This window comes from Nocardia sp. CWNU-33, assembly GCF_046764895.1.
Taxonomy (GTDB): domain Bacteria; phylum Actinomycetota; class Actinomycetes; order Mycobacteriales; family Mycobacteriaceae; genus Nocardia.
Window position 1 is genome coordinate 172,223 of record NZ_JBKOQN010000002.1, and the last position, 115,343, is coordinate 287,565.

Below are 115,343 nucleotides of genomic sequence, written 5' to 3' on the forward strand. Positions count from 1 at the left end.
GTCGGGGCGAACGGTCCTCGCGCGTGCCGATGTCATGGAGGGCGTTCCTGAGATGATCCATGATGTGCAGGTCGAGGCCACCTTCCCGGATGGAACCAAGCTCGTCACTGTCCACCACCCGATCGGGTGAGCGCCATGATTCCCGGCGAATACCTCTGTGCCGAAGGCACTATCGAGCTGAACGCAGGCGCGGACCGCATCGAGCTCGACGTCGTCAATGCCGGCGACCGACCGGTCCAGGTCGGCAGCCATGTGCATTTCCCGCAGGCCAATGCCGCATTGCGGTTCGACAGAGCCGCCGCGCACGGGCGTCGGCTCGACATACCAGCCGGGACCGCCGTTCGCTTCGAACCCGGCCTCGGGCAACGCGTCTCGCTGGTGCCGCTCGGCGGCACCCGTGAGGTCTACGGCATCAGTCCGTCCCCGCCCGGCCGTCTCGATGACTAGCGCGACGCTGGGCGGGCTCGACGTGTGCGATGCCGTATTCCGGAAGGTAGGACGCGATGGGTGAACTGAGCCGGGCCCGCTATGCCGAGTTGTTCGGACCCACCGCCGGTGACCGGATTCGCCTCGCCGACACCGATCTGCTGATCGAGATCACCGAGGACCGCAGCGGCGGCCCTGGACGGGCGGGCGACGAGGCGGTGTTCGGCGGCGGCAAGGTGCTGCGCGAATCCATGGGGCAGGCCCGTGCCAGCCGCGCCGAGGGGACGCCGGACACCGTGATCACCGGTGCGGTCATCGTCGACCACTGGGGAATCGTCAAGGCCGACATCGGTATCCGCGACGGTCGGATCTGTGCCATCGGCAAGGCGGGCAACCCTGAAACCATGTCAGGGGTGCATCCTGACCTGGTGGTCGGACCGTCCACCGAGATCATCGCAGGCAACGGCCGGATCGTCACCGCGGGCGCCATCGACTGCCACGTGCACTTCATCTGCCCGCAGCTGATGGACGAGGCACTCGGCGGCGGCATCACGACACTGATCGGCGGCGGCACCGGCCCCGCCGAGGGCAGCAAGGCGACCACAGTGACGCCAGGGTCCTGGCATCTGGCGCGCATGCTGGAGGCCACCGACGGCTGGCCGATGAACATTGTGCTGCTCGGCAAGGGCAACACTGTCAGCGCCGAATCGATGTGGGAGCAATTGCGCGGCGGCGCTTCGGGTTTCAAGCTGCACGAGGATTGGGGCTCCACCCCGGCCGCCATCGATGCCTGCCTCACCGTCGCCGACGCGGCGGGGGTCCAGGTCGCCTTGCATTCGGACACGTTGAACGAGGCGGGCTTCGTCGAAGACACGCTCGCCGCCATCGCGGGCCGTGGCATCCACGCCTATCACACCGAGGGCGCGGGCGGCGGCCACGCGCCCGACATCATCACCGTCGCTTCCCATCTCAACGTGCTGCCCAGCTCCACCAATCCGACACGACCACACACCGTCAATACTCTCGACGAGCATTTGGACATGCTGATGGTGTGCCATCACCTCAGTGCCTCCATTCCGGAGGATCTCGCCTTCGCAGAGAGCCGCATTCGTCCATCCACCATCGCCGCCGAGGATCTCCTGCACGACCTCGGCGCGATATCCATGATCGGCAGTGATTCGCAAGCCATGGGCCGCATCGGCGAGGTCGTCATGCGCACCTGGCAGACCGCGCATGTGATGAAACGTCGCCGTGGCGCGCTGCCCGGCGACGGCACTGCCGACAATGTCCGTGTCCAGCGCTACATCGCGAAGTACACCATCTGCCCCGCGATCGCCCACGGCCTCGAGGACGAGATCGGCTCGGTGGAAGTCGGCAAACTCGCCGACCTGGTTCTCTGGGACCCCGCCTTCTTCGGTGTCCGCCCGCACGCGGTGCTCAAAGGCGGCATGATCGCCTGGGCGGCCATGGGCGACGCCAACGCCTCCATCCCGACGCCGCAACCGGTGCTGCCGCGTCCCATGTTCGGTGCCGCGTCCGCCGTCGCCGCGTCCACTTCCGTGCACTTCGTCTCCGAACACGCGATCGAGGACGGGCTCGCCGATCGTCTCGATGTGCGACGAAAGTTGCTGCCCGTCAAGAACGTTCGCAAGCGGACCAAGGCCGATATGCCGCACAACGATGCCATGCCGCGGATCGAAGTGGACCCCGATACTTTCACCGTCCGCATCGATGGCGAGGTCTGGACCGAGCAGCCCGCCACCGAACTGCCGATGGCGCAGCGCTACTTCCTGTTCTGAGCCGATCCCGGTAGCCGGTCGGTTGCATACCACTCACGCGCATAGGTAAGGTCGGGCGAATCAGAGTGGGGGCGGGGGCGTTCCGAGTTCGTTCCCATCCAGCAGCGCGGTCGGGCGCATAGCGAAGGGGACGACATCGGTGAGCAACGATCTCAGTGGCGCGGCCGATGAGCTGGCCCGGTGGGCGGAGAATCTGGAGCGCAAAGCGCAGCAGTACCAGGACCTGCAGGGCAGGATGGCCGCTGTCAGCGTGACGGATACCTCTGCGGACAAGCGCGTCAGTGTCACCGTCGATGCCAACGGTGTCACCACCGGCATCTACCTCGCCCCCAGTTCGCGCGGCATGGACCCCGCCGTCCTCTCCACCGAACTCATGGCCTGCACCCGTCGCGCCCAGGCGAAACTGCGCACCCAGGTTACCGACTTGATCCACAACGCCGTCGGTGCAGATGGCGCAGGGCAAGCGATCATCAGTCAGTATGCCGAGAAGTTCCCGGACCCCGACCCGACCGACGCGCCGCCCTCGTACACCCCGCCGCCCGCCCCGTCGCCGACCTTCGATGCCGCCCCACCAGCACCGTCCGGGTCGGTGTCGGGCCGCCCACCTGCTGGTACGCGCAAGCCCAACCGCGACGACATCGTCGTCCCCGACGAGCCCAGCGAAGAGGACCTGTACTACCAGCGCAAGTCCTGGTTGGAGTGAGCCGGTCCGGCTGAACTCGCGGATCCACACATTCCGAGGATCCGGCTGGCGGGGGGCGAGAACTGTCGTCCGTTGTCGGCTCGTGGACACTGGCCGGTTGTGATCCGTGCCGACCCGACTTCGCGGCTGCGGTGACGGCCCGACGGGAACCGGGCCAACGCCTGCGGCCGAGGTCACCGTGCCGAGCGGATCGCCTGAACAATGATGTCGGCGATGCCGCGCATACCTTGCAGCGTCGGGTGGTAGGGGACAAGGGTTTCGGTGGCGAGCACGGGGTCGAACCAGCGGACTCCGGTGGGGGCGCACATATCGTGGCCGACGGCTTGGGATTTGGTGTCGATATAGGTCGCCGATCGGGCGGTTGCCTCGCGGGAAACGACGGTGTTGAGGCGGTCGAATTCGGCCTGGACGTAGCGGGCGTCGGCGGGGCGCAGGCCGGGGAGTTCGGGGCAGCCGCCGTCGCGGACATAAAGGGGCCAGCCGTCCACGAAGATGGCTGCCTTCGGGGCGAGGTTCGAAATTTGCTGCAGGGCAGCGGAATACGGTGCCGCGATGGCGTCGATATCGGCGTCCCATGCGGGGTCGACGCAGGCTCCGCCGACGATCCCGGCCAGGTGGCAGGTGACGACGTGCTTGGTCATCTGGGCGTCGTTGGCGCCGATGTGGAGGGTCACCAGTCTGGTGTCGGGGCCGAGGGCCTCGAATTGCGGTGTGATGCCGGGGCCTTGGGATTTGGTGAGATCGGTGATCTTGGCCGAGCTGCACGTCCGGTCGTCCAGCCGGAGGCCGAGGTCTTTGGCGACCAGCTTCGGGGTGTTGGTGGTCGAGCGGGCGCATTGTGGTGGAGCGCCGGTATCGAAGTTCTGTACTCCGGTCGTTGCCGCGCCGGAATCGCCCAGCGCCACGTACTCCGCACCGCCGTCGACGGGCGCTGCGGCGGCGGGCGTGAGGAATGTCGAGGCAAGCGCGAACAGGCCGGCGGTGATTGCGGCAGCGCGCCAACGGATCCGGCGGGTTGTCATGGCTGTACTCCCGATCGGTCGGATTCCGGCAACGCCATGGCGGGCCAGTTTGAAAGTGAGACGCGGCAGTCTCGATTGTGACGCAGGTTACTCGCTGCGCAGCGGCTCTCGCAAGACCATGCGCCGCGAAATCGGCAGGCCGGGTTCACGAGCCGCGACAATCCTGTTGCGGTGGCAGACTGCGACTATGACGACATTCGACTGGGCCGATGTTGACACCTATCTCGTGGACAGGCTGGTGGGAGACCGGGATACGGCGGCGGCGTTGGCGACGAACGCGGCGGAAGGGCTGCCCGCCATCGATGTGTCCGCCGCGCAAGGGAAATTTCTGCACCTGGTCGCGCGGTCGATCGGTGCGCGGCGGGTGCTCGAGATCGGCACACTCGGCGGGTACAGCACGATTTGGCTGGCTCGTGCGGTAGGGGAGAAGGGATTGGTGGTCACCCTCGAATTCGAACCCCGCCATGCCGAGGTGGCGCGCGGGAACGTGAACCGCGCCGGGGTGGGCGATCAGGTCGACATCCGGGTCGGTGCCGCACTCGACAGCTTGCCGGTGCTGGCTGCCGAGGATCCTGAGCCATTCGACCTGGTATTCATTGACGCCGACAAGGTGAACAACTCGAACTACGTCCAGTGGGCGCTGCGGTTGACCCGCCCCGATTCGGTGATCATCGTCGATAACGTGGTCCGCAACGGTGCGGTGGCCGACGGGGCCTCCACCGAACCGGCGGTCCAAGCCAGTCGTGATCTGATCGATCTCCTGTCGAACAACCCGCAGCTGGACGCAACCGTCCTGCAGACCGTGGGTTCCAAAGGCTGGGACGGCTTCGTCTACGCCGTCGTCAACGCCCAAATACCCGCCTAACCCTGTCGCGGCGTCGCGAGCGGGACCTGGTGGAGGGCTTCTCGGAAGATGCCGCAGTCAGGTCCCGTTCGCGCGCGAGGCGGGTTGTGGTCAGGGGATCAGGACTACTTTGCCGACGGTGGCGCGGGTTTGCAGTGCGCGGTGGGCCTTCGCGGCGTCGGCGAGCGCGAAGCGCTGGACGGCCGGGCGCAGGCGGCCCGCGGCGGCCTCGGCGAGGGCGCGGTCTTCGAGGATGCGGATGGTGCCGCCGACTCTCTGCAGCATCGGTGGTCCGATGACCATTTGCGAACTGATGCCACGCTCGGCCAGCTCCTCCTCGCTGAACGCGAACGGCTGGTCACCGGGCTTTCTGCTGGACCAGCCGTAGACGAGATGCTGTCCACCCTTGCCGAGTAGATCTACTGCGGCACGGGTGATTTCGCCGCCAACCGAGTCGAAAAGGATGGTGGCACTGCGGTCGCCGAGCAATGCGCGGACCTGCGCGATCCAATCGGACTGCGTGTAGTCGACGGCGATGTCCGCGCCATTGCGTTGCACCAAATCGACTTTCGCCGGCCCGCCGGCCAGTCCGACCACTGTGGCCCCGGCGTTCCGGGCGTACTGGACCAGCAGTGTCCCGATGCCGCCCGCGGCGGCTGTCACCACTGCAACGCTGTCCGGGCCTAGCTCGGCGAACTGCAGGATGCCCATGGTGGTGCGGCCGGTGCCGATGACGGCGACCGCCGCCGGCGGATCGATATTCTCGGGAATCTCTTGCAGCCGAGCGGCTTCCGTCACGGCGAACTCGGCGTAGCCGCCGGGCGCATTACCGAGATGCGCGACGACCTGTTTGCCGAGCCATGCGGTGTCGACGTCGGGACCGATCTGGTCGACGGTCCCGGCGACCTCGCGCCCAGGGACAGTGGGCAATTCAGGGAGGGGGACCGGGCCTTGCGCACCGCTCCGGATGGCGGTGTCGATCATGTGGACACCGGCTGCCGCCACCGCAATGCGCACTTGGCCCGGTCCGGGTTCTGGATCCGGGACCTTCTCGTAGCGGAGGTTCTCGGCGGGGCCGAAGGTGTGAAGTTGGATGGCGTGCACGGGGACTCCTGTTCGCGGGGTGGTCGCGACCCACTCTTCAACATCAACCGTGGTTCAGGTCAATTGCACATGCGCCGTGCGACGACGAGCCGCTGGCGGTGTACGGCGGGCAAGCTTGGTCAAAATTGATCACCATACGTAGATATGCGCATTAACGCACTTGTTTATCGGCAACCCGCCCACCGCCCGGCCGAGCCGGGCGCGGCAAGGATGGGGAGGGGGTCCGTGTTCGCCGGCTCGGGTAGTGAAGTGCGCGCAGGCGGGACGAAGATGCTGGCTCTCGAGTGGGTGCACACGTGTGCGCAGCTGGGGGTGACTACTACCGGGGCCTCGATGGTGCATGCAAAAGGGGGTGCCGGCGAGGGTCTACCAGGTGGCGTCCGACATGCAGCGTCACCTCTTGGCGCGCGCCTCGAAGCCGTCGCAGAGTGCGGACAGTCCGAGGTAGAGCAGGTCCTCGGAGGTCAGGTCGCTCACGCCGATGCCGTCCAGTTCGGCGAGTGCGGGCGGAACCGGCTGCTGTGACTTTCCTTGCAGCAAGGCGCGCAGTCCGTTGTCTCCATCGGGGTTGATTCCGTCGCGGGCGAACAGGGCGCCGCTGATCTGCGGCAAGGTTGCGCCGGAGATGTAGTTCCACACCGTGAAGGCCATGGTGGTTGCCTCGCGGGCCGAGACGTTCAGTTCGCGCAGCCCCTCGACGAGCCACGCCAGGCATGCCAGGCTCTGTGGGCCGAAGCTGTAGCGGGGCATCGCGAAGGTGAGTAGCACCCACGGATGCTGTTGGTAGAGCGCCCAATCGATCTCGGCGGCGATGCGGACCCGGTCGCGCCAGGTCCAGTTCCTGCCCTCTGGTGACGGGTACGGATTGCGGCGTGCGACCTCGTCGGTCATTGCGGCGAGCAGCTCGTCCTTGTTCGCGACGTGCCGGTAGAGCGACATGGCGCCGACGCCCATGCGCTCGGCGATGTGGCGCATCGACAGCGCATCCAAACCGCCGGTGTCGGCCAAGGTGATGGCGGTGTCGACGATGGCGGATTTGGTGAGCTTCGGCTCAGTCATCCTATGACTCGCTTCCAGTTCCCGGCTCGGTTGCGTACACTGTACCCGAGCTTGTGCGTACGGCGTACGCGACATGGGAATCGAATCGACTGAGGTGTTGGAATGACAGAGGTGCAGGCAGTGCGGCTGACAACGGCGCCGCTACCGGCCGGCTCGCGCCGAGCCTGGCTGGGTCTTGTGGTGCTTTTGCTGCCGGTGCTGCTGGTGTCGATGGACATCTCGGTGCTGTTCCTCGCCATGCCGACCCTCACCCTCGACCTCGACCCGTCGGCCACTCAGCAACTGTGGATCCTCGACATCTACGGCTTCCTGATCGCGGGCCTGCTGATCACCATGGGCAATCTCGGCGACCGGATCGGGCGGCGCAATATCCTGCTCGTCGGCGCCTCGGTCTTCGGCGTGGCATCGATCATCGCCGCCTTCGCGCCGAGCGCGGGTGTGCTGATCGCCGCGCGCGCACTGATGGGTGTGGGTGGCGCGACGCTGCTGCCCTCGAGCCTCGCCCTGATTTCCAGCCTCTTCCCGAATGCTCGTGAGCGCGCCGCCGCGATCGGCGTGTGGACCGCCTTCTTCGCTGGCGGCTCGGCCGTCGGGCCAATCCTCGGCGGGCTGCTGCTGCACCATTTCTGGTGGGGCTCGGTCTTTCTCATCAACATCCCGGTGCTGCTGATCCTGCTCGCCTTCGGCCCGTTCCTGCTGCCGGAGCACCGCGCCGGTGTGCTCGGCCCGCTGGACATCCCGAGCGTCGTGCTGTCGATCGGCGGCATTCTGCCGATGGTGTACGCAGTCAAGCACCTTGCGGCCGAAGGTCTGGATGTAAAGGCACTCGCCATCGGGTTGGTCGGCGTGGCATTGCTGACCATCTTCGTGCGGCGGCAGCGGCAGCTGGCCGAACCGCTGCTCGATCTGCGTTTGTTCCGTCGTGCCCAGTTCTCTGTCGCGATCGGCTCCAGCCTGACCGGCATGATGTCGCTGGCCGCGATGAGCTACCTCACCAGTGTCTATCTGCAGTCGGTCACCGGGCGAGACCCCCTGGCGGCAGCCATGTTCGGCATCCCCATGGCGGTGGCGGTGTTCGTGTTCTCGATGGGCGGCGCCCGTGTGGCCCGGCGCTTCGGTGTCCGGAGTTCCTTCGTATTCGCCCTGCTGGCCTCGGCGGTCGGCAATCTGCTGCTGCTCGGTGTCGGCGTCGACGGCGGCCTCGCGTGGTATCTCATCGGATCCACGATTGCCGGCATCGGCTACGGCCTTGCCTTCACCATGGTGTCCGAGGTCGCGGTCTCCTCGGTGCCGCCGGAGCGGGCCGGCTCGGCTGTCGGCATCTCCGAGACCAGCTTCGAGCTGGGCAATGCCCTCGGCCTCGCGCTGCTGGGTTCGGTTGCGGCCCTGGTCTTCCGGTCGGGTGGGGACTACTCCGCCACGCTGGGCGAGACCATTCAGCGGTCCGACGGCAACACCGCCCTCATCGACTCCGCTCGCGAGTCGTTCGTCGCCGGCATGCATGTGGCGACGTCGGTCGGTGCTGTGCTGTTGGTTGTCATGGCAATCGTGGCCTATTTCGCTCCGCGGCAGCATCGCTGATCACGCCGACGGATGGCCGGCTCCACCGACTGCCCGCGCGCGGGAGTGAGCCGATAGGGCCTGTCACAGCGGATCGGGAACGGCGGTTGATCATGTCGGCCGTCGATACCGGATGTGCAGTGGCCCCTCGGCCAATACAGTCGAGTATGTGAACGAGACACCGGCCACCGGCAATGGACGGCCGCTCGCCGAGCGGATCGCGAGCCGACTGCTCTACCCGACCTCACGGCCGCGCGAGACGACGTTGCGTGCGGAGGTCTCCGGCCGGATCGTCCTGGTGACCGGTGCGTCACACGGCATCGGAAAGGCCAGCGCCCACAAGCTGGGAGCGGCCGGTGCGATCGTGCTGCTGGTGGCGCGTTCGCGCCCGGACCTCGAACAGGTAGCCGCCGAGATCGCCGCAGCGGGTGGCACCGTCCACGTGTACCCTACCGATCTGACCGATATGGACGCTGTCGAGCGACTCGGCCACGAAATGCTCGACGCGCACGGGCACATCGACGTGCTGGTGAACAATGCGGGCAAGTCGATTCGCCGCTCGATCGACGAATCCTATGATCGCTTCCACGATTTCACCCGCACCATCGACGTGAACTACCTCGGCCCGGTGAAGCTGCTGCTGACGCTGCTGCCGAGTATGCGTGAACGCAGGCAGGGTCACATCGTCAACATCTCCACCTGGGGTGTGCGGATGCCGCCCGCACCGAGGTGGGCGGCGTATGGCGCCTCGAAATCCGCCTTCGACGTCTGGCTGCGCAGCGTCGCCGCCGAAATCGCCGCCGACAAGGTCACCACCACCTCGATCTACATGCCCCTCGTCCACACCAGGATGAGCGCACCCACCGACTTCAGCCGTGTCCCCGGCCTCACCGTCGACGAAGCCTCCGACCTCGTCTGTCACGCGATCACCACCAAGCCCCGCGAGATCGCTCCATGGTGGTCGTCCGGTGTGCAAGCCTGGTCGGACCTGACCCGTGGCCGCGCCCAGCGTTTCATGGAACGCACCTTTCGCCGCTGACCGTCGTCGGTTGGGAAAGGCGCCGGCAGCCGCCTGCGACACGCCGGGGCATAGGATCGACGGATGCCAGGATCCGCCGAGCGAGCTACCAGCCTGGCGCTGCTCTTCACCCTCGCCGACTCACGGCTGCCGATCGGCGGGCATGTGCACTCCGGCGGCGTCGAGGAGGCGGTTGCTTCCGGGCTCGTGCGTGATATCGCGACGGTGGAGCTTTATCTACGTCGTCGGATACGCACCTCCGGGCTGGTTGCCGCGTCGTTGGCGGCGGCGGTGTGCTCGGGCGCGCTCGAGCCGGTGCGTGCGGAGGCCGAGGCCGACGCGAGGACGCCCGCGCCCGGTGCCCGCACGGCGTCGCGCGCACAGGGCCGCGGTCTCCTGCGTCTGGCCAAACAGATTTGGCCGCAACATGATTGGGTCGCGCTCGGGTCGCGTCCGCATCTGTCTACGGTGTTCGGCATGGTCGGGGCGGCCTGCGCGGTCACGCCGCAGGAGACTGCGGGAGTTGTCCTGTACACGACGTTGACCGGCGCGGCGACCGCCGCTCAGCGACTGCTCGCCTTGGATCCGGCTGCCCGAAACAATCGGTTTGACCGGGTCGCGCCTGCCGTTGGCGGCCGGCGGGACGCTGTTCACCCGAGTCGGGCCACTGCTCGCCGGCTGATCCGCCGGCCGACGAATCCCGTGCAGCGGACCGCGACCTCTTAATTGCTGAAAGACTGCTGCTGCGTGGAGTGGCTCGACGTGCTGGTCTCGGCCGGGTACCTTCTCGGGCGGTGTTCTCCTCGGGCCGAGCGAGAGTCGCCGATGGCTGTTCGCGAAGAATGTGCGGTCGATGCGGTTAGCCGAGCGCAAGATGGGACATAAGAGAAGGGTGGGAACTCGACAGCGTCGTCGAGTTCCCACCCTTACCGGTTTCGAGCTCGATCAGTCGCCGACGACCCGTGAGGGTGCGTTGAAGGCGTTGATCGCACCGACCGCGGCACCGGCTGCCGCACCAACAACTGCCGCGGGGATCGTGATCACCGCGGCACCGAAACTGGCGCCCAGCATCGGCCCTGCCAGGATGCCGATAGGCAGCAACGGCACGCCGGCCACCAAGCCGACTACGCCGCCGACAGCGGCCGAGGTCAGCGCAATTGGGACCGACGAGGCTGCCCCCGCTACCGCACCCATCGCGGCGGTACCGATGGTCTGTCCGGCGATCCGGTCGGACCTGCTGCGTTCCATCCCGATCGAATCGAGGAACGTTGCGAGATCGGCCTCGGCCAGCGCGGAACTGTCGTTGATCTGGATCGCCTGTTCCTGGTTGATCCATTCCGGCGCCGCTATCGTGACGTCACCGAAGCGGAACTGGCCGGGAGGTGGCGCGATCGGCGGGACGGGGGCCACCGGGATGGGCGGGTGCAGCACCCCGACCGGCGCGAGATAGCGCTTTTCCGGCGCGGTTCGCGACCACTGCAGTGAACTGTGCGTGTCGTCAGGGATGTTCAGCCCCTCATACGGCATCGCGTTGGGCGAGTCGGCCGCAGGCCACTGCGCCTTCTGCTCGGGGTGCGTGACCGCATTCGACTGAGCGGGTTCGGCATTGGCAGTGCCGGTTCCCAGCGCCAGGGCTAGCGGTACCGCGCCCGCCGCGACCATCGAACCCACTTTTTGTCGCTGCGGGTTGGTAGCTCTGTGCTTGCCCGTGGCCATACATCACCTTTCATTTCCGGAGAGTTGTCGTGTTCGACGCCACACATTCGGACCCAACCGGGCAAGAGGATTGGTCGATTCTCAGGAAAGGCAAAGGTTTGATATTGCCAGATATTAGCTGTAGCACTGTGCTGTGAGGTTCGAGGCGGTTGCCTCCTGGAAATGCGCGCCCGGATTCGCGTGCCAGAAGTTCGCTCGACAAGTGGAACGTGGGTGAGCCGGACGATGATGCTGATCGGATACGGCCGGGGCCGCCCGCCTCAGCCTGCCTTGCGGTCGGCTGCCGCCTTCTCCGCCTTGTCGAGGGCCTTGGCCTTCTCCACGGTCTTGCCGTTCTCGGCAGGCGGCGCGCCGAGCGCGGCCGCGAGCTCGTCGGCATCCTCCTCGTCGGCGTTGACCGTCTCGAGAGCGAGCCGGGCGAACACCCACTGCTCGGTCGCCGCCATCTGACCGCGGCTGCGCCCGAGGAAGGTCACGAACCACTGGATGACGGTGATGATCCGGCTGCGGTAGCCGACCAGGTAGTAGAGGTGCAGCGCGAGCCAGGCCAGCCAGGCAATGAACCCGCCGAACTCCAGCTTGCCGATCTGGCAGACGGCGCTGAACCGTGACACCGTCGCCATGCTGCCCTTGTTGAAGTACTTGAACGGCTTGCGATCCTGCGGCGCTTGGCCTTTCAGGCCGGCCTTGATCTGCTTGGCTGCATAGGTCGAACCCTGGATCGCGCCCTGCGCCATGCCGGGCACGTCCGGCACCGACATCAGGTCGCCGACGACGAAAACGTTCGGGTAGCCCTTGATGGTGAGGTCGGGTTCGACGATGACCCGCCCGGCGCGATCGACCTGGGTGCCCTCGGACTGTTCGGCGAGCATCTTGCCGAGCGGGCTGCCCTGGACGCCGGCCGACCACACCTTGCAGGAGGACTCGATGCGGCGAACGGTGCCGTCGGAGTCCTTCACCGTGACGCCGTGCGCGTCGATATCGGTCACCATGGCATTGAGCTGGATCTCGACGCCCATCTTCTCGAGCCGCCGCTGCGCCTTGCCGCCCAGCTTCGGGCCCATCGGGCCGAGCACCGCGCCCGCGCCTTCGAGCAGGACGACTCGCGCGTCACGCGGATCGATGTTGTGGAACGTGCCTTCGAGCGTGCGATCAGAGAGTTCGGCGATCTGGCCCGCCAATTCGACACCGGTGGGTCCGGCCCCCACCACTACGAAGGTGAGCAGCCGGTCCCGCATTTCCTGCGTGGTGGCCAGTTCGGCCCCTTCGAAGGCGCCCAGGATGCGCGCGCGTAGCTCGAGTGCGTCATCGATGGTCTTCATGCCCGGCGCGTAGGTGGCGAACTTGTCGTTGCCGAAGTAGGACTGCTGCGCTCCAGTCGCCACGATCAGACTGTCGAACTCGGTGACGGTGTTCTGGTTGAGCAGTTGCGAGGTCACCGTCTTGGCCTGCAGGTCGATATCGATGACATCGCCGAGCAGCACCTGCGCGTTCTTCTGCTTGCGCAGGACCAGGCGGGTGGCCGGCGCGATTTCGCCCACCGAGAGGATACCGGTGGCCACCTGGTAGAGCAGCGGCTGGAAGAGGTGGGTGGAGGTCTTGGAGATCAGGGTGACGTCCACATCGGCGTGCTTGAGGTGCTTGGTTCCGAACAAGCCGCCGAAGCCGGAGCCGACAACCACCACCCGATGACGACGGTTCTCGACAGACTCAGTGCTCATCGTCCTGCTCCTCGACAGACCTGGGCTTGGCCCCACGAACGTTGTTGACCCGCCTTACGGTAGTCGGCGCCGACTCGACCGTCACGGCGAGATCCCGGTTCCTGCTGTGCTGCGAAGCGATACCACCCTGCCGCCGATCCGCCGGGTGGAGCGTTGATGGGGCGAACCGACCGAATGAATGTGAGAAAGAGAATACGATAGATGCTGTCGTTCAGGGAGGTTTGCCGATGGTTGCCCGCGACCGTGTCGTCGGCCGAAAGCCCAGCGCACAGCCTGAATCCGAGAATGCTTCGTTGATCGATATCCCTGGTGGGCACCTCATCGATCGCGCATTGCGACGCGTTCCGGAGCGCCGCAGAGTCCTTGCCTCACCGCCCCGCGGCAGCGCGACCACCGCGGTCGACGGCGACGCGGGTCTGCCCTATTTCGGGCGCGGACTGCATTATCTGCGCTGGGGTCCGGCGGAGATGATGAACCGCTATCGCCGCTACGGCCCCGTGTCACTCAACAGCTCCCTCGGTATCGATCGGGTGCTGGTCTGCGGACCCGATGCGATCGACGAGGTGCTCGGCAGGCGCCGCCGCGATTTCGGTCAGGGGTGGGACTACTTCATCGGCCCGTTCTTCGGGCGCGGTCTGCTGCTGCTCGAATTCGAGGAGCACATGTTCCATCGCCGGATCATGCAGCAGGCGTTCACCAGGGACCGGCTGGAGGCCCATCTGACCGCGCTGACGCCGGTGGCCGGCGAGGCAATCGGGCGCTGGGTTCCGCACGGCGAGACCCGCAGGACAATCAAGCTGTACCCGACGATCAAGGAACTGACCCTCGAGATCGCGGGGGAGACCTTCATGGCCGTCGACGTCGGCGCCCAACGCCGCATGCTGCTGGGTGCCTTCCTCGACTGCACGCACGCCGGGCTCTCGATCATCCGTCATCCGGTCCCCGGCGGGCATTGGCGTGCGGGTCTGCATGGCCGCAAGGTGCTGGAGGACTACTTCACGGCGATGCTGCCGCAGAAGCGGCGCACCGAAGCACCGGACTTCTTCTCTGGTCTGTGCCATGCGCGCACCGAGGACGGTGCGGAATTCAGCGACGCCGATGTGGTGAACCACATGATCTTCCTGATCATGGCCGCCCACGACACCACCACGACGACGGCCACAGCGGTCGCCTACTACCTGGGTAAACATCCGCAATGGCAGCAGCGCGTGCGTGCCGAAGTGTCGGCCATCGATCACGAAACCGGCAGTGCCGCACCGACGATCGCGGATCTGGACCGGATGCACGATCTCGACCTGGTGATCAAGGAGAGTCTGCGGTTGGTGCCGCCGGTGCCCGGTCTGGTGCGGCGGGCGGTGCGCGACACCGAAATCGCGGGCCGCTACATTCCGGCGGGCACGCCCTGCGATCTCGCCTACAGCGTCAACCATATGCTGCCGGAGCTGTGGACGAGGCCCGAGCGGTTCGACCCCGAGCGTTTTGCCGAACATCGCAGGGAAGACAAGTCGCACCGCCTCGCCTGGCTGCCGTTCGGTGCGGGCGCACACAAGTGCATCGGCATGCACTTCGGCACGTTCGAGGTGAAAACGATCATCGCCGCACTGGTGCGCGCATACGAGTGGACGATCCCCGAGGACTATCGAATGCCCTGGGGTTTCTCGACCATTCCGTTTCCGAGAGACGGCGCTCCGGTCGATCTACGCCGCCTGTGACAGGACCGCGCAGCAGCAGTCCTCGGCTGCTGCGCGGTTGGGGGTGGTCAGCGCCCGGAGAAAAGGAGCTCCGCAACCTTGGTGTCGGTCTCGGCGCCCTCGGTGTAGCCGCCGGCGTCGCCGAGCGAACTCATGATCGCCAGGGTGTAGCGCTCGCCGGGGCCTGCGAAGCCGACCGAATTCACCACCCAGCCACCCTGCTCGGCAGACCAGCCGTTCTTCAGCCCCGGTTGCATCTTCGGACCTGCGCCCCACACACCCCAGTGCTGGTTCATGTCCACCGAGCGCATCCGGTCGAAGAGATAGCTGCGGTCGTCGGGATGCATACGCGTGAAAATGTTGTCCATCAACCGGTCCAGGTCGGCGGCCGTGCACTTCTGGAAGGACCAGTCCGGGAACAACGCGGTGGTTGTCGGTAGCGGGACGAGGGTAACCATGCCGTTGGCGCGGAAGGCATTGTTGTAGGCCATCCGGTCGAAGCCCGCGTACTTGTTCCAGAGGAAATCGGCGGCGGCGTCGTTGGAGGTCGCCAGCATCGACTCCATCAGTCCGCGGTCGCCCGGCGTGAGGTCGATCGCGCCGACCCGCGCGCGATTGAGCAAATCCTCGGCAATCGCGAGCTTGATGGTCGAGGCGGTCCAGACCGAGTTCTCGGCATTCTCGTTCGCGTACACCCCGCCGCTGACCCGATCGCGAACCACGTAGCCGGTGACGCCGGGCCGACCGCTCAAGTAGGCGTCCACGGCCGCGATCCGGTTGCTCATATCGCAGTCGAAGCCGGGCAGGCAGCCTTGCATATGCGCGGGCGGCGCGGCGTTCGCGATCGGTAACAGCGCAGGTACGCTCGGTATCAAGATCGCCGCGGCAGCAAGGACACAGGTTGATGCGGCCACGCGGGGAACGGCCCGGGTGACGGCCAAGGGGTAACGCACGAGGGAACACGATGGCACATCGGCGCGCTGGGCGCACGTCTTGAGCTGGGCTGGCGACTGTGCTACTGCGAACGTTGCGCGCTTGCCTTGCAGTGTCTTTCGCAGCGGGTCGATCAGCGGAAAGCTGCGCGCAATTCCTCGACGGTTCGTCCGTTGAGCCGGTAGCAGTGCGCAAAGGCCTCGGAGTGACTATCGCGTGGCCAGGAATGTAAGACACAGGTGCGGCCATATGAGCGCGAGTTGACCAGCTCCCATCTGTCTCCGACTCGGCGGACTGTGAACCCGCCTCTCGGAACAAGGGGAATCACCATCGCAACCATGAAACGCGAACCAGCCTTTCGTGCAGTCTCCCGTTCCTCCCCGGTTGAGCACTGTTGCACATCGAGGCACTCGATCCGAGGTGACACGACGAAGTAAATCGTTCGTGTGTGGCTTATTTCACTCTCGGGCCACTGGGGTGCCGAAATTGCGTACCGATCGCTGGGCGTATAAACGTGCACGAAGCCCGAGGCGTTTCGACACAGAATCCGGACCCGACGAGAGGGCGCAGATGCCGCTGCACATCCACCGTGCCGAGCGCTCCGACGCCCTGGCGGATTCGCTGGCTGCGATGCTGGCCGTGCCGCTGCCCGATCCGTTCGCCGCGGAGGTGGTCGCGGTGCCCGCCAAAGGGGTGGAGCGCTGGCTGACACAGCGGTTGTCGACGGTGCTCGGCGTCGGCGGATCGGCGCGGACCGATGGTGTCGCGGCGAATATCGAATTCCCGTCGCCTGCCGCGCTGGTCGCCGCGTCGCTTGCCGCAGCGAGCGGAGTGCGACCCGAGGACGATCCGTGGGCGTCCGAGCGTGTGGTGTGGACGTTGCTGCGGGTGATCGACGCGTCGCTGTCCGAGCCGTGGTCGGCGGTGCTTGCCCGGCACCTGGGTGCCAACGATCCCGTCGGAGGCGAACATCGCGTGGGTCGCCGCTACGCCACCGCCGCGCACTTGGCCGCGCTGTTCGACAGTTACGCCGCACAGCGCCCGGCGCTCATCACGGAGTGGGCGGCGGGTGCCGACACCGACGGCGCCGGCGATCCGGTGCCCGACGATCTGGTGTGGCAGCCGGCGCTGTGGCGTCGGCTGCGGGCCGAGGTCGGTGCGCTCAGCCCCGCCGAGCGTCTTGCGGCCGCGTGCGACCGGTTGCGTGCGCAGCCCGAACTGGTCGATCTTCCGGTCCGGCTGTCGCTGTTCGGCGTGACCAGGTTGCCGAGCGATCAGCTCGCCGTGCTATCGGCACTGGCCGCCGGGCGCGACATTCATCTGTGGCTGGCCCACCCCAGTCCGGCCATGTGGTCGCAACTGGCCGGGCGGCCGGCTGCCGTTGCCCGCGTCGACGATGTCGGCGCGACGGTCACTCGGCATCCGCTGCTGGCGGGGCTCGCACGCGACGTGCGTGAACTCCAGCAGCGGGTGGCCGGCGTCGTCGCCACCGATGTCCACCACCCGGAGGACACCGCACCACTGACATTATTGAGTGCGATGCAGGCCGGGATTCGTGATGATGTCTGGCCACCGACCTCGGGTCTCGGTGTCACCGGCGACGGCAGCATCCAGGTGCATGCGTGCCACGGCCCCGCACGTCAGGTGGAGGTACTGCGGGAATGCTTGCTCGGGGTGTTCGCGTCCGATCCCACCTTGGAGCCGCGCGACGTGCTGATCATGTGCCCCGAAGTCGAGGCGTATGCGCCATTGGTTCGGGCCGCGTTCGGGCAGCGGACGTCGGGTTCGGGTGAGGCGGTTGCGGATTCGGCACATCCAGCGCACCGGTTGCGGGTGCGGCTCGCCGATCGCGGGCGCGGGGTCACCAATCCGCTGCTCGCGGTGATCGGGGTGCTGCTCGAACTGGCCGACGGGCGGGTGACGGTGACTCAGGTGCTGGACTTGGCCGCCTCCGAAACCGTCCGGCGCCGCTGCGGATTCGACGACGATGATATCGAGCGGTTGCGCGAGTGGGCGGCGGAATCGGGAGCGCGGTGGGGGATCGGGCAGCGGCAGCGGCAGGCGTTCGGGCTTGCCGACTTCGCGCAGAACACCCTCAACAGCGCGGTGGACCGGATCCTGCTCGGCGTCACCGCAGACGAATCATCGGAGGACTGGCTGGATCTGGCGCTGCCGCTGGACGACGTGGACAGCAACGACGTCGATCTCGCGGGCCGGTTCGCGGAATTCATCGACCGGCTCGCCGTCTGTCTGCGCGACCTGCGCGGGCCTCGACCCGCCCACGAATGGGCGTCGGTGCTCGGTCGCTGCCTCGACCTGCTCACCGATGTGCCCGACAGCCAGGCGTGGGTGCGTACCGAGGCGCGTCGCGAGCTGGCCGCCGCCACCGAGCATGCCGGCGGTGTGCCGCTGCGGCTGGCCGATATCGGCGTGCTGCTGGCCGGACGGCTCGCGGCCCGGCCGACGCGTGCCAATTTCCGCACCGGCGAGCTGACGGTCTGCACCTTGGTGCCGATGCGGTCGGTCCCGCACCGCGTTGTGGTGCTGCTCGGCTTGGACGATGAGGTGTTCCCGCGGACCAGCGGCGTCGACGGCGACGACGTGCTTGCCCGTAATCCACTACTCGGCGAACGGGATCCGCGCAGCGAAGACCGGCAGCTGCTGTTGGACGCGATCATGGCGGCACGCGAGCGGTTGCTGGTGTTCCACACCGGCGCCGACCCGGTTACCGGTGCGCACCGGCCCCCCGCGATTCCGGTTGCCGAACTGCTCGACGCGATTCGGGTGTATGTCGGCGCCGACGGCATGTCGTCAGTGGTGACCCGGCATCCACTGCAGGCCTTCGATCGACGTAACTTTCTGGCGGAGCAGCCTTTCAGCTTCGACACGGTCGCCTTGGCCGGCGCGCAGGCCGCAGGCGGTGCCGCGCAGCCGCGCCCGGCGTTCCTCGCCGGACCGCTGCCTGCGGTCGATTTCACCGATGTCGCACTCGCGGACCTGATTTCGTTCGTCGAACACCCGATCCGCGCGTTCCTGTGGCAGCGTCTGGGCCTGCGCGTGCCCGAGCACGATGAGGACATCGCCGATCGGCTGCCCATCGAACTCGACGGACTCGCGAAATGGGAACTGGGCGAACGCCTGCTTGCCGCCCGGCTGACCGGCGCGGATCCGGCCGGTCTTCGTGCTGCGGAGTGGCGGCGCGGTACGCTGCCACCGTTCGGTTTCGGCGCCGCCGTTCTCGACGAGGTCGAGAACACCGTCGACAAACTGGTCCGCGCATCGCTGCCCGAATATCAGGGATCGGCGCGCGCTGTCGACATCGCGATCGATCTCGGCAACGGCCGCAGGCTCACCGGGACAGTGCCGGAGGTGCGTGGCGAAACCCTGGTCCGCACCACGTTCTCCCGGCTCGCACCGAAACACCGCATCGCTGCATGGGTGTCGCTGCTGGCACTGGCGGTCACCGAGGACCGCTCGTGGCGCGCGGTGACCACCGGCCGCAGCCAATTCGGCCGCCCCGCATGGCGTTCCGTGCTCACCGCCCCCGACGCGCCTGCCGCGCTGACGGTGCTGCGGGAACTGGTGAAACTGCGCGACGCCGGCCTCACCGAACCTCTCCCGATCGTCCCGGGAGCCACCGCCGCCTACGCCGACCGCCGCTTCCGCGGCTCCACCGTCGAGGAAGCCTGTGCCGCCGCCGAACGCGAATTCAACGGCGGCCCCAACGGTCCGGGCCCCTTCGGCGACCACACCGACCGCCACCTCCGCTATGTCTGGGGACCCGCCCCCCGCCTCGAACACCTCACCGAAGCCCCCGAACCTCCCGGCGAACCCGGCGAAATCACCCGCTTCGGTGCCCTGGCCCGCCGTATGTGGGCACCGCTGCTGGCCGCCGAAAGCCAGGGCCAGCCGTGACCGCCGGTCCTCGTTTCGCATCTTGGGGTGGCATGGTTTCCGGGGTTGTCGGCGTGGCATGTCGGGGGAGCGGGGCCGGGCGGGTGACGATGGTGGCGAGTCCTGGGTGGCCGGGTGGTAGCCGGGGTTCGGATACGCGACCGTCGGGGTCGTTGTCGGACAGCGGAAGTGGGTGGTGGGCGTGACCGTTCAGGACACGGCGTTCGCCATCCCGGAGATGGCGGCAGCCGACCGGTTCGATCCGAATGGGCCGTTGCCGACCGGTACCACGGTGTTGGAGGCGAGTGCGGGGACCGGTAAGACACACGCGATTGTCGGTCTCGCGGTGCGGTATGTGGCGGAGGCCGGGATCGATGTCTCGCAGCTGTTGCTGGTGACGTTCAGTCGGGCTGCGACGCAGGAGCTTCGGGAACGCACCCGGGATCGGTTCGTGGCGGTTGCCGCGGCGCTGGCCGATCCGGAGCGGGCGCGGACGCACTCCGATGAGCTGATTCGCCTTGTTGCCCAGGCGGATTCGAGTGAGGTGGGCATACGTCGCAATCGATTGCTCACGGCGCTCTCGGATTTCGATGCGGGGACCATCGCCACGACACACAGCTTCTGCCAGCGCATGCTGGACGAGCTCGGGTTGGCCGGTGAGCACGACCCCGGTTCGCGTCTGGTGGAGACCGTCGACGACCTGGTGGGGACCGTCGCCGACGATCTGTTCCTGAACCGGTACGCCCGCGCCGAACCGCCGTTCTCCTTGAAGGAGGCGCACACGCTGGCGCTGGCCGCCGTCGGCGACCGGCACGCGGTGCTCGTCCCGAAGGGCGACGGCGCCGCGGGGGAGCGGGTCGGCTTCGCGACCGCTGTCCGCGCCGAGACCGAACGCCGAAAGCGCCTGGCCGGTCTGCGCGATTTCGACGATCTACTGGTGCTGCTGCACGACGTCCTCGCCGATCCCACGCACGGTCCGCGCGCCTGCCGCCGCATTCGCAATCGCTATCGAGTTGCCCTCGTCGACGAGTTCCAGGACACCGACCCGCTGCAATGGGACATCCTTCGCCTCGCCTTCCACGGCCACTCGACCCTGGTTCTGGTCGGCGACCCCAAACAGGCCATCTACGCTTTCCGTGGCGCGGAGGTGCTCAGCTATCTCGACGCCGTTCAACACGCCGACACCCGTAAAGAACTCACCACCAACTGGCGCAGCGACGCAGGCCTACTGGCGGCCCTCGATCACCTGCACGGCGGAGCGGCGTTGGGCCACAAGGAAATCGCCGTCTACCCGGTGGCCGCCACCCGACCGTGGTCCCGGCTGTCGGGCCCCGGAGATCTCATCACACCGCTGCGTCTGCGCTGTTTGCCCCGCACCGGTGCAGGGCCACTGAACAAGTCGGGCTTCCCTGCCGTCGGCCGCATGCGTGCCAAGGTCGCCGAAGACTTGGCAGCCGACATCGTCGGGCTGCTGGAATCGGGGGTCCTGGTCGAAGTGCAGGCAGGACCACCAGCCGCGGCCAACTCGCGCGGCGCGAGTGCCACGGTCGAACCGAGCGCCGCCGCTGGCATCACCTCGGATGGCGCGGTCGACGTTCCAGGTGTGGTGCGCAGGCCGATCGGGCCCGGCGACATTGCGGTGCTGGTGCGCACCAGGTCTCAGATCGATGTGGTGCGGGCGGCTCTGGATCGTGTGGGAGTCGCTTCCGTTCTCGCAGGCGGCACCAGTGTGTTCGCGACGAGCAGCGCCACCGATTGGCTCTGGTTGCTGCGTGCGCTCGAACAGCCGCACCGGTCCGATCGGGTGCGGTTGGCCGCGTGCACACCTCTGCTCGGGATTACTGCCGTCGAAATCGACAGCGGCGGTGCCGATCTGGTGGGGCGGATCAGTTCACAGCTGCGTGAGTCTGCTCGGTTGTTCGTGCGGGCCGGTTTCGCAGCGGTGTTCGAGAAGCTGTCCGCGGAAGCGAATCTGGCACCGCGACTGCTGACGATCGAGAACGGCGAGCGGCAGCTGACCGATCTGCGGCACATCGCGCAGTTGCTCGATCAGGTGGCGTTGACCGAAGGTCTCGGGTTGACAGCGCTGACCCGCTGGCTTGCCGACCGGGTGCGCGATCCCGCGTCCGGGTCGGTGGCCGATCGCAGCCGCAGGCTCGATCGGGATGCGGCGGCGGTGCAGATCGCCACGGTGCATGCAAGCAAGGGCCTCGAATTCCCTATCGTCTACCTGCCCTTCGCGTGGGACAACGCGAAGAACCCTTATCCGGCGACCCTGCTGTATCACGACGACCACGGTGCCCGCGTGCTGGATGTCGGCGGCCAGGACGCCGCCGGGTACGCCGAACGCAAGCTGCGCAGTGAGACCGAGGAAGCGGGTGAGGAACTGCGCCTGCTGTATGTCGCCCTCACCCGGGCGATGTGCCAGATCGTCACCTGGTGGGCTCCGGCGATCACCACGGCGGCTTCGCCGTTGCACCGGATGATCCTCGGCCGCCCCGACGGCGGCGATATTGTTCCCGGCCGCGCCGCCGTGCCCGCGGATGCTGCTGCGGTACAACTGCTTTCGGCATGGGGGGCGGGCTCGGCAGCGGCGATTTCGGTGACGGGTGTCGAAGGATCCGACGCCGTCGAGATCCGGCGGGTGCGCAGCGAATCCGCGACCGGAGCGCTTGCGGCCGCGCAGTTCTCCCGCGTTATGGATCAGCAATGGCGGCGCACCTCGTACTCGGCGTTGACCGCAGGCGCCCACGATGCGGCTGTCGCCGAGTCCGAACCCGAGGACGAGCGAGGTCCGGCCGACGAACCGAGCGCACCGGTGCTGGAGGAGACCGACCCGCCGGTAGCGGGGGTCGCGTCGCTGATGAACGCCCTGCCCTACGGAGCAGAGTTCGGCACCCTCGTGCACGGCGTACTCGAGCTGATCGATACCGACGCGGCTGACCTGGCCACCGAGGTGCACAGTCGCTGCCGCGCGGCGACCGAGGAATTTATGGCAGAGGCGGATCCCGAAGTCCTGGGTATCGCATTGCTGGCGGTGCTGCGCACGCCACTCGGATTCGGTTGTCTTGCCGACATCTCCGGACCAGACAAGCTGAACGAGCTCGAATTCGAGCTTCCCTTGTCCGGCGGCGACGCCCCCGGCGTGCACGCGGCTACGCTGGGTCGCATCGCCGACCTGCTGCGTGAGCACCTTCCGTCCGATGACGACTTCGCTTCCTACGCAGACCAATTGGCAGCCCTGGACGACGTCCCCCTGCGCGGCTACCTCACCGGCAGCATCGACGCTGTGCTGCGCGTCACCGAATCACCTGGCGCCGAACCGCGATTCATCATCGTCGACTACAAAACCAACCGCCTCGGCTCCGGCGACCTCACCGTCGATCATTACACCCACGACCGGATGGCCGCGGAAATGCTGCGCTCCCACTACCCCCTGCAGGCGCTGCTCTATTCGGCAGCGCTGCACCGCTACCTACGCTGGCGCTTGCCCACCTACGACCCGGTCCACCATCTCGGCGGCGCCCGCTACCTCTTTGTCCGCGGCATGATCGGCCCCGAAACCCCCTCGGGTTGCGGCGTCTTCGACTGGAACCCACCGACCGAACTGATCATCGCCCTCTCCGCTCTGCTCGCCGGCGAGTCCGACCGATGAGGGCGACTACCGTCCATTGCACGCGATGGGACTCGGCATCCGCCAATTCGTGGGTGACCGGTTGCGAGGAGCGCGACCGCTCGGCGCCGCCCACCCCGTCCTCTACGCAAGTGGCTGTCCCGCGGGCGAATTCGCAGATGGCGATTCAATGGGCGCGCGGCCACTTCGTGTGGGTAGGCGCGGTGCAGATGTGTGCGGCTGTCGTACCTGCGCAGGTGGATGCTCCGTGTACGGATTCGTCGGCGGTATTGCGCACTGAGTGCGACCGCCCGGTGATGTCGAAGGGGAAGGCGGGGCGATGACATCGATTCAGTTGGCGCAGCGGGGGACCGGGTTGTTGCGGACCTTCAATGAAGCGGGGGTGCTTTCGGCGGCCGACGTGCACGTGGCGCTGCGGTTGGGACGGATGGGGCGGGAGTCGTCGGAGGAGGTGTTGTTCGCAGCGGCGCTCGCGGTGCGGGCGGTGCGGTCCGGGTCGGTGTGTCTGGAGTTGCATCGGATGCGGGAGATCGGCGTGGATGCCGACGAAACCTGGGATGCCGGAGCAGGTGTCGATCCCGCGACGTTGCCGTGGCCGGAGATCGATTCCGTTGTCGCGGCGTTGCGGGTGAGTCCGCTGGTGTGCGGTGGACCGGCGGGTCCGTTGCAGCCCTTGCGGCTTGTCGACGCGCAGCGCAGCAGCGATGCGGGTCCGCTGTTGTACCTGGACCGGTATTACCAGCAGGAGCAGACCATTCGGCGGGTGCTCACCGAGCGTTCGAGTGATCATCCGGTCGTCGATCCGACCATCGTGCGGCGTGAGCTGGACCGACTCTTCGAACTGTCGGTCGGTGCGGCCCCGGACCGGCAGCGGTTGGCCGCTGCGCTCGCCGCGACGCACTGGACGACCGTGGTCGCGGGCGGGCCCGGCACCGGCAAGACCCACACCATCGCCAGGATCCTGGCGTTGCTCGATGCACATCAGCAGGCGAATCCGAAACTGCCCGCGCTCCGGATCGCCATGGCAGCACCCACCGGCAAAGCGGCTGCGCGCCTGCAGGAAGCGGTGCGCGAGCAGGCCGACGCGCTCGACCTGCCGGAACTCACCGCCGCCACCCTGCACCGGCTGCTGGGCTGGCAGCGCGGCCGCACCACCAGGTTCCGGTTTCACGAATTCAACCGGCTGCCCTACGACGTGATCGTCGTCGACGAGACCTCGATGGTGTCACTGACGATGATGAGCAGACTGCTTGCCGCGCTGCGCCCGGATACCAGGCTGGTGCTGGTGGGCGACCCGGATCAGCTCGCCTCGGTCGATGCGGGCGCCGTCCTCGCCGACCTGGTGGCGGGACCCGTTGTCGGCGAACCGAATCCGGTACTGGACACGGTTCTCGGCGCGGATTCGCTGGAATCTACTGCGGCCGAGGATAATCCGGAAGCGCTGACCAGCCTGGAGCTAACCCGGCTGCAGGGCGGCATCGTGCGCCTGACCCGTGGTCGCCGCTTCGGTGGCAAGATCGCCGAACTCGCCGTCGCGATCCGCGCGGGCGACGCCGACACAGCGCTCGAGTTGTTGCGTGCGGGCGGCCGGGAACTCTCGCTGAGTGCACCCGACAACACGGCGGCGGTCCGCGCCGATATAGTCCGGGCCGCACGAGAGGTCACCGCGGCCGCACTCGACGGTGACGCGGCGGGCGCACTGCAGGCCCTCGAATCCCATCGACTCCTGTGCGCGCACCGACAAGGCCCGTTCGGTGTCGAACGCTGGGACCGCATGGCCGCCGAATGGGCAGCCGGGGGCGGCGCGGGTCCCGACACCTATCAGGCTCCCTGGTATCCCGGGCAGCCCCTGCTGGTCACCGCCAACGACCACGAGGCTCGCATCTACAACGGCGACACCGGTGTGATCGTCCGCATGCCCGACGGTTCCCTGCGCGCGGCACTGCAACGCGGCAGCGAGCCCTACCTCGTGCACCCCACGCAATTCCCGGCGGTGGTGACGGTCTTCGCCATGACCATCCACCGCAGCCAGGGCAGCCAGTACGACACGGTCTCGGTCGTGCTGCCCGAACCCGAATCCACCCTGCTGACCAGGGAACTGCTGTACACGGCCGTGACCAGGGCCCGCCAACACGTGCGGATCATCGGCACCGACGACTCCATTCGCGCCGGTATCGCCCGCCGCGTGCTGCGCGCCAGCGGTCTCTCGCGCAGTTCCGTGGTGCCCGCATGATCGGCCGCGGGGGCATCCGTGAGCTCCTGACCTCGGAATCTCACGCTTTCCCGCCGGCCACCGTCTACCCAGTGTGAGTTTGCCTCCGTTCGAGGAAGTCGTAGCCGAATACGGCCCGATGGTGTTGCGCGTGTGCCGGGCGGTCCTCGGTCCGACCGATGCCGCCGACGCATGGTCGGAGACCTTCCTGTCGGCATTGCGTGCCTATCCTGACCTCGACCCGGAGACGAACATCGAGGCGTGGCTGGTCACTGTCGCGCATCGGCGCGCCATCGATGTTGGGCGAGCGCTGACCCGCGCGCCAGTCCCGGCCGACACTCTGCCCGAGCGTCCGGCCCCCAACGCCGACCCGGCCGGTTACGACCCCGATCTGTGGGCTGCACTCGCGGCGCTGCCGACCAAGCAGCGCCAAGCAGTCGCCTACCACTACCTGGCAGGCCTGCCGCACGCCGAAATCGCCCAGCTGCTGGGCAATTCCACCGACGCAGCTCGCCGCGCCGCCGCCGACGGGCTGAAATCCTTACGCAAGCTCTACCCGAAGGATCGATCATGATGGCCACCATCGACCGCGGGGACCCCCTCTTCGACGGGCTGACCCCTGGCAGCGCCGACCTCCTGTCCGCCTTGCATCGTCGCCTGGCGGCCGAGGCGCAGTCCGCCGGCCTGCTCGACGTCGCCTACCGCACACTCGACACACCCGTCGGCACTCTGCTGCTCGCGGCTACCCCCGCAGGCCTGGTCCGCGTCGCCTATCCGAACGAGGACCACGACACCGTCCTCGCTACCCTCGCCGAGCGAGTCAGTCCACGAGTCCTCGCCGCACCCACGCGCCTCGACGCCGCAGCAAGGGAGATCGACGAGTACTTCACCGGCGCCCGAACACAATTCGACCTCACGCTCGACCTACAGCTCACCGGCGGCTTCCGTCGTCAGGTCATCCAGCACCTGCGAGACATCGGTTACGGCCGTCGTGAAAGCTATGCCGCCGTTGCCGCCGCCATCGGCAACCCGCGCGCTGTCCGGGCCGTCGGCTCCGCCTGCGCGCACAATCCCCTCCCGGTGGTCATCCCGTGCCACCGCGTCGTGCGCAGCGACGGCACCATCGGGCAGTACGTCGGCGGCACCGCAGCCAAGAACACCCTGCTCAGCCTCGAAGCAGCATAGGTCGTCGAGCGTCGGCCTCGGACGTCTGTGCCAGTGCTGAGTTCGGTCGCCCGGCGGAAGCCCGACGGACCGCGTAAGGGCGTCGTGCAGAAAGAAGGAGAATTCAATGACTGCATCGAAAACCAGTGCTTCACTGTCCGATCGGGTCGACGCGCAACAGTGGGCCGAGCTCACTGCCGAGATCGATGCGCATGGCAGCGCGCAGACCGGACCGTTGCTCACCCCCGGCGAATGCGCCGAGTTCGTATCGATGTGGGACGAGCGCGCCCGGTTCCGCTCCACCGTCGATATGGCGCGCCATCGATTCGGCGAGGGCACCTACCGGTACTTCGCGCACCCGGTTCCGGAGCCGATCACCGCCTTGCGTGCGGCCTTCTACCGCAAACTATTGCCCATCGCCCGAACCTGGGCGGCACGTCTCGGCGACCACGCACCGTGGCCGGACGACTTCGCGGACTGGCTGGACGCCTGCCACGCTTCAGGACAGACCAGACCGACACCGATCCTGTTGCGCTACACCAGCGGTGACTGGAATGCCCTGCACCGCGACCTCTATGGCGATCTGGTGTTTCCGCTTCAGGTGGTGATCGGCCTGGACCGCCCGCGCGTCGACCACACCGGAGGCGAGTTCCTCCTCGTCGAGCAGCGACCGCGCGCCCAGTCGAAAGGCACTGTCACAGTGCTGGAACAGGGCCACGGCTTGATCTTCACTACCCGCGACCGCCCTACCCCGAGCGCCCGAGGATGGTCGAGAGCCCCTATGCGCCATGGCGTCAGTCGTATCCGCACCGGCATCCGCCACACCCTCGGCCTGGTCCTGCACGACGCCGAATAGTCGAGTCCCACACCATGTCCGAGCGGATGTATACGCTCATCGACGCCGACGGCCGCCCGTACCGCACGGCGGTACCGGGCCGGTTCGGCGGCCACCGCCGCACCAAGATCTACGGCCGTCTCGACTGTCCCTCCGCTCTGCGCGCTCTCACCCGCGGCCATTACCACCCCCATCGCGTCTTCTTCGCCGACGAAGTCACTGCCATCGGCGCAGGCTACCGCCCCTGCGCCAGCTGCATGAAGGAGCGATACGCGGTGTGGAAAGCCGCCGAGCGCGGGGGCCGGTAGATCAGTTCCGTGGTGATGCTGCGGGCGCGGCGGGTTGGGGAAGTAGAAATCCGAGGACGATCCCGGCGACGGGAATGGCGCACAGGGTCGTCAGCGCGGCTGCCGGGCCCTGCTTGTCCGCGATGACGCCGAGGACTGGGACGAACAGTCCGCCCGCACTGACCGCGAGCCCGAGGGTGACCCCGGCGGCGGTTCCCGGGCGGGTCGGCAGGTAGTCCTGTCCGAGCTTGACCAGCACGGCAAACGGAATATTGACGGTGACGCCCGCAAGCACGGCGAATAGGAGTCCGAGTTCGGCATTCGGAATCAGGCGGAGCGCGGCCAGTGCGGGAAGGGCAGCGACACTGCCGATTCGGATGGTGCGCAGCATTCCGACACGGTCGGCGATGCGTCCACCGAATAGCGTGCCGGCGACACCGCCGCCGAGGAACGCGGCCAAGGCGGCGCCGCCGAGGGCGTGCGAGGAACCCAGGTGGTTGATCCAGTACAGCGCGATGAAGGTGTTCATCCCGGCATAGATGACAGACCGGACCAACTCGACCCCGGTGAGCAGAAAGAACGGCACCCACCGGTCGTGACCATCGATCCTGGGCTGCTTAACGGTGTTTCGGGTTCGACGGTGCTGGTAGCGCCACAGCACGAACCCCATCAACACCGCGGGCGGAATGAAGAGCGCGGTGGCACCGACACCGAGCGAGACCAGCGCCGGCGTCGCCAAGGCCGGTGCCAGGAAGAACCCGACGCTGCCGCCGGCCGCGAAGAGGCTCATCGCCATCGCGCTGTGCCCCGCGTCGCGGCGCGCGTCGCGCCCGGCCGCGGGATGGAATGCGGCGACGCCGATCCCCGAGAGCAGGAGTAACGCCCACACCAGCGGATAGGTGGGTGCGAGGCCTGCGAGTCCCGCACCGAGGCCCGCGGTCACGATGCCGGCAGGCGCAAGCCACAGGATCCGCCGTCGATCGGCCAGCAGGCCGAGGATCGGTTGCGGCAGTGCGCTTCCCAATGTCGCCGCGAGCGCAAGACCGGCTGCCTGGACGTAGCTGTAGTCGCGTTCCAGTACGAAGAACGGGATGCTCGCAGGCACCAGTCCCTGATAGAAGTCGTCGACCGCATGCGCGATCACCCAGTACCGCATCCGTTGCCACGCCGATTCCACCGGCACGGTGGATGCGGCTTCGACCGGCGTATGCACCATCGCTGACCACCATTTCCCTCGTTGTCGATGGTCAGCGTAGGGAAAGGCGATATGGCTGGCTTCCGATAAAATGCCGAGTTGTGTCGATAATCCGCCATGACGATCGAACTACGGTGGCCCACGACCTCCCCGGGGGATCACGCATCGAGCGGCACCGGCACACCGAGCACCAAATCGTGTATCCGAGTGCCGGGGTGGCAGAGGTACGCACCGAGGCAGGCTGCTGGATCGCCCCCGCCGATCGGGCGATCTGGATTCCCGCCGGGTGCTGGCACGAGCACCACTTCTACGGGCCGACCCGATTCCACTGTGTCGGCTTCCCCTCCGACGAATCGGTGTGCTGGGCAACACCTTCCGTACTCACGGCACTCCCGCTGGTCCGCGAACTCATCATCGCCTGTTCGACCTCCGGCCAGCTGCCCGGGGCGGAGGCGGCCCGGCTGCGGCAGGTCCTGCTCGACCAACTGCGCCGCAGCCCCGAACAACAACTCCGCTTGCCTGCCGCCGCCGATGTGCGGCTCCGGAAAGCTTGCGCGCTGGTCGAAGACGACCTCTCCGTGGTGTGGCCACTCGCCGACTTGGGTGCCCGGGTCGGTGCGGGCGAACGAACCCTCACCCGGTTGTTCCGCACCGAATTCGCCATGACCTACCCCCAATGGCGAACCCAGCTGCGCTTGCATCGGGCGGTGCAACTGCTCGCCGACGGAGTCGCGGTGACGGCGGTCGCCCATCGCTGCGGATGGGCGTCGACCAGTGCGTTCATCGATGTCTACCGCCGGATGCTCGGGCATACACCGGGGACCTATCACGCCGATCGAGACCCGAAACGGTGGTAAGGCCGCAGCTCGGATTCCGCTGATGGTCAAGTGAGGTCGGAGATGCCGGTGACCGCGTCGCCATCGACGTGTACCCGGGCTCGCAGTCCGGTGTCGATGAGTCGACGGGCCGCGATATTGCCCGGTGTCGTCGTCGCCGTGATACGGCACACGCCGGTCTCGGCGGCAAGTCTGCGTAGCTGCGCGGTGACAATGCTGCCGATTCCGCGGCCGCGGTGCGACCGGCCGATCCAGATTCCCGCCTCCAGGTCGTTCCCACGGAGTTCGAGCCGGGCAGCTCCGATCGCCTCGCCGTCGACCGTGATGACAAAGGTCCGTTCGCTCGGGCGGGTGGGATGCAGGGCGCGTCCGCGATGGAATTCGACGAACGCGTGCCTGCGCTGCGGTGTCCATCCCGGTGGTCCGTCGACAGCCGCCATCACCTCGAACGGGTCGGCATCGGCGACCGCCGCGTCGAGCAGCGGTCGCAGGTTTTCCTCGCTGAGCTCCTCGAGCGTGACGGACGGCGGAAGTTCGTTCACAGTGTCGAGGCTCCCCTGGCGCGCCGCAGGCAGTCAACAGGTTTACAACGACGCAGCTGGATACGACCGTGACCGCGGAGTGTGCTGACGTCGGGTCGGAAGTCCGACTCCGAGATTTCGACAGCTTGCTCGATCGCGAGGCGAGTACGACGCCATGACCCCCGGACCACGCAGCGCGGGTCAGCGGAAGCGTAGGAGCATCGCCAGGCTGGTGGTGCCCGCTCGGTTGATGATCTCGGAGCCCGCCACCTCGACGAAGCCGAGGCGAGTGTAGAGGCGGCGGGCAGGGTTGTCGGCGCGGACGCTGAGGCTCATGCCGTCGTAGCGGGTGCGGGTGTTGTCGAGGAGGCGGGCCAGCAGCGCGGTGCCCAGGCCGGTGCCGCGCGCGGCGGGGGTGGTGGCGATGGCGAGCTCGGGGATGTCGTCGGCGACGTAGCCGTATCCGGCGTTCTCCTTGTCGAACAGGCGAATCCATGCGGCCCCTTGCAGCTGCTCGGCCGAAGCGCCGCCGACGACGCCGAGATCGCCCTTGGTGCCCCACTTCTCGACGTAGCGGGCAAGTTCCGGAACCGCACGCAGGTCATCGGGGGTGGGTGTGCCCTGTTCCGCGGCGTGCGAGGCCTCGTACAGCATGCTCCAGAGAAACGGTTCGTCGTCGGTTTTCGCGGGGCGGAGAAACAGTGATGCCATGCTCGACGACGATAGTGACCCCGGGACATGGCAAGCCATCGGGAACAGGGATGCGCTGCCGCGATCAGCTTCCGGGCGGCAAGAGTGGGACAACCGCTTCCGCGATCTCGGTGGCGGCGGCGCAGGGGGAGAGTTTGCGTGGGTGCAGTCCGCGCGGGTCGTCCACCAGGATGTAGAGCGATCCGGTCTTCATGTCGACGTTGATCGTGCAGCCGCCCGGCACGTCGGGGCGGGCTTCATAGCGCAGCGCTCGGCGGCCGGCGATGGTCAAATCTGTTGCGGTGGAAAATTTTTCACGAACCTGAGCGAGGGTGCCGTTGGTGGTCTGCACACGGAATGTGTAGGCACTCTGTGCAACGAACAGGCAGCCCTTCCAGCGCGTGTCGCCGGTGCTCTCCTGTCTGGTGGCAGGGGGACGCGCGTCCCACTGATGGGATGCCAGGAACGACGGTGTCAGTGCGGTGCACGGATCGAAGGAGGTGCTCTGCCCCGATCCGCTCGTCGGCGCGCCGAGCGCGGCCGAGGACGGTTTGGCGGTTATCGACGTTGCCGAAGGCCGTGGCTCACCGCCGCATCCGCTGAGCACGGTCACCACGAGCGCGACCGCCGCGACACCGGCCGACCGGCTACCGGCGCCGCGCCTCATGTGGTGATCTCACGCATCTGCCTGGCGAACTCGGCGTCGGTGCGCTCGAAGGCTTCGCGAATGGTGGTGAACAGGGTCTGGATCTCGGTGGCGGCCGCGATGTAGTCCCCGAGGGTGTCATAGGCGTTGTTGGGCCCGCCGAATGCCTTCTCCCGAAATAGCTGGACCAGCTCCATCGCCGACCACAGCCGAGGGTTGTCTTCGCCGAGACCCCAGTACTCGCGCTCGCCGAGTGCGCGCGCGTCGTTCTGGGCCGAGGACAGGTCGATGATCAGGTCTCGGCAGGCTCTGTCGATGTCGAGGAACGCCTGCGGCGCCATCCGCACCTTCAGCGCCCCCGTCTTCGCGTCCTCGATGTACACACTGAACGGACTGTCAGCAGCCATGGCGGTCGCCCCTTCCACTAGCTCCATCTGATCAATAAGACGCACCTGATCGCGAGCCGGTTCCATCGAAGCACAGAAATCACCGGCTCGAGTGGCGCAAAACAGACAAGTGGCGGCTGCGGGCGATCGGCGAATTCGCCCCCGGCGGAACCACTTACCGGTTCCTGGAGGCGCGGTTGCCGTGGGCGACTACGCCGTATGTCCTATTCAGCATGCTCGATGAGTTGGTCATCGAGCTCCCGACAGCGCCGGGTATTCACCCGATTCGTGGTGCGTGGCCCGGCACGTGAGCACCTCACCCAGGTGCTCGCCGCGCTGGTATGACCCGATGTTGGAGTGGCCATCAGGACAGCGTGGGCGTGGGCTGCTCGACATGTTCGGTGACCATGGTGCTCGGTCGAGGTGGTCCACCCGCTCCGGGCATCCACCAATTCGCGCGACCCATCAGCTTGACCAGCGCCGGGACCAGCAGCATCCGGACCAGGGTTGCGTCCACGATCAGCGCGATGATCATGCCGAGCCCGAGGAAGCGCATCGGTGTCAGTGGCGAGAGGGTGAACGCGCCGGTGACGAGGATGAGCAAGGTGGCGGCCGCGGTGATCACCCTGGCGGTCTTGACCGTGCCGATGCGAACGGCGGCGGCGGTGTCGGCGCCCGCATGGTGTGCCTCCACCATGCGGGAGAGCAGGAAAACCTCATAGTCGGTGGACAATCCGAAGACCACGGCGATGATCAACACCAGCATGCCGGCTGCGAGTGGGCCGGGACTGATGTCGAGCACGTCGGCGAGGTTGCCGTCGTAGAAGATCCAGGTGAGCACGCCGAATGTTGCGGCGAGGCTGAGAAATGCCATGACGACCGCCTTGAACGGCAGCACGATCGAGCGGAACGCGGCCGACAACAGCAGCACAGTGGCTGCCACCATGATCAGGATCATCCACGGCATCCTTGCCACGATCGAATCGACGCTGTCGACAGTCGCCGCGGTATCGCCACCGACGCGAAGTGTGGTCGCCGCTGGGGGATTCAGGTTACGTATGGCTTCGACGGTCGCGGCGGCGGCTTCACTGCGATCTGCGGCGGACAGGAAAGCGTGCAGGACGACGAAGTCTTCGGCGCGCCCGACCTGGAACACCTGACCGACACCGTCCACCGCGCCGATGTCATGGGTGGCCGCATCGACCGCCGCCGCGTTCGGCGCAGTCCCGTCCCGACCGCGCAGCACCGCGGTGACGCCACTGCTCGCCGCCGGGAACTTTGCGGTGAGTTCTTCTACCACACTGCGCATTTCATTGTTTGGAGGCAGGGCACGCTGATCGATGTCGCCGAGCCGCACTCCCGTCAACGGCACCGCGAGCACCAGCAGCACGGCGCCGACGGCGACCGCGACAAGACCGGGCCGCCGCAGCACACCGTCCACGACGCGACCCCAGAATCGTTCGGTCCGCTGCTCGGGTGTGGTCTGCCCGATCCGAGCGCCGAACAGCGCCAGCATCGCGGGCAGCACCGTGAGCGACAAGCCCGCCGCGAGTGTGACGGCCGCGATAGCGCCGAATCCGAGCGACCGCAGCACCGCCTGGGGATAAATGAAGGTGCCTGCGAAGGCACAGATCAGCAGCAGGGCGGAGAAGGCGACAGTGCGACCGGCTGTGGCGCAGGTCCTTTCGATCGCTGCGGCGACGGTGTGTCCCTCCGCGACTTCCTCACGGAACCGGGTCACCATGAACAGCCCGTAGTCGATCGCCATGCCGAGCCCGAGCAGCGACGCGATATTGACCGCGAACGTGCTGACCTCGGTGACCTCGCCGAGCACACGAATCGCGCCCATCGAGCCGAGTACCGCGAGCAGCCCGACGGTCACCGGAAGCGATGCGGCCACCGCACCACCGAAAAGCAGGACAAGGATCAGCAGCGTGATCGGTAGCGAAATTGATTCGGCCACCACCAGATCGTGCTGCGACTGGCCATTGATTTCGGTCGCCAACGCGCTGTAGCCCGACAGTTGGGTATGGATCCCAGGAACCTGCAGTCCCGCTTCGATATCGGGGTAGGCGTGGACGCGCCGGGTTTCGTTGCCGGCGGTGAACACCACGGCCAGCGCCTTGCTGCCGTCGGCGGAGCGCAGGAACCCTTTGCGCGGTGGCACGCTGTTCCAGTAGGACTGGATCGGGCGCTCCAGTAGCGTCGGATCGATCCGGCCGAGCGCCTCCTGGATGCGCTGGCCGATGTCGTCGAGGGTCTGGCCCTCCGGTGCGGTGTAGAGCGCGACGACGTCGGGGTTCTGCGGTCCGAAATGTTCGCGAACCACCTGATCGACCAGCGCTGATTCGCTGGTCGGGTCGGTGAGTCCGCCCGCGCTGACCTTGTCGGACGCGCCCGTGCCGAGCACACCGAACAGCAGCGTTGCCCCGACGACGATGGCGAGCACCGCGCGTGGACGCGCGATGATGAAGCGAGCCGAGGTGATCACAGCTTTTCCCTGACCGGTAGCTCTTGCTCGAGCCGGGCGACAATGTGGTCGAGGAGTGCCTCGAGCCGGGCCTCGATGCCGACGCCGTTGCGGCACGACACCGACAGTTCGGTCTTGCCACCGGATGCCACGAGACCGAACAGCAATGGCATCGCGACGCTGTGCTGCGGCACCACGCGAATGGTCGTCGGCCGGAAACCCGGTGGCGAGACGGCGTCGAGGTCGAACGCGCCGACATGAGAGACTATGGCGGAGGCCAGATTTCGGCCGTACCGGGAACCGAGCCAGTTCGTGGTGCGCAGGATCGCCCGGCCGACGAGGTCCGGTATCCGCACCAGACCGCTGTTGTCCATCTGGTTCAATTCGCGCCGTTGGGCAAGACCGGCCTTGATCTGCGCCTTGGCCACGGTCCAGTCCTGGCCGGGTTCGAGATCCAGGAACAGCGGCAGCGCCAGGTTCGCGGTGGAGCGCAGTTGCGGATCGTGCCTGCGCAGATCGACCGGCATCATGATTCGGGAAGGGCCCTCGGTCTGTTCCGCCAGGATGGCCGCGACGCGTGCGACGCCACCCGACCCGGTCGCGTCGATCGTCCGGTGTCGCAGCAGATGTCGTGGTCGGTCCGGTTCCTGGCGGCCGCGCCCGACCGCGCTCCGATACTTCGGCAGCGGCAGTGTCGCCTTGCCCGGCGGCGTCCCGATCCGGGCTACCAGCTGGTAGTCGGCGACGGGGTCCGGCATTGCGTCCGGTGTCTCGCCGCGCAGTACTTTGAGCACGTTGGTCATCCAGAGCACCATGCCCATGCCGTCCATGACCCCGTGGAAGGCGCGGAATAGCAGTGTGACCGGCTCGGCCGTCAGCAGCACCACCTCGGCCGTTGCTCCGAGAGAGGGCCCGATCGGGCTGGTGAGCACGTGATCGGTTTCTAGGTCGGGGTACTGAACGGTATGGCCGTCCACGACCCGCACCGCCGGAGCGATGCCGCTGTCGACCCACTCGCCGCCCATGCGCCGCAACCGCGCGCCGGGGCATGCATCGGAGGCCACGGCCACTGCCTGGCGCAGGGCCTCTCGGTCGATGGTCCCTTCCCCGTGGATCATCGCCTGCATGAGGAACGGCGGTGCCAATTGCCGCATCGGGAAGTACATCCGCTCGGTGGGAGAGATCGGCCGGCGGAAGACGCTGTCGTTGCCCATGATTGCCTCCATTGACGACAAAGTTCGCGACGCTATCGCAATGTTCTGGTGAGTTCGACGACCCCACCTCGAGTTTCGAGCCAGGCGAGGAACCCGGTGAGTCCGGTGTCGCGGTCCACGATCGGCCGGTAGCCGAAATCGCGTGCCGCGGCGCTGGTGTCGTAGGTCGCCGAGCGGGTCATCAACGCGACGGCGTAGCGCGACAACGGCGGCGACCACCGGGTCGCGACGGCCGGAATGCGCCAGACGGTCTCGATCACGTTCACTAAGGCCGCGAGTACGCGCGGGTTCGGTCGCCGCGTAGGCGGCCGATAGCCGAGATCCGTTGCAACGGACCCGAGGAACTCCCACACATTGGTCTGCTCGGTGTCGGCGATGAAGTACGCCTTGCCGCCGACCGCATCCGACTCGGCGGCCTTGATACAGGCATCGACGATATTGTCGACATGACACAGCGAGGCGAATACAGCGCGGCCGTACGAGAGATCGGGCAGTGTGCCCATTGCGGTACGGCTCAACAACCGCACGATCGGACCCGACCGGTCACCTGCTCCCCAGATCGCCCGCGGGCGCAGTGCGCACGTGCGGAAACCCGGTGTGTCGGCAGCCAACACCGCACGTTCGGCCGCGGCCTTCGTCTCCGAATACAGGTTCAGATAACGCCGAGGATAGGGCAACGACTCGTCGACATCGATCAGGTCGCCGCCGTGGTAGTCCATCATTGCGCTCGGGCTGGAGATGAACACGAACCGCGAGGCTCCGCCACGTCGCGCCGAATCGAGCAGCCGCTCGGTGGCCCGAACGTTCTCGTCCCAGAACTGGTCCCGGGTGCCACGCTCGTCGACCCGTGCGGCACTGTGGAACACGACATCGACGCCGCTGGTCGCTCGGATCAGTGAGGCCTTGTCGCCGAGGTCGCCGAGGATCACCTCTACCTCGGTGCGGGCTTCGCCGAGATCGGCCAGATTGCTGGTGCGTCGCGCCAGAATCGCTACATCGTGCGCACCGTCCTCGACCAGCCTGCGTACCAGCGCACCACCGAGAAATCCGGACGCGCCGGTCACCAGTACTTTCACTGCATCACCTCCTGCGTCGCCCACCACGTCATTCCGAAGATCTGGGTCAGCACCGCGGTCTCCACTGCGGATCGGTCCGAACCCGCTGCCGCCCGCAGCGCCGCCGGAATCTGCGCCGCGTGCACCACGACACTGAGAAACAGATCGACCCACCACGCGGCCCGCAGCAGCCGGTTGCGTGGTGCCCTGTCGGTGGCCGCCGCCACGACGCCGGCGGCGAGGTACAGCCAGCCGAGCACCGGAATCGACCGCAACATCATGGTTTTCATCGGGATCCCACCTTCTCGGCCGCCCAGGCCGCCAGCTGCTCGCGCCCGATCTTCGCGTTGTGGCGAATGTCGACCGGGAACCCCGGGTGCACTAGGAAATCGGCGATATCCCGGGTGAGTTCGGACTCCGCGGCCAACATCCGCAACTCCGAGGCAACCGATACCGCATCGGTGCCCGGCGTCGTTTCGACACACAGCACCGGCCGTTGTGCGCCGGACTCGCCGACGCCGACCAGAGCTGTCCGGGCCACGCCCACAACGGTGTTGAAGATCTGCTCGACCTGAACGGTGAACATCGGCCCGTTCGCGGTGACCACGCGTTGGCTCTTGCGTCCGCAGAACCAGATTCGCCCGTGGTCATCGATCCAGGCCAAATCCCCGGTGCGGTGCCAGATCACGGCGCCATCGACGATCTTGCCCGCGGCGTTGGCCGACTCCGGCCAGTAATAGTGCGTGCTGACATTCGGGCCGGAGACGACGAGCTCACCGATGCCTCGGGAGGTTTCGAGCTCACCGGCCAGCTCCTCGACCCGAGCCCAAGTCGGAATCGGTGCATCGGTGATGGCGACCAATCGTGCGTTCACCCGGTCGGCCGGCCTGCCGATGCAGGTGCCTGCACCGCGATGGGCGCGAGCGACGAGGCCGTCGAACAGTTCCCTGGATTCGATGGTGGACATGGGCAGCGCCTCGGTGGACCCGTAGCCCGCATAGACCAGGACGTCCTCGCGCAACACCTTCCGCAGCCCGGCAATGCACCAGTCGGGCACCGGAGCGCCGCCGGAATAGATGCTGCCCAAGGTCGGCAGCTCGACCGCGTGTTCCTCGAGATATCGCAGCAGCGGGATGAGTAGGGCCGGGGAGGCGAACATGGTCCGCACCCCGAACTTCGCGATCGCGTCGACCACCTGGGCCGGATCGGTCGAACCGACCTTGCTCGGGATGAGTGGCGGTAGGACACAACGGGATCCGAGCAGCAGATCGAGAATGCCGACCAGCGGCAGGGTGATCAGTGAGGTGTCCGGCGCGATGTGGCCGCGTGCCGCGTCCACCTGCTCGATCATCGAGGCCAGGTTGCCGTGCGTGAGTTCGACTGCTTTGGCCGGACCCGTACTGCCGGTGGTGAATCCGATGACCAGCACTTCATCGGCAGCAGCGGGTGTGCGCGGCTGCGCGACCCCGGTGGGCCTGCGCTCCCAGTCCCGCAACGTCGGGCCGCCCCAGAACCAGCGCTTGCCGACGGTCAGGGTGGTACGCACCCGCCGGAAGCTGCGCCGGAACAACACGCGCAAGGCCTGTGCCTGCGGAATGCCGATGAACGCCTCGGCGTCGACCGCGCGCAAGCACCGCAACATCTTTCGCACACCCATGCCGGGATCGATCACCACCGGGACTGCACCGATCTTCAACAGTCCGAACAGGATCGCGTACAACTCGGGACTCGGTAGCACCAGCACGATGGTGTGGGTGCCGTGCGTGACACCCGCCACGGTCAGCCGTTCGGCGATCGCGTCGGACCAGTCGTCGAGCTCCCGGTAGGTGAGGTGCCGATAGGCGGGCAAGCCATCGGGATTCTGCCCGTCGGGGTAGATCACCGCTTGACGATCCGGTTCCGTGCGCGCAAACGCACGGAATCGGTCGATGGCTTCCCAATAGGTCGCCATTGTCACGCGGGCGCCCCCACCAGCGCGGGCAACCGGTACAGCGTCGCTGCTGCCGATGGGCCTGCGCCCGCCGCAACGAACAACAGATACGTATATCCGCGCAGCGCGTCCTCGGCGACGGCCTTATCGTAGGCCAGCGGTAGTGCCGCGGTATGCGGGTCACCATCGGTGAGATCTGGTCTCCGCACGGAATCCGCCGTGATACCGAGGTCTTCGGCGATGCGCAGCGGGAAAGTCGCGCTCGGCGTCGATGCGATGAGTGCCATGTCGGAAAGATCGGTGAGCCCGGCCTCGGTCAACGCGGACCGCGCGGCCTCCAATGCCGTCTCGAGCAGTCGATCCTCGAAACCTTCCTCCCGCACAACCGTCATCAGGCCGCGGCCGACCGAGCCCATGGTCGCGGTGTCCACATAGGCCTCGACGGCCGGGGCGCCCGCACCCATGGCGGTGTGCACAGGGCCGAACCCGTCGGGCTCGTCGGTGTGCTCGAGCAGCAGCGCCGCGCCTGCGGTGGCGTAGGGGAATTCGTCGTCGGCGATCGACCTGGTCTGAGACGGATGCGTGTCGCCCGAGACGATCAGCACGTGTTCGGCGCTGCCGGACTCCAGGATGGAGCTCGCCACCTGGACGGCGTTGAGCACGCCGACGGCACCGTTCATCAGGTCGAAGGAGAATGTCCGCGGATCGTCTTTGCCGTATTCCAGGCCGATGCCTGCGGCCTTCTGGATCAACGCGGAGACCGCCGGTTCCACGGTGTTGGAGTCACGGAAAATGCCGGCATTGATGAGCACGTCGACCTGATCGGGCCGAACCCCCACCCGCTCGAGACTCTGCCTCGCGGCGCGGCCGCTGTTCTCCACAATGCTGTGGGTGTCGGCCGCCCGGCTGATTCCGGTGGATTTGATACGCACGCCCATGGCTGACCTCAGACCTTCAAGGAGGAGATGGTGGTGGACAGGAAGCCGGTCACGATGCCGGAGGCAGCGGGGAACATCAGCAGCTTCGTGCCCGCCGGGATGTTCTGCTCGCTCAGCTGGTCGTGCAGCACGATGAAGTGCGAAGTGGTGGAAGTGTTTCCGTACTTCTCGATGACCCGCAGATCCGGTGGCATCGGGTGCCCGAACTCGCGCTCGCAGATCGCGTTCATCCACGGAATCGCGGCAGCGCCGAACTGATGGTGGATGACGTAGTCGAAGTTCTCGTCGGCGAAGGTGCGGCCCTGCGATTCGAGGTAGTTGCGCTGGCTGTCGGTGCCGAGCAGGAACCGATCCTCGTTGTGCATCTTGCGGTTGTCGGTGTACAGGGCGACACCCTGGCTCTTGTCGCTCGGCATGCCGAGGCATAGATGTGAGTACTCCGAGGCCGTCATCAGCTCGATGTAGTGGATCTTGTCGGCGTCGTCGACCGCCTGGTCCAGCACAATGGCGGCGCCGGAATCGCCGACCGAGAGCGAGGCGAACTGCAGATCGTATTTCTCGGAAATCTCGGCGACCGCAGTATCGGAGATAGGAGTAATCGCCTCGCCGCTTACCACCATGCCATTGCGGACGGCACCGGAACGGATCATTCGATCGAGTATGTAGGTTCCGGTGAGCATTCCCGCACAGGCATTGGAAACGTCGAAAGTAATTGCTTTCTTCGCACCGATTCGCTTGCCTATCGCCGAGGCGAACGATGGCTCCATGTACATGCGTGTGGCGTTCTTGCTACGGGTGATCGACGTCGAGATGATGATGTCGAGGTCCGCTGCAGAGTACTGTGACCTGGAAAGACAGTCTTCCACGGCATTGAGGGCAATGGTGAAGGAGTCCTCGTAGCTCTCCGGTCGAGTGTCGTGCACACGACGTTCTTTGACTCCCGTGATTTTTTCGAGATCGAACGAAGGTGGCTCCCTCAGTCGTGAGATCAGCTCCTTGGTTGTGACGATATTCGAAGGGAGATACGCGCCGATGGATTCGAACCGAGAATGCGACACTTGCGCTCCTGGAAATCGTTGACAGATACGTTCCGGATCTTCTCTGATCTTCGGTGCTGCGGAACATTACCCGACGGTAACTACCAATGGGTATATGCACTGTGTGTGAATCCTTCTGGGACAGTTGACTTTTGAGAGTATCTGTACCCTGAAGTATCATCAAATTTCGATCAACTGGCTATGGCGAACCGTGGTGATCGTCGCGCCATTCGAGCCTGCGTGTGCTGACCCATCGGGCGAATTTCGCTCCGCTCCGGACTTCGTGGCGAACGGATGGCTAATGCCTGTTTCGTCGGGTGTTCGCGGTGTCCGGCGGGAGTGGTAACGGGGCGACTGTGAGTGACTTCACTACGGGTTCTCGACATTCGGACCGATCGGTTTCGGTCGACTGCCCAGCTGTTCAATCATCAACTACGTTGTGGCCGAAGCCAACCCGTCGCCGTGCCGGCGCAGGCGGTCCTGCTGGACCCAACTCCGACCCCCTCGCATGCGCGCAAAAGCGCAGTGGCACCCTTGTGCTTCGGCGCCACTGCTTTCTGGAGTGAGTCTGGGACGACGGGAGTTTCCGCCCAGGGCCGACTGATCCGAAAATACCGGTCCAGCCGTAGGCTGGAAATACTGTCGGCGCGCGCCGGGGCGTAGCGCCGGAACCGCCGATGACGGAGGACGAGATCCATGACGATCGCGGGCGAGCACGTCGATGTGCTCATTGTCGGTGCCGGGTTGTCCGGCATCGGTGCAGCTCACCACCTGCAGCGGGCATTTCCGCGACGGACCTACACCGTCCTGGAGAGCCGTGACGCGATCGGCGGCACCTGGGATCTGTTCCGCTATCCAGGAATTCGCTCCGATTCGGATATGTACACCCTCGGCTACCGGTTCCGGCCGTGGCTGGGAGAGCAGGCGATCGCCGACGGCGACGACATCCTCCACTATGTGCGCGACACCGCCGCGGAGGCCGGAATCGATCGGCACATCAGGTTCGGTCATCGGGCGGTCCGCGCCGAATGGTCCTCGACCGACAACCACTGGACTGTGCAGGCCGAACGCACCGACACCCGGGAAATCGTCACGTTCACCGCCGGGTTCCTGATGTGCTGCTCCGGCTACTACCGCTACGACGAGGCCTACACGCCGGATTTCGCGGGCGTCGAACGCTTCGCGGGCCCGGTCGTCCACCCGCAGCACTGGCCCGACACGCTCGATGTGGCAGGCAAGCGGATCGTGCTGATCGGCAGCGGCGCCACCGCCGTCACCCTCGCTCCCGCGCTCACCGCGCAGGGCGCGCATGTGACCATGCTGCAGCGCTCGCCGAGCTACATCCTCTCCGCGCCCGCACGCGACGATCTGGCCGTCCGGGTGCGCAAATACCTGCCCGCCCGTGCCGCCTATGCGGTCGCGCGCGGCAAGAACATCGCGTTGTCGACGGCGATTTATCAACTGTGCCAACGATATCCGAAGGCCATGCGCAAAAGGATCCGAGGGTGGCAGCAACGTTGGCTGCCCCCAGGTTACGACATCGACACCCACTTCACCCCGAGCTACAACCCGTGGGATCAACGACTGTGCCTGGCTCCCAACGGCGATTTCTTCCGTGCCATCCGCAAGGGTGAGCTCGACGTCGTCACCGATCGGGTCGACACCTTCACCGAGACCGGCCTGACGCTCGCCTCGGGCGCGACCCTGGACGCCGACATCGTCATCACCGCGACCGGGCTCAATTTGCTTGCCTTCGGCGGGATGGATCTGGTGGTGGACGGCCGCCCGCTGACGCTGTCGGACCACATGGCCTACAAAGCGATGATGCTGTCGGATGTGCCGAACTTCGCCTACATCATCGGCTACACCAATGCCTCGTGGACGCTCAAGGCGGACCTGGTCTGTGAATACGTCGTACGCCTACTACGTCACATGGACACCCGCGGCTACACGAGGTGTACGCCGGTGCGCGATCCGTCGGTCGGCGCCGCACCGCTGTTCGTGAACTTCAACCCAGGCTATGTGCAGCGTGCGGCAAGCCAGTTTCCGATCCAAGGGACCCGGGCGCCGTGGCGGCTCCGGATGAACTATCTGCGTGACCTGGTTGCCCTTCGGCACGGCAAGATCACCGACAGCGCCATGAGCTTTGCCAGGGCGCAGCGGCTGGATGTGGTGTCGGCCGAGGGGTAGTCGGGTCAGTTCGCGGAGGGATCGGACACCGCGGTCGAGGATCTGGCGGCAGCGATGTTGCGAATCACGCTGGTCGCATGGTCGTCGAACCGTTTCTGCGGCATGTCGATGGTCCCGTCCAGCCATGGGCGGTACATGTAGGCCATCGCTCCGAAGATGGCGTTCGAGTTCAGGGCATTGTCCAAGGAATCCGGCGCGGGCTGTCCGTCGGTGCCCGGTCCGATCGTCCAGGCGATCGGGGTGGTGAACTGCTCGATCAGCTCGTTGCCTCGCTCGCCGAGCACCCGCCTGGCCTGCGATTCGACGAACATGATCCGACCGCGTCGCCGATCTTCCATCAGGTAGTCGGTAAACGCCGAAATGGCGTGGCGGAATAGCTTTTCGGGTTCGGGCGGTGCGGTGGCCAACGCGGCGAGTAGTCGGTCGCGGGCGCCGACGACCACTGTCTCGAGCGCGGTGGTGAAGAGGGTGTCGAGGTTGGGGAAGCTCTCGTAGAAGTAGCGCTCGGTCAACCCGGCCTGCCTGCAGACGCCGCGCATGGAGGTCTCCGATGCGCCGACGGACGCCATCAGCTCGATGGCGGCCTCGATGAGCTGCTCGCGGCGCGCGGCGATCCGGTCGGCGGGCGGGCGGCCGCGCCAGCGGCGCATGCCCGGTATCGATCCGTCGGATTCGTCGTCCATGAGTCGATCCTCGCACGAGCGAGAAGTTGACATCATGTGATGTTGACATCACTTGATGGCAGAAATACATTAATAGTGCGGTTTTGCAGGACCGAGACGTGAGGACCACCCAGATGAGCTCTGTCTACGCCGATCAGGCGCACGCCATCAACGCGCGGGACGTCGACTTCGATTTCGACACGGTGCCGATGCACTACATCCCCGGCGAGGTCATGGCGACGCACATCATCAACGTGATGCACCTGGTATTGCCCGAGGGCGAGCGCGCGATGGCGCAGGCGCTGGCCGAAGCCTTACCGCTGATCGATGACGAGCGATTACGCGAGGAGGTCCGCGGTTTCATCGGCCAGGAGACGATGCACGCGAGCTCGCACGAGAAGGCGCGCAACCAGCTCGAGCGGCTCGGCCTCGATGTCGCACCGATGGTGGAACGGGTCGGCTGGCTGGTCGATCGGTTGCTCGGCGATCATGGGCTGGCCGGCCGCGCCAAGCGCGAATGGCTGTGTGAGCGACTGGCGTTGTTCGCAGGGATGGAGCATTACACCGCCGTCATCGGGGAATGGCTGCTGACCAACGACAAACTCGAGGCCAAAGGGATGCATCCGGCGATGCTGGATCTCATCCGCTGGCACGGCGCCGAAGAGGTCGAGCATCGCAGTGTGGTCTACGACGCGTACATGTACGTCGACGGCGGATATGCCCGCAAAGCGCGGCAGGCGATCATCGCGAGCACGGGATTGCTTGCGCTGTTCGTCATTTCGAGCGGCTACCTGTTTCGGCGCGACCCTTCGCGGAACAAGGGGAGATTCTGGCCGCTACAGCTGGCCAGCGCGTCGCTGCGCGGCGTCGTACCGAACTTCACCACCTTCTTCACCGAGATCCCGCGCTACCTCGAGCCCGGCTTCCACCCCTCACAGCTCGGCCCGATGGACAACGCGCTGCGCTACCTCGCACAGTCGCCCGCGGCGCGGGCGGCGGGCGCATGACCGCGCAGTTGGGTGCCCAGTTCCGACCGGGCACCGGCCTGCGGATGCTGGCGTCGGCGGTCGACGCGTATCGGCGCGTCTTCGCGGAAGGTGAAGCCGCGCAGCTGCTTTCCCGGCCCCAGCCGGTGCGGCACGCCGGGTTCGACTTCGATGTGATGATCGATCGGATCGAGCAGGAAGCCGACGGAGTGGTCAGCGTGACGCTGCGTGACCCGGACGGCGGGCCGCTGCCCATGTGGACACCGGGCGCCCACATCGATGTGTTCCTGCCTTCGGGGCGACAGCGGCAGTACTCGCTCACCGGTGACCCCGCCGATCGAGGTTCGTATCGGATTGCGGTGCGCTACATGGCGAATGGCGAAGGCGGCTCCCGGGAGATCCATGAGCGCCTGCGCGCTGGTGACCGGCTGTCGGTGCGTGGTCCGCGCAATGCGTTCCCGCTCGTCGCGGCCTCGGAGTACCTGTTCGTCGCCGGTGGCATCGGGATCACGGCGATCCTGCCGATGGTGACCGCTGCCGAGCGTGCAGGCACCCCGTGGCGGCTGATGTACCTGGGTCGGTCCCGTTCGCGGATGCCGTTCCTGTGCGAGTTGGCGCAGCTCACCGGCGGTGACGTGGTGGTGAGGCCGGACGACGAGTTCGGAGTGCCGAACCCGCGGATGATTTTCGAGCAGACGCCCACCGGCGCCTCGGTCTATGTCTGTGGTCCGCCTGCGTTGGCCGAGGCAGCGCGTGAGGTGTTGTCGCTGCACGATCCGTCCGCGTCGCTGCACACCGAGCGGTTCTCCGCGATTCCGGTCCGCGACGGCGATCCGTTTCATCTGTGGTTGCGGCGCAGCGGGATTCACCTCGACGTTGCCGCCGACGAATCCACGCTCGCGGCGATCCGGCGGGTGCTGCCCGGTGTCGCGTACTCCTGCCAACAGGGTTTCTGCGGAACCTGCCGGACGGGGGTGCTCGCCGGCGAGGTCGACCACCGCGACCGGCTCCTGCTCGACGGCGAACGCAACAATGCGATGCTGACCTGCGTATCACGTGCGCGCGGTAGCGAACTCGCACTGGAGATGTAAACCGGTTCGACTGGTCGGCCGGGACGGGATCCGCAACCGGCCGCATCCGTGAGCTCGGCGGGCAATGAGGCCAGCCGAGAAGGGAATTCGGCGTTGAGTCGTATGAGGCGGGGGTTTGATGAGTAGTTTCGTGTTGGGTCTTGCCCGTCAATTGGTGGCGTTCTCGACCAGCCCGGTCGCCGAGCTGAATGTGCGTGATCGGGTAGTCATGATCACCGGCGCCGGCGCCGGTATCGGGCGGGCCCTTGCCGAAAAGCTCTATCGCACGGGCGCATTCGTCGCGCTGATCGACATCGATCAGAACGCCGCAGCGCGGGTCGCCCGATCGATGGGGGAGCGGGCGCTGGTGGTGCGCGCCGACGTCTCCGATCGAATCGGCATGCGGGAGGCCGTCTCCCGGGTCCGCGAACGGTTCGGTCGCATCGACGTCGTGGTCGCCAATGCTGGAGTGGCCCCGGAACCGGCGACCATCAGGACGATGAAACCCGCCGATTTCGACCGGGTCATCGGCATCAACCTCACCGGGGTCTTCAATACGGTGCATCCTGCGCTCGACGACGTCGTCGCGGTCGGCGGTCATGTCGTGGTGGTGTCCTCGGCCGCGGCATTCGCGCCGGGCATGGCGGGATCACCGTACATGGTGAGCAAGGCCGCGGTCGAGCAGCTCGGCCGCGCGCTGCGGGTGGAATTGGCCGCGGTGGGCGCCACCGCGGGCGTCGCCTACTTCGGCATCGTCGATACCGCCATGACCCGTGGCACGCTCGACGACGATGAGCTCGGCGAGGAGGTCGCGGCACTGCTGCCGTGGCCGCTCAATCGTCGAATTTCCGTCAGCGACGCGGCCGAATCCATCGCACAGGGTATTGCTCGCCGGGCCCCGCGGACGCTGGCCCCCGCCCAGTGGGAGCCGTACGCCTTGCTCCGCGGTGCGGTCAATGTCGTGCTCGATCAATTGCTCGCCGACGACGAGCGGGTTCGTGCCCTGCTCAATCGGGTGGAACAGCGGCAGGTCGAGCGGCGGCAGCCGAGCCCGGTGCCGCGCTAGCGACGACGCGGCTGGTGGCGTACCCGCTATGGGGCGGGTGTCGCACCGCGAGGGGCAGGCACTGTTGTAGCTGTCGCCCGCCTCTTATTTCGAAGAGCTGCGTGTCGGTGCCGCAGTGTGCGTGCCGCCTGTTGTGCGGGACATCGATATCGATCCGATTGTGGTTCCAGGGGCCGTGGCGTCGTGACTCGGTCATGGCACGGGCGGGAATATGCCGGGCAGCTCCATCGCATATTCGAGATCGACGCGGGTGCCGAGCGTGGTGAGCAGGACGCGGATCATCGTAAGGCGTGCGGCGGCAACGGTTTCCGAATCGGGTTCGGTGCCGGGAGCGGCCCCGGAGGAGATGCGGTAGACGACATATTCGCAGACGTGCAGTGCGGCATCGAGGTCGAGCGGGGTCGGGACGGGGCGTCCGAGTTCGGTGAATTTCTCGGCGACGAGAGCACGAATGTCGTCGAGGGCGCGCTCCCGATAGGCCGATACCGGTGAGGCCGGGTCGTGCAGTTCCGCGAAGAGCGGGCGCAGCATCGCACCGTGGTCGTTGGCCCAGTCGAGATAGGCGTCGATGAGTCGGATACCGAGCTCGACAGGTTTGTCGGTGTCGCTCAATGCGGTGCGGATGCCACCGACCAGGCCGTCGTTGGAGGCGTCGAGCAGCACGTGCAGTGGTTCGGTCGCGTTGCCGAAGTAGCGATAGAAGGTGGGACGAGCCAGACCTGCCTGCTCGATTATCTGGGCGACGCTCAGACCACGCGAACCGTTGCGGGTGAACACTTCCGCAGTCGCGAGCACGATCCGCGCGCGGACCTCCTCGGCCTGCTCCTGGGTCTGCGGTGGTCGGCCTCGCCGTGCGGCCGCGGCGTCAGTGGACATGGTGATGCCTCACATGGGCGAGCCGGAGATGCCTGTGGTCCACACCGGAGAGCTTGACACGGGACACTGCATACCTATTAATCTAACACTAGTGTTCATTTAATGCGTGCAGGTGATTCGCCGCCTCCGACCGTCCCATGAGAGGGCCGACAATGACGACCGCCCCACAGCTGGCTCCCGCCGATGCGCTGCCGGAGTCGCTGGTACAGCCATTGCTCGCACGTGCTGTCGCGGGCGGTGCGCCCTCGGTCGAGGTGTTCGCACCCGCCACCGGCCGCAAGATCGCCGATCTGCCGCAGTCCTCCACCGCCGACATCGAGACCGCGTTCGCGACGGCCCGTGAGGCCCAGCGAGGGTGGGCGCAGCGTCCGGTGCGCGAGCGGATCGCGGTACTGCGCCGATTCCACGACATCGTGCTTGCCGAGCAGAGCACCATCCTCGATATCGTGCAGACGGAGGCGGGCAAGTCTCGTGCGCATGCCTTCGACGAGGTCGGTGACGTCGCGGTGAACGCCCGGTATTACGCGTCGGTGGCCGCGAAGCTGCTGGCCAACCGCAAGCCGCGCGGTGTGCTTCCGGTCCTGACGCAGGTCGATGTGCGGCACCGCCCCAAGGGCGTTGTCGCGGTGATCTCGCCTTGGAACTATCCCTTGGCCTTGGCCGCATCCGATGCACTCCCCGCCCTCGTCGCGGGTAATGCCGTGGTCGCGCGTCCGGACAACCAGACCGCGCTCACCGCGCTGTGGGCCATCGACGCCGCCGAGCGGGCCGGTCTGCCGCGCGGGCTCTGGCAAGCTGTGCTCGGCCGTGGCTCCGTGATCGGCGGCGAGGTGATCGCACGCGCCGACTACGTCGATTACACCGGTTCCAGTGCGACCGGACGCACCATCGCCAAGCAGGCGGGTGAACGGCTGATCGGATACTCCCTCGAGCTCGGCGGCAAGAACCCGCTGCTGGTGCTCGCCGACGCCGATGTCTCCCGGGCCGCCAAGATCGCGATTCGCGCCTGCTTCGCCTCGGCGGGGCAGCTGTGTGAATCAATGGAGCGAATCTACGTGCACGACAAGGTCTACGACCAATTCGTGACGGAGTTCGTCGAGCACGTCCGCGCGCTCGAGCTCGGCGCGGAACTGGACTTCGGCAGCGACATGGGCTCCTTGACCTTCCAGCGTCAATTGGACACCGTCAGCGTGCACGTCGATGATGCGGTGGCCAAGGGCGCGACGGTGCTGGCAGGTGGCCGCGCGCGGCCGGATCTCGGCCCTTACTTCTACGAGCCGACCGTGCTCGCCGATGTCCGCCCCGGCATGACCGTGTACCGCGAGGAGACCTTCGGCCCCGTCGTCTCCATCTATCGGGTCGGCAGTGACGACGAGGCCATCGAGCAGGCCAACGACACCGCCTACGGTCTCAACGCCAGCGTTTGGACCAGGGACGCCGCCCGCGGCCGACAGGTGGCCGCGCGCATCAATGCCGGATCGGTGAATGTCAACGAAGGTTTCATCGCGGCATGGGGCAGCGCTGATGCACCTTCGGGCGGGCTCGGTATCTCCGGGACCGGCCGCAGGCACGGCCCGGAGGGCTTGCTGAAGTACATCGATACCCAAACCATCGCCGTGCAGCGGGTGCTGCCCATCGCGCCGCTGTCCGGCATGTCCGAAGAGTTGTGGGCGAAGACGATGACGCTCTACTTCGGGGTCATGAAAACACTGCGCCAGAAGTAACCACTGCGCCGGCAACAATTTTCACGAGAGACGACACAGAGGCAAGGATGAAATTGGACACGGTCGCAGGTAAGAAGGTTCTCGTCACGGGTGCGGCGATGGGCCTCGGCAGGCTGTTCGCCGAGCGAGCCGTCCGGGAGGGTGCTGCGGCGGTGGTGCTGTGGGATGTCAACGAGGTCGGGTTGAAGGACGCCGCCGCCGAACTCACCGCGCTCGGCGGCAATGTCCACGAGTATGTCGTCGATGTGGCCTCCGAGGATGCCATCGTCGAAGCCGCCGTCGCGGTGCGCAACGAGGTCGGCGATATCGACATCCTGGTCAACAATGCAGGCATTGTCCGCGGCAACAGCTACTTCTGGGAAACCACGAATCGCGCCGATATCGACAAGACGATGGCGATCAATTCCCTTGCCCCCATGTACATCACGCTCGAGTTCTTGCCCGCGATGGTCGCGGGTAAGGGTCAGGCGCGGGTGTTGAATATCGCCTCGTCGGCGGGACTGGTGTCGAACCCGCGGATGAGCGTCTACGCCGCGTCCAAGTGGGCGGCACTCGGCTGGTCGGACTCGGTGCGCATCGAGCTCGAGCAGGCAGGTCACGAGCACGTGAAGGTTACGACGGTCTGTCCGACTTACATCAACACCGGAATGTTCGACGGCGCGAAAGGCTTCCTGTTCACGCCGATCCTCGAGCAAGACGAGGTGGTCGACACCTCGTGGCGTGAGATGAAGGCGGGCAACCCGTTGGTAATCCTCCCGTGGACCTCTCGGCTCAACAAGGCGATCTCCGGTCTGCTGCCGATCAAATTGCGCGACTTGTTCCTCAACACCGTTGGCGTGTACCACTCCATGGATGAATTCACCGGCCGCAACAAGTAACACGGCTCCCCGGCCGAGGCCTCATCCGCTGCTCGGCGAGCGGGGCCGGACTGCTGCAAATGTCGAATCGCCCAACACCGCGTGCGGTTCGTCGAACAGACCTCCTATGGCCTGGTGCCGATGACGACGGTGGCGTAGAAGTCTTCGGATTCTGCTGTGCGGGCGGCGAATCCGTGGTCGATCAGGACGGCGGTGGCAGTCGGCGCTTGGGCTGCGCTGGATTCGACGAGGAGGTGGCCGCCGGGGGCCAACCACGATTCGGCGGCTTCGACGACGCGGCGGAAGATGTCGAGGCCGTCGGGGCCGCCGTCGAGTGCTGAGCGTGGCTCGTAGTCGCGTGCCTCGGGAGGCATCTGGGCGATCTTCGCGGACGGGACGTAGGGGGTGTTCGCGAGCAGGATGTCGATGCAGCCACGCAGTTCGCGGGGAAGTGGCTCGAAGAGGTCGCCCTCATACACTGCTGCACCGATCGGTGCGAGGTTGCGCCGGGCGCATTCGACCGCTGCAGGCTCGATGTCGGCGGCGGCAAGTTCGATCGACAGACCCGCGTCGGCCAGTGTTGTCGCCAACGCCAGCCCCAACGCGCCGGAGCCGCAGCACAAGTCGACGACCACGGGGCGCTCGTGTGCGCGAGCGAGCTCGGCGGCCTCGTCGACTAGGAAGCCGGTGCGTTGCCGAGGCACGAACACCCCCGGTGCCACCGCGACGCGCAGGCCATGGAATTCGGCCCAGCCGAGCAGATACTCCAACGGCATGCCCGACACCCGTTGAGCGACCAATCGCTCCAGGTCCGCACCTGTCTCGGCGGCCGCCGCGGCCAGTAGCGCGGCCTCCTCCTCGGCGAACACGCAGCCGGCCGCCCGCAGCCGCACCACCAGGTCGGTACTTTCCGTTGACATCACCAGGACATCCTGCCGTGTCGTACACGGCCGGTGCCGACCGACAGGCGTTTCGGCGCTAGCGCGCGGTCGCCAGCTGGAACGTGCGGGTGGCGTCGAGGTAGATCCCGCGCTGACCCTGCTTGGCGGGCGGCGGGAGCTGGGAAACCAGTTGTTCCAGCGAGGTGGTGGCGCCGACCACGCGGGTTCCAGCGACGATGAAGTCGGCCACGGCGCGGCGAATGTGATTGGGGGAGGTGACCACCACCGCGCTGCTCGCGCCGAGATCACGCAGCATCGTGGTGCTGAACAAGGCGTTCTGCACCGTGGAGCCCGCCCGCCTCTCGACATGGACGCGGTCCGCGGGCAAGCCCTTACCGACCAGCCAGTTGCGCATCGCGTCGGCTTCGGTGATGCCGTTCTGCGGGTTGCCGCCGGTGACGATGACCGGTGAGAACGGCGAGGCGACGGCCTGCAACCACGTCGCGGTCAGCCGGTTCACCAGCTCGGGGCGCAACGCGCCGTCGGGCAGCAGGCCGTAGCCGAGCGCGACGATTCCGGTTTGCGGGCCGACAATGGCAGGCAGCGGATTCGGCAGGGTGCCCACGGCGGCGGTGATCGCGCCGAGCACGTTGGTGGTGCCCTGCGCCAGCCCCGGATCCACGGCGGAGAGGCGCGCCATGGCATCGGCGAGTGCGAGCAGATCTCCCGCGTAGTGGGACCAGATGGCCTGCAACGACAGCGCCTCGGCGTCGGTGGGGTTCGCGCCGAGCAGTTCGCGCAGCTCGGCACGGCCCGCGGCGTCGTTGCCGTCGGTGAAGTTGCGCTGGGCGGAGTTGTAGAGGGCGTCGATGTCCGGGGCGGCCTCGGCGGGCGCGCTGGCGAGACCGGTGATGGTGACCGCCGCGAACAAGGTCGCGATCAGGGTTTTCCAATGCCTCGAGATCTTCACTACAGTCGACACCTTTCCGCGCATGAAACGGGGCTTTCGGTACGTCAGCTGACAGTTAGCCGATGGCAAGCATTGATCACAATACGACTGGTAGAAGCCATATGCGTGTAATTGCCAGGCCGAATCGGCGGTTTCTTCCCGGCATCCGGGCAAACCGGGCACGGCTGCGGGTGGCCGCCGCGACCGGCGCGACAGTGCGCGCGTCGTGACCATTAAGGTGTGACAACGTGGATACCGTTTCGCTGTCCGGCAAGGAACTCGCCGCCGCCATCAACGCCGACACCAAGGCGCGCGCCGCCGCGCTGGCTACGGGCGGACCCGCCCCGCGCCTGGCCCTGGTCGTCGCCAACGACGACCCGGCGAGCGCCTGGTATGTGAACTCGCTGCGCAAGGCTGCCGAGCGACTCGGAATCACGTGCGACACGGTCGAACTCGGCGCCGACGCGAGCGCCGAGGCAATCCGCGCCGAGCTCGCTGCGCGCAGCGCGGACTCCGCCACCGACGCGATCATGCTGCAGACACCGCTGCCCGCCGGTATCGGCCTCGACGACGTCAGCTCCTCGATCGCCGCGACCAAGGACGTCGACGGTGTCAGCCCGCTGTCACTCGGCCTGCTCGCCAGCAATCTCGACGGTTTCGTCCCCGCCACGTCCGAGGCTGTCGTCGAACTGCTGAAGCATCACGAAATCCCCCTCGCCGGTCGACATGTCGCGGTCGTCGGGCGCTCCAACATCGTCGGCAAGCCCTTGGCTCAGCTGCTACTCGCCGAAAACGCCACCGTGACCGTTGCCCACTCGCGCACCACCGACCTCCCCTCGGTGACCTCTGCCGCCGACATCGTCGTCGCTGCCGCGGGACGCATCGACCTCGTCACCGCCAAACACATCGGCGAAGCTGCGGTGGTCGTCGACGTCGGCACCAATGAAGCCCCCGACGGCAAGATCGTCGGCGACGTCGAAGCGGATTCCGTGCGCGGTAAGGCCGCTGCCCTCAGTCCCGTCCCCGGCGGAGTCGGCCCGGTCACCACCGCCCTCCTGATGCGCCACGTCGTCACCGCGGCCGAAAACGCCCGCCGCGCCTGAAGTCGGTCGCCACTGACAGCGGTCCGAGTCTCAGTTCCTTTCAGGTGGAATATTCCCAATTGTGGGGGTTTGTGAGTTCCGGCTCGAACAAACCCGTGGGTATCGTTCGCTCGTGCACATCCCACCCAAGCGACCGATCGGAGATCGGCGCCCCTGAGAAACCTCTGGATGTGAGCGGCTGATACCTGGCGATATGCCGAGATGAGGTTTCTCATCTGTCGGTCACGCTGCCACTCAGCTCATCGTCGCTGCCGCAACGAACCTGCGCCTGTTCCCGAGCGGATTCCGGGCGGTTCCGTGTGGCCTGACAGCGGTGTCGACGGGGCGTATTCCGACCGTGTCGCAACAGCGAACAGGCATGGAACATCATGAAAGTACGGATCACCGGCGCAGGCGCGTCGGTCCCACCGCTGGTAATGACCAACGAGCGACTCCTCGGTATGTTTCCGGGTCCGCGCAGGATGCCTTGGACGCCTGCGGAATTCGAGCAGAAGACGGGGATTCGCGAGCGGCGATTCAGCTTCGATCTCGACGACAAAACCGGCCGTCCGCTGTTTCCGCCCGGATACGGTGAAGCGCCCGGCCCGGCAGGGGTGCTGGCGGAAGCAGCACTGCAAGAGGCTCTTACCGTCGCCGGCGTCGATGCGACCGCACTCGACGGTCTGATCGTCGGCGGCAGTACCCCGGATCGGCTGCATTTCGGCAGCGATGCGCAGCTGCTCCACCATCGGCTCGGGATGCGGTCCGACGCCGGAGTACTCCAGGCCGATATTGGCTGTGGCGGTGCGGTGTTCTGTTTGCAGTGGGCCAAGGAGATGATCCTCAGCGGTGTCCGCAAGCGGGTCGCGGTCGTGATGGTTCAAGTTGCCTCGCCATTGCTCAACCGCGAGGTATTCACCGGCGGTATCGAGTACGACGGCAAGGAGAGCGAGGCTTTCCTATCGGCCCTGTTGTTCGGCGATGGTGCGGGCGCGGTGATCCTCGAGGCTGCCGATGACGACAGCAGTTCGGAGCTGGTGTCCGCGGTAACCATCAATGAGCACTTCGAGATCGCCGTCCAACCCGCGGGCGGAAATCTCTGCCCGCCAGGACTGCCCGGTGCCGCGCTGTCGGACTATGCGGTTCACATCATCGGCAAGCGCGTCGCGGATGCATACACGCCGGTCATGCAGAAGTCGATCGATCGTGTCCTGGCCGATGTGCAGTGGGATGTCGGTGACCTGGAACGCCTGTATCCGCATCAATCCAATCGCCGACTCATCGAGCAGCTGATCGGCGCCCTCGGCATTGCCGAGAACCGTACGGCGATCAACGTCGACCGCTACGGCAATACCTCCGGTGCCAGCGTCCTCATCCTCCTCGCCGAGGATCTGCGCAACGGGGTGATCGGCCTGGGCTCCGGCGACCCGATAGTGATTGCGGCCGTCGGGGCCAACATGCAATACGGCGCTCACTTCATTCGACTGTAGCCCACTCGGGCCCGCTGCGCGCTCCGCGCGAGAACGGCTCTCCTTCAAGCGAAGTGGCGTCGTTCTCATTCTCGTCGTCATCCGGCGGCCCCGCCGTGGCGAATACCTGTTGATCGAAGCTTCCTCCGATCGCGCCTGGCGCCGAGGTATCCCTCGGCGGGTGTCGATCTGTGTCCGAGACACGTTATGCCGGTCGTGCGAAAGGTGGGATCGCTGATATGGCAAGGGAATTGATCGTGGCGATAGGGGTTACGGCCCTCGCGGTGCTGGTGTTCGTGCTGGGGGACAGGTTGCGGCCGGATTCGTGGCGGCAGACGGGTGACGAAGCTGCGGGGACGCTGGTTTTCGATCTGATCAAGACGTTCTTCGCGGCAACCGTGGCGTTCGTGGTGATCATCTGCTGGCAGCAGTATCAGACCGCGCGCAGTTACACTGTGGCCGAGGCGAAGTCGCTGGTCGACACCTACACGGCGGCACATGCCATGCCGGATCCCGAGCATCACCGGATCCAGGGATTGGTGCGTGACTACACCACACAGGTCGTCGACCAGGAGTGGTCGATGATGGATCGAGACGGTCACCTGAGTCAAAAGGCCCAGGGAACTCTCGATGTGCTTCGCGACAGCGTGGATTCGATGCGATCGTCGGATCCGTACGTGAACAACCTGCGCGCTACCACCTTGGCGAGCCTGGACAGAGTCGCAGGGGCACGTCACGACCGCGCGCTCGTGGTGGGGTACGGGATTCCGGGGTTCCTCTATGTGGCTTTGTATTTCGGCACACTGCTGCTGTTGCTGAGCCCTGTGCTATCGGGTGTGCGGGTCACCAGGCGCAGTGTTCTGATGATGGCGCTGCTCGGTGTCGTGGTCGGCGCCGCGATTCTGGAGGTCCACAACCTGGACCAGCCCTTCTCCGGTGGGAACACCGTCCCGATGGATGCCTTCGAACTAGCGCTGGCGCGCTTCCAGCAGGTCACCTGACGAGTTGTTCGAGCTTCGGAAACCGGTGCGGACGAGCTGACGGACGAGGGTAGCTGCAGATGGCATTTGCAATCGCTGTACCACGAATACGAAGGCGCACAAGGGGTCTGCGCTTCGCGCAGCTGCTCCTGGTGACGGTGGCGGTGGCGGTGGCGTCGCTGGCAGGCAGGCCGACGACCGCTGCCGCGGACCCGCCGTGGCAGTCGCTCGTGGACAGTGTCGCGACCGGGAGCGCGACGCCGGGAGTCACCGATGTGTCGACTGGAAGCTCTGGTTCCGGTACAGCGCTGAGCCTCGGCTCGAGCAGCATCTCGACCGGAAGCGCGGGTAACGCGATCGGTTCGAATGCCGGCTCGCCGCGCACCGTCGACGGGTTCGATACCGGCAGCGCAGAAAGCCGACTGCCCGTCACGGGAGGTGCTGAGCCCGAAATGGCCGCAACGTCAGTCGGTTCGGTCGAGGCACTCGGGTTGAACCAGGGCAGCGTCGAGCTAGCGTGTTCCGGGAGCGCCGCAGTCGGTGCCGCCGGAATCCTTGTCGGTTCCGCCACCGGAAGTGGAGTGGGCAGCGGGCTGATCGGATCTGGCTCGAGCAGCGGTTCGGGCCTCGGCAGTGTCGTCGTCGGCAGCGCCGCCACCGGCAGTGCGCTACTGACATGTCTATTGTTGTTGCCGAACAGCGCGCCCCCGGCGCCCGGTGCTCCACTCCTGCTCAGCCCGCCGTTGGTGCCGCCGAGCCGGACTGTTGCCGAACCTGCGCCTGCGCCGCCGCCCGCGGCAGTGCCCGTGATCGCGCTGGAGAGGCCGGTCGTCGCGTCGCCACCCGTGCTCCCGCGCACCACGACCGCCGAGCCCGCGTCGGATCCGATTCCCTGGAACGTGCTGGAACTGATCGCGTTGCTGGTGGTGACCGTGTTCGCGATCCGCAGCAGGTCATCGGACGACCGCAGCCGTAGCGAAGGGTAGTGCCGCGCTGGACGACTCAGTCTTGGGCGTCGCGGATGAGGAGGGCAAGCTGGACTCGCTTCTTGATCGCGAGCTTGGTGAACAGTCTGCCGGTGTGCGATTTCACGGTGGCAATGCTGAGGTTGAGCTTCTCGGCGACCTCGGCGTTGGACAACCCTTGTGCGATTGCGCGGGCGCTGTCGAGTCTCTCGTGCGGGGAGCCCGTCGAGAGCGCGGCGAGCCCGCGCGTTCGACGCCCTGTACAACCGACTTCGGTACATCACCGATTCGCCGAAACGATGAGGTGGATGGAGACCTGCGGCCGACATCCGTGTCGGTATGCGCGGTACGCGGACCGGCTACAGCCCATCTACTCGGCTGCGGAGATACCGGTGATGAGCGTACGACCGCCCGCACGGGCGGTCGTCACCAGTTGGGCGTTGTAGGCCACCGGCAGTGCATTGGGGCGCTGTTCACTCACTCGGACGAGGTACTGGCCGACGAACGCACCGGGGGTGATGGTGACACAGTGCGTGGTGCCCGCGGGGATCGTGTCGATGCCGTGTTGGATGTCGGTGGCCGACGACACGGCCGCGTTGGGCGCTACGACAGCGCGGGCCTGCTCGCTGGAGCGTGTCACGTAGTAGGCGTATTGGAACGCGAAAATCGCCGCAGGGCCGGAGTCGACGCCGCCTGCGCCATTGCCTTGGATACGGTTGCCGACTTTTTCGGCGGGGCATCGGGTTGCGGGAATGGTGGCCGAGACAGGGATATCGGCTGAGCTGGACGCCGCGGTCGGCGCCGGCGCCGGGGCGCCGCGGAATTGGACAAAGGCGGCGGCGAGCAGTGCCGCGGAGCCGAGCGAGGCGAGCAGTGCGGGCATCCAGCGCCGACTGCCCTTCGGCAGTTGATACCAGCGCCGCCGCACCCGCGACCGATCGATCAGGCGCGCAAAGACATCGTCATCGTCGTCGGCATAGTCGGGGGCGTAGGCCGCAGTGTGCGGCTCGGGTTCGGCGGGGATTCGATGGGCCCGTTCGGGCCAGTCGCCTCGATGGGCCTGCCCAGGCCGTCCTCGCATGTCCGGTCGATCCATTGCCCCGCCTTCATCAGCTCATACCGTCAGGTTCGTTCCCCACTCTGATAGCTCCGGAGGATACTGCGCATCGACCGCAATGCAAGCGAACGCGCCCGGCCACGTCATCCAATTACCCTCAGTCGGCACGAATGGTCGCCCGGTGCTCGAATGTCGAACTCACACATGGACAGCCGGCGCCCCGCTCGTTGCCGGGCGGTACATTTCGGCGGTATCGCGGTCAGGAGGCGGGGGAGTGCGGTCGGTCTACCAGTGCACGCTGACCGGGTCGCCGATGCTGGCGATTTCGTAGTACCAGGCGGCGTCGTCGGGTGCGAGGTTGATGCAGCCGTGGCTGACGTTCGCATAGCCCTGGGAATCCACCGACCAGGGTGCCGAGTGTACGAAAACTCCACCCCACGTGAGGCGTTCGGCATATTCACCGTTGATGACGTAACCCTCGGGGGAACTCAACGGGATGCCGATGGTGCGTGAGTCGAAGACCACCGAGCGGAAAATCTCGAGAATCGGGAAGATGCCCGTTGGCGTCTCGTAGCCTGGTTTGCCCATCGAGGCGGGCATTGTGCGCGGCCACTGGCCGCCGATGGTGACCGTGAAGGTGTGGTTGGACATGTCTGCGTCGGCGATCACCCCAGCGTTGGTCCTGAATTCCGTTCGCGCACTACCTATTCGAACCGAGATCGGTGAGCGGGCGGGAAGGAATCCCGTGGGTGTCCACGTCACTTCGCGGTCGTTCGCCCATGCGAACGTACCCGGGATCGATCGGGTGGACGTGATATCGATGGCTCGTTCGGCGCGAGCGCGATCCGCGACAGCCGCCGTGAACTGGATCGTGACCGGATGCGCGATGCCGACTTCTTGGCCGGCCGATGGCGTGACGGCCGCTACCGAGGCAGCCGATGGTGTTCCGATAGAGGTCGCGAATGCTGTTCCGGACCCGAACGCAGCCAAGGCCATGACCATGACTGCGAGGAACAGGTATCTGAGTACGCTCCTCATGGCTCCACCCCTTCTAGATGGTGTGGTGGCAGAAATCCATTCTAGGACTTCATGATCAACTCGAGGTACCGAATCCGTAACGGCCCCCGGCTGTAGGTGAACCGTGCCGGCAGGTCCTCCTCTCCGACCGTGGCGGACGCGGCCGTGACATGGCTGGGGTTCGGCGGCTCGGCCATGGCGTTCCAGCGGTCAGCGCCAGCGCGAGGTGCCGAGCACCGTCTTGGCGGCGGTGTCCTTGTCGGGCCGAGGCGCATGAGTGCCACGACCGCGAGTGTCGGCGCGGCAGCGGTGCTGGGCGTGGTGTTCGCGAGCGCCGGTGAGCGAGCAGGGCGGGCGGCCTTCTGCCTCGTGCGCCGGAGGTCATCGCGAACTCGGACCTCGTTGCCGGTCTATATCGGGCGTACCCGGCACCGCCGCGCGGAAACCTCTGGTATTCCCGGGCCCCGTTGTCAGCTGCGTACGAGGTGCAGCACGTCGGCGTGCAGGGCATCGGCACGCGCGGTGATCTCCTCCACGCGCATCAGCACGGGTGCGAATCGGTCGCCTTCCGCGGCGCTGAGGGAGGCGACGTTGATCTCGATATTGAGCTGCGAACTGGTGGCGGCCGCGCGAGCGGCGTCGGCGGCCGCGCCGATATCGGTGACCACGTTCGGGTTTCCGATCGGAAGCAGTTCCGCAGCAAGCGACAGGATTTCGTCGGCCTCGTCGACGACGGCGGCGGGCACCCGGGCGGCCTGGATCAGTGCGGCGGTGATGGCCTCGGTGCGCTCGGCGACGACTTCCGGAGTGGTCTTCGGCAGCTTGTAGGCAGCACCAACGGCGGTGAAGGCGGCGGCGTCGGCGTCGGCAAGGGCGAGTGCGCGGTCGCGCGCGGCGTCGGCGGCCTCGATGATGCGGTCGACGATCGGGCGGTGCTCGGCATCCTTGGCGCGGGTGGTGTAGCGGGCGACCATCGCAACCAGTGCGGCGCCCTGAGCGGCGTGCAGTGCGGCGACCGCGCCGCCACCGGGTGCGGGCACCTTTGCGGCCAGATCGGTCAGGTACTGCGCGAGCGTGGCCCTGCCGAAGGAGGGTGCAGTTTCCTGGGACGACGTGGTGGGCTGCGACACGGCGGGTGGCCTTTCGTTTCTTCGGCGATCACGGGGAAGTCTCGGCAATTACGCTACCGCCCGCGCGTGGGTGGCCGGTGCGCGCCCGGTCCGTAGCTGCGGTTATGTTGAGTGTTATGCGGATCGGATTGGGCATCAATTACTCGGGCGGTTTCAAAGAGGCGGCGGCGGAAGTGGCTGACCTCGAGCAGGCCGGTCTGGACATCGTGTTCGTCCCCGAGGCGTACTCCTTCGACGCCGTCAGTGCGCTGGGCTACCTGGCCGCCAAAACCACCCGTCTGCAGCTGGCCTCGGGCATCCTGCAGATCTACACCCGTACCCCCAGCCTGACCGCGATGACCGCGGCGGGCCTGGACTTCGTCTCCGACGGCCGCTACGTGCTCGGCCTCGGCGCGTCGGGCCCGCAGGTGATCGAGGGGTTCCACGGCGTCGCCTACGACTCGCCCATCGGCCGCACCAGGGAACTGGTCGAGATATGCCGCAAGGTGTGGCGGCGTGAGCGGCTCGAATACGACGGCAAGTACTACAAGATTCCGCTGCCCGCAGGCGAGGGCACCGGCCTCGGCAAGCCGCTCAAGTTGATCAATCACCCAGTGCGCGAACGCATTCCAGTGTTGCTCGCCGCGCTCGGCCCGAAGAATGTGCAGCTGGCTGCCGAGATCGCCGAGGGCTGGCAGCCGATCTTTTTCGTACCCGAGAAGGCCAAGGAAATCTGGGGTGAATCTCTGGATGCCGGTCTGGCCAAGCGTGATCCGATCCTCGGCGAACTCGACGTGTATGCCGGACCCGCGCTGGCGATCGGTGAAAACGTCACGCCGCTACTGGAATTCGTGAAGCCGCACCTCGCGCTGTATATCGGCGGCATGGGCGCGAAGGGCAAGAACTTCTATCACGCCCTCGCCACGAAGTACGGCTACGGCGCGGAGGCCGACCGTATTCAGGAGCTGTACCTGGCCGGCAAGAAGGAAGAGGCCGCCAAGGTCGTTCCGGACGACCTGGTGCGCGACATCTCCCTCGTTGGCCCCGCCGGCTACGTCAAGGAGCGGGTCGCCGCGTTCCGTGAGGCGGGCGTGACCGTCCTCAACGTCGTTCCGATGGCCGCGACCCCGGTCGAGCGGATCAAGCTGATCGAGCAGCTGCGCGAACTCTGCTGAGATCCTGGAGGCTCGCCGGGTCGGCCCGGCGAGCCAACAGGTAGGCGCGGCGAGTGTCGACCTCGTGCGGATAGTTCGGGCGCTCCATGCGCATCCGCACCTCGAACCCCGCCGCCGTCAGGTCGGCGATGATCTGATCCGGATCGAAGAAGCGGAAGTCGACGTCCACTTCGTGTCCCCACCAGGTATCGAAATGCCGGATTTCCGATCCGATGTGGAACGAGACCAGGAACAGGCCCGACGGGCGCAGCACGCGATGCACCTGTTCGAAGGCGCTGCGCAGTTCGCCAGGCGCGAGATGGATGATCGAGTAGAACGCGACCGCGGCGCCGAATTCGCCATCGGCGGCGGGTAGTTCGAGCAGATCGCCCGCACGGAACTCGACCGCTGAATAGTGCTTGCGTCCCACCGCGACCATGGCGGCGGATAGGTCGATGCCGACTGTCGTCGCACCGTGATCGGCGAGCCAGGCCGCAATATGTCCAGGGCCGCAGCCGAGGTCGGCGATCGGTGTTCCCGATTCGGTCTGCTCTATGAGACTGCTCAGCAGTGCCCGGTCGAGCGGTTTGCCGCGGAGCTCATCGCGGAGATCTGTGGCGTAATTCTCGGCGACGCTGTCGTAGCTGCGGCGGACGGTGTCATGCGTGCCGTGATCTCCCACAGGCTCCAGCATTCCACGGTCCACCGCAACGAGCAGGGCTGTGGGACTCCAGGATCAGCGGAACGACGCCAGGGCCTGATCGAGGGTCGAATGCAGCGCGAAGACCTGATCCAGGCTGGTCATCTTCAGCTGGCGACTGGTCGCCGGGCCATCGGCGACGACGGCGATCGAGGTTGACGCTCCCGCCCGCTGATGCGCCCCGACCAGTGCGGCCATCCCCGCCGAGGCGAGGAAGCTGACCGCGGACAGGTCGATGATCAGGGCCACGGGTTTACCGGCGAGAATGCCCTCGATCGCGGCTTCGAGCGCGGGCGCTGTCGCCAGGTCGACCTCGCCGGACACCGTCAGCACAGTCGCGCCCTCGGGCGTTGTCACCGTGGTGGTCATCGTGTCCGCGAGGGGATACGCGTCTCCGGAAGTATTGGTCACATCTTCACAATCTGCCATGAACCGCCCGATCTCGCTGTACTGACACAAAACATGCAGCAAACCTGACTTGTTCGCGTGCCATGCGAGTTTTCTTGCCGTCACACCTTACCGCCCTGGATTGTCCTCGGGGTCGAGTCCTTCGGAGCGAGCGTGTGGCAACGGCTCGGCGTGCCGTATCGCCCAGGTCGGGTGCCGCGGACGGAGCGCCGACGGGTCGAAATATCTGAGATGTGAGTCACATCAAGAGCTGGACGCTATAGGTGTATACCGGAAAGGGTAGTTGACTGAGCTAACTACAGATCGAAAGAGGGAAGTCCTGTGGTTGCCTCCCTCGCCGACGTCAGCCGCTTCATCCGGCGTCGGTCTCTCGTGTGAGCGATATCCGACCAAGGGAGGCTGGATCATGTCGATCGATACTCCAGCATGGCGGCGCGAACAGCGCATCGCCGAGTTGTATGCCTGTGATCAGCAGGTTCGCGACGCCGAGCCATCCGAAGAGATCAGCACAGCGCTGAGTCGACCAGGACTGCGGTATGCGCAGGTCATTGCGACGGTGCTGGAAGGTTATGCCGAACGTCCCGCGCTCGGGCAGCGGGCATTCGAGTTCACCACGGATGTGGCGGGTCGGCGCACGCTTCGTCTGCTGCCCAGATTCGAGACCATCACCTACCGGGAACTGGGCGAGCGAATCGGAGCGGTGGCCGCCGCGTGGCATCACGACGTCGAACATCCTGTGCGCGCAGGCGATTTCGTCGCCATACTCGGCTTCACGAGTTGTGACTACGTCACGCTCGATCTGGCCTGTGCAGCGCTGGGTGTGGTGTCGGTGCCGCTGCAGGCGGGGGCCGCGGTCGCCCAACTGCGGGCGATCATTGCCGAGACCAACCCTCGGGTGCTCGCCGCGACGCCGGAACTGCTCGATGACGCCATCGATTGCTTGCTCGACGAGGTGCCCACCGAACATCTTGTCGTCTTCGACTACCACCCCGAGGACGACGCGCAGCGTGCGGCGGTCGATTCGGCACTACAGCGGCTTGCGGACGCCGGTAGCGCGATTGTCGTCGAAACGCTCGATTCGGTGCTCACCCGCGGCCGTGGCGCACCGCCCGCGCCGCCGTTCGTCCCCGACGCCGACGCCGACCCGCTGGCCCTGCTCATCTACACCTCAGGAAGTACGGGCACGCCCAAGGGCGCTATGTACACCGATCGGCTTGCTGCCGGCATCTGGGTGGAGACGACCGCCTGGTTCGATTCGACCACAGCGCCCACGATCGGCGTGAACTATCTGCCCATGAGCCACCTCGCGGGCCGTCTCACCCTGTCGGGGATTCTCGCGCGCGGCGGCATTGCCTACTTCACGGCAAGAAGCGATATGTCGACGCTGTTCGAGGACATCGGACTGGTGCGCCCGACGGCGGTGATATTCGTTCCACGCGTGTGCGACATGATTTTCCAGCGTTATCAGAGCGAGCTCGACCGGCGCGGCGCCACCGAGCAGCAGGTGAAAACCGAACTGCGCCAAGACTTCCTCGGCGGGCGTGTCATCTCCGCCTCGGTGGGCTCGGCACCGCTGGCTGCGGAGCTGAAGACCTTCATGGAGTCCGTCCTGGATGTGGAGTTGCGCGATGGCTACGGCTCCACCGAGGCGGGCGGGGTGCTGGTCGACAACCAGCCGCGCCGGCCGCCGGTGCTCGACTACAAACTTGTCGACGTCCCCGAGCTGGGATATTTCCGGACCGACCAGCCGCATCCTCGCGGCGAACTGCTGCTGAAGACGCGCACCATGATTCCCGGGTACTACAAGCGTCCCGAGGTCACCGCGCAGATCTTCGACGCGGACGGCTTCTACAAGACCGGCGACATCATGGCCGAGATCGGTCCAGATCAACTCGTCTACGTTGACCGTCGCAACAATGTGCTGAAGCTGTCGCAGGGCGAGTTCGTCGCCGTCTCCCAGTTGGAGGCCATCTACGCGGGCAGCCCCTTGGTCCGGCAGATATTCGTCTACGGCAGCAGCGAACGCGCCTACCTGCTCGCGGTGGTCGTGCCCACCGCGGCGGCTCTCGACACCGATGCGCTGAAGGGCGCGATCGCGGCGTCGTTGCAGCAGATCGCGAACGAGGCCGATCTGAACTCATACGAGATCCCGCGCGACTTCCTGATCGAGACCGAGCCGTTCACGATCGAGAACGGTCTGCTCTCCGGCATCGGTAAACTGTTGCGGCCCAAGCTCACAGCGCATTACGGCGCTCGACTCGATCAGTTGTACAACGACCTGGCAGAACAGCAGGACAACGAACTGCTCGCCCTGCGGCATACCGCTGCCGAGCTGCCGGTGCTGGAAACGATCAGCCGGGCCGCCCGCGCACTGCTGGGTTGCGCGACAACAGATATCCGTCCGGACGCCCAGTTCACAGAACTGGGCGGTGATTCCCTTTCGGCGCTGTCGTTTTCGAACCTGCTCCAGGATATTTTCGCGGTGGACGTGCCGGTCGGCGTGGTCATCAGCCCCGCGAACGGGCTACGTGATCTCGCCGATTACGTGGAAAGGGCGCGGAATTCGGCTGTGCGGCAGCCCACCCTCACCACGGTCCACGGCCGCGACGGATCGGCGATCTACGCCGGTGACCTGACCCTCGACAAGTTCATCGATGCGAGGACCCTGAGCGCCGCCGAGGCATTGCCCGCGCCCGACGGCATTGCCCGAACGGTGCTGCTGACCGGAGCGAACGGCTACCTGGGGCGCTTCTTGTGCCTGGAATGGCTGGAGCGGCTGGATGAGTCGGGTGGCACGCTGATCTGCGTGGTGCGTGGCAACGACGCGGTGGCAGCAAGGCAGCGGCTCGACGAGGCATTCGACAGTGGCGACCCGGAGCTGGTCGAGCATTTCCAGGAGCTGGCCGCCCGCCGCCTCGAAGTCCTGTCAGGCGATATCGGCGAGGCGAACCTCGGCCTGGACGGCGCGACCTGGAATCGGTTGGCCGACAGCGTCGATCTGATCGTCCACCCGGCTGCCCTTGTCAACCATGTGCTGCCCTACAGCCAGTTGTTCGGGCCGAACGTGGTCGGCACCGCCGAGGTGATTCGCCTCGCGATCAGCAGGCGGCTCAAGCCCGTCACCTATCTCTCGACGGTGGGCGTCGCCGCGCAAGTCGAGCCAGGGCGGTTCGACGAGGACGGTGACATCCGTGATTTCAGCTCGGTGCGTGTCATCGATGAGGGTTATGCCAACGGCTACGGCAACAGCAAGTGGGCGGGGGAGGTCCTGCTGCGTGAAGCCAACGACCTGTGCGGTCTGCCGGTCACAGTCTTCCGCTCCGACATGATCCTCGCGCACAGCCGCTACCGCGGGCAGCTCAACGTGCCGGACATGTTCACCCGCCTGGTGCTGAGTCTGGTCGCGACCGGGATCGCGCCGTCCTCCTTCTACGAGACCCACTCCGACGGCACGCGACGGCGCGCCCACTATGACGGGCTGCCCGCCGACTTCACCGCTGAGGCGATCACCACGCTCGGTAGCCTCGGCACGGCAGGATTCCATACCTTCGATGTGGTGAATCCGCACGACGACGGCATATCCCTGGACAACGTCGTGGACTGGCTGATCGACTCAGGCCACCCGATCCAGCGCATCACCGACTACCGCGACTGGTTCGACCGTTTCGAGACCGCACTGCGCGCATTGCCCGAGAAGCAGCGCCAGGCCTCGGTACTGCCGCTACTGCACGCCTACGCCCGTCCGGAGCACCCGATCCGCGGCTCGGTCATCCCGGCCAAGACGTTTCAGACCGCCGTCCACAACGTGCGAATCGGCCCGGACAACGACATCCCACACCTTTCGCCGCAGCTCATCACCAAATACGTCACCGACCTCCAGCACCGCACGCTGCTGGTCTAGCCCGGCGCAACGTCCAGGTACAGCGCACCGTCCACAACCCGGCCGAGGCTTTCTGACCCCAATTGCCAGAACACAGCGAAAGCGAGAATCCGATGAGCTTCGGAACCCCCGCGGGCACCCGCGGCGCCCGCCAACCTTCCGGCCGGTTCACCACGTGGATGAACAAGTTCATGGCTGAACGCCTGCGCCGCAAGGGCGGCGGCAAATTCATGGGAATGGACGCTCTCGTCCTGACCACGCTCGGCCGCAAGAGCGGCGTCGAACGTTCCACACCGGTGGCCTGGTTTCCCGGAGACAACGGCACCTACCTCATCGCTGCCTCGGCGGCCGGCGCCGCGGGAAACCCCGCCTGGTACCACAACCTCGCCGCCAACCCCGACAAGGTCCGCATCGACGTCGATGGCCGAACCCTCGACGTGACCGCCGAACAACTCCACGGCACCGAACGCGACAAGGCGTGGCAGCAGATCACGACCACCACACCCCGATTCGCCGGATACCAGCAAAAGACCGACAGGGAAATCCCGATCATCCGCCTCGCTCCCCGTCCCAGCTGAAGTCCCGGCAGCTCACGGCCACGCCGCATATCTGCGATCCGGGCAACCGGGCGCCGCCGCCATACAGCTCGCCCGAACGCACGGCCGGGTCGATAACGAACTCCGAGCACTGACGTGACCACCCAGTCGTGGACACGGATCAGAAGATCCGTAGTCAGCCCCCATAGCGCAGAGCAGACTTCGTGTCGCCCGAAATCGGCGCTGACCGTCGAGAATTGACGCGAAGCGGGCGCTACCGGCGGTCAGAGCGCGAAGTCGGCCGGTCAGCGCCCCGTCATGCGGCGGTGACGTTGAACAAGGTCAGCTTCCGTGGCTGTCGTGAGGCGGTGCGCAGTTCGGCGCGTTCGCGGATCGCGCAGGCCAGTGTGTATTTCACGAGGTCATCGGCAGTGGTGCGGCCCGACAGAACGCCCCACACCAACGAAAGCAGCCCATCGCACGGGATCCAACCCTTTTCGACCGCGTTCAACGCACGATACTGCCGCTTCGAGCGTTTTTCCGCTGGTCACCCCCGCGTAGGAAACCGTCACGTAGATCGTCGATCGTGCGGGCGAACTTCCCGGCACTGCCCTCCACCGCTGCCGTACTGCTGGTCCGTACCTTCTTCGACGACGAGGAGGGCTGGCGCGCCCTGCTCGACGGACCGTAAGGTGTGGCGCGGTCGACGAACACCACTGCGGCGTTGCCGGGTATCCGATCTCGGCGCCCACCGGCGTGGTCGGCGGCCGCGGGCGAGGTGATGGGAGGATGATGAACATCGTGCCCAATGATCCGAATGGTCCCGATATCAAGCCGCGCAGCCGCGATGTCACCGATGGGTTGGAGAAGACCGCCGCTCGAGGGATGTTGCGAGCGGTCGGGATGGGCGATGGCGACTGGGGGAAGTCGCAGATCGGGGTGGCCTCCTCGTGGAACGAGATCACCCCGTGCAATCTGTCGTTGGATCGGCTCGCGAAGGCCAGCAAGGAAGGTGTGTTCGCCGGGGGTGGCTATCCCATGGAGTTCGGAACAATTTCGGTCTCCGACGGCATCTCCATGGGGCACGAGGGCATGCACTTCTCGCTGGTGTCGCGTGAGGTGATCGCCGACAGCGTCGAGACGGTCATGCAGGCCGAGCGCCTCGACGGCTCGGTGCTGCTGGCCGGGTGTGACAAATCCTTGCCCGGCATGCTGATGGCGGCGGCCCGGCTGAACCTGGCCAGCGTGTTCCTGTATGCAGGCTCGATCCTGCCGGGGATTGCGAAAATGTCCGACGGCAGTGAGCGCGAGGTGACGATCATCGATGCGTTCGAGGCGGTCGGCGCGTGTTCGCGCGGGCTGATGAGCCGCGAAGATGTCGACGCCATCGAGCGGGCAATCTGCCCGGGTGAGGGCGCTTGCGGCGGAATGTACACCGCGAACACGATGGCCAGCGCGGCCGAGGCCATGGGCATGTCGCTGCCGGGCAGCGCGGCGCCGCCCGCGACCGACCGCCGCCGCGACGGCTATGCCCGGCGCAGCGGCGAGGCCGTCGTCGAGTTGCTGCGGCGCGGGATCACCACGGCCGACATTCTCACCAAAGAGGCCTTCGAGAACGCGATCGCCGTGGTGATGGCATTCGGCGGCTCTACCAACGCCGTGCTGCACCTGCTGGCGATCGCGCACGACGCGAATGTCGAACTGACGCTGAAGGATTTCGCCCGCGTCGGCCGCCGGGTACCGCACCTCGCCGACGTGAAACCCTTCGGCAAGCACGTGATGACCGATGTGGACCGAATCGGTGGTGTCCCGGTCATGATGAAGGCGCTGCTGGATGCCGGGCTGCTGCACGGCGACTGCTTGACGGTGACGGGGCGGACCGTGGCGGAGAATTTGGCCGAGATCGCCCCGCCGGACCCCGACGGCAAGGTGGTCCGTGCCATGAAGTCCCCGATCCATCCGACCGGCGGCATCACCATCCTCGAGGGATCGCTCGCACCCGGCGGTGCCGTGGTGAAGTCGGCAGGCTTCGATTCCGAGGTATTCACCGGCACTGCAAGGGTTTTCGATCGCGAGCGCACCGCGATGGACGCACTCGAAGATGGCACCATCGCGGCCGGTGATGTGGTGGTGATCCGGTACGAGGGGCCCAAGGGTGGTCCGGGGATGCGCGAGATGCTCGCGATTACCGCGGCCATCAAGGGTGCGGGCTTGGGCAAGGATGTCCTGCTGCTCACCGACGGACGTTTCTCCGGCGGCACCACCGGACTGTGCGTCGGCCATGTCGCCCCGGAAGCGGTGGACGGCGGCCCGATCGCGTTTGTGCGCGACGGTGATCAGATCCGCCTCGACGTCAGCGCGGGCACCCTCGACCTACTGATCGAAGCCGAGGAGCTCAACCGCCGCCGCGAGGACTGGGAACCGTTGCCGCCCCGCTACACCCGTGGTGTGCTCGCCAAGTACTCGAAGCTGGTGGGGTCGGCGTCCTACGGCGCCGTGTGCGACTGACGCCTCGTCGGACTCGAGATCGTGCGCCGCAGCTGCTGCGGCGCACGGTAATTCGGCATCGGACCCGTCGCTTCGAGCGGGGTGAATGTGCCACTGAGCCAACCGATCTGATACCGGATGGTCCGAGGTCGGTCGTGTCGCCCGAGCGTTCCGGCACGACCACCTCAGCTCCGACCGGACCATCAGTTGGTGAAATGCGCGACAGTGTAAGCACATCGATGCATGTTGACCTGGTGAATGTCGGATTCTGTTGTCCGCACTCGCCGTAACCCTCATTTACCGACGAATTCTGATCTAAAATGGGGGCATGTAGGACCCACGCGGTCCGACCTGGCGCCCTCGTTGCGCCCCACGATCTGAAGATTGATTCGGCTGGCGGGGCCCGGGTAATGCATTCGGCCGGGTGCCGCAGAGTTGGGGTGCCCGGCACGGAGAATCTGCCTGCCGAGGAGACGATGATGGTCCAGGGAATCGGAACCGAACACGACGACGACTTCGAGCAGGTGCCGGTGATCTGGCCCGACCCGAGCCCGTTGGACGCCTGGTGGCGTCGCGTGATGGCCGCTCCGAGCGACGCAACCGGTGATCTGTCACATCCCGGGAGGGCATCCGGTCACCGTAAATAACCCGCCGCGACTGTTATTGCGCGCGTGACAGTCTCGAACGACTTCACCGAAACCCGTTGTGTGGGAAAAGGATCGTCGCGCACCCGAGGTTTTCCCGGTCGCGTCTGAGGCGCTACGCAGACGCGACCGGGAAAACCACCTCGCCTGCCTAGCCGGCGGCGGTGCGATCGGAACCTCCGGTACGCCGATATCGACGCGTCGTCAGCTGGAAATGCGGCGTTGTGTGCCGCGCAGCGGGTTCGCCACCGGGGATTTGATCGCGGGCAGCGTGACCGACATACGGACGGTGGTGCCGGGGCCTGTGTGATCGATCTCCAGCTCCTCGGTCAGTGCTCGCATCATGTCGATGCCGCGGCCGCGATAGCCGGGGTCGGCCGAGCGTGGCTTCCATGTCCCGGTGTCGGTGACCACGATGACCACCGTCTGGGTGTCGCATTCGGCCGTGAGCTGGACTCGGCCCGCGTCCGACGCGTCGGTGGCACCGGTGGCGCGGCCCATCGATGCGTCGGTGGACCGCACGGGTCGGCTCACGGGCAGCTCACCGTCGCGGTAGGCGTGTTCGATGCTGTTGCTGCACGCCTCGTTCGCGGCCGCGATCAGATCCGAGGCGAGATCGTGCGGCACCGCGGCGGCGGCCAGCCAGGCCTTCAGGCTCCGGCGCATCGCCGAGAGCTGATCGGGGTTGGCGGGCACGTCCAGTCGCAGTGGAGCGGGCGGCTGGCGGTAGACAACCATGGCGACGTCGTCGTCGTAGCCCGCGGCCGGGCGCAGCCGCGACAGCACCGCGTCGGCCACCTCCCGTGGTAGTCGGCCGGGGGTGTCCGCGAGCACCGCGCAGATCTTCGCGAAGCTGTCATCGATGTCGACACCGCGCTGTTCGACCAACCCGTCGGTGAACAGCACCAGCGTCGAGCCGGGTGCGAGCGCTGTAGTCGCCTCTGGGCGCCGCGGCACGTCGAAGGTGGCCAGCGGCACCGATCGGCCGCCCTCGAGCAGCCTGCCCGGTTCGCTCACGTCGGCGAGGATCGGCGGCATATGACCGGCGCTGCTGTAGCGGACCAGCCCGCGCACCGGGTCGAGCACCGCCGCGCACACGGTGGTGCACATGGCACCGGGAATGCGCGCTGCGACGGTATCGAGCTCGGCGAGCAATTGGGCCGGCCCCGCGCCCCCGAGCAGCAACGTCTGTGCGGCCGTGCGCAATTGGCCCATCACCACGGCGGCGGACAGCCCTCGTCCGACGCAGTCGCCGACCACGATGCCGATTGTCCCGTCCCGCAGCGGCACCACGTCGTACCAGTCGCCGCCGATTTCCAAAGGCGGCAACGCGGGCTCGTAGTGCACGGAGAACCGCGGCGGCAGCTCGATCGGGCCGAGCATGGCACGCTGCAGTGTCAGCGAGGTGGAACGCGCTTGATCGAAGTTGCGCGCCCGCTGCACCGCCAGGCTCAAGTGGCCGATGAGCAGGGAGAACAAGGTCCAGTCCGCGGCACTGATCGCGCGCGGCGCGGCGAAGCGCAACCACAACGCGGCATCACCGGTCTCGCCGAGTGGAGCGACGATGCCCTCGGAGCTTTCGGTGCCCTCCGGGATCGCGATCAGGCTGCGGCCGGGCCTGCGTCGTGCCCGATCGAGCAGCGCACGAGCCCGTGCGTCGAGCGCATTGGCAGGCGAGGGTTTTCTGGTCGCATCGCCTGTCGACTGGATCTGGCCGGTGTTCGCGGGGCGGTCGGTGACCTGCGTGCCGCCGGAGACATAGACCTCGGGACCGGTGTTGCGGCTCGGCCAGACCGAAACCACCGCGGTCTCGGCGCCGACCGTGCGTCGCAGCTCATCCAGCCCGACGGCGAGCACCTCGACCACGCTGGTGGCCGCGCCGACGGCGGTGGCCAGCCGGGAAGCGGCCTGATCGCGGGCCTGGGCGTCGTGTTCGGCCGTCACATCGCGAATGGTGCCGACGAAGATCTGCTCATTGTCGTCCGGCTTGATGAGGGCACTCGTGCTCACCGCGAGCCAGACCGTGCGGCCGTCACGATGCTGGATCGGAATGACGAAGCGCTGTGCCTCGGTGCCGAGATCGGGATAGCGCAGGCCCTCGGGCATCGACCACGGATGCGGCAGCGGGTAGGGGATGTCGGCGGCGCCGTACCCGGTCAGCGCGCCGAAGGCGGAATTGACCTCGACGATGGTGGCGTGCGAGTCGGCAACGAAGAAGCCGTCCTGCAGTGATTCGACCAGCGCGGTGCGGAAGGCGTCGCGGCCCGCGAGATCGTCTGCGCGGGAACGCTGTTGCTCGTAGCGGCGGTTGCCGTCGAGGAACCCTCTGGTGGCGATGTCCAGCGCGGCGAGGGTCTGCAATAGGAATTCCAGCGCCGTCTCGGCGAGCTTGACGTCCTGGTCGTCGGCGGGCTGCTGGGCGGCTTGTACGACGCGGAAGTGGTTTTCGGTGAGGTCGAGCAGGCTGATGCCTTCGACGAGGGCGCGGCGGCCGAGGTCGTAGCCTTCGGCGAGGCCGGCCTGCGTCGGCGCATCCAAGTGCCGCCGAAGCGCATCCGCGTAGGCGTCCCGAAATGCGGCCAGCGCAGCGGTCATGTCAACACATCCGGTGGGCCACCCCGATGACGTGCGGCGAGGACCAAGGCGTCATCGGTGTCTTTGGCATGCTTGGCGAGGATATCGGCGGTGATGTCGGCCGTGGACTTCGACAGATCGATGCTGTCGAGCGAGTCGATGACGATACCGTCGGTCGACATCAGTAGTAGGTCGCCCTGACGTACCGCCACGGTCTGCGGTTGTAGGTTCTGCGGTAGCCGGTAGCCGACGATGCCGCCCGTCAACAGCACCGTCGCGCGGATCGTCAGCCCGATGGGGCCACGGGTGAGCACCTGGGAATCGACGTTCCCGACGCCGAGCCAGCGCACCGTATCCGCATCGTCGAAAAGCACTAAAGATACTGCCGCGCCGCGGGTTTCGGCCATGGCTCGATGACACAGCACCATCAGGACGTCCAATGGTTCGGCGCGGTTTTCCGCGAGTATCTGTGCGGCGCGATCGGAGGCGTCGGCGGCGGCGGCGCCATGGCCGAGGCCGTCGAGCACGGCGAAGAGCACGGTGCCGTTGCCCGCGTCGAGGACCACACAGCGATCACCGGAAACCTGTTGGCCCGGCAGCGCGCGACCGGCCACCGCCCACTCGATTCGGCCGATGAACCCGTCCTCATGCACCGTTGGGTACCCACTTCCACATCTCGATCAACGTTCCGCGTCCGGGCGCCGAATCGATGATCAGGCGGTCCATCAATCGTCGGGCGCCGGGCAGGCCGAGACCGAGGCCACGTCCGGTGGAGTAGCCATCGTCCAGCGCGCGGGCAATGTCGATGATGCCGGGACCTTGGTCCTCGGCCTGAACCACCAGCGCTTGACGACCCTCCCGGTCGTCGACCAGCAACCGGATCTCGCCGCTGCCTGCGTAGCTGGTGATGTTGCGAGCAATCTCGGAGATAGCTGTCGAGATCATTGTTCGATCGGTCAGAGAGAATCCGAGCTTGGCTGCCAGTTCACGTCCGGCCTGTCGTGCGATCACGATGTCCCCGGACACCCTGACCGCGATCACCAAGTTCTCAGCGGCCACTGTCACGACCATCTCGCTGGCGACGGGCTGGAGTTTTGCGGTTCAGCCAGGCGAGGCCCTCTTCGAGGTCGAGGGCCGTGTGCATGTCTTCGAACGTGAGCCCGAGCTGAACCATGGCGAACGCGACTTCGGGTTGCAATCCGACGATGACCGTTTCGGCACCGCGGAGCTGCGTCATGTGCGCGATGGTACGCAGCGATCTCGCTGCGAAAGAATCCATTACATCGATCGCCGTGACGTCGACGATGATGCCGTGCGCCCGATATTTGCTGACCTGCTTCATCAGGTCGTCTTGCAGGCGCTCGGTGTCGGCGTCGGTCAGTGCGGACTGTACCGACGCGATGAGGAATGTGCCTTGCTTGAGTATCGGGACCGGCATCAGTTCGCCTGATCAGCGTCCGTCGCGTTCGATGGGCCGATCCGTCACGCGGGTCACCTCGTAGCCCAGCAAACGTTCGGCTTCCTCGATACCGCCCTGCAGGTCGCCGACGGCATTCATCTTGGACAGATCGAGTCCGATGGTCACCAGTGTCAGAGCGATCTCCGAGGACAGACCGGTGATGATGACGTTCGCGCCCATCAGGCCCGACGCGTCGACGGTCTGCACCAGGTGGTTGGCCACCGTAGAGTCGATCGCGGGCACACCGGTGATGTCGATGACGACGACCTTCGCGCGGTTGGCGCGGATCGCGCGCAGCAGCTGCTCGGTGAGCTGGCGCGCACGCTGACTGTCGAGAACACCGATGATCGGCAGGATGAGCAGCTGCTCACGGACCTGCAGTACCGGGGTCGACAGCTCGCGAATGGCTTCCTGCTGCTGCCGGATAACTCGCTCGCGCTCCTGCACGAAGGAGATGGCCACGGTGCTCGCGATGCGGTTGGCGGCCGGTTCGTATGCGTCGAGCACAGCATTCAGTAGCTCGAAGTCGGCTTGGTACTTCTCGAACAGCGAGCGGGCGAGCACGTCACGCAGCAACAGCACGATGCCGAGGACCTCGTCGGTCTCGACTCCTCTCGGAATGATGCGCTCGGAGAGATCGCGTGCGTAGGCCTGCAGCGCTTCGACGCTACCGGTCTCGAGCACCTCGACGTAGTTGTCGTAGACGGAGGTCGCCTCGGAGAAGATCTCCTCGGGGGTCATTGCGGTCAGCAGCTGGGCATCGGTGATACGCCGAGCCCATTCCTCGCGCAGCGCGGTGCGGTTCTGCCGCAGGTGTTCGACCAACTGTGGAAGCAGGTTGTCGACCGGTCCTGCGGTAAGGGAATCCGCCGAAAGGCTCATGGACACCTCGGACATGGAAACTCCAGCCCCTTTCGACGGGTGGGTCGGGATTCGTGCGTTCGGCTGCGAGCCGCTACCGAGCCTAGTCATACCCCACCGGAGTTGCTGGCGAAACCTGCCGGTCGTTCGCCGGGTTTCACGGTGGCGGCGCGAATCCGCGAGCCAGACCAGCCAGCGCCGCGTCGAGGTAGACCGTCAGGTCCGCGTCGGCCCTGGCGAGCCAGGCATCGAAGGCGGCGCGCGCGGCGGCGAGGGTGGTGCGCCCGACGGCGAGGGGGAGCAGTGCGTCCTCCGGCTCGCCGAGCCGTTGCGCGGCGAAGGCGCTGACCGCGCGTTCCCAGGCGTCGTAGTGCGCGCCCGCGGTGGCGGCGAGTGCGGGGACGGCGCCGACTAGCTGCATGCGGGTGCGCAGCTCGGCGACGTCTTCAGCGCGATATCGGTTGGCGTTCACCACAACTCGGCGTACGGCAGCCATCATCGGCACCTCGTCGGGCACCGTGGCGAAGGCTTCGCGCAGCGCGGCGACCTCGTCGTCGAACTGGTACCAGAGCACTTCCGCCTTGGTGGGGAAGTAGCGGAAGAAGGTGCGTCCGCTGATGCCCGCGGCCGCGGCGATCTGCTCGACGGTCGTCTCGTCGAAGCCCTGTTCGGTGAACAGGCGCATGGCGATCAGCTCGAGTTCGCGCTTGGTTGTGCCCCTGGGGCGACCGCGCGTCGGAGGTGTCACGGCTATTGATTATGTCAGTGACTGACGATAATCTCGCGACGTGTTCGAAAATGTCCAGGTGGCGGATCTCACGTGGCCCGAGGCGGGCGAGCGTGCCGCCGCGGGGGTGATTCTGGCCGTGCCGGTGGGCGCCACCGAACAGCACGGTCCGCATCTGCCACTGTCCACGGACACCGACATCGCGGTGGCATTGTGCACGCGGCTGGCCGCGCTGCGGCCGGATGTGTTTGTCGCGCCTGCTGTCCCGTACGGCTCCAGCGGTGAGCACGCGGGCTTCCCCGGCACCCTGTCGATCGGGCAGGCCGCGTTGGAGCTGCTGATCATCGAGCTGTGCCGTTCGGCCACCGAAACGTTCGACCGCATCCTGCTGGTCAGCGGGCACGGCGGCAATCTGGAGCCGCTGCGCAAGGCGTGCGCACTGTTGCGCGGCGAATCCCGTGACGTGCACATATATATGCCCCGATATCAGGGCGATCCGCACGCGGGGCGCTCGGAGACCTCGATTCAGCTGGCGCTGGCGCCGGGCCGGGTCCGCGTCGAGCGCGCGGTTGCCGGTGATACCCGGCCGTTGATCGAGATCCTGCCGCTGATGCGCGTGGGGGGAGTTCGTGCGGTGAGTGCCAACGGTGTACTCGGCGACCCGGCGGGCGCGACTGCGGACGAAGGCACAGCGCTGCTCGCGCATCTGATCACCGATCTGAACGACCAGATCCGGCTGTGGTGGCCGGCAGCTTCCCGGGAAAGGACCGGAACATGAACCCGTGGTTCGAAACAGTCGCCGAGGCGCAGCGGCGTGCGAAGAAACGTTTGCCGAAATCCGTGTACGGCGCGCTGATCGCCGGATCCGAGCGTGGCCAGACCATCGAGGAGAACCAGCTCGCCTTCACCGAGCTCGGCTTCGCACCCCATGTCGCTGGTCCGATCGGTGACCGAGATCAGTCGACAACCGTACTGGGGCAGCAGCTTTCGATGCCGGTGCTGATCTCGCCGACCGGCGTGCAGGCCGTGCACCCCGATGGTGAAGTGGCCGTCGCCCGCGCCGCGGCGGCACGCGGGATCGCGATGGGGCTCAGCTCCTTCGCCAGCAAGCCCATCCAAGAGGTGATCGCGGCCAACCCGTCGACCTTCTTCCAGCTCTACTGGTGCGGCAGCAAAGACGAGATCCTGCAGCGGATGGAGCGGGCGAAGACAGCGGGCGCCGTCGGGCTGATCCTGACCCTCGACTGGTCGTTCTCGCACGGCCGCGACTGGGGCAGTCCGGTGATTCCGGAGAAGCTCGATCTGCGTGCCATGCTGCGCTTCGCGCCGCAGACCCTGATCAAGCCGCGGTGGCTGAGCACCTACTTGAAGTCGGGCCACATTCCCGACCTCACCGCGCCGAATATGGCCATCGGCGACGGACCCGCACCGGGGTTCTTCGGCGCCTACGGCGAATGGATGGGCACCCCCGCACCCGACTGGGCCGACGTGCAGTGGATCTGCGAGCAATGGGCGGGCCCGGTCATGCTCAAGGGCGTGATGCGCGTGGACGACGCACTGCGCGCGGTCGATTCGGGCGTGGCCGCTATCTCTGTCTCGAACCACGGCGGCAACAATCTCGACGGCACCCCCGCCGCAATCCGAGCGCTGCCCGTCGTCGCCGATGCCGTCGGCTCGCAGATCGACGTGGTGCTCGACGGCGGCATCCGTCGCGGTAGCGATGTGGTGAAGGCGGTCGCGCTCGGTGCGCGCGCGGTGATGATCGGTCGCGCCTACCTGTGGGGCCTGGCCGCCAACGGCCAGGCCGGCGTCGAGAATGTCCTCGACATCCTGCGCGGCGGCATCGACTCGGCGCTGCTCGGGCTGCGTAAGACGTCGGTGCAGGACCTGGATCGGTCGGACCTGATCGTGCCGGAGGGCTTCGAGCGTGCGCTCGGGATCCCCGCGCGCCCCGTCGATGTTCCAGCGCGCGCGGCCTCGGAGCCGGTCGTCGCCGGATAGTCGGTGGATGGCTGCCCCGGACCGCGTCCGGGGCAGCGTGGGCCGACCTGGGATCTGCGCCGCAGGGCTGTGGCTTACATTGCGAGCCAGCCATGTTCGGTCAGTCCGGAGCCACCGCCTTGCGATGGTGGGCGAGCAGGGTGTCGTAAATATCTGCGAGCGCGGCTAGTTGCTGACGGTCGAGGATGTCGACCATGTGTCGGCGCACGCTGTCGACGTGGGCGGGCGCGGCGGTCGCGAGGACTTCGGCGCCGCGCGGTGTCAACCGTGCCGCCGTGCGGCGGGCGTCGTCGGGGATCGGCTCCCGTGCGACCAAGCAGCGTTTCTCCATCCTGGTGATCTGGTGGGAAAGCCTGCTCTGCGACCACTCGAGCTTCGCGGCCAGGTCGGCGAAGGTGAGCCGATGGTCGGGGGAGTCGGCGAGATAGGCAAGGACCGAGTATTCGACGTAGGTGAGGTTCGACTCGCGGGACGAGTCGCGCCCGACCGCCGCGGCGATGAGATCGCGGGTGCGCACGAAGCCGAGCCACGCACGCATTTCGACGTCATCGAGCCACTGGGGATCGGTCACGATAGCGCTCCAAACTCTGACATGTCATATAAATTGTCGCGTGCCAGTCGACCCGCTGACAACTTGTCAGAACTGAGAGGTAGCACTACGGGGTTGAACGTGCAACCTTATTGGCAATGTCCACAGGAAGGCGGCCGACTCGCTTTCGCTCGGCCCAACGCAGGCCGCGGATGGACCTCGTCCGACGATGCCTATTAGGCTTGCCTAAGCATCGGTCGGCTCCTGGGTGGTGGATACGCTTCCTGTGCTCATGACCAGCCCCGGCTGTACTCAGCCGCAGGCCCGCCCGAAGGAGTGCGTCCCGTGACCGCGCCGGATTTCCGCTATTCAGATCTGCTGCCGATCGGGGCCGACGACACCCCCTACCGGTTGATCACCACCGAGGGCGTCAGTACCTTCGAAGTCAACGGCCGGACGTTCCTGCAGGTCGAGCCCGAGGCGCTGCGGCTGCTCACCGCCGAGGCGATGCACGACATCAGCCACTATCTGCGACCCGCGCACCTGTCCCAGCTGCGCAAGATCATCGATGACCCGGAGTCCAGCGGCAACGACCGCTTCGTCGCGCTCGACCTGCTCAAGAACGTGAACATCTCGGCGGGCGGCATCCTGCCGATGTGTCAGGACACCGGCACCGCAATTGTCATGGGCAAGAAGTCCGAGGGTGTGCTGACCGGCGTAGACGACGCCGAATGGATCAGCAGGGGCGTGTTCGATGCCTATACCAAGCTGAACCTGCGCTACTCCCAGCTCGCGCCGATCACCATGTGGGACGAGAAGAACACCGGGACCAACCTGCCCGCCCAGATCGAGTTGTACTCCACCCAGGGTGATCCCGCGCATCCGTCCTACAAGTTCTTGTTCATGGCCAAAGGCGGCGGCTCGGCGAACAAGTCGTTCCTCTATCAGGAGACCAAGGCGGTCCTGAACCCCGAGCGCATGCTGGAGTTCCTCGACGAGAAGATCCGCTCACTCGGCACCGCGGCCTGTCCGCCGTATCACCTCGCGGTGGTCATCGGCGGCACCAGTGCCGAATTCGCTTTGAAGACGGCGAAATACGCCTCGGCGCACTACCTGGACAACCTGCCGACCGAGGGTTCACTCGCAGCGCACGCTTTCCGTGATCTCGAGCTCGAGGAAGGTGTCTTCAAGCTCACCCAATCCTTCGGTATCGGTGCGCAATTCGGCGGCAAATACTTCTGCCATGATGTGCGCGTGGTGCGGCTGCCGCGTCACGGCGCCAGCTGCCCGGTGGCGATCGCGGTCTCTTGCTCGGCCGACCGGCAGGCTCTCGCCAAGATCACCCCGGAGGGTGTGTTCCTGGAACAGCTCGAGCGCGAGCCCGCGCACTACCTGCCCGAGCAGACCGACTCCATCCTCGGCGGCGACGTGGTGAAGATCGATCTGAACCGGCCGATGTCGGAGATCCGCGCGGAACTGTCGAAATATCCGGTGAAGACCCGGCTTTCGCTGACCGGTCCGCTGGTGGTGGCGCGCGATATCGCGCACGCCAAGATCAAGGAACGCCTCGACGCGGGCGAGCCGATGCCGCAGTACCTGCGCGATATGGCCGTCTACTACGCGGGCCCGGCCAAGACCCCCGAGGGCTACGCATCGGGTTCCTTCGGCCCGACCACAGCAGGCCGGATGGATTCCTATGTCGACCAGTTCCAGGCCGCGGGCGGCTCGTTCGTCATGCTCGCCAAGGGCAATCGCTCGGCCCAGGTGACCAAGGCGTGCAACGAACACGGCGGCTTCTACCTCGGTTCCATCGGCGGGCCGGCCGCGCGACTCGCGCTGGATTGCATCAAATCCGTCGAGGTGCTCGAGTATGAAGAGCTGGGTATGGAAGCGGTCTGGAAGATCGAGGTCGAAGATTTTCCCGCCTTCATCGTGGTCGACGACAAGGGCAACGATTTCTTTGCCGAAACGCAGAAGCCTATTGCGCTTCGGGTGCGTACGCGCTCCAAAGAACGCGTCTGATATGGCCGTTTGACCGCATCGCGGGCAACTATGCGGACATCCGAATGTCACCCCGATCGCCGGGGTGGCGTTTGCCGTCACAGCAGGCACTCTTAATCGAGGACGTCGCCGCACAGTTGTGCCATGGAGGTCGAGGAGGGCAATGAGTACGACGTTTCGCATCTCCGAATCAGCCGGCCGCCGGTTGGCCGAACGCGCCGCACGCGAGGGAACCAGCTCGATCGCATTGCTCAGCCGCCTGATCCGCGAGGAGTTCGACCAGCTCGATCACCCCGGCATCATTTTCCGCGGCCCCATCACCGACCGCCGTGCGGCTCTGGCGGCCGGGCCCGATGTGTGGGAAGTCGTTGCGCGACTGGAGGAACTCGATGGGCCGGTCGAACGCCGGATCGCGGTATTGAGCCAGCAATCGGATCTGCATTCCCGCAAGATCGAGCTCGCTGTCGCCTATGCGCGTGATCACGGGAGCGAGATCGTTGAGCGAATTGTCCGGAATCGTGAAGCCGCAGAGGAGATCCGGCGGGGGGTGTGGGCGAGCTCGACGTCACAAGGTGCGCGTAGTCGACCAGTGTGAACAGGTGGTCAAGGGGAACTCGAGGTCGCCGATGCGGTGTGCATCGGTGACCTTCCCGTCGGTGCGCCTCCCCATGTTTGTTCGTGCGGGAAGGGGTGTCGTGCAATAAAGTTCGTGCGATGTGGGCGATCGTCGGGCGGTGGATACCCGATCGTGACGGCGGGTTCAGTGTCGTGACCACCGAGTCGTGCGACGAGCTCATGGTGCGGGACGCGCTCATCGAGGCCGACGGTCCATTGCGGACAGGGGATCGGGTGTGGGTCGAGTTCGTCGATGGTACGGACGCGGATGCTGTCATCAAACTGGTGAAGGCGCCCTAGATTCCGGATTCGGTGATAGCAGAACTCACTCTTCAGTGATCCACAACACTGGAATAGATTGTGGACAAGAGTCATTCCTGTGGACAACACGCTGCGGGACACGCCGATTCGGCCTTGCTCGACGGTAACTCCTTACGTCAGATGTGGATTCCGGACAACGGTGTCCCGAGGGCAAGGTGTTGTCACCCCGTTTGCCGGCATGTCGCTGAATTCGTCGCGCCACGCGGCCTGCGGTTCCGGCGTATGCGAGCCTGTCGAGCAGCGTGCGGCCGTTGTGCCGCTGAATCGGGCCTGAGGCAACCTGCCGCAGGAAGCCGTTAGTATCGCCCCCATGCTGAAGTGCGGAGTGCAAAGGAATCGGATCCTGCTCGGCCTGCCTGTCGCGGTGTTCCCCGTGCTGGTCGCCACCGCACTGGCCCTGCCGACCGCGTCCGCCACGCCCGTCGACGAGCGGGTGGTGACCGGGTCGGCGAGCGGCACCGAGGGGCTCGAGCCGAAGCTTGCGTTGGCCTATTCGCTGGCTCATGACCAGGCCGAGGCGGAGGGAGTGGAGCTGTCGATCACCTCGGGCTATCGCACGCCGGAGCAGCAGGAAGAGCTGTGGCTCAACGGGCTGCAGACCTACGGCAGCCCGGACGAGGCGCGGCGCTGGGTGCTGCCGCCCTCGGAATCGACGCATGTGTCGGGTCAGGCGATCGATGTGGGGCCGCGGGGTGGTGCGCAGTGGCTGGAAGTGAACGGTAACCGGTGGGGGTTGTGCCGGATCTACGAGAACGAGTGGTGGCACTTCGAGCTCGCCACCTTGCCCGGCCTGGTATGCCCGCCGCTGCGCGCGGATGCCAGTGGGCGGTAGCTGGGCCGCTACAGTGGATCGCCGTCCAGTAGCGGTTCCATACGGCGGTAGGCGTCGTAGTCGCGGAAGTGGCGGGAGTAGAAAGTTCCGCCGGTCTCTAGATTGTCGTCGACGGCGGGGGCCACGTCGACAAGGTGCTCGAGTGACCAGGTGACGGTGTCGCCGCGCTCGTTGCGATATCGCGCTTCCTGGTCCTCGGCCTTGGTCCGCGCTGCCGCCCGCGCGGATTCCACCGAATCGGCGAACACGAGGATGAAGCACTCTTCGTAGAGCGGCCGGTAGTCGGGTGCGTCGGAGGTCGATTTGTACAGCGCCACCGCCACGTACGGACTGGTCCGGGTGCGCTCCAGCGCTTCGGGCGGCAGCACCTGCTGTGCGCCGAGGACTTCGAGGCCGAGCAGCGTGCCCGACGCGCTGATGTCGAGCGTCACGGTCCCTCTTTCGATCGCCGTGACGACCCGTTGTGCAGCCGCACCTGCGGCGATGCCGTCGGCGATGTAGCAGTACGCGGCATCGGCGGCCGGGTCGTAGGTCATCCGCATGTCAGATTCCTTCGTCGGTGTCGTTTCGCCAATGTGTCGCAGAGCACTCCACGGTAGCCTCTGCATTCTGAGACCATGTGGTCTCAGAACTCCGCTGTGGCTCGAAGCGACGAGTTCGGCCGAATCGACAGTCGGTGTCGTGACAGCTGTCGTCGCCAACCGCGACCCGAATTCGCCGCTGCACGACAGGATCGACCTGAGCCGGACCTTCTTCGCCGGACATTCCGGCGGCGGGCAGGCCGCTTTGCAGGCGGGGTCGGTGTTCCCGGGTATCGCCTCATTGATCGATCCGGCGATGCGGGTGCGCGGGGTACTCGCGGTGCAGCCGGGCCCCTTGGCGGTCGGCGCGCGGGTCGGCGTGCCCACAGTGGGCAGGTCGTTGTGCCACGAAGTTGGCAATATGTGGCGGCTCATATGAATCGAGCTCATCGGCACAGGTCGCCAGCGCCTCGTCGAGCAATTCAATTCGCTCTGCTATCGGTATACTCATAAGGCTGGGTAAGAATGTAACCATGGAGCCATGGCGATAGAATCCGTCGAGCGTGAATCGAAATGCTTCACTCGGTGACAACGGCAGCTGCCAAGCTTCGATATGGACGTTGTCGAAGCCTGCTGTACGCAACTGCTGCGACTCCCAAGAAGTATCTGTAAACTGTTCGGACGACTCGCCGTTCTCCTCGGCCGGTTCAATATGATGCCGCGCGAGCGTCGATCGAAGGTGATCGACATAGACTTTACCGAACGAGTTGTACCATCGTCCGTTGATTTTTATCTCACCCAGATACTTTGTGAGGTTGAAAGCCCACCGCCCTCCAGGTCTCAGTATCTTGTACGCCGCCCTATGGAGGTTCGTGCGGGATTGGTATGTGTAGTAGTAGGTAAAGCTGGAAAGGATGACGTCACAGTCCAGAAATCGGGCATCCGTAGCCGACTCGACTAAATCTTCTGCGCCACCCTGAGCCCATTCGATGCCGCAAGGGAAAGTTTTACCCGACGCGCGTTCGAGCATGGGCAGGCTTGGTTCAAGTGCTAGCAACCTTCCTGACGGGCCCGCAGCTTCGGCGATGGATTCAGTCGAAATTCCGGTACCCGCTCCGACATCTATGGCCAAATTTCCTGGCTCGACCACAGCCAGGCTCACGAGATGATCGGCAGCAGATTTATAGATGTGTGAGTATCTTCTGTTCAGACCCTCATACTGGTCGGGATAATCTACAGGCAACGCATTCCAGTTGAATACAGGAATTTCGTTATTTGGCATTGCAAGCTCCATCGTAAGGTGATCCGAATCCGGTCCGCTCGGGAGATCGGCTGGATTACCTGAGCTTGCTCATGGCCCACTGGGCGGATCCGGTCACAAGCGCGGCAAGGGCAAATGTGAGAACTCCCGTCGCCGGGTTGGCGGCGAACGCAGCTGGGATGGCAATGATGGCGCCGCCAGATATTGCAACGATCGGCTCTATCGTTGATGACCAGATGCGGTAAGTAACACAGCCGCTGATCGTTTGTCCCTGTCGTGGTTCCCAGCTCGTGTACGAATACACCGCGCGACCGTCGATCTCCGCAGTCCTCTCAACGGCATGCAATGAGGTGTCGTTACTGTCGACGCTCAAGCTTGCCCCTTTCGGGAATTGCATTTTGGTCTCGAAATGATTGGTAGGGGACAGAAATGTGTAGGTCCATACAAACGTGTGAGTTGTGTAGAACGTGCCCCGCTTTGTGGTATCCACAGAGCTTTCCAGCGAGTAGCAGAAGTTGAGTTCTATCGCCGATCCTTCAAGGCAATCCGACAGATCGAAAATTACAATCGTACACGCAATGTCGTTCGAGGCGTCTACTTGCTCGACCCGATAGAGCAACGGGGATGGCCGTGTAGTTATGTCGACAGCGAAAGGTGGGCGGCTGGGTGTGTGTGGAATACGCCAGCGGTATTCTGGTGAATCGTCGACGAGCGGGTCCAGACGCATCAATACACGAATTCTTCGTGTAAGGTCTCCATGAGCGGAAAGTTCGCTGTCGAAAGTGACAGCAACAAGCCTGTGGGGAGACGGGGTTGCATCCCCGAAGGCCTTATCCTGCTCGCGCAGCTGGCGATATATTGCACGCTCGTTGGCTGAACCGCGCCGAGATGGGGAGTTCGTACGCTCGTCACTGGCATTCATTTGTGCCTCACCGTATAGATGGATCGATGAATTCAAGGCTACGTCACTTTGCGGTATCAGCGCCCCGGAACTCTTCACCCGCATCGACCGGTTTGCCGGCCGGCACGTAGCTCTGCAGCTGGGCCGAGCGCACCACCCGAAAAGTCGGTTCGACTAGCGAATGTGGTTGTTCCACAACAGTCTTCGAGTGTCCTGCGCGGGACACCCGAGCGTGCGACGGAGCCACCCACACACCCTGACCACGCCCCCTGGTTAATTGACCTTCCGTAGGCTCTCAGAGGTCGCGGCCGATCATGAACAGGTCGGGGTCGAAGTCATGTGACCCGTTTTAGCGGATGTGGGAGTCCGTCCAGCAACCTGCCTGCTAGTGCCTCGTTCGGATAGGTTGCGCTGGTGATCCGATGTGCCTACCGTTGTATCCGGGCTGCGGGCACCGCCCCGAACAGGGCCGATCGGTCGGAGCAGGTCGAGCGATCGGTGCCGCGACTGCGAAACAACCGGCATTTTCATTCGCGCCGCGTGGCACCCGCGTACATTCAGGGAACTTGCTCGGGCTGTTCCCTATGCGAAGGGATCGCCGTCATGAGCGTGCCTGATCGCCGATGGATGCGCAGCACCGCATGCGCTGCGCTCGCGGTTGTTGTCGCATTCGCTGCCGGAGCTTGCGGATCGGACCGTCACAGTGACGTCGGGGAACACGCGACCGCGCCGGGAACGGAGACTTCGCGCGTCGATGGCCCCGAAGCCGCGCGGATCGTCGAGATCGTCCGCGGCCAACTAGCCGAGCTCAATCTCAGCGCGGCCGTATTCGGTGTGTGGCGTGGCGACGACGAGATCGTCCGCGGTGCGCTCGGGGGATCCCCGCTCGGCATTTCGGCGACATCCGATATGCGGCTGCGGGTGGGGCAGCCGATGGAGCCGATGCTTTCGACGGTGCTGTTGCAGCTCGACAAGGCGGGGGTGGTGCGGCTGGACGAGCCCATTGCCAAGTGGGTTCCCGACTTCCCCCGCGCCGACAAGATCACCCCGCGGATGCTCGCCAACGGCACCACGGGCATCGCGGACTATGTCACCGATCCAGAGTTCCTGCGGCGCTTCTACACGAACCCGATCGCGGGGTGGACCGCGCAGGAGATCTTCGAGCTGGCCAACTCGCGTCCGCCGCTGTTCGAACCCGGCACCAGCTGGGCGTATGCCCACAGTGACCTCACCCTGCTCGGCGTGGTGCTGGAGAAGGCGACCGGTCAAGCCCTCGGCGACCTGCTCGAGCAGCACGTCTTGGACCCGCTGGGCATGCACCACAGCGCGGTGGTGCTCACTCCGCAGATAGCCGAGCCGATCCTGCACGGCTACACGAACGAGCGCCACGTATTCGAGGACTCCACGTTCTGGAATCCCACGGCCTTTCTGCACAGCGGCAACATGAACTCCACCGTCGCCGATGTTGCCGTGTGGGTGCGTGCGCTCGGCGCGGGCAAGCTGCTCTCCGACACGCAGTTCCACGAGATGATGGCGGCGTCGACGGTAGGGCTCGGACCACTGACTGCGCAGAAGTTCTTCGCGTTCGGCGTCGTTCATTTCGACGACTGGCTCTTCATGAACCCGGCATTCGGCGGCTACAACGGTGTTGCCCTGTACGACACGGAAACCAAGACGACCATCGTCGTCTACGTCACCCTCGGGCCGAGGGCCGACGCCAACCTCAACAGCGCCGTCCCCATCGGCACCGCGATCGGTGCCGTCGTCGTGCCGGACCGCCCGCCGCATGTGTCATGATCTTCCGCTAGCGACCTGGTCCGGTAGCCCGGAAGCGTCTGCCGGGACCACCCAGTCGGACATGTTCAGCTGACCTGGACGGTTTCGGCCCGGGTCGGTGTACCGGCTTCGTTTCCTGGCATGTCCGGCAATGTGAGTCCCCCTTCGATTGTGTTCGCTACCCGGCGGCGGTTGGGGGAGCCGAGGGCTGTGGTGAGGTCGGTGCCGTCGTGTTCGGCGAGGAGATCGCCGCTGTCCCAGACCAAAAGGGTTGCGCTGACGGTGTTTTCGGCGGCAGAGTGGGCGAGGTCGTAGTGTGCACAGCCGGGGACGTGGGTGTAGGTGATCCAGAGGTCGTAGCCGGTCATGAACAGGTCGAGATCGAATTGGACGCTGAGGCCGAGTAGTTCGCTGCGGCCGTTGTCGTCGACGCCTGCGAAGGCTTCGTCGAGTGCCAGGAGGCGGGGGGCCTGGGGGTCGGCGGAGTCGAGCATGACATGGGCGGCGGCGAACAAAGGCAGGTGCAGCGACACCGACTGCTCGCCGCCGGACAACGCGCTGTGGCGGGCGACGGTGAGTTTGTCTTCGCTGCCGTCGGCGGAGATGAGGGTGAAAGAGAAGACTCGCCAGGTCCGGTAGTCCAGTGTTGCGGCAAGGATTTCGGGGTAGGAGCGTTCGGGGTGGGCGGCGCGCGCGGTGCGGATTTCGGAGGCGAAGTGAGCGCGGATGGCGGCAAGATCCTCGGCGACCAGTGACGAGGAGTCGCGGTCGAGAAGCTTGCACATCGCGCGCGCCGGATCCGACAGGGTGTCGGCCAACACCCAGTGCACGCCGATGGTGTTGCCCGAGGACATCCGCCGCTGCTTCATTTCCGCGCCCATGCGGGCGATAAGATCGCGGGCGTCGCTGGTGCGTTCGTAGATCTGCTGGGCGAGTCCGGTCAGCAGCGCGTCTTCCAGGATGCGGCGTTCGGCGTCGGTGAGCAGCAGCTCTTGATCATGGCGGGCCTGGTCGATGCGGGTCGCGAAATCCGCGAGCGCGGACAGTCCGTGGTCGTCTTGGACCTGGACGACAGTCAGTCCGTCGGCGGCGTCCCATTGCAGCCGATAGTCCCGGCCGCACCCGGCGAGTGCGGCATCGAACTCCTGCAGCGCCGCGGTGACCGCGCTGCGGGTGGACTTACGGGCGGCCTCACCCGCGCGCACCGAAGCTGTTGCCGTGGAGAGATTTTCGAACAGCTCGGCGACTTCCTCCGGCAGCACCTGCGGTTCGGCCGCTGGCCCCGCCGCGGCGATGCGGTACAGCAACTGTTCGGGAGTCGACCACGCGGCCGCACTGCTGGGCCAGCGACCGTCGGCGGGCGCGCCCAAGAGTGTGAGCAGGTCCGGTTGTGCGTACGGGGCAAGACTTTTCACATCGGCGAGCACCTCGGTGAGTGCGGTGCCGAGCGATTCGTGGGCGGTGCGGTAGGCGGCCTCGGCATCGCCGACCGCTTCGATCGCTTCGTTGGCGGCCTTGCGGGCGGCCTTCTGCTCGGCCCGTGTCGCCTCGATCTTTTCCCGCGCCTGGTCGAGTTCCCGATCGATGTCGGCGGCGCCCGCACCGAGCGCCTCGCGCAGCGTCTCCAGCTTCCGCAACTGTTCCTGGTAGCCGGCCTGCGCGGCTTCGGCCTCCTCGGCGAATGCCTCGGCGAGATCACGGGCCTCGTCGAAACGGTCGACGCCTTCGCGTTCGCGTTCACGCTCCCGCTCGTGGTCGGTGCGCAAGCGCAGCAGGCCCGTTCCGGTGTTCTCGAAATGCCGGATGGCAGCGGCGAGTGCGTCGATATCGCGGGCATCGCGCGGCGTGCGGTGCTGGACCGCGACGGCACGTAGCTTCTTCTCGACCGCCGACACGTCCGCAACAGCTTGGTCGAGATCGCGCTCGGCCTGTTGGACCGCCTCGGAGCGGGAACGCATCATGCCCGCGGTCTCCGAGACCGCGCGCAGCGCCGCCGCTACAGCGGTCGGGCGGGGCAGTGCCTTCGCGGCCGCGGAGATGCGGGCGAGCTCGGCGGCGGCCGTGGCCTCCTGGTCCTGCGCCTGCTGCCGCACATTCTCAGCGGCCTCGATCGCCGCCGAGAGTTCGGTCATGCGGATTTCGCGGCGCTTGGCGCGTGCGGTCGCGCCGATGAACTCTGCGTCGGGCTTGTGGTGGCGGCCGACCTGAACGCCCTGGCGGAAGCCACCGGTCGTGCTGACCGCCACTGCCGCACCGAGATCGGCGTCGCCGTCGTGCAACGCGATCGAGGCCAGCACTTCGGCGACAATCGGCTTCGGCACGGTGAGTTCGTCGGAATCGTCCTCGACGACAAGGACATCGGCGAGTGTGCGCCCCGTCGGCCGTGCCGTTGCGGGCAGGGGAACCAGGAACTGATCGGAGGCGTAGTCGGATGGCAGCTCGGATTCCGCGCAGACCCAGCTGTCGAGCAGGTCCGCGGCATGCAGCGCGGCCTCGATACCCGCTGCTGTCGCCGGGGTGACATCGTCGGCGAACCGGACCAGCCGCCACAGCGGTGCGCCGGGCCTGCCCTCCCTGGCATCGGTGCGGGCGACGTAAACCGGTGGCGCCTCATCGCGTTGGGCAGCCACCCGATCGCGCTCGGAGGTGAGTTCGGTGATCCGTTCGACTGCTGCCGCTGCGGTGGCTCGTGCTTCTCGGCGGCGGTTACGGATCTCTTCCAGCAGCGGTTCGGCGTGTTCGGTGAGCACCTCGGACATACCCGCGGCCTCGTCGGTTCCCGCGTGTGCCAGCGCCGCGTCGAGTGCCTGGAACAGCCCTTTCGCGATGGGGGAGTACACCTCTCGGTGCGCGTCCCACCAGGACCGCAGTGCGCCCGCCGCCTCGGTGCGCGCCAGCACCACCGCCGCCTCGGCGTGTGCGACCTCGGCCGCGGCGGACTCGCGCAATTCCCTTGCCCGCTCGGCCAATCGCTCGGCCCTGGTCCGTTCTGCGGCCGCGGAATCCATCACACCGAGCGCCTTGCGGACCGCGCGCACATCGGCGTCGCGTTCCTCGGCCTGACCGCGCACCGCCGCCGTCAGCTGGTCGGCGCGGATCTGTTCGGGCAGCGCGGTCCAGTTGATGCCCGCTTCCTCGGCCGCGGCGCGCAGCTCGTCCTCGCCGCGAGCCAGTGCGGCCGCCGCATTGCGCACCGCCGCCTTGGCGCGCTCGGCCTCCTGGCCGCGTTGATCAAGGGTCTGGCGCGCCTTGAGCGCCTTGTCGCCGTGCACGCCGGCCGAGGTCTCCAGCCTGCGCACGGCGTCGGCGAGATCGTCGAGCTGCTGCTTGCCCTCGTAGGCGCTGGAGCGCTGCAGCGTTTCCCGATCGGAGAGAGCCTGTTCGTAGGAGTGGTCGGCATCGTCGGCGCGTGCCTCGGCGGCGGTGCGTTCGCTCTCGCGCCGCTCGCGCAGCGCGGTCGCGGCGAAAAGAGCGGTGCCGGCGTGGGTCACTGCGTCCAGGCGGGCGCGCACTTGATCGACATCCGTCTTCGCCTGCACCGCAAGGTATTTCCGGTACACGCCGACGAAAGCCCTGGTCGCCGTGTCGGCATGGACCAGGCCCTCCAGGGTACGACCGACCTCCTCCATATCGCTGAAGGACCGTGCGGCGTCGAGGATCAGCTGCTCGTCGAGCGGCCGCAGACCGTCGGTCAGCGCCTGCGAAAGGCCGCGCGGGTCCAGGTTCTTGGCCAGCTGTGGACGGCGCAGCGTGAGGATCAGGTTGATCAGCTGGTCGTAGCGCTGGGGGCCGAGACCGAACATGCGCGCGTCGATGGCGGTGCGATATTCGACCGGCCGATCGACGATGGCGTCGGTGCCGATCTGCTCGGCGAGCTGTTTGCGCGTCAGCGGCCTGTCGTCGGGTCCGATGAGCGAAAAGTCGACGCCCGCACGACCATCGGCGACGAAATACCAGCGGGTGACCTTGTCGGAGGAGCGCGTCGCCCGCATTCCGATGCCGACAGTCACCACCTCCGGGTCCTCCCAGCTGCCGCGCGCGAACTCCATCCACACATAGGAGTAGGCCGATTCCTGCTTGCGGTACAACAGGTTCGACTTCATCGTGCGCTCTTCACCGGCGAACGGATTGAGCCTGCGTGGCTCGATCCTGCCGTCCAGCACGAACGGGAACAGCACCTCGAGCGCCTTGGTCTTGCCGGAACCATTGGGGCCGCGCAGTACCAACCTGCCGTCGGCGAAACAGAATTCCTGATCGCGATAGTCCCACAGGTTGACAATTCCGGCACGGGTCGGGACGAACCGCACTCCGCCATGAATGAGCGACATGATCTACATCCCTTCCGTACCAACGCTGTCGGCCCCGATGGTGTCGGAGGCGGTGACGAAGAGTTCCGCGGTTCGCTTGGTCCGCACCGTGACGACCGCGCCGCGATAGCGGGCCAGAGCGGGCAGAATGACCAGCCCGTCCGAGACCGCGCGGAGCAGGCGCAGGCGCTCCAGCAGCGCGACGACCTCGGTGGTGAGACCAGGAACGTTGGCCTGCCACTGCGCGGCGAAGGTGAGGCCGTAACGGTCGGTCAGCGCCTGGACCGTTTCCCGCACCCAGGCCGACTCGATGAACGGGTAGGTCACTTCCTCCGGCGCTTCCGCGGATGCTTCCCGCGCCGAATCCGGTTCGCCCGCACCGAAATCCGTCGACGGCAGATCGGCTAGCGGGGCGAACACCGTGGCTGCCGGGATGACGTCGTCGAGTTGCGCTGCCAGTGCGGCCGCCGGGTCCGGCGCGGCTGGGCGTCGCGGCACCGGATTGTCGATGTCGAGCACCCGATCGGCGATCTCACCGACCAGCAGCAGCGCCACCTGGGCCAGGGTCCCGGTGCCGGGAAACCTGATGTCCGAGAGTCGCCCAGAGGTATCGATGAGCGCGACGCCCTCGGCCCGGCGTTCGGCGCGCAGACCGGTGAACAGCTCCACATCCGCGACGACCCGGTCCTGCACGAGCAGCGGGCGTTCGTCGTCGGCGAGGTCCTCGACATAGACGACGGGGCGCTCGACGAGGGTCCTGCGCACCCGGCGGGCACTGTCGGAAATATGCGCGGGCCCGGCCGGATGGGCCATCGCATCCTCGGTGAGCAGCCCTTCCACACTGTGCAGGTGCTGCAGCGCCCGTGGCGGACGGAACAGTGCGAACACCACAGGGCGGTCGATGTCGTAGAGAGCCTCGCCTGCTTCCGGGTCCGCCGCCCAACCGCCCGCATCGCCGTCGGCGAGTGTGAGTGCGCCGCGCGCTGCCAGCCAGCCGATCGCATCGACGAAGGCGTCGCGGTCCGCCGCCCGATCCGGGGCGAGTTCGAGTCCGTCGACCCTGCCGGTGTAGGCGGCGACCTGATCGGCCAACTCCGACAAGGTGATCTGGTCGCCCGCGCGGCCGAGCGCGGCCAGCGCCAGCGCGAGGTAGGCGTAGCGGCGGCGATCGAAAACGCGGTCGGCGACGGTACGGGCGGGCTTGCCCGCATCGAGCCGGTCGATCACCGGGAAGACCCGAGCCGTGGCCTCGGTGACCTCCAGACGATAGCCGAACAGCGCGGCGAGGTCTTCCCGCAATTCGGTGGCCCAGCGGCGGATCAGCGGCAGCGCGATCCGGTCCGGGTAGGTCCGGGTCACCAGGTGATTCGCCAGGATCACCCTGGCTGCGCGCTGGTAGTTGTCCAGCGCCAGCGAGTCGATACGGCGTGCGTGGATCATGCGCGGCCCCCGCGTGATTCGGACTTTCCGGCGGCGGTGCGTGTCCGGGTCGTCTGCCGGACGTCGAGCTTGCGATTATTCAGATGCAGCAGCCCGCGCGTGGTACGTACCACCGTCGGGCCTACATGCTCCGACACCGTGAGTGTGACTCCGCTATCGGAGCCCGTTGTCCCGTCCACCCGCCCGCTCACCGGCACCCATGCCGTCGAGGCCGCATCGAGCAGCCGCAACAACACCTCGGTCTCCCGCTCGTCGAGCACCCGTTCGTGCACGTCCGCGGCGGCGAGGGACTTCGCGGCCTCGGCGCGTGCCCGCTGCGCATCCAATTGCGCTTCGCGCAATCGCCGAATTCCTGCATCATTGCGCTGAATTCGCGCGGGAGCGCCCGCCGCCGGCGGGCGGCCGGTCTCGGCCAAGGTCCGCGAAATCTCGAGTGGCGGCGCGTCCCACCAGGATCGAGTGGCCGGAATCAGTTCCGCATCTGGATGCTCCAGCGCCAAATGTCGCGGCCTGCCCAAGCCGAACACCGCATCGAACAGTGCATGTGCGCTGTCGGTACTGGGCGCGGCGGTGAACCAGCCGGCCAGGTGCCGCAATGCGGACTCCCGGCTCACACCACCCCGTCGGGTTTCGGTCACCCGTCGCAACAGCGACAAGACCGCGGCGATTGCGCTCATGGTCGCTTCGCGCAGCCGCTCGGCCTCGGTCGACGACGACTCGCCGGTTTCGGCCGCCGCCGCCACGAACCAGGTCCGCAACCCGTGCCATCGCGCCCGCCAATCGGCTTGCCGTTCGGCAAGACTCAGCAAAACCCGCTCATCGCAGCTCGCCGCCCGCTCGACGAGTTCTGCCGCGCCGGTCTCTTCGATCTCCCCGATCGCAGCGGCCAGCCGTGGCGCGAAGCGCGCGAGGTCCATGCTGAAGTCCCGCATGTGTGCGAGCAAGGCATCCTTGTGCACGAGAAACGACTCCGGGGTGATCTCGGTGGTGCGCACCATATCGCCGAGCGAAAGATAGAAGTGCGCGGCCCGGGCGGCCATATCCGACAGGGTGGCGTCGAGCCGCCGCAGCGTCCGGTAGACGCGCTGCGCGTTGCCGGCCCGGTTGGCCTCGGCGAGCGCATGGAGATCGGCCAATAGTTCCGGCAGCACCAGCCGCGACAACGACGCCTCGTCCAATCGGGACTCCAGCACACCTGCGACCGCACGATATGCCTGGAACCCGGCCTGCGTGAGCTGATAGACGTAATGCCGATTGCGATACTCGGCCAGCGTGGCGGCCCGGGTGCCGTCATAACTGCGCTCGAGCACCCCCCACTGATGCAACTGGTCGAGCAGCGGCCCGATCTCCGTCCCCGTCAGCCGCGGCACCTCCAACTGCCCGTCACCCTCGACCAGCTCGGTCCGCGGACGCCCCCCGTTGCGGTCGATCCACTCGGCCACATCGTCGGCGTGCAACAACACGACATACGCCGCCCGAGCACTGTCGAATGCCCGCAGCACCCACAGGTACTCGGTCCGCTTCTCAGCGGTAGCGAAAGAAAACAGCCGCAGCCGTTCATCCCACAGCGCGGGCGCGGCACTCGGCAAGCCGTCGACGGAGTCGGTCACCGGGAACAGGGTAGTAGCGGGGTGGTCGCCGCCTACAAGAACGACCCCCATTCGGCGTGGCTGTGTCCGGTTTGCGAGCGTTCGCCACGCGGTTGTGCGAGGTCGCGGGCTACCGAAGGCGCCGAGGTACCAGACGAGCGGTTCGCCCCGGGCACGGACGCGTCCGAAGTATCGATGTCGATGCCGTCGCGGTGGTGCAGGCGGCTCGGCCCTCGGTTCGTCGGTCGTGACCGGCCGTGGCGAATCGAACGCTACGGCGAATCAGCATGTGCCGACCGGCAAATGATCACTCGGTCGCCAGCGACCGCAGCTGGTCGAGGTACACCAGCGTGCGCGGATCACCGGGGAACCGCTCGATAATCTCCCGAGCCGTCTCGCCCGCGATCCACATCAGGGAGGGCAGGGATCGGCGTCTCCCCGCGAACGCCCGCATGCCCTCGTGCAGCGCCAACTCGAGGTCACGGTCGCGCACGGCCACTACGGCGAGGGTGAGACGGGCCTCTGACACTCGCATCGGGTTACGGACGGTGCCGTCCGCGCGGGTCGAGTTGCGGATGACTTCTCGGGCAAAGGATTCGGCGCGCGAATCCTCTCCGGCCACGCGGCAGCAATCCATGGCGTAGAAATCGAACTTGTTCGGATCGACGACGAAATGGTTGTCCAGATTCGAGGGATGGTCGAGTCGCTCCAAGATTGCTCGGCCCTCGTCGAGCGATGCCTCGACCTGGCAGCGCTCGCCGAGGCGAGCCCACGCCTTCGCACGTTGTGCGGACAGCTGGACGCCGACACCGAGGTTCCGGCTGGTCTGCAAGGCTAGATCGACGGCCTCGATGGCGCCACGATAATTGCCCTGGGTGAGGGCGAACCAGGCCGCCATTTCCGCACTCCACCCGATGATTTCGGCGTTTTCGGCCTCCTGGCCGAGCGAGTAGGCGGCGCGACGGGTCGCTTCCGCGGTGGTCCGTCGGCCGAGGTCGTAGTCCACGCAGCCGACCAGCAGTGCGACCCAACCGGCGAGCACCAGTATTTCCCGGTGTTGCAACAACGTCAGGCGGCCGTCGAGCAACGAGGTGATACGCCGCAACCATGCGGTTCCCTCGATGTGCAGATCGTGCGGGTCGGCGTAGGGGTACTCGCAGCACAGCCGCTCGGCGGTGATTCGAATGGCATCGAGGGTGGCCGTGGAGACATCGGACATGCGGAGCCTGCCGATGAACTCCAGGGTGTCCATGCCGGTGGCCGAGAGCAGTTCATCGTCCCGGTTCGGCCTGGCTTTGGGGAAGAACGCCGCGGTCACGGTGTCGAAGGCGGCGGCGATGATAGGGGCATAGAAATCATCGGGACGCGACTCGCCCGATTCCCAGCGTCGCCAGTTACGCAGGAGTGTACTGTCGGTCGGCAAGTTGTGGGATGACTTGAGGCGCATAACGCGGACGGCATCTGCTTGTGACCACCCCCGTGCGTCGCGCTCGGAGCGCATCCGGACAGCCCAGACGGGTCGATCGTCTCCAGCGGCCACGTCTGTAGTATCGCACCAGTTAACGTTCGGTGGCCCGGATAGGGCATTTAGATGTCACTGGGTTGACAGCTGCATTCGCAGCATGTCGTCCTACATGCTGGGTATGGGCGCGGAGAGTTTGCCGCCCTCCGAATGCAAGAACATCTGCTCTTGCAGGAACGCAGTACCCCACCAATGGGGAGATCCACATAAGAGAACAGCGATCCCCAATCCAACGGAGGTTCGGGTGGAAGCGTTGATCTATGGATACTTGCGTGACGATCTGGCCGACGGCCACAGCGAAGAGCTCGAGGATGCACTACGCACCCATGCCCGCGCGGAAGGGCTCTGCTTCGCCGCAACGTTCCATGAATCGACCTCAGGTGACGGCACGGCCTTGGTCGAGCTGACACAGGAGCTCAAGCGTGCAGATGCGCACCACGTAGTGGTGCCGTCACTCGATCACTTTGCCGGCCAGACGATTCCGCGAGACATGCTGATCGCGAAACTGGCTCAGGAAGCGTCGGCCGAAGTCCTGACTCTCGAGAGCTGAGCCTCTCGACAACGACCATCGCCGCAGGCCCGCCACCACCCTTGTAGCGGCGACACCCGCCCCGAGTGCTGCGAGCAACGCCGCAACATGGTGATGCCCGAAGAGCGGATACACCTGCCAGTGCAACAGGTAGACGAACAGTGAGCTGTCGGCCAGCACTGCGGCCACGCCGGCGATGAGCGCAGGAACCCGGACTGCGGGCAGCCAGAACAACAGCAGCAGACCCGCCATGACGAGGCGCTCCCGATCGGCGACATCGACATCGGGAATGTCGAAGTAGCCCGTCACCGACATCAGCATGACTGCGCTCACCAGTAGCCGTTGCCAGATCGTGCGCGCTTTCGCGGCCGCCCAGCCCAGCGCGAAGAACCAGCAGGCCAGCGGCGAGAAGGGCACGTCGTGCGCGGAGTACAGGCCGAAAGACTGGACCCGGAACAGCAGGGTGACTGCGACGAGCACCATGGCGAACCAGAACGGATCGCGCCGCTCGAGCCTGTCGAAGAACGGGATGCGAACCAGTAGCGCGGCCGCGATCATGAACAGCACCAGCACCTCGATGAACCACAGGTGCCCGGCGGTGTCGCTGTCGTGCGGCCCGAGAATCTTGTTGAGCAGCAACACGTTCTGCCAACCGTAATAGTCGGAGAACAGCAGCGTGAGCGCCACCCACGCTGCGGTCGGAATCGCGATCAGGGCGGCGGTGCGCAGCGCGTGGTGCAGCCGCTGCGCGCGCGGCGCCGCGGTCACCGCGAAGCGGGCGAAGTTGAACCCCGCCACGCCGAGCAGCACATGTGCACCGCCCCACAAAGTGAAGATGCCGATGTGCGATCCCGCGATCAGCACGATGCCTACTGCCCGCAGCAATGTCGAGGGGTCGAGCGAGCGGCCGAACGTGGTGTTGCCGCTCGGGATCCGTTCGAGCTCGGCGACGGTGAGCGCGGGCCAATCGGCCGGGAGCCTGCCGAGCGCGCGTTCGAGTCGGGCGGAGGTCGTCACGTAGGTGAGCGAGTTGCCACCGAGATCGACGAAGCTGCTGTCGGGTCGGATCAATGCAGGGTCGAGGCCGAGCGCGTCGGCGTAGAGGGCACGGATGTCTCGGGTGGTCGACGGTGCGGCGCCGGGCAGGCTGCGGATCGCCGGATAGTCCGGCTTTCCATTGGCCAGGCGGGGCAGTTCGTCGACCGGGCAGGTGCGGATGGCGGCGGCGGGCAGTCCGGACAGCCGGGCCGCGGTGGCGGTGACCTCGGCGCTCGAGCGGACATCGGCATGGCGCTGGGCCGCGATCACCAGGTGTTCCCCACTCTCGGTGCAATTGGTCGTGAATCCCGCTGCAGCCAAGCGTGATTCGAGCCGCTGCAGATCGATGCGCAGGCCGAAGATCTTCGCGAACCTACTGCGTCTGCCGACCACCTGATACAGGCCGTCGGCGGTGCGGCGCGCCAGGTCGCCGGTCCGCAGCGCCTCGACGGTGTGGCCGAGCGCGAGATCAGCGGGGGACTGCGCGTACCCCATCATCACGTTGGGGCCGTGATAGACGAGCTCGGCCGCGGAGTCGTCGTTCACCTGTTCCAGGGTGAAACGCCCGCCAGGGATCGGCACGCCGATGCACTCCGGGTGTTCGGCGGCGAGCTCGGGCGGGAGGTAGGCCATCCGGGCGGTTGCCTCGGTCTGGCCGTACATGACGAAGAAATCCCAGCCCGAACGTGCCCCGAGCTGTGCGTAGGCGCGCACCCGCTCGGGCGCAAGACGCCCGCCCGCCTGCGTGATGTAGCGCAGATCGGGCAACCGCATCCGGTCGAAGCCGACCCGGTCGAGCAGATCGATCGTGTACGGGACGGCGGCGAAGGATGTCACACGGTGACTGCGCACCTGATCCCAGAACTCGTCGTCCAGGACAGACCGCTCGGTGAGCAGCAGGCTCGCGCCGCGCAGGAGATAGCTGTGTACGACCGAGAGCCCGTAGCAGTAGAACATCGGCAACGTGGTGGCGGCGCGGTCGTCCGGACCGATGGACAGGTACTCGGCGATCGCGGACGCGTTCGACATCAGATTCGTCGTGGACAATCGCACCAGCTTCGGGGAACCGGTCGACCCCGAAGTGCTCAGCAGTAGCGCGAGATCCGGGTGGAGGTCGTGCCCTGACTTCGCGCGGCGCGCAACGGGCGCACCGGCATCGACTACGACATCCGGATCGTAGGTGTCCAGCAATTCTTCGGTGATCTCGGCGGCGAGCAGAACGACCGAGCCGGTGCTCAGCGCACCGAGATACGCGACGAGCGAATCGATGTCGTTGCGCGCCGCGAGCGCGACGAGACGCCGGTGCGGTCCCAGTTGCGTCGCGTATTCCTCGACGAGTGTCGCCAGCTGCGCATAGGTGACCCGCTGCAAACCATCCGCCACCGATTCCGCTGCTGTGACACCCGCCGAAGGAGATCGAGAGCAGAGGACGGCGATCCGGTCGTCATAACTGCGAAGGTGCGCGACGATCGGGGAAATAGTCACCGTAAAAGTCTATGTGGGAAGCCTTTCCTCACCGACACGTGGCCCCACGGCGAACATCCGGTGAACTGTGCTATCGCCGCGGCGATTACAGCCCGAAACTGCCAGGACCACGCCTGCGCAGGTACTTTTCGAACTCGGCGGCGATAGCATCGCCATCGATCTTGGCCATCGCGTCGTTCACATCGACTGCCGCGTCGCCACGTTCCTCGAGCGAGCGCACGTACTCGCTGATCTCGTCGTCGCCGATGGTCATCTCGTTGACCGCGACCTCCCAGTCCTCGGCCTGCTTGGGCAGTTCGCCGAGGGGCACTTCGATGTCGAGGACGTCTTCGACGCGGTGCAGCAGGGCGATGGTCGCCTTCGGATTCGGCGGCTGTGAGACGTAGTGCGGCACAGCGGCCCAGAACGACACCGCGGGCACTCCCGCCTTCACGCACTGATCCTGCAGTACTCCGGTGATCCCGGTCGGACCCTCATAGCGGGTCTGTTCCAGATTGAACCGTTCGGCCGCTTCCTTACTATAGGCCGAGCCGGTGACGGGAACCGGGCGGGTGTGCGGGGTGTCGGCGAGCAGCGCACCGAGAATGACCACGGTCTGCACGCCGAGCTGTTCGATGAACTCGAGCAGGTCCGAACAGAAGCTGCGCCAGCGCATGTTCGGCTCGATGCCGCGCAGCAGCACCACATCGCGATCGCTGCCCGGCGGCGAGCACACCGACAGCATGGTCGAGGGCCACTGGATTTCCCTGGTCACACCGTCGACCTGACGCACGGTCGGCCGATTGACCTGGTAGTCGTAGTAGTCCTCGGAATCGAGTTCGGCAAGCGGCTCGGCATCCCAGATCAGTTCCAGATGCTCGACAGCGCCACTGGCCGCGTCACCCGCATCGTTCCAGCCCTCGAAGGCGGCGACGAGCACCGGATCCCGCAAAGTGGGCAGTTCCGGCTCGGGTGACACCGGGGATTCACTGGAGTTCACCCCGCTCAGCCTACGGTGTGTGAGGAAGCTCTGTTGACTTTGCCACGCCTGCAGCGCTGCGTGTTCGCCGTGGCTGTGGGTGCCGTCTGGGTCGGTGTGGCGGCGGACACCCGTACGGTGGTACGGGTTGTCGCACCTGCCCACTAGGCTTGAACCCATGTCTGCGTCCATTCCCGCTGAGTTCGATACCACGCTTCTCGACACGCTCAGCCGGCGTGTTGTGATCGGCGATGGCGCGATGGGCACCATGTTGCAGGCGTCGGATCTGACACTCGACGACTTCCGCGGGCTCGAGGGGTGTAACGAGATCCTCAACGACACTCGCCCGGATGTGCTGCGCGATATTCATCGCGCGTACTTCGAGGCGGGCGCCGACGCGGTCGAGACCAATACCTTCGGCTGCAATCTGCCGAATCTGGCCGACTACGACATCGCGGACCGAATTCGCGATCTGTCCGAGCGTGGGACCCGGCTCGCGCGCGAGGTCGCCGACGAGATGGGGCCGAGCGCCGACGGCACGCCGCGCTATGTGCTCGGGTCGATGGGGCCCGGCACCAAGCTGCCCACCCTGGGGCACGCCCCGTACGTCGCGCTGCGCGATGCCTACGGCGAGGCCGCACTCGGCATGCTCGACGGCGGCGCCGATGCCATTCTGATCGAGACCTGTCAGGACCTGCTGCAGGTCAAGGCCGCGGTGACCGGCAGCCAGCGCGCGATGGCGAAGCTGGGCAGGCGGATTCCGATCATCACCCACGTCACCGTGGAAACCACAGGAACCATGCTGGTCGGCAGCGAGATCGGCGCGGCGCTGAGCGCGCTGGAGCCGCTCGGCATCGACATGATCGGGTTGAACTGCGCGACCGGACCGGATGAGATGAGCGAGCATCTGCGCCATCTGTCCCGGCACGCGCAGGTGCCGGTGTCGGTGATGCCGAACGCGGGCCTGCCGATCCTCGGCGCGCACGGCGCGGAGTACCCGCTGACGCCCGAAGAATTGGCAATCGCGTTGCGCGGCTTCGTTTCCGAGTTCGGGCTCGCGCTGGTCGGCGGTTGCTGCGGCACCACGCCCGAGCACATCCGTCAGGTCACCGCGGCGGTGCGCGAGGTCGAACCGACGCTGCCACCCATCAATGCTCGCCGTACGCCAGTGCACGAGCCGAGTGTGTCGAGTATGTACACGGCGGTGCCGTTCGAGCAGGACGCCAGCATCTTGATGATCGGTGAGCGCACGAACGCCAACGGCTCCAAGGCTTTCCGCGAGGCGATGCTCGCAGAGGACTGGCAGAAGTGCTTGGACATCGCCAAGGATCAGACCCGCGACGGCGCCCACATGCTCGACCTGTGCGTCGACTACGTCGGCCGTGACGGCACCAAGGACATGGAGGCGCTGGCCAGCAGGCTGGCGACGGCATCGACACTGCCGATCATGCTCGACTCCACGGAAACACCGGTGCTGCAGGCCGGTTTGGAGCATCTCGGTGGCCGCTGCGCGGTGAACTCGGTGAACTACGAGGACGGCGACGGCCCGGATTCGCGCTTCCAGCAGACGATGAAGCTGGTCGCCGAGCACGGCGCCGCCGTGGTCGCGCTGACCATCGACGAGGAAGGCCAGGCCCGTACCGCCGAGACGAAGGTGGCGATTGCCGAGCGGCTCATTGCCGACATCACCGGCAACTGGGGTGTGCGCGAGAGCGACATCATCATCGACACGCTGACCTTCACCCTCGGTACCGGTCAGGAGGAGTCGCGCCGCGACGGCATCGAAACCATCGAGGCCATCCGGTTGCTCAAGAGCAAGCACCCCGAGGTGCAGACGACTCTCGGCCTGTCGAACATCTCCTTCGGCCTGAATCCCGCGGCCCGGCAGGTGCTGAACTCGGTGTTCATGCACGAATGTGTCCAGGCCGGACTGGATTCCGCGATCGTGCACGCCTCGAAGATCCTGCCGATGGCGCGCATCCCTGACGAGCAGCGCGAAACAGCACTGGATCTGGTGTACGACCGCCGCACCGAGGATTACGACCCGCTCCAGAAGCTGATGGGACTGTTCGAGGGGGTGTCGACGTCGTCCTCGCGCGCCTCGCGTGCCGAGGAACTGGCCGCGCTGCCGCTGTTCGAGCGCCTCGCCCGGCGCATCGTGGACGGCGAGCGCAACGGCATGGAAGACGATCTGAACGTGGCGATGCAAGAGGTGCCGCCGCTGCAGATCATCAACGAAACACTGCTGTCGGGCATGAAGACGGTCGGTGAGCTCTTCGGTTCCGGCCAGATGCAGCTGCCGTTCGTGCTGCAGTCGGCCGAAGTGATGAAGGCGGCTGTCGCGCACCTGGAGCCGCATATGGAGGCCACCGACGACAGCGGCAAGGGCCGCATCGTGCTGGCCACCGTCAAGGGCGATGTGCACGACATCGGCAAGAACCTGGTCGACATCATCCTGTCGAACAACGGCTACGAGGTGGTGAACCTCGGCATCAAGCAGCCCATCGCGACCATCCTGGACGCAGCCGTGGACAAGAAGGCCGACGTGATCGGCATGTCCGGGCTGCTGGTGAAGTCGACGGTGGTGATGAAGGAGAACCTCCAAGAGCTCAACTCCAAGGGTGTTGCCGAGCAGTTCCCCGTGCTGCTGGGTGGTGCGGCGCTGACCCGCGGCTATGTCGAGAACGACCTTACCGAGGTATACGAGGGCGACGTGCACTACGCCCGCGACGCGTTCGAAGGCCTGCGGCTGATGGACGACATCATGACCCGCAAGCGCGGCGGCGGTATCGACCCCGACAGCCCGGAGGCGATCGCGGAGCGCGAGAAGGCCGCCGAACGCAAGGCTCGCCACGAGCGTTCCAAGCGCATCGCTGAACAGCGCAAGGCGGTCGAGGTGCCGGTCGAGGTGCCCGCACGCTCGGATGTGGCCGCGGATCTGCCGGTGCCGGTGCCGCCGTTCTGGGGCACCCGCGTGGTGAAAGGTCTTTCACTGCAGGAATATTCGGGGCTGCTCGACGAGCGCGCGCTGTTCCTCGGCCAGTGGGGTCTGCGCGGCCAGCGCGGCGGCGAGGGGCCAGGCTATGAGGAACTGGTGGAGACCGAGGGTAGGCCGCGGCTGCGGTACTGGCTCGACCGGCTCAGCACCGAGAGCGTGCTGCAGCATGCCGCGGTGGTGTACGGATACTTCCCCGCCGTATCCGAGGGTGATGACGTCATCGTGCTGACCGAGCCGAGTCCGGATGCGCCGGAACGGTATCGGTTCACCTTCCCGCGTCAGCAGCGCGACCGCTTCCTCTGCATCGCCGACTTCATTCGCTCCGGCGAGCAGGCGAAGCAGACCGGCCAGGTGGACGTGCTGCCGTTCCAGCTGGTCACCATGGGCCAGCCGATCGCCGACTTCGCCAATGAACTGTTCGCTGCCGACAACTACCGCGACTACCTCGAGGTGCACGGCATCGGCGTGCAGCTCACCGAGGCGCTGGCCGAGTACTGGCACCGCCGCGTCCGCCAAGAGTTGGTTCTGGAAGGGCACTCGGTCGCCGAATCCGACCCGGCGGACGTGCAGGACTACTTCAAACTCGGCTACCGCGGCGCTCGCTACTCCTTCGGCTATGGCGCCTGCCCCGAATTGGAAGACCGCGCGAAGCTGGTGGACCTGCTGGAAGCCGGTCGCATCGGGGTGGTCCTCTCCGAAGAGTTGCAGTTGCATCCCGAGCAGTCGACCGACGCGTTCGTGCTGCTGCATCCAGAGGCGAAGTACTTCAACGCCTGATCTGCCCTACCGCTGCTGGGAGCACCGGATCGATCGGCTGCCGACTCGGTCACGTTCGCGCTCCAACCGATCGCTCTTGATCTTGATCAGGTTCTGGATCCGAGTGATCTTTTGTGCGGAGCTGTCGGCGGGTGCCGCACCGGTAGGAGTCGGCTCCAGCGGGCTTCGAGGTGGGTGCTGCTACGCACGTTTACCTGTGCTAACGGCCCTGTTCAAGTGGATTTGTCGGTGGTGTAGTGGACGAAGAGGGGGATCCCCCGTACGAGGAGCAGGCAATGGCCAAGCCATTCAGAGGTCTCGTCAATCTCGACATTCGCGACTCGATCCCCGACTGGGGACCGTACGAACAACCGAAGGCGCCACCGGGGTCGCCGAACGTGCTGTACATCGTGCTCGACGATGTAGGATTCGGCGCCCTGGGCTGCTATGGCGGCCCGATCGACACTCCGAACATCGACCGGATCGCGGCCAACGGTCTGCGCTACGGCCAGTGGCACACCACAGCGCTGTGTTCCCCGACCCGATCCTGCCTGCTGACCGGCCGCAACCACACCACCAACGGGATGGCGTGCATCAGTGAGGCGGCGGTCGGCTTCCCCGGTGCGAACGGGCACATCCCGCCGGAATGCGCCACCCTCGCCGAGGTCCTGGTCGAGCAAGGCTTTTCCACCGCGATGGTCGGCAAATGGCATCTGTGTGCCGAGGACGAGATGAATTTGGCGTCCACCAAAAGGAATTGGCCGATCGGCCGCGGATTCGAGCGCTTCTACGGCTTCCTCGGCGCCGAGACCAACCAGTGGTACCCCGACCTGGTCCACGACAACCATCCCGTCGAGCAGCCCGCCACCCCGGAGCAGGGCTACCACTTCAGTGTCGACATCACCGACAAGGCCCTCGACTACCTCGGAGACGTCAAGGCGATTGCACCGGACCGGCCGGTGTTCCTGTACTACGCGCCCGGCTGCGCCCACGCCCCGCATCAGGTGCCGCGCGAATGGGCAGACCGCTACCGCGGCCGGTTCGACGCCGGCTACGAGGCAATGCGGGAGCAGATCCTGGCGCGGCAGAAGGAGATGGGTCTGGTCCCCGCCGACACCGAGTTGCCGCCGCTGAACCCGATCGGCACTCCCGAGACTCGCACCGGCCCAGATGGGAAACCCTTCCCGGCATTGGACTACACCAAACCGTGGGACACGCTCTCCGACGACGAGAAACGTCTGTTCGCCCGGATGGCCGAGGTGTACGCGGGATTCGTCTCGCACTGCGACGATCAGATCGGTCGGCTGCTGAACTATCTCGAGGACATCGAGCAGCTCGACAACACCATCATCGTGGTGGTCTCCGACAACGGCGCCAGCGGCGAAGGCGGTCCCACCGGGTCGGTCAATGAGAACAAGTTCGCCAACGGTGTTCCGGACGATCTGGCCGAAAATCTCGCCAAACTGGACGAGCTGGGTGGCACCAAGACCTACAACCACTACCCGAACGGGTGGGCGATGGCCTTCAACACCCCGTTCAAGATGTGGAAACGCTACTCGTTCAACGGCGGTACCGCCGACCCGTGCATCTTCTCGTGGCCTGCGGGGATCGAAGCGCGCGGCGAGACCCGGGACCAGTACCACCACGCGATCGACGTGGTCCCGACGTTGTTGGACTGCATCGGCATCGAACTTCCGGACACGGTGAAGGGGTACACCCAGCACCCCCTGCAGGGTGTGAGCATGCGCTATAGCTTCGACGCCGCGAACATCCCCACCGCCAAGCGCACCCAGTTCTATTCGATGCTCGGCACCCGGGGTATCTGGCACGACGGCTGGAAGGCCGTCACCACCCATCCCGCGATCAGCGGCTGGGGCCACTTCCCGGAGGACACCTGGGAGCTCTACCACTGCCAGGTGGACCGATCGGAGCTTCGCGATCTCGCCGCCGAGGAGCCCGTGCGGCTCGCCGAGCTGGTTGGGTTGTGGTTCCACGAAGCCGGTGCGAACCAGGCGTTGCCGCTCGACGATCGCGCCGCCGTCGAGATCGTCACCACCCCGCGTCCGCAGCTCGCGCCGCCTCGAAACCGGTACGTCTACCGACCCGGTGGAGCCGAGGTGCCCGAGTCCGTCGCGGTCAACATCCGCAACCGTTCGTACTCGATCGGCGCGCTTGTTGACATCCCGGACCCGGGCTCGGCCGGGGTGCTGTTCTCCCATGGCGGCCGGTTCGGCGGGCACGCCCTGTATGTCAAGGACAATCGGCTGCACTACGTCTACAACTTCCTCGGCATCGAGGAGCAGAAGATCAGCGCGTCCGAGGACCTGCCGACCGGGGAGAACCTGATCCTGGCGGCCTCGTTCGAGAAGGACGGTGAGGATCCGCCCGGCACCGCGCACGGCGTCGTCAGCCTGTACTACGGTGACCGCAAAGTCGGTGACGGACGGATCAAAACCCAGGCCGGCAAGTTCAGTATCGCTGGCGAGGGTCTGCACGCCGGCCGCGACAGCGGGGAATCGGTCACCGACGACTACCCCGGATCCGCTCCATGGGCGTTCACCGGTGGCACCTTGAAACGGGTGGCGGTGGATGTCAGCGGCGAACCCTACGTCGACCTCGAACGCGAAGCCGTCGCCATGCTCTCGCGCGAATGACCGCTGCCCGACCTGGACAGACATGAATAGGACACACAGGCCGGTCGCCGCCCCTGCTGCGGCGGCGACCGTCCTGCTGTCCCTGTGGAGACTTGCCGCCCTCGGCCTTGCTTCGATATGTCTCTATCCCGGGCCGCTGGTGCGCGCTTGGCTGACGGCGACGATGCGGATCGCGGAGTTCAATTCGTCAGGTCCGATATCGCGGACTATCGGCACACTTCCGGAAACCGAAGCCGTCTGCTTCCGGGACCGAACCCGGGTAGAAAGGTTTCGGTCCATCACGGTCTGATGATGCATCGGAAGCCTATGTGACATGTGGAGGTCTCCTCGGTCTGGCCCTGACGCGCCGCAGGTCGATATCGCAGACAGTAGTTCGGCGCACACAGGTACGAGCCGCCTTTGATAACACGACGTGCGTATGGCTCGCCGGGCTCGGGCGTAGGCGCTACGGCCTGGCGTGGGTTGGCGGGAATGCAGCAGGCAGCTGCCGTTGCGCCGGTCTTCCCCGCCTCGGAGTGGTCGGCGGTGTAGTAGTCCACCGTCCACTCCCACACATTGCCCGCCATATCGCTGAGTCGATAGCCGTTCGACGGGAAGCGGCCCACCGGCGACGTGCCCGCGACGCCGTCCCCATTGAGGTTCTCCCAGGGAAACCGGCCCTGCCAGACATTGGCGGCGCGCCTGCCACCAGGTTCGTGCGTTGCGCCCCATACGAACGGTTGCCGGTCCAGGCCACCCCGGGCGGCGAATTCCCACTCTGCTTCGGTCGGCAGTTGCTTGCCGGCCCACTGGACGTAGGCCGAGGCGTCGAACCAGGACACTTGGGTGACCGGATGGCGTTGCCTTCCATCGAGACTGCTGCCGGGTCCCCGCGGATGGCGCCAATCCGCACCCGGCGTAAACGACCACCAGCGCCAGTAGTCATCGAGCGGCACCGGTCCTGGGGTGGGGGTGAACACCAAGGAACCGGGCACCAGCAACGACGGGTCTGCTTCCGGGTGTTGCGCCGGTTCTGGCGGTGTTTCTGCGGTGGTGACGTATCCGGTGTCCTTCATGAACCGCCGGAACTCCGCCACTGTCACCGGATGGGTATCCATCCAGAAACCATCCACGGTGGCCTGATGAACGGGACTTTCTTCCGGATAGAAGTTTTGGGATCCCATCCAGAAAGTCCCTCCCGGGATCCACTCCATGTTCTTCGGAGCCGTACGTGTCATAGAATTCAGCGTTTCATAGTTGGCTCCAGCACAGGAGGGATCCACGCGGTCGGTCGGCTTCATACCCTATTGCGACCAGTGCTTATTCGGTGAAGTCGCGCCGGGACCCGCGAGCAACTTTTTGTGTCGCAGCCATCGCTGGCGGTCGGCGTGGCGATGCACGCCAGAAGTCGGCGACGCCGAAGAATACGTAGATTCCGCGCGTCGGTCCGAGGTGGGAAAACACTGGGAGACAATTCATGCATCCCGATGGAGTCAGCGGTCGGTCGACTCGGCTCGCGATTAGACCACCTCTCACGTGGTGGTGGTACCGCCCCAGCCCTCGCTGTAGCACTGGCCCGCTACAAGAAACGCGCGAAATCAACCACATGAGACGCGGTCTCAGCGGGACTTTCGCAGATCTGGTCCTCAACCCCCGTATAGCAGCCGGTTGAGGGCCAGAAGGTCGCCCACAAAGGTGACGCTCCCTTCGGCGAGCGCAGCGGCGAGCGAGGCTGGATCGGCCAGCAGACTGCCGAGCGTCTTGGGGTCCGTACGAAGCGAGATGTCGGCCGTGGCAGGTTCACCGCTGTGCACCTGAACCTTTCCGGAGTCTGCGCAGACCGTCCAGACCGAGCCGTCGAGGTCGAGGCGACAAACGATAGGCGGCGCCGCCGGGTCGGGACGAGCGGCACCTCGCAGGAAGATCAGCACCGAGGTAGCGCTGAGTGAGGTGGGCTCCGTGGGGTTGGGGGCATCGATCCCCCAATCGCCAAGAGCTAGCACGATCGGTTCCAGTTTCCGGCCCCACTCTGTCAGTTCGTAGACCTGTGGGCCTGCCGTTGACGCCAGTTTGCGGCGACGGATCACCCCGTGACGTTCGAGTTCTCGAAGTCGATCGGCAAGCAGGTTCGAGCTGGCGTTAGGCAGAGCGTGCCGCAGCTCGGAGAAGCGTTGTGGCACCAAGAGCAGCTCCCGGACGACCAGCAGTGCCCACCGCTCCCCGACAACGTCGAGAGCCCGAGCTATCCCACATGAGTCCCGATAGCTACGGCTGGTCGGCATGACTACTCCCTCCTCGTCCACTCTGATTCGAAACTGCCACTCATGGTAGTTGCTTTTCGCAACTCTTTGCCGACGGCTCGTCGACAACGTCGAGAGCCCGAGCTATCCCACATGAGTCCTGATAGCTACGGCTGGTCGGCATGACTACTCCCTCCTCGTCCACTTTGATTCGAAACTGCCACTCATGACGGTTGTTTTTCACAACTCTTTGTGGTTATTGTTTAGCAGTCGGCCCGGCGGAGCCAGCGAGGTCAGGTGGCGACGATGGCGCTCGGCGGCGATCTGGCGCTCGGAAGGACAGATCCATGCGACAGCCAAGTGGCCCACTCCGAGATCATCGGACCGATCCGGCGGTGGAGCCGGCGTCAAGGTCGCGCAATAATCCGGCAAATAGGAGCCTGCAATGAGTATTTCGACCCCAGCCTCAGCTCAGAAGCCCCAGCATGCATCGATCGTGGATCCCGATGCGCACCAAGTCTTGTTCGAGAATGAACACGTTCGGGTGATCCATGCGCGCGCCTCGCACGGTTGGGAAAGTGCGATGCACTCGCACCCGCCGATGCTGGTGGTCAATCTCGGCTCCGGGCGACAGAAAGTGACCTGGGCGGATGGGACGACGCAGATCGTGGATCTGAACCCCGGTGCGGTCGTCTGGCAAGAAAACGCCTTCGATCACGCCTGGGAATTGCTGGCGGGCGAAGTGAACGTGATTCTCGTCGAGGTCAAGTCGGCATCCACGACATGAGACACGGTCTCGAATCCCACGCGTGAATCGGCAGCAGGCCCACCTCCGGGCCTGCTGCGTACTACCAGCACTCGCACACAAAAAGGAGATTCGCCAATGACCATCCCGAAACCCGGCAGCATCCTGCTCGGCACCACCCAGCCCGCGGTCCTGCGCGACTGGTACCGCAAGGCACTCGCGCCAGAGCACACGGGCGACGGACCGATCGATCTCGGAGGGTTTCTGCTAGTCATCGATCAACGGGACGACGTCGGCTCGAAAACCAACGAGCCGGGCCGGGTGATCCTCAACTTCCACGTCGACAATTTCGACGAGGTCGAGGAACAGCTGCAGACGGCGGGCGTGGATTGGATCGCCCCCCCCGAGGATCGCCCGTCCGGCCGCTTCGCGACGTTCGCCGACCCTGACGGAAACTATCTTCAGATCATCCAGTTCAAGCGGAACGGGTGAGCCTGGCCTCGGCCCACACATAAGCTCAGTGAGCGGAAAGAAGTACCCGCGCTGCGCGGGCCGGGCCGATGAGAAAGCTGTCCTGGCCCGCACGGTGATTGACGGCGGATAGTGGAACCGAGCATCGAGCCCGCCGTGATCAGCACCGGAAACTGTCGTAGCTTTCTGCCACCACGGAGGTCTCGCACTCCGGGTTGCCGGCCCGCCGACCCGGGCCGAAGCGGACCTTCGGCTGCTGCCGCGCCGCCGCCGTCGTCGGTGATCGGACCGAAGGGGACGGTGTGATTCTCAACGCATCGGATCCCGCAGGGTCGCAGCGCCGTTCGACTGGCTATTGCCGTGATTGCCTCGAAATATGCGATCGCGGTGCAGGTCCCGGCCGGTCGCGGGAAAATCCGTAGCCGGGGCGCGCCGGGCTGTTTTGCTGACAGGGCCTGCGGTGACCTGCGGAATCGCGGAAGATCGCGCGCGATGGTGGATGTATGTCAGTTGGGTATGACATTGTCGGAAGCATTGCAACTGCATCCGGAGCAGTCGGCGGATGCCGCCACCCTGCTGTATTCGGGTGCAATGTACTTCAGCGCGTAGGATTTTGGACGATTTCCGCTTACGCGCGGAGTGCTGGACGACTCGGCGGGCAAGTAGGAGGGGCACAACACCATGACCTCGGATCGTTTGATCGCGGGACGGTATCGGATCACGGATCCGATCGGTACCGGTGCGATGGGGGTTGTGTGGCGGGGGACCGACGTCCGATTGCGCCGTACCGTCGCGGTGAAGCAACTGCTGCTCGCACCGGGTCTGTCCCGGTCGGCCGCCATCGAGGCCAGGCTGCGGGCGATGCGGGAGGGGCGGATCGCGGCCCGTCTGCATCATCCCAATGCGATCACCGTTTTCGATGTCGCCGAAGAGGACGGCCAGCCGTGGCTGGTGATGGAGTACATGAACGCTCCGAGTCTGGCGGCCAAACTGTCCGGCAAGCGCACGCTCACGCCGATGGAGGTGGCCAAGATCGGCGCCCAGGCCGCCGGTGCACTGGCCGCCGCGCACGACGCGGGCATCATGCACCGGGACGTGAAACCGGCGAATCTGCTTGTCGGCGATGACGGGACGGTGAAGATCACCGACTTCGGCATCTCCCGCGCGGTCGGCGATGTAACTGTCACTGCGACCGGTTTCCTGGCGGGCACACCTGCCTACTTGGCGCCGGAGGTGGCGCGCGGCGAGAATCCTGAGTCGGCCTCCGACGTGTTCGCGCTCGGTTCCACCCTGTACGCGGCGGTCGAGGGTTCGCCACCGTTCGGCGAGGGCGACAACCCCTTGGCGGTGCTGCATGCGGTGGCGCGCGGGGAGATACCGCCGCCGAAGCAGGCCGGTGCGCTCGGACCGGTGCTGCTGCGGCTGCTCGCGCCGACGATCGATGCGCGCCCCACCATGCGCGAGGCGCAGGAGGCCATGGAAGCCGTTGCCGCGGGGCGTATCCCGGCCTTGGCGTCGGCACCGGCATCGACGAAGACGCTGCCTGCTCCAGGAGCGGACGCGACGACGGTGCTGGCCGCCCCCGGCTCCGACGGTGTCGCCGTAGCGGGCAATGCCGCCGGGGCCACCGAGATGATCTCCGCCGCCGCAGCGTCGGGCGCGCCTGCCGTCGCCGCACCGCCCGCGCTGCCGAGCCGCTCGGGTGGCACGCTGCCCGGCGGTTCCGGTGACGGTCGGTCGCGTGGGCGGTTGCTTGCCGTCACGGCTATCGCGGTCGTCGCGGTGCTCATCGTGGTCGGACTGATTGTGGCCTCGACCAACGGTGACGGCGCGGACGGCCCGACCGCCGCGCCGTCGACCGGTGCCGTCATCTCGGGCGCCGCGGAAAGCCCGGCGGACCCGTCGACGAACGCCATGGGACCAGCTCAGCAGGAGCCGTCCGCCGCATCGCAGGCGACGACTCCCGCTGCCTCCTCGGCGTCGGTCACGCCGAGCTCATCGGTCAAACCGACCACCACTCGACCGCCGGCTACCACCATCACCGCCACACCGTTCGGCCCGCCCACTGCCGAGCGGATCGCGCAATTCATCCAGGGCTACTACGGAATGCTGCCCGGCAATGTGGGCGCCGCGTGGTCCCAGTTGTCGCCCGCCTATCAGGCCCAGACCGGCGGCTACGACGCCTACGCCCGATTCTGGGGTTCGGTCCGCTCGGTGAGCGTGGGTGCCGTCACACCGAACGGTGAGAACCGAGCGGTCGCTTCGCTGACCTATAACCTGAAGGACGGCACGACTCCATCGGAGAACCGGTGGTTCCAGATCGCGTCGGACAATGGGCGACTGCTGATCGCGGCCTCTGGCACGTAGTCGGCGACACGAAGGAGACGTACCGCAGGTGACAGCGCGATCAGAACTGGCGGGTGTGCTGTGGGACATGGACGGCACGCTGCTGGATTCGGAGAAGCTGTGGGACATCGGTGTCCGTGAGCTGGCGCGCCGGCACGGCCACGAGATGACCCAGGACCTGCGGCACGCTTTGATCGGCGCTTCGGGCCCCGATGCGCTGCGCATCATGTTCGACGGCCTCGGCATCGAGCACACGGCCGCCGCTGTGCGCGCCGCGGGCGAGTTCCTGGAGCGGCGGGTGGCCGAGCTGATGACGGGCCCGATTCCGTGGCGTCCCGGCGCGAAAGACGCACTGGCTCTGGTGCGGACGGCGGGACTTGCCACGGCACTGGTCACCAACACCAAACGGTCGCTCACCGAATTCGGACTCGACACCCTCGGCCGTGACTTCTTCGACGAGTCGGTCTGCGGCGACGAGGTGGCCAACGGCAAGCCCGAACCCGACGTCTATCTGCGCGCCGCGGGGCTGCTCGGTGTCGACCCGCGCAACTGCGTCGCCATCGAGGATTCGCCGACCGGCGCACGTGCGGCCCAGGCCGCGGGCTGCGCGGTGATCGTGATCCCGTGCGAGATTCCGGTGCCGCAGCTGCCGGGCCGCGTCTTCCGTGATTCACTGGTCGGGTTGACTCTCGGCGATCTGCACGACGCATTGTGCGCGCGCGACGCGATCGCGGGTTCGGCAGAATCCGGCCATCGGCGTTGATCTTGTTCTGCGCCAAACAATTCGGTCGACGCCATTGTGACCGGCAGGTATGCGCCGCCGATGCCGGGCGAGTCTCAGTGAGAGTTACTGTGCCGCAACACAAATGAGTGCTGTTCGGGGGTGTGACCGTACTCACGGGCAATCTTTCCGAATCCCGGGCGTGTCTGCGAATGCTGCACCAAAATTACGCCATGGCAGCGACGGGAGTGCTGGATGAAATCGTCGATACGGCACGGTATTCGCTTGCGGATCCTGGAGGATCGTCCTGGCGGGATGTGGTGGCGCGGGCGCGCGCGGAATTGGCCGTGGTCGGCTGCACTGTGCTGCGGGAATTCATCCGGCCGGAGCTGATCGAGACGCTGCGCGCGCAGGGGGAGGCCATAGCGCCCGAGGCGTATTACGAGGTCGAGCGGGTGAATGCGTACAACATTCCGCTGGATACCGAACTGCCGGAAGACCATCCGGGACGGATCGTGCTAACCCGCGGAAATGCGTTCGTGCCGCGCGATCGGATCCCGGTCGACGCGCTGATCCACCGCCTCTACACCAGCGCGGTGTTCCAGCGGTTCGTCGCGGATTGTTTCGGGCTGGCCGAACTGCACGAATTCGCCGATCCGCTGGCCGGACTCTGTCTGAATGTCGTCGCGCCCGGAATGTCGCATCCGTGGCATTTCGACACCAACGAATTCACCGTCAGCATGCTGACGCAGCCCGCCGAGACGGGCGGTGTCTTCGAGTATTGCCCCAATATCCGCTCGACCGAGGCCGAGAACCTCGACGACGTGCGCGCCGTGCTCACCGGCGCGGGGGCACGGCTGATCCGGCGACTGGACTTGCGGCCCGGCGACCTGCAGCTGTTCAAGGGCCGCTTCTCGCTGCACCGGGTGTCGCCGGTCGAGGGCGGCACGCAACGACATTCGGCGATCTTCGCCTACACGAATCGTCCCGGTGTCATCGGCACCGTGGAGCGCACTCGCCAGCTGTTCGGGCGGGTGCTGCCCGACCACCTGGCCGCCGCGGCCGCCGCCGTCCGAGGCGACCGATTGCTCGACTGAGTACAACGACGCTGCCTGGGCAGTACATAGCTCGACCCGAGAGGAACGAACTAGTGTCAGTGCCGTTACACACGACCGGGAAAGCTTCCTTCGACGATATCTACACCCGTCCCGATCCCCGCGACTACTACGCTCGGATGGCCGAACTCGACTATCGGATTCCGGAACTGGCGAAACCGTTCTTCCAGCAACAGATTCGGGAGTATTGCGCCTCGGGGCGGGTGAGCACCCCGACGGTGCTCGACATCGGCTGCTCCTACGGCGTCAATGCGGCACTGCTGCGCCTGGACACCACCATCGGCGAACTCGCCGGGCACTACCGGCGGGCCGAAGGCGACCAGACCGCGCTGATCGCCCGCGATCGAGCCCGGCTGGCCGCGCAGGACCGGCTGCCCGATGTTCGCTTCATCGGCATGGATGTCGCTCACCCCGCCCTGTCCTACGCCAACGCCGCCGGATTCCTGCACGACACCGTGCACGCCGACCTGGAGACCACGGACCCGACCGAGCAGCAGCGAGCCATCCTGGCGACTGCGGATATCGTCGTGTCCACCGGCTGTGTCGGTTACGTGACCGAAAAAACATTGTCCCGGGTTGCGCTCGCGCACCCACACCGGCGGCCGTGGATGGCACACTTCGTCTTGCGCATGTTCAGCTTCGAGCCGATGGCCGCGGAGCTTGCCGCGCTCGGCTACCGCACCGAGCAGGCGCCCGGCATCTTCGAGCAACGCAGGTTCGCCTCCGACGCCGAACGCACGCAGGTGCTGAATACCCTGTCCGACAATGGCATCGACACCACCGATCACGAAACCGAAGGCTGGCTCTACGCCAACCTGTACCTCTCCCGCCCGCTGACCGAACACGCCGACCCCGAGGAACTGCATTGAGTCAACGCACCTTCGCCGCCGACGAACACCTGCCCCGGGTGCCGCTGCCGACGCTGGAGGACAGCTGCGCCCGATTCCTGGAATGGTGCGCACCGCTGCTGACCGCCGATGAAATCACCACCACCGAGGCGGCCGTCGCCGACCTGCTGCGCGCGGACGGCCCCGGCCGGACTCTGCACGCCGCACTGGCGGAATACGACGCGACCCCTGGCGTCGGGAGCTGGCTGGATCTGTTCTGGCCGTCGCGCTACCTCGGCAGGCGCGATCGAATCGCCTTGAACGCCAACTTCTTCTTCCTCTTCCGCGACGACACCCCGTTGGCCACCTCGACCGCTCCCGACCAGGTGGAGCGTGCGGCGGGGATCGTCGCGGCCGCCGTCGACTACAAGCTGGCGCTGGACGCCGAGGAGGTCCCGCCCGCCACCCAGCGTGGGCAGTTGCTGACGATGTGGCAGCACAAATACCTGTTCTCCGAGACGCGGATTCCCGGCGCGGAACAGGATTCCGTACGGGTGCCCTACAGCGCGGAATGGCCGGGGTCGTCGCAGGCCGGGCACATCGTCGTGTTCTTCCGCGGGAGCATGTTCCGGATGGATGTGATCGGGCCCGACGGCGCGCCCTACTCGCTCGACGACCTCGCCGACGGTCTGCGCGCGGTATTGAAGGCCGGTGCGCGCTCGGCCCGCACCGACACCGCGGTCGGGCATCTCACCACCAAAGCGCGCGCCGAATGGGCGGCGAGCAGACAAGAGTTGCGCGCCGAACCATCCAACATCGCGGCGCTGGACACCATCGAGACCGCATTGTTCTGCCTGTGTCTGGAGGACTTCACCCCACGCGACGAATTGCAGGCCTGCGATCAGCTGCTGCATGGCGACAGCGCCAACAGGTGGTTCGACAAGGCCGTGTCGTTCATTGTCTTCGGCGACGGGCAGGCCGGCATCAATATCGAGCACTGCGGGTTGGACGGCACCACCATCCTGTCGTTCGTGGACACGCTGCTGGAAAAGCCCGCGCAAGAGCATGCCGACCGGTCCGGCGCACAGCCGCAGGGGCTGCCCCCGGTCGAACCGATCGAGTTCGTGCTCGATGCTGCCCAGCGCAGCGATATCGCGGCGGCGGGTGCGGCCTTCGCTCGGTATGCGGCCGAGAATGCCACCACCACAGTCACTTTCGAGAACTTCGGCACCGCGCGGGCCAAGCAGCTCGGCATCTCGCCGGATGCCTTCGCGCAGTTGAGCTATCAGCTGGCCCACCGTCGCAGCAAAGGTGTCACCGGCGCCACCTACGAATCCATCGCGACGCGCCAATACCGCAACGGCCGCACCGAGGCGATGCGGGTAGTGACCCCACAGCTGGTGGCCTTCGTCGACGCCATGCAGGATCCCGCGACCGCTCCCGCCGACCGGGTGACCGCGGCACGGGCCGCGGCGACCGCACACGTCGAGCGGGCCAAACAGTGCCAGGCGGGGGACGCGCCCGAACAGCACCTCTGGGAGCTGCAGTGGATTCAACGCCGCCGCGGCGCCGAGCTCGGCGCCGAAGCGCCGATCCCGCTCTACGACAGCCCGGGCTGGACGATTCTGCGCGACGACTATCTGAGCACCAGCTCGGCGCCGTCGGTCAACATCCGCTACTTCGGATTCGGGTCCACCAGTCCTAAGTGCATCGGCGTCGCATACGTGCTGCTACCGGACCGGTGGAATCTGTACCTCGCGACGCCGCGCGCGGTCGCGAACGAGATGCATGCGTTCGCCGATCATCTGCGCACGGCTGTCGCTGATCTGGAGGCGCTGCTCTCGGGTGCGTGATCAGGCAGTTCCGATGCACCGGCCGTCGTGGTGGCGGCGGCCGGACATCATCGGTGGCATGTGCACGCGGATGACAGGTCCGGTTGGCCATTGCCGCCGGTG

The 115,343-nt window shown here is 66.2% G+C and carries 96 protein-coding genes (1 of these 96 cut by a window edge); 49 read left to right on the top strand and 47 right to left on the bottom strand.

The annotated features are described in order from the left end of the window. The 4 genes from ACLMAL_RS03050 to ACLMAL_RS03065 all read left to right on the top strand — a co-directional run. Window positions 1-130: the 3' portion of an urease subunit gamma gene (locus ACLMAL_RS03050; protein ID WP_328400170.1), read on the top strand. It extends 173 nt beyond the left edge of the window; only the last 130 of its 303 coding nucleotides appear in the window; the start codon falls outside the window, past its left edge; the stop codon is at window positions 128-130. Between the two features lie 5 nt (window positions 131-135). Continuing rightward, window positions 136-447, top strand: a complete 312-nt coding sequence (locus tag ACLMAL_RS03055; protein ID WP_406229699.1) for an urease subunit beta — start codon at window positions 136-138, stop codon at window positions 445-447. 56 nt (window positions 448-503) lie between these two features. Beyond that, window positions 504-2,225 carry an urease subunit alpha gene (locus ACLMAL_RS03060; RefSeq protein WP_411997669.1) on the top strand — a complete coding sequence of 574 codons (1,722 nt, stop codon included), beginning with the start codon at window positions 504-506 and terminating at the stop codon, window positions 2,223-2,225. Window positions 2,226-2,364: 139 nt separating this feature from the next. Further along, window positions 2,365-2,928: a YbaB/EbfC family nucleoid-associated protein gene (locus tag ACLMAL_RS03065; protein ID WP_411997670.1), complete on the top strand. Its 564-nt coding sequence runs from the start codon at window positions 2,365-2,367 to the stop codon at window positions 2,926-2,928. Window positions 2,929-3,101: 173 nt separating this feature from the next. On the opposite strand, the gene ACLMAL_RS03070 is transcribed toward ACLMAL_RS03065, so the two are convergent. Further along, window positions 3,102-3,950 (bottom strand): SGNH/GDSL hydrolase family protein, encoded by an 849-nt coding sequence (locus ACLMAL_RS03070; protein ID WP_411997671.1) that lies wholly within the window; start codon window positions 3,948-3,950, stop codon window positions 3,102-3,104. Between the two features lie 187 nt (window positions 3,951-4,137). On the opposite strand from ACLMAL_RS03070, the gene ACLMAL_RS03075 reads away from it, so the two are divergent. Further along, a complete protein-coding gene (locus tag ACLMAL_RS03075) occupies window positions 4,138-4,815 on the top strand; it encodes an O-methyltransferase (protein ID WP_411997672.1) in 678 nt (225 codons plus the stop codon). 90 nt (window positions 4,816-4,905) lie between these two features. Here the strand turns inward: ACLMAL_RS03075 and ACLMAL_RS03080 are convergent, their stop codons facing one another. Continuing rightward, a complete protein-coding gene (locus ACLMAL_RS03080; RefSeq protein ID WP_411997673.1) occupies window positions 4,906-5,898 on the bottom strand; it encodes a zinc-binding dehydrogenase in 993 nt (330 codons plus the stop codon). Between the two features lie 393 nt (window positions 5,899-6,291). Beyond that, complete coding sequence (locus ACLMAL_RS03085; protein ID WP_328400182.1) at window positions 6,292-6,957, bottom strand: TetR/AcrR family transcriptional regulator; 666 nt, start codon at window positions 6,955-6,957, stop codon at window positions 6,292-6,294. A gap of 102 nt (window positions 6,958-7,059) precedes the next feature. Between ACLMAL_RS03085 and ACLMAL_RS03090 the strand changes: the two genes are divergently transcribed. The 3 genes from ACLMAL_RS03090 (at window position 7,060) to ACLMAL_RS03100 (ending at window position 10,261) form a co-directional block, all read left to right on the top strand. Further along, the gene (locus tag ACLMAL_RS03090; RefSeq protein ID WP_411997674.1) at window positions 7,060-8,538 is read left to right on the top strand and encodes an MFS transporter; all 1,479 of its coding nucleotides are present in this window, start codon (window positions 7,060-7,062) and stop codon (window positions 8,536-8,538) included. 148 nt (window positions 8,539-8,686) lie between these two features. Beyond that, the gene (locus ACLMAL_RS03095) at window positions 8,687-9,556 is read left to right on the top strand and encodes an SDR family NAD(P)-dependent oxidoreductase (RefSeq protein WP_411997675.1); all 870 of its coding nucleotides are present in this window, start codon (window positions 8,687-8,689) and stop codon (window positions 9,554-9,556) included. A gap of 63 nt (window positions 9,557-9,619) precedes the next feature. Continuing rightward, window positions 9,620-10,261 (top strand): urease accessory protein UreF, encoded by a 642-nt coding sequence (locus ACLMAL_RS03100; RefSeq protein WP_411997676.1) that lies wholly within the window; start codon window positions 9,620-9,622, stop codon window positions 10,259-10,261. Between the two features lie 219 nt (window positions 10,262-10,480). On the opposite strand, the gene ACLMAL_RS03105 is transcribed toward ACLMAL_RS03100, so the two are convergent. Together ACLMAL_RS03105 and ACLMAL_RS03110 are read right to left on the bottom strand one after the other, a co-directional pair. Further along, on the bottom strand, window positions 10,481-11,251 hold the full coding sequence (locus ACLMAL_RS03105; RefSeq protein ID WP_411997677.1) for a hypothetical protein: 771 nt from the start codon (window positions 11,249-11,251) through the stop codon (window positions 10,481-10,483). Between the two features lie 260 nt (window positions 11,252-11,511). Further along, on the bottom strand, window positions 11,512-12,972 hold the full coding sequence (locus ACLMAL_RS03110; protein WP_411997678.1) for an NAD(P)/FAD-dependent oxidoreductase: 1,461 nt from the start codon (window positions 12,970-12,972) through the stop codon (window positions 11,512-11,514). A gap of 227 nt (window positions 12,973-13,199) precedes the next feature. On the opposite strand from ACLMAL_RS03110, the gene ACLMAL_RS03115 reads away from it, so the two are divergent. After that, window positions 13,200-14,684, top strand: coding sequence for a cytochrome P450 (locus tag ACLMAL_RS03115; RefSeq protein ID WP_411997679.1), 1,485 nt, complete (start codon window positions 13,200-13,202; stop codon window positions 14,682-14,684). Window positions 14,685-14,731: 47 nt separating this feature from the next. Here ACLMAL_RS03115 and ACLMAL_RS03120 read toward each other — a convergent pair whose 3' ends face one another. Continuing rightward, the gene (locus ACLMAL_RS03120; RefSeq protein ID WP_328400200.1) at window positions 14,732-15,616 is read right to left on the bottom strand and encodes a tat pathway signal sequence; all 885 of its coding nucleotides are present in this window, start codon (window positions 15,614-15,616) and stop codon (window positions 14,732-14,734) included. 550 nt (window positions 15,617-16,166) lie between these two features. Between ACLMAL_RS03120 and recC the strand changes: the two genes are divergently transcribed. The 7 genes from recC to ACLMAL_RS03155 all read left to right on the top strand — a co-directional run bounded on the left by recC (window position 16,167) and on the right by ACLMAL_RS03155 (window position 27,643). Beyond that, window positions 16,167-19,511, top strand: coding sequence for an exodeoxyribonuclease V subunit gamma (recC, locus tag ACLMAL_RS03125; protein ID WP_411997680.1), 3,345 nt, complete (start codon window positions 16,167-16,169; stop codon window positions 19,509-19,511). Between the two features lie 217 nt (window positions 19,512-19,728). Beyond that, window positions 19,729-23,145, top strand: coding sequence for a UvrD-helicase domain-containing protein (locus ACLMAL_RS03130; RefSeq protein WP_411997887.1), 3,417 nt, complete (start codon window positions 19,729-19,731; stop codon window positions 23,143-23,145). A 298-nt stretch (window positions 23,146-23,443) separates the two neighbouring features. Beyond that, window positions 23,444-25,357: an exodeoxyribonuclease V subunit alpha gene (gene recD / locus ACLMAL_RS03135; RefSeq protein ID WP_411997681.1), complete on the top strand. Its 1,914-nt coding sequence runs from the start codon at window positions 23,444-23,446 to the stop codon at window positions 25,355-25,357. 79 nt (window positions 25,358-25,436) lie between these two features. Then, the gene (locus tag ACLMAL_RS03140; RefSeq protein ID WP_406239516.1) at window positions 25,437-25,910 is read left to right on the top strand and encodes an RNA polymerase sigma factor; all 474 of its coding nucleotides are present in this window, start codon (window positions 25,437-25,439) and stop codon (window positions 25,908-25,910) included. After that, a complete protein-coding gene (locus tag ACLMAL_RS03145; protein WP_411997888.1) occupies window positions 25,910-26,521 on the top strand; it encodes a methylated-DNA--[protein]-cysteine S-methyltransferase in 612 nt (203 codons plus the stop codon). Before ACLMAL_RS03140 ends, ACLMAL_RS03145 begins: the two co-directional genes overlap by 1 nt. Before the next feature lie 106 nt (window positions 26,522-26,627). Next, on the top strand, window positions 26,628-27,356 hold the full coding sequence (locus tag ACLMAL_RS03150) for a 2OG-Fe(II) oxygenase (protein WP_411997682.1): 729 nt from the start codon (window positions 26,628-26,630) through the stop codon (window positions 27,354-27,356). Window positions 27,357-27,370: 14 nt separating this feature from the next. Further along, window positions 27,371-27,643 carry an Ada metal-binding domain-containing protein gene (locus ACLMAL_RS03155; protein WP_411997683.1) on the top strand — a complete coding sequence of 91 codons (273 nt, stop codon included), beginning with the start codon at window positions 27,371-27,373 and terminating at the stop codon, window positions 27,641-27,643. 1 nt (window position 27,644) lies between these two features. Here ACLMAL_RS03155 and ACLMAL_RS03160 read toward each other — a convergent pair whose 3' ends face one another. Next, the gene (locus tag ACLMAL_RS03160; RefSeq protein WP_411997684.1) at window positions 27,645-28,838 is read right to left on the bottom strand and encodes an MFS transporter; all 1,194 of its coding nucleotides are present in this window, start codon (window positions 28,836-28,838) and stop codon (window positions 27,645-27,647) included. Between the two features lie 80 nt (window positions 28,839-28,918). Between ACLMAL_RS03160 and ACLMAL_RS03165 the strand changes: the two genes are divergently transcribed. Next, window positions 28,919-29,674, top strand: coding sequence for an AraC family transcriptional regulator (locus ACLMAL_RS03165; RefSeq protein ID WP_411997685.1), 756 nt, complete (start codon window positions 28,919-28,921; stop codon window positions 29,672-29,674). 26 nt (window positions 29,675-29,700) lie between these two features. On the opposite strand, the gene ACLMAL_RS03170 is transcribed toward ACLMAL_RS03165, so the two are convergent. The 3 genes from ACLMAL_RS03170 to ACLMAL_RS03180 form a co-directional block, all read right to left on the bottom strand. Next, a complete protein-coding gene (locus tag ACLMAL_RS03170; RefSeq protein ID WP_411997686.1) occupies window positions 29,701-30,195 on the bottom strand; it encodes a GNAT family N-acetyltransferase in 495 nt (164 codons plus the stop codon). Window positions 30,196-30,375: 180 nt separating this feature from the next. Continuing rightward, window positions 30,376-30,885, bottom strand: a complete 510-nt coding sequence (locus tag ACLMAL_RS03175) for an N-acetyltransferase family protein (RefSeq protein WP_411997687.1) — start codon at window positions 30,883-30,885, stop codon at window positions 30,376-30,378. Window positions 30,886-30,949: 64 nt separating this feature from the next. Next, on the bottom strand, window positions 30,950-31,426 hold the full coding sequence (locus tag ACLMAL_RS03180) for a DUF3558 domain-containing protein (protein ID WP_411997889.1): 477 nt from the start codon (window positions 31,424-31,426) through the stop codon (window positions 30,950-30,952). On the opposite strand from ACLMAL_RS03180, the gene ACLMAL_RS03185 reads away from it, so the two are divergent. Then, entirely contained in the window at window positions 31,347-31,538 is a 192-nt protein-coding gene (locus ACLMAL_RS03185) for a hypothetical protein (RefSeq protein ID WP_411997907.1), read from the top strand. The two genes, ACLMAL_RS03180 and ACLMAL_RS03185, sit on opposite strands and share 80 nt — an antisense overlap. Here the strand turns inward: ACLMAL_RS03185 and ACLMAL_RS03190 are convergent. The 8 genes from ACLMAL_RS03190 to ACLMAL_RS03225 form a co-directional block, all read right to left on the bottom strand. Beyond that, the gene (locus ACLMAL_RS03190) at window positions 31,528-31,917 is read right to left on the bottom strand and encodes a hypothetical protein (protein ID WP_411997688.1); all 390 of its coding nucleotides are present in this window, start codon (window positions 31,915-31,917) and stop codon (window positions 31,528-31,530) included. The two genes, ACLMAL_RS03185 and ACLMAL_RS03190, sit on opposite strands and share 11 nt — an antisense overlap. Before the next feature lie 343 nt (window positions 31,918-32,260). Then, window positions 32,261-34,387: an MMPL family transporter gene (locus tag ACLMAL_RS03195; RefSeq protein ID WP_411997689.1), complete on the bottom strand. Its 2,127-nt coding sequence runs from the start codon at window positions 34,385-34,387 to the stop codon at window positions 32,261-32,263. After that, window positions 34,384-35,580, bottom strand: a complete 1,197-nt coding sequence (locus ACLMAL_RS03200; RefSeq protein ID WP_411997690.1) for a peptide synthetase — start codon at window positions 35,578-35,580, stop codon at window positions 34,384-34,386. The genes ACLMAL_RS03195 and ACLMAL_RS03200 overlap by 4 nt, the downstream gene beginning before the upstream one ends. A 32-nt stretch (window positions 35,581-35,612) precedes the next feature. Further along, window positions 35,613-36,656: an NAD-dependent epimerase/dehydratase family protein gene (locus tag ACLMAL_RS03205; protein WP_411997691.1), complete on the bottom strand. Its 1,044-nt coding sequence runs from the start codon at window positions 36,654-36,656 to the stop codon at window positions 35,613-35,615. Beyond that, window positions 36,653-36,925 (bottom strand): hypothetical protein, encoded by a 273-nt coding sequence (locus tag ACLMAL_RS03210; protein ID WP_411997692.1) that lies wholly within the window; start codon window positions 36,923-36,925, stop codon window positions 36,653-36,655. Before ACLMAL_RS03210 ends, ACLMAL_RS03205 begins: the two co-directional genes overlap by 4 nt. Next, window positions 36,922-38,586 (bottom strand): fatty acid CoA ligase family protein, encoded by a 1,665-nt coding sequence (locus tag ACLMAL_RS03215; protein WP_411997890.1) that lies wholly within the window; start codon window positions 38,584-38,586, stop codon window positions 36,922-36,924. Before ACLMAL_RS03215 ends, ACLMAL_RS03210 begins: the two co-directional genes overlap by 4 nt. Before the next feature lie 2 nt (window positions 38,587-38,588). Continuing rightward, entirely contained in the window at window positions 38,589-39,503 is a 915-nt protein-coding gene (locus ACLMAL_RS03220) for a hypothetical protein (protein ID WP_411997693.1), read from the bottom strand. Window positions 39,504-39,511: 8 nt separating this feature from the next. Then, window positions 39,512-40,561: a 3-oxoacyl-ACP synthase III family protein gene (locus tag ACLMAL_RS03225; protein WP_328400232.1), complete on the bottom strand. Its 1,050-nt coding sequence runs from the start codon at window positions 40,559-40,561 to the stop codon at window positions 39,512-39,514. A gap of 675 nt (window positions 40,562-41,236) precedes the next feature. Between ACLMAL_RS03225 and ACLMAL_RS03230 the strand changes: the two genes are divergently transcribed. After that, the gene (locus ACLMAL_RS03230) at window positions 41,237-42,730 is read left to right on the top strand and encodes a flavin-containing monooxygenase (protein WP_411997694.1); all 1,494 of its coding nucleotides are present in this window, start codon (window positions 41,237-41,239) and stop codon (window positions 42,728-42,730) included. A 5-nt stretch (window positions 42,731-42,735) separates the two neighbouring features. Here ACLMAL_RS03230 and ACLMAL_RS03235 read toward each other — a convergent pair whose 3' ends face one another. Beyond that, window positions 42,736-43,413, bottom strand: a complete 678-nt coding sequence (locus ACLMAL_RS03235) for a TetR/AcrR family transcriptional regulator (protein WP_411997695.1) — start codon at window positions 43,411-43,413, stop codon at window positions 42,736-42,738. Window positions 43,414-43,526: 113 nt separating this feature from the next. Between ACLMAL_RS03235 and ACLMAL_RS03240 the strand changes: the two genes are divergently transcribed. The 3 genes from ACLMAL_RS03240 (at window position 43,527) to ACLMAL_RS03250 (ending at window position 46,514) form a co-directional block, all read left to right on the top strand. Beyond that, window positions 43,527-44,399, top strand: coding sequence for a metal-dependent hydrolase (locus tag ACLMAL_RS03240; RefSeq protein ID WP_328400238.1), 873 nt, complete (start codon window positions 43,527-43,529; stop codon window positions 44,397-44,399). Then, window positions 44,396-45,469: a PDR/VanB family oxidoreductase gene (locus ACLMAL_RS03245; RefSeq protein ID WP_411997696.1), complete on the top strand. Its 1,074-nt coding sequence runs from the start codon at window positions 44,396-44,398 to the stop codon at window positions 45,467-45,469. Before ACLMAL_RS03240 ends, ACLMAL_RS03245 begins: the two co-directional genes overlap by 4 nt. Before the next feature lie 118 nt (window positions 45,470-45,587). Continuing rightward, complete coding sequence (locus ACLMAL_RS03250) at window positions 45,588-46,514, top strand: short-chain dehydrogenase/reductase (RefSeq protein WP_411997697.1); 927 nt, start codon at window positions 45,588-45,590, stop codon at window positions 46,512-46,514. A 192-nt stretch (window positions 46,515-46,706) separates the two neighbouring features. On the opposite strand, the gene ACLMAL_RS03255 is transcribed toward ACLMAL_RS03250, so the two are convergent. Continuing rightward, window positions 46,707-47,390: a TetR/AcrR family transcriptional regulator gene (locus tag ACLMAL_RS03255; RefSeq protein WP_411997698.1), complete on the bottom strand. Its 684-nt coding sequence runs from the start codon at window positions 47,388-47,390 to the stop codon at window positions 46,707-46,709. 152 nt (window positions 47,391-47,542) lie between these two features. On the opposite strand from ACLMAL_RS03255, the gene ACLMAL_RS03260 reads away from it, so the two are divergent. After that, window positions 47,543-49,114: a succinic semialdehyde dehydrogenase gene (locus ACLMAL_RS03260; RefSeq protein ID WP_411997699.1), complete on the top strand. Its 1,572-nt coding sequence runs from the start codon at window positions 47,543-47,545 to the stop codon at window positions 49,112-49,114. Window positions 49,115-49,161: 47 nt separating this feature from the next. Continuing rightward, a complete protein-coding gene (locus ACLMAL_RS03265; protein WP_411997700.1) occupies window positions 49,162-49,992 on the top strand; it encodes an SDR family NAD(P)-dependent oxidoreductase in 831 nt (276 codons plus the stop codon). A gap of 104 nt (window positions 49,993-50,096) precedes the next feature. Here the strand turns inward: ACLMAL_RS03265 and ACLMAL_RS03270 are convergent, their stop codons facing one another. Next, window positions 50,097-50,891, bottom strand: coding sequence for a putative protein N(5)-glutamine methyltransferase (locus ACLMAL_RS03270; protein WP_411997701.1), 795 nt, complete (start codon window positions 50,889-50,891; stop codon window positions 50,097-50,099). 58 nt (window positions 50,892-50,949) lie between these two features. Continuing rightward, complete coding sequence (locus tag ACLMAL_RS03275) at window positions 50,950-51,822, bottom strand: YdcF family protein (RefSeq protein WP_411997702.1); 873 nt, start codon at window positions 51,820-51,822, stop codon at window positions 50,950-50,952. 227 nt (window positions 51,823-52,049) lie between these two features. On the opposite strand from ACLMAL_RS03275, the gene ACLMAL_RS03280 reads away from it, so the two are divergent. The 4 genes from ACLMAL_RS03280 (at window position 52,050) to ACLMAL_RS03295 (ending at window position 56,318) form a co-directional block, all read left to right on the top strand. Beyond that, window positions 52,050-52,904: a bifunctional 5,10-methylenetetrahydrofolate dehydrogenase/5,10-methenyltetrahydrofolate cyclohydrolase gene (locus tag ACLMAL_RS03280; protein WP_411997703.1), complete on the top strand. Its 855-nt coding sequence runs from the start codon at window positions 52,050-52,052 to the stop codon at window positions 52,902-52,904. Window positions 52,905-53,272: 368 nt separating this feature from the next. After that, window positions 53,273-54,373: a 3-oxoacyl-ACP synthase III family protein gene (locus tag ACLMAL_RS03285; protein WP_411997704.1), complete on the top strand. Its 1,101-nt coding sequence runs from the start codon at window positions 53,273-53,275 to the stop codon at window positions 54,371-54,373. A 218-nt stretch (window positions 54,374-54,591) separates the two neighbouring features. Beyond that, window positions 54,592-55,353, top strand: a complete 762-nt coding sequence (locus ACLMAL_RS03290) for a hypothetical protein (protein WP_411997705.1) — start codon at window positions 54,592-54,594, stop codon at window positions 55,351-55,353. Window positions 55,354-55,412: 59 nt separating this feature from the next. Continuing rightward, window positions 55,413-56,318, top strand: a complete 906-nt coding sequence (locus ACLMAL_RS03295) for a hypothetical protein (RefSeq protein WP_411997706.1) — start codon at window positions 55,413-55,415, stop codon at window positions 56,316-56,318. A gap of 16 nt (window positions 56,319-56,334) precedes the next feature. Here the strand turns inward: ACLMAL_RS03295 and ACLMAL_RS03300 are convergent, their stop codons facing one another. From ACLMAL_RS03300 to ACLMAL_RS03315, 4 genes are all read right to left on the bottom strand, one after another. Continuing rightward, a complete protein-coding gene (locus ACLMAL_RS03300) occupies window positions 56,335-56,484 on the bottom strand; it encodes a response regulator transcription factor (RefSeq protein ID WP_411997891.1) in 150 nt (49 codons plus the stop codon). Between the two features lie 183 nt (window positions 56,485-56,667). Beyond that, the gene (locus ACLMAL_RS03305) at window positions 56,668-57,378 is read right to left on the bottom strand and encodes a hypothetical protein (protein ID WP_411997707.1); all 711 of its coding nucleotides are present in this window, start codon (window positions 57,376-57,378) and stop codon (window positions 56,668-56,670) included. A 261-nt stretch (window positions 57,379-57,639) separates the two neighbouring features. Then, window positions 57,640-58,392 carry a L,D-transpeptidase gene (locus ACLMAL_RS03310; RefSeq protein WP_411997708.1) on the bottom strand — a complete coding sequence of 251 codons (753 nt, stop codon included), beginning with the start codon at window positions 58,390-58,392 and terminating at the stop codon, window positions 57,640-57,642. A 449-nt stretch (window positions 58,393-58,841) separates the two neighbouring features. Next, on the bottom strand, window positions 58,842-59,501 hold the full coding sequence (locus tag ACLMAL_RS03315) for a cyclodeaminase/cyclohydrolase family protein (RefSeq protein WP_411997709.1): 660 nt from the start codon (window positions 59,499-59,501) through the stop codon (window positions 58,842-58,844). Window positions 59,502-59,617: 116 nt separating this feature from the next. Between ACLMAL_RS03315 and ACLMAL_RS03320 the strand changes: the two genes are divergently transcribed. Continuing rightward, on the top strand, window positions 59,618-60,655 hold the full coding sequence (locus ACLMAL_RS03320; RefSeq protein ID WP_411997710.1) for an LLM class F420-dependent oxidoreductase: 1,038 nt from the start codon (window positions 59,618-59,620) through the stop codon (window positions 60,653-60,655). Here the strand turns inward: ACLMAL_RS03320 and ACLMAL_RS03325 are convergent. Together ACLMAL_RS03325 and ACLMAL_RS03330 are read right to left on the bottom strand one after the other, a co-directional pair. Further along, window positions 60,621-61,328, bottom strand: coding sequence for a class I SAM-dependent DNA methyltransferase (locus tag ACLMAL_RS03325; protein ID WP_411997711.1), 708 nt, complete (start codon window positions 61,326-61,328; stop codon window positions 60,621-60,623). The two genes, ACLMAL_RS03320 and ACLMAL_RS03325, sit on opposite strands and share 35 nt — an antisense overlap. A 42-nt stretch (window positions 61,329-61,370) precedes the next feature. After that, a complete protein-coding gene (locus tag ACLMAL_RS03330) occupies window positions 61,371-61,703 on the bottom strand; it encodes an STAS domain-containing protein (protein ID WP_328413017.1) in 333 nt (110 codons plus the stop codon). A gap of 445 nt (window positions 61,704-62,148) precedes the next feature. On the opposite strand from ACLMAL_RS03330, the gene car reads away from it, so the two are divergent. Next, window positions 62,149-65,643: a carboxylic acid reductase gene (gene car, locus ACLMAL_RS03335; RefSeq protein WP_411997712.1), complete on the top strand. Its 3,495-nt coding sequence runs from the start codon at window positions 62,149-62,151 to the stop codon at window positions 65,641-65,643. 92 nt (window positions 65,644-65,735) lie between these two features. Beyond that, window positions 65,736-66,200: a nitroreductase/quinone reductase family protein gene (locus tag ACLMAL_RS03340; RefSeq protein ID WP_411997713.1), complete on the top strand. Its 465-nt coding sequence runs from the start codon at window positions 65,736-65,738 to the stop codon at window positions 66,198-66,200. A gap of 274 nt (window positions 66,201-66,474) precedes the next feature. On the opposite strand, the gene ACLMAL_RS03345 is transcribed toward ACLMAL_RS03340, so the two are convergent. Next, entirely contained in the window at window positions 66,475-66,669 is a 195-nt protein-coding gene (locus ACLMAL_RS03345; RefSeq protein WP_411997714.1) for a hypothetical protein, read from the bottom strand. Window positions 66,670-66,950: 281 nt separating this feature from the next. Between ACLMAL_RS03345 and ilvD the strand changes: the two genes are divergently transcribed. Then, window positions 66,951-68,666, top strand: coding sequence for a dihydroxy-acid dehydratase (gene ilvD, locus ACLMAL_RS03350; RefSeq protein ID WP_411997892.1), 1,716 nt, complete (start codon window positions 66,951-66,953; stop codon window positions 68,664-68,666). Between the two features lie 458 nt (window positions 68,667-69,124). Further along, a complete protein-coding gene (locus ACLMAL_RS03355; RefSeq protein WP_411997715.1) occupies window positions 69,125-69,292 on the top strand; it encodes a hypothetical protein in 168 nt (55 codons plus the stop codon). A 201-nt stretch (window positions 69,293-69,493) separates the two neighbouring features. Here ACLMAL_RS03355 and ACLMAL_RS03360 read toward each other — a convergent pair whose 3' ends face one another. The 6 genes from ACLMAL_RS03360 to mftR form a co-directional block, all read right to left on the bottom strand. After that, window positions 69,494-71,884, bottom strand: a complete 2,391-nt coding sequence (locus tag ACLMAL_RS03360; protein WP_411997716.1) for a SpoIIE family protein phosphatase — start codon at window positions 71,882-71,884, stop codon at window positions 69,494-69,496. Further along, complete coding sequence (locus tag ACLMAL_RS03365) at window positions 71,881-72,516, bottom strand: SpoIIE family protein phosphatase (RefSeq protein ID WP_411997717.1); 636 nt, start codon at window positions 72,514-72,516, stop codon at window positions 71,881-71,883. The genes ACLMAL_RS03360 and ACLMAL_RS03365 overlap by 4 nt, the downstream gene beginning before the upstream one ends. Further along, complete coding sequence (locus tag ACLMAL_RS03370; RefSeq protein WP_328400284.1) at window positions 72,509-72,934, bottom strand: ATP-binding protein; 426 nt, start codon at window positions 72,932-72,934, stop codon at window positions 72,509-72,511. The genes ACLMAL_RS03365 and ACLMAL_RS03370 overlap by 8 nt, the downstream gene beginning before the upstream one ends. After that, window positions 72,912-73,301: an STAS domain-containing protein gene (locus ACLMAL_RS03375; protein ID WP_328400287.1), complete on the bottom strand. Its 390-nt coding sequence runs from the start codon at window positions 73,299-73,301 to the stop codon at window positions 72,912-72,914. Before ACLMAL_RS03375 ends, ACLMAL_RS03370 begins: the two co-directional genes overlap by 23 nt. A gap of 12 nt (window positions 73,302-73,313) precedes the next feature. Continuing rightward, a complete protein-coding gene (locus ACLMAL_RS03380) occupies window positions 73,314-74,219 on the bottom strand; it encodes an STAS domain-containing protein (RefSeq protein WP_328400289.1) in 906 nt (301 codons plus the stop codon). Window positions 74,220-74,340: 121 nt separating this feature from the next. Further along, a complete protein-coding gene (gene mftR / locus ACLMAL_RS03385) occupies window positions 74,341-74,931 on the bottom strand; it encodes a mycofactocin system transcriptional regulator (protein ID WP_406229752.1) in 591 nt (196 codons plus the stop codon). 40 nt (window positions 74,932-74,971) lie between these two features. On the opposite strand from mftR, the gene mftE reads away from it, so the two are divergent. Beyond that, window positions 74,972-75,688: a mycofactocin biosynthesis peptidyl-dipeptidase MftE gene (mftE, locus tag ACLMAL_RS03390; protein ID WP_411997718.1), complete on the top strand. Its 717-nt coding sequence runs from the start codon at window positions 74,972-74,974 to the stop codon at window positions 75,686-75,688. Then, entirely contained in the window at window positions 75,685-76,911 is a 1,227-nt protein-coding gene (gene mftD / locus ACLMAL_RS03395) for a pre-mycofactocin synthase MftD (protein WP_411997719.1), read from the top strand. The genes mftE and mftD overlap by 4 nt, the downstream gene beginning before the upstream one ends. Before the next feature lie 100 nt (window positions 76,912-77,011). Here the strand turns inward: mftD and ACLMAL_RS03400 are convergent, their stop codons facing one another. After that, window positions 77,012-77,482 (bottom strand): MarR family winged helix-turn-helix transcriptional regulator, encoded by a 471-nt coding sequence (locus tag ACLMAL_RS03400; RefSeq protein ID WP_411997720.1) that lies wholly within the window; start codon window positions 77,480-77,482, stop codon window positions 77,012-77,014. Window positions 77,483-77,785: 303 nt separating this feature from the next. Between ACLMAL_RS03400 and ACLMAL_RS03405 the strand changes: the two genes are divergently transcribed. The 4 genes from ACLMAL_RS03405 to ACLMAL_RS03420 all read left to right on the top strand — a co-directional run bounded on the left by ACLMAL_RS03405 (window position 77,786) and on the right by ACLMAL_RS03420 (window position 81,209). Further along, complete coding sequence (locus ACLMAL_RS03405) at window positions 77,786-79,462, top strand: fumarate hydratase (RefSeq protein WP_411997721.1); 1,677 nt, start codon at window positions 77,786-77,788, stop codon at window positions 79,460-79,462. A 142-nt stretch (window positions 79,463-79,604) separates the two neighbouring features. Continuing rightward, complete coding sequence (locus ACLMAL_RS03410; RefSeq protein WP_411997722.1) at window positions 79,605-80,036, top strand: hypothetical protein; 432 nt, start codon at window positions 79,605-79,607, stop codon at window positions 80,034-80,036. Window positions 80,037-80,155: 119 nt separating this feature from the next. Next, on the top strand, window positions 80,156-80,356 hold the full coding sequence (locus ACLMAL_RS03415) for a hypothetical protein (protein ID WP_411997723.1): 201 nt from the start codon (window positions 80,156-80,158) through the stop codon (window positions 80,354-80,356). A gap of 331 nt (window positions 80,357-80,687) precedes the next feature. Then, a complete protein-coding gene (locus tag ACLMAL_RS03420; RefSeq protein ID WP_411997724.1) occupies window positions 80,688-81,209 on the top strand; it encodes a M15 family metallopeptidase in 522 nt (173 codons plus the stop codon). Between the two features lie 8 nt (window positions 81,210-81,217). On the opposite strand, the gene ACLMAL_RS03425 is transcribed toward ACLMAL_RS03420, so the two are convergent. From ACLMAL_RS03425 to ACLMAL_RS03435, 3 genes are all read right to left on the bottom strand, one after another. Then, a complete protein-coding gene (locus ACLMAL_RS03425) occupies window positions 81,218-81,751 on the bottom strand; it encodes a DUF4288 domain-containing protein (RefSeq protein WP_411997725.1) in 534 nt (177 codons plus the stop codon). A 277-nt stretch (window positions 81,752-82,028) separates the two neighbouring features. After that, window positions 82,029-83,012: a class I SAM-dependent methyltransferase gene (locus ACLMAL_RS03430; RefSeq protein ID WP_411997726.1), complete on the bottom strand. Its 984-nt coding sequence runs from the start codon at window positions 83,010-83,012 to the stop codon at window positions 82,029-82,031. A 55-nt stretch (window positions 83,013-83,067) separates the two neighbouring features. Continuing rightward, window positions 83,068-83,913, bottom strand: coding sequence for a hypothetical protein (locus ACLMAL_RS03435; RefSeq protein WP_411997727.1), 846 nt, complete (start codon window positions 83,911-83,913; stop codon window positions 83,068-83,070). Window positions 83,914-84,495: 582 nt separating this feature from the next. Here ACLMAL_RS03435 and ACLMAL_RS03440 point away from each other — a divergent pair. Next, complete coding sequence (locus ACLMAL_RS03440; protein WP_411997728.1) at window positions 84,496-85,689, top strand: serine hydrolase domain-containing protein; 1,194 nt, start codon at window positions 84,496-84,498, stop codon at window positions 85,687-85,689. A gap of 65 nt (window positions 85,690-85,754) precedes the next feature. On the opposite strand, the gene ACLMAL_RS03445 is transcribed toward ACLMAL_RS03440, so the two are convergent. The 6 genes from ACLMAL_RS03445 to ACLMAL_RS03470 all read right to left on the bottom strand — a co-directional run bounded on the left by ACLMAL_RS03445 (window position 85,755) and on the right by ACLMAL_RS03470 (window position 98,566). Then, window positions 85,755-89,996 carry a TIGR02680 family protein gene (locus ACLMAL_RS03445; RefSeq protein ID WP_411997729.1) on the bottom strand — a complete coding sequence of 1,414 codons (4,242 nt, stop codon included), beginning with the start codon at window positions 89,994-89,996 and terminating at the stop codon, window positions 85,755-85,757. A gap of 3 nt (window positions 89,997-89,999) precedes the next feature. Continuing rightward, complete coding sequence (locus ACLMAL_RS03450; RefSeq protein ID WP_411997893.1) at window positions 90,000-91,412, bottom strand: TIGR02678 family protein; 1,413 nt, start codon at window positions 91,410-91,412, stop codon at window positions 90,000-90,002. After that, a complete protein-coding gene (locus ACLMAL_RS03455) occupies window positions 91,412-92,968 on the bottom strand; it encodes a TIGR02677 family protein (RefSeq protein ID WP_411997894.1) in 1,557 nt (518 codons plus the stop codon). The genes ACLMAL_RS03450 and ACLMAL_RS03455 overlap by 1 nt, the downstream gene beginning before the upstream one ends. A 343-nt stretch (window positions 92,969-93,311) precedes the next feature. Beyond that, window positions 93,312-94,451 carry an XRE family transcriptional regulator gene (locus tag ACLMAL_RS03460; protein WP_411997730.1) on the bottom strand — a complete coding sequence of 380 codons (1,140 nt, stop codon included), beginning with the start codon at window positions 94,449-94,451 and terminating at the stop codon, window positions 93,312-93,314. Window positions 94,452-94,977: 526 nt separating this feature from the next. Continuing rightward, the gene (locus ACLMAL_RS03465) at window positions 94,978-97,578 is read right to left on the bottom strand and encodes an AMP-binding protein (RefSeq protein WP_411997731.1); all 2,601 of its coding nucleotides are present in this window, start codon (window positions 97,576-97,578) and stop codon (window positions 94,978-94,980) included. An 85-nt stretch (window positions 97,579-97,663) separates the two neighbouring features. Beyond that, window positions 97,664-98,566, bottom strand: a complete 903-nt coding sequence (locus ACLMAL_RS03470; RefSeq protein ID WP_411997895.1) for a PAC2 family protein — start codon at window positions 98,564-98,566, stop codon at window positions 97,664-97,666. Window positions 98,567-98,714: 148 nt separating this feature from the next. Between ACLMAL_RS03470 and metH the strand changes: the two genes are divergently transcribed. Beyond that, on the top strand, window positions 98,715-102,311 hold the full coding sequence (metH, locus tag ACLMAL_RS03475; RefSeq protein WP_411997732.1) for a methionine synthase: 3,597 nt from the start codon (window positions 98,715-98,717) through the stop codon (window positions 102,309-102,311). A 275-nt stretch (window positions 102,312-102,586) separates the two neighbouring features. Further along, window positions 102,587-104,944: an arylsulfatase gene (locus tag ACLMAL_RS03480; RefSeq protein WP_411997733.1), complete on the top strand. Its 2,358-nt coding sequence runs from the start codon at window positions 102,587-102,589 to the stop codon at window positions 104,942-104,944. Window positions 104,945-105,222: 278 nt separating this feature from the next. On the opposite strand, the gene ACLMAL_RS03485 is transcribed toward ACLMAL_RS03480, so the two are convergent. Together ACLMAL_RS03485 and ACLMAL_RS03490 are read right to left on the bottom strand one after the other, a co-directional pair. Continuing rightward, window positions 105,223-106,161 carry a formylglycine-generating enzyme family protein gene (locus ACLMAL_RS03485; RefSeq protein ID WP_411997734.1) on the bottom strand — a complete coding sequence of 313 codons (939 nt, stop codon included), beginning with the start codon at window positions 106,159-106,161 and terminating at the stop codon, window positions 105,223-105,225. Window positions 106,162-106,569: 408 nt separating this feature from the next. Continuing rightward, window positions 106,570-107,205, bottom strand: a complete 636-nt coding sequence (locus ACLMAL_RS03490; RefSeq protein WP_411997735.1) for a winged helix-turn-helix transcriptional regulator — start codon at window positions 107,203-107,205, stop codon at window positions 106,570-106,572. A 403-nt stretch (window positions 107,206-107,608) separates the two neighbouring features. Between ACLMAL_RS03490 and ACLMAL_RS03495 the strand changes: the two genes are divergently transcribed. The 7 genes from ACLMAL_RS03495 to ACLMAL_RS03525 all read left to right on the top strand — a co-directional run bounded on the left by ACLMAL_RS03495 (window position 107,609) and on the right by ACLMAL_RS03525 (window position 115,241). Further along, window positions 107,609-107,950, top strand: coding sequence for a hypothetical protein (locus tag ACLMAL_RS03495; RefSeq protein ID WP_406229769.1), 342 nt, complete (start codon window positions 107,609-107,611; stop codon window positions 107,948-107,950). A gap of 96 nt (window positions 107,951-108,046) precedes the next feature. Then, the gene (locus ACLMAL_RS03500) at window positions 108,047-108,400 is read left to right on the top strand and encodes a VOC family protein (protein ID WP_411997736.1); all 354 of its coding nucleotides are present in this window, start codon (window positions 108,047-108,049) and stop codon (window positions 108,398-108,400) included. 660 nt (window positions 108,401-109,060) lie between these two features. Then, window positions 109,061-110,746, top strand: a complete 1,686-nt coding sequence (locus ACLMAL_RS03505) for a serine/threonine-protein kinase (RefSeq protein WP_411997737.1) — start codon at window positions 109,061-109,063, stop codon at window positions 110,744-110,746. A gap of 67 nt (window positions 110,747-110,813) precedes the next feature. Further along, entirely contained in the window at window positions 110,814-111,488 is a 675-nt protein-coding gene (locus ACLMAL_RS03510) for an HAD family hydrolase (protein WP_411997896.1), read from the top strand. A gap of 191 nt (window positions 111,489-111,679) precedes the next feature. Next, window positions 111,680-112,543, top strand: a complete 864-nt coding sequence (locus ACLMAL_RS03515) for an arpA protein (protein WP_411997738.1) — start codon at window positions 111,680-111,682, stop codon at window positions 112,541-112,543. A gap of 53 nt (window positions 112,544-112,596) precedes the next feature. Then, window positions 112,597-113,430 (top strand): class I SAM-dependent methyltransferase, encoded by an 834-nt coding sequence (locus tag ACLMAL_RS03520; protein ID WP_411997739.1) that lies wholly within the window; start codon window positions 112,597-112,599, stop codon window positions 113,428-113,430. Beyond that, complete coding sequence (locus ACLMAL_RS03525) at window positions 113,427-115,241, top strand: choline/carnitine O-acyltransferase (protein WP_411997740.1); 1,815 nt, start codon at window positions 113,427-113,429, stop codon at window positions 115,239-115,241. Before ACLMAL_RS03520 ends, ACLMAL_RS03525 begins: the two co-directional genes overlap by 4 nt. The last annotated feature ends 102 nt before the right edge of the window (window positions 115,242-115,343 follow it).

Coding starts and splice junctions, on each gene's coding strand:
- ACLMAL_RS03210 (WP_411997692.1), bottom strand. CDS start 36,925: ATGAAAACCATGATGTTGCGGTCGATTCCGGTGCTCGGCTGGCTGTAC.
- ACLMAL_RS03105 (WP_411997677.1), bottom strand. CDS start 11,251: ATGGCCACGGGCAAGCACAGAGCTACCAACCCGCAGCGACAAAAAGTG.
- ACLMAL_RS03175 (WP_411997687.1), bottom strand. CDS start 30,885: ATGGCATCACTGTTTCTCCGCCCCGCGAAAACCGACGACGAACCGTTT.
- ACLMAL_RS03495 (WP_406229769.1), top strand. CDS start 107,609: ATGAGTATTTCGACCCCAGCCTCAGCTCAGAAGCCCCAGCATGCATCG.
- ACLMAL_RS03375 (WP_328400287.1), bottom strand. CDS start 73,301: ATGCCGGTCCCGATACTCAAGCAAGGCACATTCCTCATCGCGTCGGTA.
- ACLMAL_RS03485 (WP_411997734.1), bottom strand. CDS start 106,161: ATGACACGTACGGCTCCGAAGAACATGGAGTGGATCCCGGGAGGGACT.
- ACLMAL_RS03250 (WP_411997697.1), top strand. CDS start 45,588: ATGAGTAGTTTCGTGTTGGGTCTTGCCCGTCAATTGGTGGCGTTCTCG.
- ACLMAL_RS03110 (WP_411997678.1), bottom strand. CDS start 12,972: ATGAGCACTGAGTCTGTCGAGAACCGTCGTCATCGGGTGGTGGTTGTC.
- ACLMAL_RS03310 (WP_411997708.1), bottom strand. CDS start 58,392: ATGAGGAGCGTACTCAGATACCTGTTCCTCGCAGTCATGGTCATGGCC.
- ACLMAL_RS03285 (WP_411997704.1), top strand. CDS start 53,273: ATGAAAGTACGGATCACCGGCGCAGGCGCGTCGGTCCCACCGCTGGTA.
- ACLMAL_RS03435 (WP_411997727.1), bottom strand. CDS start 83,913: ATGAATGCCAGTGACGAGCGTACGAACTCCCCATCTCGGCGCGGTTCA.
- ACLMAL_RS03215 (WP_411997890.1), bottom strand. CDS start 38,586: ATGGCGACCTATTGGGAAGCCATCGACCGATTCCGTGCGTTTGCGCGC.
- ACLMAL_RS03415 (WP_411997723.1), top strand. CDS start 80,156: ATGTGGGCGATCGTCGGGCGGTGGATACCCGATCGTGACGGCGGGTTC.
- ACLMAL_RS03290 (WP_411997705.1), top strand. CDS start 54,592: ATGGCAAGGGAATTGATCGTGGCGATAGGGGTTACGGCCCTCGCGGTG.
- ACLMAL_RS03055 (WP_406229699.1), top strand. CDS start 136: ATGATTCCCGGCGAATACCTCTGTGCCGAAGGCACTATCGAGCTGAAC.
- ACLMAL_RS03190 (WP_411997688.1), bottom strand. CDS start 31,917: ATGGCTGCTGACAGTCCGTTCAGTGTGTACATCGAGGACGCGAAGACG.
- ACLMAL_RS03490 (WP_411997735.1), bottom strand. CDS start 107,205: ATGCCGACCAGCCGTAGCTATCGGGACTCATGTGGGATAGCTCGGGCT.
- ACLMAL_RS03130 (WP_411997887.1), top strand. CDS start 19,729: ATGGCGGCAGCCGACCGGTTCGATCCGAATGGGCCGTTGCCGACCGGT.
- metH (WP_411997732.1), top strand. CDS start 98,715: ATGTCTGCGTCCATTCCCGCTGAGTTCGATACCACGCTTCTCGACACG.
- ACLMAL_RS03370 (WP_328400284.1), bottom strand. CDS start 72,934: ATGGTCGTGACAGTGGCCGCTGAGAACTTGGTGATCGCGGTCAGGGTG.
- ACLMAL_RS03440 (WP_411997728.1), top strand. CDS start 84,496: ATGAGCGTGCCTGATCGCCGATGGATGCGCAGCACCGCATGCGCTGCG.
- ACLMAL_RS03305 (WP_411997707.1), bottom strand. CDS start 57,378: ATGCGAGGACGGCCTGGGCAGGCCCATCGAGGCGACTGGCCCGAACGG.
- ACLMAL_RS03360 (WP_411997716.1), bottom strand. CDS start 71,884: ATGACCGCTGCGCTGGCCGCATTTCGGGACGCCTACGCGGATGCGCTT.
- ACLMAL_RS03245 (WP_411997696.1), top strand. CDS start 44,396: ATGACCGCGCAGTTGGGTGCCCAGTTCCGACCGGGCACCGGCCTGCGG.
- ACLMAL_RS03240 (WP_328400238.1), top strand. CDS start 43,527: ATGAGCTCTGTCTACGCCGATCAGGCGCACGCCATCAACGCGCGGGAC.
- ACLMAL_RS03060 (WP_411997669.1), top strand. CDS start 504: ATGGGTGAACTGAGCCGGGCCCGCTATGCCGAGTTGTTCGGACCCACC.
- ACLMAL_RS03270 (WP_411997701.1), bottom strand. CDS start 50,891: ATGTCAACGGAAAGTACCGACCTGGTGGTGCGGCTGCGGGCGGCCGGC.
- ACLMAL_RS03260 (WP_411997699.1), top strand. CDS start 47,543: ATGACGACCGCCCCACAGCTGGCTCCCGCCGATGCGCTGCCGGAGTCG.
- ACLMAL_RS03510 (WP_411997896.1), top strand. CDS start 110,814: ATGGACGGCACGCTGCTGGATTCGGAGAAGCTGTGGGACATCGGTGTC.
- ACLMAL_RS03445 (WP_411997729.1), bottom strand. CDS start 89,996: ATGTCGCTCATTCATGGCGGAGTGCGGTTCGTCCCGACCCGTGCCGGA.
- ACLMAL_RS03235 (WP_411997695.1), bottom strand. CDS start 43,413: ATGGACGACGAATCCGACGGATCGATACCGGGCATGCGCCGCTGGCGC.
- ACLMAL_RS03090 (WP_411997674.1), top strand. CDS start 7,060: ATGACAGAGGTGCAGGCAGTGCGGCTGACAACGGCGCCGCTACCGGCC.
- ACLMAL_RS03160 (WP_411997684.1), bottom strand. CDS start 28,838: ATGGTGCATACGCCGGTCGAAGCCGCATCCACCGTGCCGGTGGAATCG.
- recC (WP_411997680.1), top strand. CDS start 16,167: ATGCCGCTGCACATCCACCGTGCCGAGCGCTCCGACGCCCTGGCGGAT.
- ACLMAL_RS03230 (WP_411997694.1), top strand. CDS start 41,237: ATGACGATCGCGGGCGAGCACGTCGATGTGCTCATTGTCGGTGCCGGG.
- ACLMAL_RS03200 (WP_411997690.1), bottom strand. CDS start 35,580: ATGGGCAACGACAGCGTCTTCCGCCGGCCGATCTCTCCCACCGAGCGG.
- ACLMAL_RS03410 (WP_411997722.1), top strand. CDS start 79,605: ATGAGTACGACGTTTCGCATCTCCGAATCAGCCGGCCGCCGGTTGGCC.
- ACLMAL_RS03145 (WP_411997888.1), top strand. CDS start 25,910: ATGGCCACCATCGACCGCGGGGACCCCCTCTTCGACGGGCTGACCCCT.
- ACLMAL_RS03075 (WP_411997672.1), top strand. CDS start 4,138: ATGACGACATTCGACTGGGCCGATGTTGACACCTATCTCGTGGACAGG.
- ACLMAL_RS03480 (WP_411997733.1), top strand. CDS start 102,587: ATGGCCAAGCCATTCAGAGGTCTCGTCAATCTCGACATTCGCGACTCG.
- ACLMAL_RS03115 (WP_411997679.1), top strand. CDS start 13,200: ATGGTTGCCCGCGACCGTGTCGTCGGCCGAAAGCCCAGCGCACAGCCT.
- ACLMAL_RS03420 (WP_411997724.1), top strand. CDS start 80,688: ATGCTGAAGTGCGGAGTGCAAAGGAATCGGATCCTGCTCGGCCTGCCT.
- ACLMAL_RS03295 (WP_411997706.1), top strand. CDS start 55,413: ATGGCATTTGCAATCGCTGTACCACGAATACGAAGGCGCACAAGGGGT.
- ACLMAL_RS03460 (WP_411997730.1), bottom strand. CDS start 94,451: ATGCGCCTCAAGTCATCCCACAACTTGCCGACCGACAGTACACTCCTG.
- ACLMAL_RS03265 (WP_411997700.1), top strand. CDS start 49,162: ATGAAATTGGACACGGTCGCAGGTAAGAAGGTTCTCGTCACGGGTGCG.
- ACLMAL_RS03150 (WP_411997682.1), top strand. CDS start 26,628: ATGACTGCATCGAAAACCAGTGCTTCACTGTCCGATCGGGTCGACGCG.
- ACLMAL_RS03340 (WP_411997713.1), top strand. CDS start 65,736: ATGAGCTTCGGAACCCCCGCGGGCACCCGCGGCGCCCGCCAACCTTCC.
- ACLMAL_RS03070 (WP_411997671.1), bottom strand. CDS start 3,950: ATGACAACCCGCCGGATCCGTTGGCGCGCTGCCGCAATCACCGCCGGC.
- ACLMAL_RS03255 (WP_411997698.1), bottom strand. CDS start 47,390: ATGTCCACTGACGCCGCGGCCGCACGGCGAGGCCGACCACCGCAGACC.
- ACLMAL_RS03220 (WP_411997693.1), bottom strand. CDS start 39,503: ATGGGCGTGCGTATCAAATCCACCGGAATCAGCCGGGCGGCCGACACC.
- ACLMAL_RS03500 (WP_411997736.1), top strand. CDS start 108,047: ATGACCATCCCGAAACCCGGCAGCATCCTGCTCGGCACCACCCAGCCC.
- ACLMAL_RS03320 (WP_411997710.1), top strand. CDS start 59,618: ATGCGGATCGGATTGGGCATCAATTACTCGGGCGGTTTCAAAGAGGCG.
- ACLMAL_RS03505 (WP_411997737.1), top strand. CDS start 109,061: ATGACCTCGGATCGTTTGATCGCGGGACGGTATCGGATCACGGATCCG.
- ACLMAL_RS03155 (WP_411997683.1), top strand. CDS start 27,371: ATGTCCGAGCGGATGTATACGCTCATCGACGCCGACGGCCGCCCGTAC.
- ACLMAL_RS03325 (WP_411997711.1), bottom strand. CDS start 61,328: ATGCTGGAGCCTGTGGGAGATCACGGCACGCATGACACCGTCCGCCGC.
- ACLMAL_RS03380 (WP_328400289.1), bottom strand. CDS start 74,219: ATGTCCGAGGTGTCCATGAGCCTTTCGGCGGATTCCCTTACCGCAGGA.
- ACLMAL_RS03355 (WP_411997715.1), top strand. CDS start 69,125: ATGGTCCAGGGAATCGGAACCGAACACGACGACGACTTCGAGCAGGTG.
- ACLMAL_RS03430 (WP_411997726.1), bottom strand. CDS start 83,012: ATGCCAAATAACGAAATTCCTGTATTCAACTGGAATGCGTTGCCTGTA.
- mftD (WP_411997719.1), top strand. CDS start 75,685: ATGAACCCGTGGTTCGAAACAGTCGCCGAGGCGCAGCGGCGTGCGAAG.
- car (WP_411997712.1), top strand. CDS start 62,149: ATGTCGATCGATACTCCAGCATGGCGGCGCGAACAGCGCATCGCCGAG.
- ACLMAL_RS03425 (WP_411997725.1), bottom strand. CDS start 81,751: ATGCGGATGACCTACGACCCGGCCGCCGATGCCGCGTACTGCTACATC.
- ACLMAL_RS03085 (WP_328400182.1), bottom strand. CDS start 6,957: ATGACTGAGCCGAAGCTCACCAAATCCGCCATCGTCGACACCGCCATC.
- ACLMAL_RS03100 (WP_411997676.1), top strand. CDS start 9,620: ATGCCAGGATCCGCCGAGCGAGCTACCAGCCTGGCGCTGCTCTTCACC.
- recD (WP_411997681.1), top strand. CDS start 23,444: ATGACATCGATTCAGTTGGCGCAGCGGGGGACCGGGTTGTTGCGGACC.
- ilvD (WP_411997892.1), top strand. CDS start 66,951: ATGAACATCGTGCCCAATGATCCGAATGGTCCCGATATCAAGCCGCGC.
- ACLMAL_RS03330 (WP_328413017.1), bottom strand. CDS start 61,703: ATGACCACCACGGTGACAACGCCCGAGGGCGCGACTGTGCTGACGGTG.
- ACLMAL_RS03515 (WP_411997738.1), top strand. CDS start 111,680: ATGGCAGCGACGGGAGTGCTGGATGAAATCGTCGATACGGCACGGTAT.